Source organism: Streptomyces sp. NPDC093261 (assembly GCF_044753645.1).
Lineage (GTDB): Bacteria > Actinomycetota > Actinomycetes > Streptomycetales > Streptomycetaceae > Streptomyces.
The window spans coordinates 56562-164251 of record NZ_JBIVNO010000018.1; the positions used below are offsets into that span (position 1 = coordinate 56562).

Here is a 107690-nt window from a genome sequence, read left to right on the forward strand (position 1 = left end):
CGACTTCAGGACCGAACCGGCACCGACGATTCCAGTACCTCTAGGAGCCAACCGTCATGAACGCTTCCGCCCAGATCGGCGTCACGGGTCTCGCGGTCATGGGCCGCAACCTCGCCCGCAACTTCGCCCGCAACGGCTATACGGTCGCCCTGCACAACCGGACCGCCTCGCGCACCCATGATCTTGTGAAGGAATTCGGACACGAGGGCGACTTCGCACCGACCGAGACCCCGGAGGACTTCGTCGCGGCGCTGGAGCGTCCGCGGCGCCTGATGATCATGGTGAAGGCGGGTGCGCCGACCGACGCGGTGATCGAGGAGTTCGCCCCGCTCCTGGAGCCGGGGGACATGATCATCGACGGCGGCAACGCACACTTCGCGGACACCCGCCGCCGGGAGAAGGAGCTGCGCGAGCGGGGCATCCACTTCGTCGGCACCGGTATCTCCGGCGGCGAGGAGGGCGCGCTGCACGGACCGAGCATCATGCCGGGCGGCTCGACCGAGTCGTATGCCTCCCTCGGCCCGATGCTGGAGAAGATCGCCGCGAAGGCGAAGGACGGCACACCGTGTGTGGCCCATATCGGTCCGGACGGCGCCGGGCACTTCGTGAAGATGGTCCACAACGGCATCGAGTACGCCGACATGCAGCTCATCGGTGAGGCGTACCAGCTGCTCCGCGACGTGGCGGGCTACTCCCCCGCCGAGATCGCGGAGATCTTCCGCACCTGGAACACCGGCCGCCTGGACTCCTACCTGATCGAGATCACGGCCGAGGTGCTCTCCCACGTGGACGCGGCGACGGGCAAGCCGTTCGTGGACGTGGTCCAGGACCAGGCGGAGCAGAAGGGCACCGGACGCTGGACGGTCCAGATCGCGCTGGACCTCGGCGTGCCGGTCTCGGGCATCGCGGAGGCGGTGTTCGCCCGCTCGCTGTCCGGCCACTCCGCCCTGCGGGAGGCGTCGCGCCATCTGGCCGGCCCCAAGGCCGCACCGCTGAGCAAGGCGGAGGCCGGGGCCTTCGCGGACCGCGTGGAGCAGGCGCTGTACGCCTCGAAGATCGTGTCGTACACGCAGGGCTTCCACGAGATCGCGACGGGCAGCGAGGAGTACGGCTGGGACATCGACCTCGGCAAGGTGGCCTCCATCTGGCGCGCGGGCTGCATCATCCGCGCGGCCTTCCTCGACCGCATCCGGGCCGCCTACGACGCCCGTCCCGACCTGCCCAGTCTGCTGTCCGACGACACCTTCGCCCAGGAGATCGCCGCGGCGCAGGACGACTGGCGCGAGGTCCTGGTCGCGGCGACCCGCCAGGGCGTCCCGGCACCCGGCTTCTCGGCCGCCCTCGCCTACTACGACGCCCTGCGCGCCGAACGGCTGCCTGCCGCCCTCACCCAGGGGCAGCGGGACTTCTTCGGGGCGCACACCTACCGCAGGACGGACCGCCCTGGCTCGTTCCACACGCTGTGGGGCGGGGACCGCTCGGAGGTCGAGGCGTAGGCCCCCCTGCTCCGGCCGCGGTTCGGGAGGGGTTCCTGTCGCTTGAGGGGCGGGGCGCTCGCAGGCCTGTCACCTCAAGCGCGGGGGCGCTCGCAGGCCTGTCACCTGCGGGGCGGGGCGCTCGCAGGTCGAGGCGTAATCCTCCCGCGCTCGGGCCGCCGTTCCGGAGGGGTCCCTGTTACTTGAGGGGCGGCCCCGGTTCGGGCCGGGGAACGGGGTCCGGACCCGGCGGTTCGGGGATCGGGGAAGGCGGCGGCTCCGGGGTGGGCCGGGGCTCCGGTCCGGGCACGGGCTCGGGTCCGGGCTGCGGACGGTCGGGGCCGGGCCCGGGGGGCGTAGGCCCGGGACCCGGGGGCGTCGGACCGGGCGCCGGCGGTGTGGGTGACGGCGGCGTGGGTGACGGCGGCGTGGGTGCCGGGGGCGTGGGGGACGGTCCCGGTGGCACGGGCTCGGGACCCGGACCCGGTTCGGGGGTCGGCTCGGGTCCCGGGGTCGGTCCCGGTCCGGGGGGCGGTCCCGGCTGTGCGGGATCGGGGAGCGGATGCGTCATCGTGTCCTCCAGCCAGGTGATACGTCGGCCCTGACTTGCCCTTCGGGTACCCGGGCGCCTCGCGCGCACTCACGTCGTAGGCCGGTGCGGTGCCTGCCGCCTCGCGCACCCTCCCCCTCGGTCCGCGTTGCCGGCCGGGCCGCGCGGCTCAGCGTGTCACTGCCGCGGCCGCCGCCGCGAGGCCCGGGCCCGGGCTCGCGAGGACGGGCACGACGGTCCTCGCGAGCCGCCGCGCGGGAGCCATCGACGCCTGGGCCAGAACGATGGCGTCGGCATCCGTGACCGTGTCGGCGGCGAGCGCGACCGCGCGGACGTAGCCGCTCGCATCCCCCGCCTCGAAGAGGTCCCAGGCGCCCTCGACGACCATGGTGCGCGCCCGCACGGGCCGGCCTCCGGCCTCGTCGCGGATCAGGGCGACCGTCGGCCCCAGGGTGCTCGCCAGCGCGGCGAGCACCACGATGCGGGGCCCCGCCGCCACCGCGGCGGCCGCCATCGGCCGGTCCACGCGCAGCACCGGCACGCCGACGCCCGCGCGCTCGGCGACCCCGCCGATGGTCGAGCAGGTGCAGAGCACGGCGCAGGCGCCCGCCGCGACGGCCCGGCCGAGGAGTTCCCGGACGTCACCGGCCACCGCCTGCGGCCCGTCCGCGCGGGCACGGTCCAGCAGCTCCCCGGCCACGAGATGCGTCAACTCCAGGCCCGGGTGGGACGCGTTCCGCAGGGCCTCGAAGACGGGGATGTGGACCGGCGAGGTGTGCAGCAGGGCGAGCGGGCCGGCGTACGGGGACATCGGAGCCGGATCCGGGGTCAGGCCGTGACGACGGCCTGCGGGCTGCGCTCCTGGTCCGAACCCGGCACCGGCGCGGACGGGTCGGCGCCCAGCTCCACGATCCGGTTGTCGCCGTCCACATGCACGACCCGCGGCCGCAGGGCCCGCGCCTCGGCGTCGGTGACCTGGGCGTAGCTGATGATGATCACCAGGTCGCCGGGGTGCACCAGATGGGCCGCGGCCCCGTTGATCCCGATGACACCGGAGCCACGCTCGCCCTCGATGACGTACGTCTCCAGGCGGGCACCGTTGGTGATGTCGACGATGTGGACCAGTTCACCCGGCAGCAGGTCGGCGGCGTCCAGCAGGTCGGCGTCGATGGTCACGGATCCGACGTAGTGCAGGTCGGCCTGGGTGACCGTGGCACGGTGGATCTTGGACTTGAATACTGTACGAAACACGAAGAAACTCCCGATTCGCCTGCTCCCTGCCTGCTTTTGCAGGTCAAGGGCTGTTTCCACAGGCTACAGCCAGTCGCATGTCCGGGCAGCATTCCCCAGGTTCCGCAGGACTCGTGCTGACCGAATGCCGACTTTCCTGACGGCGCGTCTGACGCCATCGGCACCGGCGGCCGGCCCGCCCTGATGTTCCCGGAGCACGCCCTGATGTTCCCGGAGGCCGCTCTGATGTTCCCGGAGCACGCCCTGCGGCGGCGAGTGCGGGGATGCGGTCCGCGGTGTGCACGGCCGAGGCCGCCCGGGCTGTGGTTGCCTGGGCGGCCTCGTGTGGGCGAGAGAGGCTCAGCCGTCGGCCCCGGCAGGGGTCGTGGTGGTGGTGAGGCCCTCCTTCTTGTTGGCGTTGATGGCGAACTCGTTGGTGAAGGTCTTGCTGAGGTCCACCGTCGAGGTCACGGTCCCGACCATCTTCTCGGTGGCCAGGCTGGTCTTCGGGCCGCCGGCCGGCATGATTCCGTCGGGCAGGAACTGGCCCTTGTCCTCGTTCAGGGCCGTGATGTAGTCGGCCTTGGTGACCAGCTGGTTCTGCACGAATGACGCCGGCATCTTGTTCGCGATGTCGGCGGCGCTGTGGTCGTGGATCCAGTGCATGGTGGCCACGAGCGCGTCGACGACCTTCTGCACCGCGTCCTTGTGCGAGTTCACCCAGTCGGTGCGGGCGAGGACGCTCGCGGCCGGGAACGCACCACCCAGCGCCGCCTTGGCGCCGTCGGTGGTGGCCAGATCGATCGCGGAGGTGCCGACGCCCTTCTTCTGGATGGCGGCGACCGTCGGTTGGGTCGTCATGACGCAGTCGGCCTTGCCGTTCTGCAGCGCGGCGACGGCGGTGGAGCCGGCACCGACCGCGAGCCGGTGGAACTGGTTGATCTTGACGCCCTTCTTCGCCGCCATGAACTGGGTGAGAGTGTCGGTGCCCGAGCCCAGGTCGGTCACCCCGAGGGTCTTGCCCTTGAAGTCCGCGGCCGACTTCACGCCGCTCTGCTTGGTGCACATCTCCCGCTCGCCCGGCGCGCCGGACAGCTGGACGACGTCCTCGACCGCCTTGCCCTTGGCCTGGAATTCGATCGTGTGGTTGTACCAGGCGCCGGCCATGTCGACCTGTCCCGATGCCATGGCCTCCTCGGCGCCGACACCGCCGTTCTGCTCGGTGCTCAGCTCGACCTTGACGCCGTACTTCTTGTAGAAGCCGAGGTCCTGGGCGAGCTGATAGGGCAGATAGATCTGCTTGTCGATGCCGCCGACCATGAGGCGGACGGTCGGGGTGCCGCCGGAGCCGGACGATCCGGAGCTGCCGGAGTTGCTGGAACACGCGGTGGCAGCGCCGAGGGCGAGGACCATGACGATGGACGCGGTGAGAGTTCTCTTGAGCATGGCGAGGCATACACCTTTCGGGACTGCGGGATCCGCTGTACGGGGGTGCGGGGGAAGGAGAGACGGGGATACGGGCCGGAGGGACGGCGGCGTCAGAGGACGTTCGCCTCGGAGGGGGACGGCGGGCGCCAGGCGAGCAGCCGGCGTTCGAGCTTGCCGATCAGCCACTCCGCGCCGAGCACGATCACCGCGATGACCAGCATCGTGGCGAACACGCCGTTGGGGTCGAAGTTGTTCTGCGCGGTCTTGATGACCAGGCCCAGGCCGCTCTGGGCGCCGAGCACCTCGCCGACGAGCGCGCCGACGATGGCGAAGCCGAAGGCACTGTGCAGGCTGGCGATGATCCAGGTCAGCGCGGAGGGCACGATGACGTGCCGGGTGATCTGCGTCCGGGATGCGCCCAGCACCCTGACGTTGGCGAGGACGTTGCGGTCGACCTCACGCACGCCCTGGAAGGCGTTGAAGAAGACGATGAAGAACACCAGCACCGCCGCGAGCAGGATCTTCGGGGTCACGCCGATGCCGAAGGCGACGATGAAGATCGAGCCGAGGACGATGCGCGGGATGGCGTTGACCATCTTGATGTAGGGGCCGAGCACGTCGGACAGGTAGCGGCTCTGCCCGAGCACGACGCCGAAGACGACCCCGGTGAGGGAGCCCGCGGCGAAGCCGACGAGCGCTTCCTCGATGGTGGTCCAGATGTTCTGGTAGAAGGAGCCGAACTGGGTGCCGTGTTGGAAGAGGTCGATCAGCCGCTTCCAGATGCCCGACGGTTGTCCGAAGAAGAACGGGTCGACGATGCCCCAGGTGGTGAACGCTTCCCAACCGCCGATCACAAGGACCGCAAGTCCGATACGGCCGGCCCACACCAGGGCCCCACGCCGCCGGGCGGCACGCTGGGCGATGGTCGCGGCCGGGCCTTTCCCGCCGTCGGTGACAGAGGCGGCAGTTACGGTGGACGTCGTACTCATTGCTTGCCTCCGGCGGTGAGTGCGTAGGCGCGCTCCACCTCTTCGCGCAGCGTGTCCCAGATCTGGTGCTGGAGTTCTATGAAGCGGGGCTGGAAGCGGATCTCCTGGACGGAGCCGCGCGGGCGGGGCAGGTCGATGTCGAAGACCGCCTTGACCGAGCCGGGGCTGGAGGTCATCACGACGACCCTGTCGGCGAGTGCGACGGCCTCGTCCAGGTCGTGGGTGATGAAGATGACGGACGGCCGGATCTGCTCCCACAGGCTCAGCAACTCGGTCGACATGATCGCCTTGGTCTGCACGTCCAGGGCACCGAACGGCTCGTCCATGATCAGGATCTTTGGCTCGTTGATCAGCGCCGCGGCCATCGCCACGCGCTTGCGCATACCGCCGGACAGCTGGTGGGGGTAGCGGTCCTCGAACCCGGCGAGGCCGACCCGGCGCAGCCAGTCGCGTGCCGAAGCCTGCGCCTGCTGCTTGGGCACCCCGCGGAAGACGGGGCCCATCAGCACGTTGCCGAGGACGGTCTTCCAGGGCAGCAGCGCGTCGGTCTGGAACATGAAGCTGACGCCGTCGGTGATGCCGTCCACCTCGCGTCCGCCCACCCTGACCGAGCCCTCGCTGGGCCGGTCGAGACCGGACACCATGCTGAGTGTCGTGGACTTGCCGCAGCCGGTCGGACCCACCACGGCGCAGAACTGGCCCGGCTCCACGGTGAACGAAACGCCTTGCAGCGCCGTGAACACCTCACCGGCAGGGGTCAGGAATCGCTTGGTGAGCCCGGATATCTCGATGCGTGCGTTCGCATGGTCCGCCGCATCGGTGCCTGGGCTCGTCGCGACATCGTTTCGCGAAGCCATGTGGGGGCCGCTTCCTTCCTTCGTTCGGAGTTCCTCGGGGGTTCCCTGGGGGTTCCCTGGAGAGACTCATCGAGGTCCCTCGCAGGCCGAGGAAGGCAGACGCTAGAGGCCGCCGCGTATGACGTCGCTGTTTCCGAGCTATCTCGCGATAGTTGCGTAAACCGGGCTTCTGCTCGTTCTGCTCATCGGACGAGGGGTGGGCAGCACCCTGGCCATCAGGCACAATCGCGCCACCCGGGCACGTGAATCGGCCGGCCCGGGACGACGCACGACAGGAACGAAGAGGCACCCGTGATACCCATCCGTATCCGAACAGGCCGCGGCGGGAAGCGGAGACTGTCCACGCGGATCCTCGCCAACCAGCTCGTCATCCTCGGGCTGACCGGCGTGATCGGGTTCGTCCTGTTCGCCTTCGCGCAACGGGCCGAACTCGACCGCTCCTACGAGAAGCGGGCCCTGGCGATCGCACAGACCACGGCTGCGGACCCTCAGATCCGGCAGGCCATGGAACGCGGGGGCGGCGGCGACGTGGTACAGACGGTCGCCGAACGGATCCGCCGGGCCTCCGGGGCGTCGTACGTCGTCGTGATCGACCTGCACGGCATACGGCACTCGCACCCCATCCCCGTTCTGATCGGCGAGCCGGTGGACGAGCCGATCGTGGTACGGGACGGCCGCCCACACGTCGGCGCCGACCAGGGTGCGACCGGGCGGTCCGCCAACGGCAAGGCGCCACTGCACGGGCCCTCCGGCGCACTGGTCGGTGAGGTGTCGGTGGGCATACCGGAACACGACGTGCTCGGCGAGCTGTGGCGCGAGCTGCCGACCTTCGGGCTGTACGCCGCGATCGCCACCGCGATCGGCGCGGCCGCGGCCTATCTGCTGGCCCGGCGTCTGAAGCGCACCACGTTCGGTCTGGAGTTGGAGGAGATCGCCGGTCTGCTGCAGGACCGCGAGGCGATGCTCCACGGCATTCGGGAGGGCGTGGTCGCCTTCGACCCCGACGGGAGGATCACCGTCGTGAACGACGAGGCCCGGCGGCTGCTCGGCCTCGGCACCGCGCTCGGCAGCCGCCTGGAGGAGGTGCTGCCCGACGGCCGGCTGCGCCGCGTGCTGGATGGCACGCTGCACGGCACCGACGTCAGCGTCCTGACCGACGACCACTGTCTCGCCGTCAACCGCATGCCGGTCACCCTGCACGGCCACGAACTGGGGGCCGTCGTCACCGTGCGCGACCGCACAGAGCTGGTCGGCCTGCTGCGCGAACTGGACTCCGTGCGCGGGCTGACCGACGCCCTGCGGGCCCAGCAGCACGAGTTCACCAACCGGATGCACACACTGGCCGGGCTGCTGGACATCGGCGAACAACAATCCGCGTACGAGTACGCCATCGAGACGGCTCGCTCCGGGCAGGCACTGACCGAGGCCGTGCGCCGGCACATCGGCAACCCGCTGATGGTCGGGCTCATCGTGGCGAAGACAACGGTGGCCGCCGAACGCGGGGTGCGGATCGTCCTGACCGACGACTCCGCACTCGGAGCGGATCCGCCACACCTGCGGCGTCTGCTGACCATCGTCGGCAACCTGCTCGACAACGCCATCGACGCGACGGCCGACGCACCACCCGCCGACGGCGGACGCCGCATCGGGCTGACGCTGGCCGAGGGCGACGAGCTGATCGTCGTACGTGTGGCGGACAACGGTCCGGGCATCGCCGCGGAGACCTCCCAGACGATCTTCGAGGACGGCTGGTCCACCCGCCCTGAGCGAGGCACTGCGCGCCGCGGCCTGGGGCTTGCCCTGGTGCACCGGCTGGTGCAGCGACACGGCGGCACCATCACGGTCAGCGAGGGCCCGGGCGCCGTTTTCACGGTCGAACTGCCGCTGCCGGACACGGCACCGGTGCCGCAGGGGGCCCTCTTCACGACGGCGCTCCCGATGGGAGGTGAGGGCTGGTGATCCGGATCCTGGTGGTGGACGACGACTTCCGGGTCGGCCAGATCCACAGCGAGTACGTGCACCGGGTCGAGGGCTTCCAGGTGGTCGGGGAGGCGGCGACCGTAGCCGAGGCACTGGCGGCGGTCCGCTCCCTGCAGCCGGACCTGATGCTGCTCGACGTCTTCCTGCCCGACGGCAGCGGACTCGACATCCTGCGGCAGCTCAGCCAGGACCAGGGCGACGCCCGCCCCGACGCCCTCATGATCACCGCGGACCACGACATTACGTCCGTCCGTGCCGCGATGAAACTCGGTGCCATCGGCTATCTGGTGAAGCCGTTCGGCTCAGCCGACCTCGCCGAACGGCTCATCGCCTACCGCCAGCTCCGCGACCGCGTGGCCGCGTTCAGCCGGACGACCACCGCCGATCAGGCAGACGTGGACGCCCTGTTCAGTGCCGCCCGCCCACCCGCCGTCCCCCGGGTCCCGGCCAAGGGCCACTCCGCGCCCACGCTCACCGCCATCCACCAGGCCCTGCGCGCCGCCCGCACCGCCCTGTCGGCCGCCGAGGCCGCCGAGGCGACCGGCGTCTCCCGAGCCACGGCCCAGAGGTATCTGTCCTACCTCGTCAAGGAGGGCACGGTCCGCCTGGAACTCCGCTACGGCACCAACGGCCGCCCCGAGCACCGGTACCGCATCGCGCGCTGAACCACTGCGGAGCACTCCACGGCGATCCTGCCCGCGGCCGGTCTTCCCCGGTCCGTCCATTCGGCTGCCGCGGTCATTCGCCGGGCTGCCGACGGTGTGGGCGACGCTCTCGCCCCCGAGCCGCGGTACGCCCAGTTGCCGTGACTCCTGGTGCTACGCGCTGGCCGTACCGCCTCGGTTATGCCCGTCGGCGCCGGCAACAAGGCCAAAGGACGCGAGCGGGTCGGCTCCATGGGTCCCTTTGATCTCTCCTGCTGCGTCCAGATGACGTTCCGGCACTTGATGCCGCATCACCTGCGTTACACATACCGCGAGATCCACGCGAACCGGAACCGGTTGCCGAACATCGGTCCTCGGGGCGGGACGCGCGGGTGATCGACGCCGCACCCGCCGGCGGCCCACCGTGGCCGACCACTCGAAGCCGGAGGGGGCGCACCACGGGCCGCCGCTCCAGGCCGGCGAGGCAACTGGTGTCCGCTCCGGCCGCCCCCTTCCCAGCCGATCGGCGAGATGAAGCTCAGGGTCCGTCCGCCCCCAGGAAGAGGTCGAAAGATCGAGAGCTAAGGTTGACATCGTGGAGATGTTGCACTTGCGCTATTTCGTTGCAGTTGCCGAGGAATTGAACTTCTCGGCGGCGGCCCGACGCCTGCATATGGCCACCTCGCCACTGAGCCAGCGGATCAAAGACCTCGAGCGGGAGCTCGACCAACGACTCTTCGAGCGGGACACGCACCATGTCGCGCTCACCCCGGCCGGCGAGGCACTGCTGCCGATCGCGCAGGACGTGCTCGAGCAGGTCAGTTCCATCCCCTGGCGCGTGCGGGAAGCAACGCGACCCGGGCGCAGCACCGTGTTCTTGGGTATGCCCACGGGAGTGCATCCCAGGCTACGGGCGAAGATCAACACGCTTGCCGGGCGCGTCAACGCGAGGTTCGAACTGCAGCGCTGGCCCTGCCACGCCCAGGCCGTAGTCGCTGATGTGCGGGGGGGCAAGCTCGCCCTTGGGCTTGCCCGGCTGCCGGTCGGCGATCCGGCACTCGACCAGCAACTTGTCATGTCCGAGAAGTTGGGCGCGATGGTGCCGTCCGATCGGTTCGCCGGATGGGACTCCATCTCACTGGCCGATTTGAGCGAGCTTTCCTATGTCGTCACACCTCGCGAGTTCAGGCCTCCGTACTTCGACCAGATCGACAGCGACCTAGCGGCGAACGGGATCAAGAAACGCATCAATCTGACCGACGCCGGATACAGCGGAGTCGCCGAAATGATATCCACGGGAATCGCCTTCTATTTCGCCATGATCGACCCCGACAGCCCCGTGCATGGTTACGCAGTGGAGAACGTGACAGTGCTGCCGGTCACAGATTTTTCTCCACACCTGGAAACCGCTCTGATCTGGCGTAGGGACCGCGCGTCCAGAAGCGACCTCGGCGAACTCGTCGAATCCGCTCGTGAGGTGTTCTCCGAGCCGCTCAGAACCTGACGAATCAAGCGGAGGGCATGTCTGGCGGAGAACCGGGATCGCGAAGGGCCTCCCCGGAGCCCTGCGCCGCGCGCCGCTGTGGCCCCGCTGGTGACCACGGGGCAGAAGGCCCCGGCACTGCCGGTTCGGGCCGATCTCGCCCGCCCGGCAGAGGGGAAGGGCCCGGAGGGCCCGGCGATCCGGGATGCGCCACGCCCACGTGTGCCGGGGGACGGATCTGCGTACCGACGCGACAAAAAGACACCGTCATGGTGCATCGGACGGCATTTCCCTGAAGCCGTCACCCTGGCACACCTTGAATTTTAGGCCAGCAGGGGGCGTGTGGAAATTGGAATTCACCACCGCAAGGCGATACGCACCTCATTCTTCGGTGTGCCTTTGTCCCGTCGCATCAGAAATCGGTGTGACCGCTCCGGTCACACCGATGTTAGCAATACGATAATTCCCTTGGCGGTGATTCGCCAATAGCGTCCTCAGAGTCAGCACGCACCGCTCGAAAGGACACAGCCATGGCGCACACCGACACCTCCGGCCCCCTGGCCGGGCTACGAGTGATCGACCTCTCGACGGTGGTGATGGGTCCGTACGCGGCCCAGCTCCTCGGCGACCTGGGCGCCGACGTCATCAAGATCGAGTCCCCTGGTGACACGGTGCGGCTGGGCGAGTACCGCACCACCCCGGGTATGACGCCCCTCCACCTCAACGTCAATCGCAACAAGCGCAGCGTGGCCCTCAACCTGAAGGACGACGCCGAGCGGGCCAAGGCTCTGGAACTGATCGACACCGCCGATGTGCTGATCACCAACATGCGTCCCGGTGCTCTCGGCCGACTGGGCCTCGACTACGAGGACGTCGCAGAACGCAATCCAGGCCTCATCTACGCGCACGCCGCCGGCTTCCGCGGCGACTCCGACCGGGCCGGCATGGCCGCCTACGACGAGAGCGTGCAGGCCGCATCCGGCCTCGTCGACATCGCCAACCGTGCCCTGGGCGCGCCGGTGTACCTGCCGACGATCATCGGTGACAAGGTCTGCGCGCTGACCATCGCCTACAGCGTGCTCGCGGCCCTGGTGCACCGGGACCGGACCGGGCAGGGGCAGCGGATCGAGATCCCGATGACCGACACCATGATCGCGTTCAACATGGTCGAGCATCTGGCCGGGCACGCCTTCGAGCCGTCCACGGGCCCCACCGGGTTCGTCCTGTCCATGTCGCACGGCCACAAGGCTCGTCGCACCAAGGACGGCTTCGCCGCCGTACTGCCGTACAGCGCCCGGAACTACCGCGATTTCTTCGCCGCCGCCGGGCGTCCCGACCTGGCCGAGGACCCGCGTGTCAGCGGCCCTGTCCTCAACCCCGATGATGTCGGCCCCCTCTCCGACCTGGTCGACGAATGCGCCCCGGAGCTGACGACCGCTCAGTGGGCGGAGGTCTGCGCCAAGCACAGCATCCCGATGGGACCGGTGCTGGAGCTCGACCACGCCCATGAGGACCCCTACGTCCGCGACGGCCACCTGCTCGACACGGTCGAGCACCCGACCGAGGGCCCTGTCCGCACGGTCGGGATCCCCGTGAAGTTCTCGGCCACTCCGGGCTCGATCAGGCGCCTGGCTCCGGTCCCCGGCCAGGACACCGCCGAGGTGCTCGCCGAACTGGCCCGTCGCTGAACCGCACAACCCGTACAACCGCTGAACCGCCGAAAGCAGACAGTCATGAGGACGACCGACGTACGCACCCAACGGGTCGGCTCCAGTCTGTTGATCACGATCGACCGCCCGAAGGCGCGCAGACAGACATGTCCGCGGAGGCGTCCACTAGGCCGTGGGGCTGCCGAATCCGGCCCCATCACCAGCCATTTCATGCGGGAGAGGCACGGCAACGACGCACCACCGTGCTGAAACCAGGCCCTCTCCCTGGAGGTCACGATGCGCAAGCAGGACGTCGCCCGGCTCTTCACCACTCCGCTGGACTCCCCGGCCTACGCGCCCACCCGGTACCGCTTCGACAATCGCGAGTACCTCAACATCTACTACCGCACCGATCCCGAAGCGCTGCGCCGCATCGTCCCCGAGCCGCTGACGACCACCGACCCGGTGGTCCGCTTCGAACTCATGCGGATGCCCGACACCACCGGGCTGGGTGACTACACCGAAGCCGGCCAGCTTATCGCTGTGGAACACGAGGGCGGGAAGGGCGAGTTCAACCTCGCGATGTACGTGGACAGTGTCCCGGCCATCTCCAGCGGCCGCGAATACAGCGCGTACCCGAAGAAGGCCGGTTCTCCCGCCCTCTACGTGGACTCCGACACTCTTGTCGGCACGCTCGACTACGGCACGTTGCGCGTGGCCACCGCGACCATGGGCTACAAGCACCACCCCATGGACCTGGACGAAGCTCGCGCGGAGGTCTGCTCCCCCACCTTCATGGTCAAGACCGTCCCGAACTACGACGGCACCCCCCGCATCTGTGAGCTGGTTCGCACGCGGATCACCGACGTCACCGTCAAGAGCGCCTACACCGCCCCGGCCCGCCTGCAGTTGTTCGCCCATGTGATGGCACCGCTTGCAGACCTGCCGGTCCTGGAGGTTCTGGGCGCCAGCCACATCGTCACCGACCTGAGCCTCGACCCGGTCGAGCCGGTCTACGACTACCTCGCCGTCTGAGTCGGCGAAGCACCTCGGGCCTTCCCCACTCGCCCCGGTGGAAGGCACCTGCGCACCCTCACCGAGAAGGATCCACAATCATGACTCCCCTTTCCGAGCCTGTGTCAGCTCGGTACAAGCGTGCCGCGATCATCGGCGGCGGCGTCATCGGCGTCTCCTGGGCCGGTCTCTTCCTCGCCCGCGGCATCGATGTCGTCATCAACGACCCGCGCGACGACATCGAGGACCTCGTCCGGGCGGGTCTAAAGGAGATCACCCCGACCCTGGCCGAACTCGGGCTGGACACCGAGGACCTCGCCGCCGGGCTCTCCTTCGAGGCCGACCTGGCCACCGCCGTCGGGCGCGTGGACGTCGTGCAGGAGAACGGCCCCGAGCGCCTGGATCTCAAGCAGCGGATCTGGCAGACCGTCGAGCAGAACGCGCCCGCCCACGCGCTGCTGGCCACCTCGACCTCCGGCATCCCCGCGACCGCCATCGCGCAGGCGATGCGGCAGCCCGAGCGTCTCATCGTGGGCCACCCGTTCAACCCCCCGCACCTGGTACCGCTGGTGGAGATCGTGCCCGGCGAGAAGACCTCCGAGGAGACGGTCCGCCAGGCCAAGGCGTTCTACACCGCGCTCGGCAAGAAGCCGCAGGTCCTGCGCAAGGAGGTGCCCGGCTTCGTCGCCAACCGTCTGCAGTCCGCGATCTTCCGCGAGTGCGTGTACCTGGTGGCCCAGGGCGTGGTGGCCGAGCAGGAGCTCGACGACATCGTCACTGCCTCCATCGGTATGCGCTGGGCGGTCGGCGGCCCGTTCCGCACCTTCCACCTCGGCGGCGGCCCGGGCGGGCTGCCGCACTTCATCGAGCACCTCGGCCGCGCCATGGAGGCCACCATGTGGCCGGCCCTGGGCAACCCCACCTTCGACGAGGCCACCGTGGCCACGCTCATCGAGCAGGCCAACGAAGCCTTCGGGGGCACCACCGTCGAGGAACTGGCCGCCGAGCGCGACCGCGCGCAGATCGCCCTCATGCGCGCTCTGGGCCAGACCCCGGACGCCGGCACCGCCGACCGCGCCTGACCGCCCTCCCCCGCCACCACCGAGACCAGCGTGAGAAACAAAGCAATCATGTCCCTGCCTGACAAGTCCTTCACCGAAAAGATCAACAAGGCGATCGCCGACCCGGCCACCGACGACACGTTCGACATCCACGCCGAGACCGACGAGGTCCTCGCGGGCATCGGCCTGACGCCGGGCGGCACCGGCGGCCACATCACCTACGAGGGCGCCGACCCGGTCGTCCCGAGCGCCCTGCGCCTCGGCGCGGCCTCCGGTGTCTCCCTGGTCGCCAAGTCCGCCGCCATCGCCGCCCTGTGGAAGGACCGCACCGTGTGAAGTTCACAATCACGAGTGCTGCGCCGTCGCCGCAGGCTCAGCGCCGCAGGAGCCTCCCGGGGGCGAAGCCGGCCTTTCCGTGGCGTCCGTAGAGGTGGTTCAGCGCCCGGGCCGCGGCATTGGCACCGCACATGCCGTGTGCGCCGGGGCCCGGCGGAGTTGCCGCCGAGCAGATGAAGTGGCCGGGTAGGCCGGTGTCGTAGGGGCCGAGCGTGGAGCGAGGGCCGAGCAGCAGCTGCCGGACGTCCTTGGCGCCGGTGAGGATGTTGCCGCCCACGAAGTTGGGATTACCCGCGGCGAAGGCGGAGGGCGGCTCGGTCGCGGTGCCGACGACCCGCTCCCGGAACCCGGGGGCGAACCGTTCGATCTGGGCGACGACGGATTCTGTGATGTCGCCGTCGTAGCCGTGGGGTACGTGGGCGTAGGTCCAGAGGGGGTGGACGTTGCCGACCGACCGTGTGGGGTCCGCCAGATACTGTTGGCCCACCAGGACGAACGGCCGCTGCGGCAGGCGTCCGACGTGTACCGCGCGTTCGGCGGCGGCCACCTCGGCGGGCGATCCGCCGAGGTGCACCGTGCCGGCCCTGCGTGCGGCCTCGGCCAGCCAGGGCACGCCGCCCTCGACCGCGAAGTCGACCTTGTGGGCTGCGGGGCCGTAGCGGAAACGGCGGTAGGCGCGCAGAACGCGCGGCGGCAGTCGATCGCCCAGGATGCCTGCCAGTACGGTCGGGGCGACGTCCCACAGGACCACGTCCGACGGCGGCACCTGCGACGCCGACCGCACCCAGACCCCGGTTTCGATCTTGCCTCCGAGATCACGGATCAGCGCCGCCATCGCACCGGTGATCGCCTGCGACCCCCCCTCGGCCACCGCCCATCCATGCCGGTGGCCGGCGGTGAGGATGCCGAGGCCGATCGCCGAGGACAGCGGCAGGTCGAGGGGGCGGAAGGCGTGCGCCGCGACTCCCAGCCACAGGGCACGGGCCTGCCGGGTACGGAACATCCGGGCCACGGCGAGCGCGGGCAGCAAGGTCGGAGCGCCGAAGCGGGCGAGCCTGAGCGGATGACGGGGCAGCCGCAGCAGGGGACCGAGAATGTCCTCACTGAGAGCCTCGTAGCGTTCCGCCGGCGCCTCGAACAGGGCACGCCAACGCCACCCGTCGGGGCCGAGGTGGGCAGCTGTCTCGGCGGCTGAGCGGTACAGGACGCCTGCCGTGCCGTCGTCGAGGGGGTGGACGCAGTCGATCTCCGGCAGGCGCCAGCGCAGCCCGTACCGGTCGAGCCGGAGGTCCCGCAGGAGGGGCGAGCCCACGGCCATGGGATGGACCGCCGAACAGTGGTCGTGCAGGAGGCCCGGCAGGATCGCCTCGACGGTGCGGGTGCCGCCTCCGATCTCACTGGCGCCTTCCAGCACCGTGACGTCGACGCCCGCGCGGGCGAGCACGGCGGCGGCGGCCAGTCCGTTGGGACCGCTGCCGACGACGGTCGCGGTGCTCATGACCTCTCCCCTCTGCCGAGGCAGCCGCTCACGCCGGAGCCCCCAAGGCCGCGCCGTCGTGACCGTCGTGGCCCGCGACGGGGCTCGGCTCCTGCTGTCCCCGTCGGAAGGTGACGGTCAGCGGGATCGGCCCGTTCGGCAGCCACGGCTGCTCGTTCACCGCGTCGGCCACCTTCCAGTGGCCCCGTTCGATGACACCGAGCGCGGCATCGATGACCTTGTAGTGCTGCACCTTGGAGTGGATGGCCTGGGACTCGACCCACACGATGATCCACTCACCCGGCGCGAAGCCCACGCGCCTTTGCACGGCTCGGATCAGGTCCTCGTCGTGCAGGTGACCGTCTCCGAAGTTGAACCCGATCAGCGAGTTGCATCCGAACTCGGCCTCGCGGACGGTACGGGAGTCCAGGTCGGGGAGGTTCTTGGCCAGCACGCTGAACAGGCCGCGGCCCTGGCTGTGCATCGACCGCCACGCGAGCGTCTGCTGCATGGTGATCTCGGCGACCTCCGGCTCGTATCCCAACATCAGCAGCTGGTCGATCTGGTTCGTGGTGGGCCGGGGCGCCAGGGTGTTGAGTTTGGCCTCCGCGCCGGGGGCGAAGGTCCACAGCGCCGAGGCCCAGTTGCCGGCGTACTGCCGCATGGACGGCAGGAAGGAGACAAGGTCCGGCCGCAGGTTGCCCAGGACGGGGAAGGTCAGCAGCGCGCCGGTGATCGGGAGCGCGAGCCAGGCCGGGGACATGTCGGTGACACCGTAGCCGCCCTCGTTCGGGAAGCCGAGGAACAGGAACACCGAGAGGTAGCCGAACAGGATGTTCCACTCCAGCGGCACCGCCAGCGGGAACGTGGAGGTGATGAACAGGTGGAATGCCACCATCAGCAGCACGGCGGCGAGGGTGAGCCAGTGGTTGGTGGAGAACAGCAGGACCAGCGGGGTGATGATCTCCACGGTGGTGCCACCGACGTGTGCCATGAACGTCGCGAACCTCGACGGGCGCAGGTCGCGGGGGAAGTCGCGGTAGTGCGCCCGCCTGATCCACTTGCCCGGGACACAGGGGCTGTTGGAGACCATGGGCGGGACGACGTTGGTGAAGTGCCTGCCGAGCTTCGACACCCCGGCACCGACCCAGACGCACACGATGAGCAGCTTCGCCGCGACGATCATGTCCACGAACGGCAAGGAGGCGAAGAAGACCAGCGCGGGCAGGTACTGCTCCCCCCGGGCCGCGAGGAAGAACGTCTTGTCCCGCAGGCCGCCCAGCACATACAGGACGATCGGTGCGTACAGCAGCACGGGATCGACCAGACCGGAGGTGTTGCCCGGCAGTGCTGCCGACAGTGCGTCACTGTGCACGCCCGGCAGCACGATGGCCACCGACAGGGTCGCCAGGAAAGCGAGATAGAGCGTCACGTCGACGACGGTGCGGGTGTCGCCATCGGTGAACGGCACTCGCTTCCACGGGCGCAGCCGGATCGTTCCGGGTCGCGCCCAGAACTGGATCCCGCCGGTCATCGGCTTGAACTTGCCCGCGATCGGCCCCCAGGAGCCGGCCAGACCGATGGCCTCCAGCAAGACGGTCCACAATACGAGTTTCTGGTAGACGACCGGTTCGTTCCACCAGGCGGCGACATCCCAGAAGGGGCCGGTCCCGGACGTCGCGGTGGCCAGTGCCGTCCCGCCGACGACGTACAGGACCAGCAGCTTGACCACGTACACGGTGTGGATCATCTTGGGGCTGCCGAAGCCGTACTGCACCCAGTGCAGTGCGAGCGCCCTGATCCGTTCGAACAGCGGCTGGTCGAGGAAGGTCTCGGGATCGACCGGGGGAAAGTCCCCTGTTTTGAAGCCCACGATGGCTGTCCCTTCGGGTGTGTTTTTGGGGCAGGGGGGAGCCTCACGCGGCGGTGTCGCCCGCGGCGCGGGAGGTGTGCCGGGTGCGTCCGGCTGGGAGAACGTCAGCCGATGGGCGTCAGTGAGCGTCGCAGTTCCGGCTTGTCGATCTTTCCGACCGGGTTCTTGGGCAGGGCGTCGCCCATGGTGATCCGGACGGGGATCTTGATCTTCGCGAGCCGTTCACGGCAGTGGGCGAGCAGTTCTTCGACGGTGGCGTGCGCGCCGGGGTACAGGGCGACGAAGGCGACCGGTACCTCACCGAGGACCGCGTCGGGCGCGCCCACGACGGCCGCTTCTAGAACTGCCGGGTGGGCGTGCAGCACGTTCTCGATCTCCTTCGGGTAGAGGTTCTCCCCACCCCGGATGATCATGTCCTTGATGCGGTCGACGAGGACCAGGTAGCCGTCTTCGTCGAACCGGCCCACGTCACCGGTGTGCAGCCAACCGTCGACGATCGTCGCTGCCGTCTCCTCCGGCCGGTTGAGGTAGCCGCGCATCACGTTGGGGCCCTGGACGACGACCTCGCCGGGGCCGGCGGTGAGGACGCGCCCCTGCGGATCCATGAGCGCCACGCGCTGGCCGGGCAGCGGAAGCCCGACCGTGCCGGGCTTGCGCCGGTCGGCGACCGGGTTGATCGTCGTCGCACACGTGCCTTCCGACAGACCGTAGCCTTCTACTACGGGCACCCCGTAGCGCTCCTCGAACCGCGCGATGAGCTGTGCGGGCATCGGCGCCGCCCCGCACACGGCGAGACGCAACGACGACACGTCCGGTCGTACTTCCGCCGGGAGTCCGGCAAGCATCGCGTAGATGGCGGGGACCGCAGAGAAGTAGGTGGGGCGCACCCGCTCCACCGTCCCGAAGAAGCTGTTCGCCCGGAACCGGCCCCCGATGCTCACCCGTCCACCCGCGCGCAACGCGGACAGGACACTCACGACGATCCCGTTCACATGGAACAGGGGCAGGACCAGCAGGCTGTGGTCACGGGGGCCGAGGTCGAGACCGGCGACGACCATCTCCGTCATCGCCCGGACATTGGCGTGGTCGAGCATCACGCCCTTGGGACGGCCGGTGGTGCCGCTGGTGTAGACGAGCAGGGCGAGCGCCGTGTCGTCCACGGCCACGGCGGGCGCGTCCCCCGGTTCGTCGGCGAGGCCTGTGACAGCGAGTGTGACCAGGGGCGCTCCGGCCTCGCCGACGACCACGTCGGCTCCGGCGTCCTCGATCTGGTAGCGGGCCTCGTTCTCGGTCAGGGCGGGATTGACGGGAGTGACGGCCGCGCCGAGTCGCCAGGCCGCGAAGAGCGTGACGACGAGTTCGGCGCGGTTGGGCAGCACGACCGCGACGACGTCGCCGGGCGATACGCCATGGGCGCGCAGGACGGCCGCCGCGGCGCGCACCCGTGCGGCGAACGCGAGGTTGTCCAGTGCAGCCGTCTCGTCGGCCAGGCAAGGCCCGTGCGGATCATGGCAGGCCCGTTCCTCGGGGAGGAGAGCGAGGGTCATGGGCATCGTCCTTTCGTGTTCGGCGGGGCCCGCGACACCGCCGTGAGAAAGGACCGTAGGAAGCGACTGTGACCTGGGCCATAGGACACGGAACCCAAGCTTCGTGCAGTCATTGTGCTGGCGTCACAAAGGCGTTACGGACAGGTGACCTCCTGCCCCTGACCAGGCCGGGCCCCGCCTTGCTACGGTGCCCGCCATGCTCCCTGCCGTCGATGCCGTCGTAGCCGAGGTGGCGCGTGCCATCGACGCGGATCTGCCCGCCCTCACCGACGAGATGACCACGTGGTTCGCCGAGGTGATCCCCGAGTTCCGGCACGACGAGGCAGTCCGCAGGCTCATGGTGGCGAGCACGTCGTCCAACCTCGTCGCCCTCGTCGGCGTGCTCATGCACTCCATCCCGGTCGAGCGGATCTCGGTGCCGACGGCCGCCGCGGAGTACGCCCGCCGGTTCGCGCAGCACTCCCTGTCCCTGGAGGCCCTGCTGCGGGCGTACCGGCTCGGGGAGCACCGGTTCATGCAGTGGGCCCTCGCTCGGATGGACAAGATCGGCGGGATGCCGACGCACGTGGCGCTCGCCGCCGTCGCGGAGCTGTCCCTGCGCACCAGCCGCTATATCGACCAGGTCATCGAGGGCCTGGTCGACATCTACGAAACGGAACGGCGGCTCTGGAACAGTCGCATCGGAGCCGCCCGTGCCGCGCAGATCCGGCTCGTGCTGGAGTCGGACAACCTGTGCGAGGAGGAGGCCCGCCATCTGCTCGGCATGCCGGTGACCGGCTGGCACACGGCCGCCGTGGCCTGGCTGCCCGCCGAGGGCCCGAGTGCGCCCGGCGCCCTGGACGCCACGGCCAGGCTGCTCCAGGAGGTCGCCGGCCCCGGAACCCCGCTGACCCTGCTCGCGGACGAGCGCACTATGTGGATCTGGGTGCAGCATCCGTGCCCGCACCGCCTCGATCTCGGGCGGCTGCGCGAGGGCATCACCTCGGGCGTCCGACTCGCGCTGGGCGCACAGGCGCCGGGTCTCGACGGGTTCCGCGGCTCACTGCGCGAGGCGATCCGGGCCCGGGCGGTCGTCGAGACCGCCCGTGACCGCAGCGTGCGGGTCCTGGCCTTCGACGATGTCGCCGTCGCCGCGCTCCTCACCGCGGAGAGCGAGGACCTCGAACGCTGGATCGCACGCGTCCTCGGCGACCTCGCCGCCGACGACTCGGGCACCGGCCAACTGCGCGACACCGTACGTGTGTTCCTGGAGACGAACGGCAGCTACACGCAGACGGCGGCCCGCCTGCACCTGCACAAGAACACGGTCCACTACCGGATCCGCAAGGTCGAGGAAGTCCGTGGCCGCCCCCTGGCCGAGGACCGGCTCGACGTGGAGGTGGCGCTGCTGGCCATGGCACTGCTATGGCGGCGACTGCCCAAGTCCGCGACCACGCCGACCGCCCCGTCCGGTTAGCTTCGGGCTGCCGCATCGGTACCAAGTCGATGCGCCGTCAGGTGCCGGGAGTCGTGACCTCGGGTGCGGCGGCGGTCCGGACGAGCACCGGGTCCGCCGCCGCAAACCTGGTTTTTTTGGCGCTGCTTCGAGGCCACGGAGAGCTCGCGATCACCGCCCGGCCATCTTCCGCGCGCGCCGGCTGTGTGCTGTGGGCCCGGACGGCAGTGAGTCGGGCGGCGCGGTCCAGGTGCCGTCGATGGGCGGCCCGCCGCCGATCGCGAACCGGATCGGCCGGCACCAACGGCACGATCCGGTTCACAAGGACACGCGCTAGAACGGCGTCAGGGTCAGCCGGATCCCGGTAGGTGCGGTGTCCTGGATGTAGGAGGCGAAGTCGGCGACGTCGTCGAAGGCGAAGCCGTAGGCCTTGCCGTCCTGGGTGGCCGCGTGTACGGCCTTCGCGTAGTGGTTGGTGGGGTCGGTCCGGTAGAAGGCCGATGCGTCGGTGACCGGCTGGGCGGAGTTGCCGAGCAGCGTGGAGCGGTTGAAGCCGGCGCCCAGGACGGCGGCGACGGGACCGGTGGTGCCGTCGTTCGGAGCGGCGAGGTTGCCGTCGCAGAAGAGGACGTCGCGGGTCGACGGCTTGCTGAAGGCGACCGGGGCCGGACCGTCGAACGTGAACTTGTCGGCGCGCACCCGGCCGGTGAAGGTGCCCGCGTTGGTGGTGACCGTGAGGTCCTTGCCGGTGTAGGTGCTCCACACCTGGTCGATGTACGGGGCGAAGTAGTCATGGGCGAACAGGCCCGCGTCCAGGCCGTGTCCGGGAGCGATGACGCGGAGGTCGTCGACGACCAGGGGGGCGAACTCGGCGACCTGCTTGACCGCGCTGAACACCGCGGCCCTGCCGCCGTCGCGCAGGGTGCCCGTGGTCTGGTCCTTGGCTCCGGTCAGCCGGATGCTCATCGGCACACTGAACATGTCGACCATGGTCGTGTTGCAGAACATGCCCGAGGCGTTGTGGGTGAACTCGGCGCAGTCGTGCAGCACTCGGTAGTTGGGGTCGGAGGTCACCCAGCCGGCGGGGTACTGGAGCGCCGCGTTGCCGTTTCCGTCCGCGACGGCCTTGAACTTCAGCTTCTCGCCGAGCGACACGTAGATGCGGCCCGACATGTAGGGCAGCGTGAGGGTGGCCTGCCCGCTCGCGGGCAGGGACAGGGCGTAGTCGGTGAAGCCGTCCGCGCCGTTGTCGGACAGGGCTATCGGGGCCAGGGTGCCGTCAGGGGCGACCCGGACCTGCTTCCCGTCCTGGTTTCCGACGATGTAGACGTGCACCGAGGCGTTGTCGAACGAGCCGCTGTTGTTGACGATCGTCAGCGGGAGCGCTCCCGCCGTGGCGGCCTTCGTGCCGTTGTTCGTCGTACCGGCGAGGGCGTAGGGGCCCAGGGCCGCGACGGCGGGGGCGGCCACGGCCGCTCCGCCCAGGGCGACGAACAGTTTGCGGCGGGTGAGACTGCGCTGGTGACGAGGTGCCATGTGGGGGTGCCTTTCCTTGGTACGTGTGCCTCGCGGACGCGAGTGGGGGTGGGGCGTCATGGGCCGCTCCGCCGTGCGGGGTCAGCCCACGGCTGTCCACTTCTGGTTGGCGGTGCCGACGCAGGCCGAGATCTGCAGCCGAGTGCCGTCGGCTGCCGAACCGCCCTTGGCTTCGAGGCACTTGTCCGCCCCGGTGTTGGTCAGGTCGTGGGCGGAGGTGTAGGTCCACTGCTGGGCTTTGCTGCCGTTGCAGCCGTAGAGCTGAACGGGGGTGCCGTCCTCAACCGAACCGCCGCGTACGTCCAGGCACTTGCCCAGCGCGCGAACGGTGCCGTCACTGCCCAGCGTCCACTTCTGGGCGTCGACGCCGGTGCAGTCGTGCAGTTGGACCGGCGTGCCGTCCGCGGCGGAAGCGCCGGCGACGTCGACACACATCCCGCCGATGCCCTTGATGGCACCGCTCTTGCCGGCCAAACCGGTGGAGCCGGTCGAGCCGCCCGTGTCGGAGGTCGAGACGTGGACGTAGTCGACGATCATCGTCTGCGGGAAGGAGGTCGTCGAGTCGGGGCTGCCGGGCCAGTCGCCGCCGACGGCGAGGTTCAGGATGAGGAAGAACGGGTGGTCGTAGACCCACTTCTTGCCGCCGAGGTCGGCCGGCGTGCGGGTCTCGTAGGCGTGCCCGTCCACCGACCAGGTGATCGCCGTCGGGCTCCAGTCGACGGCGAAGACGTGGAAGTCGTCGGCGAAGGCCTTGCCGTCGGGCAGGGTGTAGGCGGCGCCGATGCCACCGGAGCCGGAATAGCCGGGGCCGTGGATGGTGCCGTGGACCACGCCGGGCTCGTGACCGACGTTCTCCATGATGTCGATCTCCCCGCTGTTGGGCCAGCCCGCGCTTCCGAGGTCGTTGCCGAGCATCCAGAAGGCCGGCCAGATCCCCTGGCCGCGCGGGATCTTGATGCGGGCCTCGAAGTGGCCGTACGCCTGGCTGAAGCTGCGGGACGTGTTGAGCCGGGCTGACGTGTACTGGCACGTCCCGTTCCAGCACCGCAACCCGGAGTCGGTGTTCTTGCGCGCCGTGATCACCAGGTGACCGTTGCCGTCGAGGGCGGCGTTCTGGTTGCCCGGCGTGTAGTACTGCAGTTCATGGTTGCCGTTGCCCGAGCCACCGGTCTCGAGCGTCCACTTGCCGGGGTCGGGTGCGCTTCCGGCGCTGCCGTCGAAGTCGTCGGACCAGGTCACCGGGGCGGTTCCGGCGCTGGCCAGGTTCGCCCAGGAATCGGTCGTGGTGATGAGGACGGCGGTGACGAGTGCGGCGGCGACCAGTGAGACCAGTCCGCCGAGCGTCCAACGCCGAGCGCGATGAGCTGCCATGGCTGGGATGACACCTTGTCTGTGGGGGATGCGGGTGGTCCTACCCGTACGGCTGACCGCACACGAGGAGGCAGAGCGTTCCGTTTGAGAGCGCTCTCTCGACTGCGGTGAACCCCGGGTGGACCCCGATCGTACGCACGGCCGTTACCTCGGCCAACTTGTCCGTGACGCCCTCAACACCGCCTGGGCTGCGGTTACTTGGAAAGCAAGCTGAGACTCAAGGTCGCTTAATGAGCGTTTAAGTCTCACTTAAGCGAGGCGGCTCCGCGGGCGGGCGCCCACCGGAATGTTCAATTCCGTTGATGTGCCGCATTCGAGCACAAGGGCCGCACCTGGCCCGCGCAAGACATCGATATCCGAATTCGGACAGAGGATCCTCCGCTCCGCGCGCGGACGCGACCGGATCGATCGGCTCCGCGCGGACGCGAACGCATCGGTCCGCCCACGGGCCGGCACGCGTGAGCAGGCCCGCTGACCCTTCCCAGGCCCTGACTCAATGCCCGGCAACGGGTCAGGGCCGGAGTCGGTGGCACCCAGGGGCTTGCCACGCACCGGACGCGCACTTCGGCCGAGCGCCACGGAGAACTCATGACCCAAGATGATCAGTAGTGTCATGAAGGCCCTACTGTCACCAGGATGCTGAACAGACAACTCGGCCGGCGCTCCCGCCGGTGGCGAGATCACTGACTTGGTGATCGAGCGCGCCACCACAACCTGCTGAGCGCGTCTCCCCGGGCCGTCAGGGGGTGGAAGGACGCGCAACGATGACCAAAGTCGACAACCGCCGGCCGCTCAGCAGTAGTTCAGGGCGTTGTTCGATCAAGCGGCCGCAGGGTACGGCCGCCCTCGATGTCCTCCGGTACGACGGTGGGCACCAACTGGCTCATTTCCGACGCGTTCACCGACTCCCAGCAGGTCGTCAACAAACCGCTCGGGCGAAACCCCCGGCTACGCCTGGCCCGCAACGCGCTCAGGGTATGCGCACGTTGCGGGCCACTGCGCGGGGCGCGCGAGCGGGTGGCGCTCAGAGTGCTGGTGAAGCGGCCGGATCCCGGGACTGATCGACTCAGCCGCCGCTCTTGCGCCTGAACGACCGCTGGCTCGCAGCCGGGCCGTGCGCCGCACGCACCTTCGACGCATCCGGGCTGGCGGCGACATCGGCCGCGTCCGCCTGGGCACCGCGCTTGCGCGCGAGGGCTTCACGGAACTTGCGCTTGAGGTCGTAGTTGCCGTCGATGTCCGGCGCCAGAGGGGACGTCTCGGGGGCAGCCGGCTCCGAACCTTCCGTAGCTGCGGGCTCTGCGGTCATGGTGACCTCCTGGGTTCGGGGGTGGGCAAGCACAGCTTGTCATGCCGGGCGGAGTGCGGGGCTACGGCGACATCATCCTGCTCCGTTTCGGCGGGTACCTCTCGCGGGCAAGGGCGTTCGCTTCGTGGGTGAGGCGCACAGGACGGCTTCGGGCCGGACCGAGGGTGTCGATACCGTGGCCAGGACATTCGCTGCCAGGCCAACGGCTCTCAGCCGTTGCGACGCACCAGGGCGGCCTTGCGGGCCTCGGCGAGCTTGCGGGCCTCTGCGGCCTTTCGGGACTTGCCGCCGGCACCGCGGGAGGTGTCCTTGCCGGTGCCGAGGCCGCGGAAGGGAGCGTTGGTGTTCTTGGGCCGCTCGACGGCGGGCCCGCCGTCGAGCGGGGTGCCAGAGGGAGCCTTGGCGCCGGTGATCCGACTCAGTTCCGCCTCGCCCGAGCGCACCTTGGTGACGGTCGGCTCGATGCCGGCCCCGGCCATCATGCGGCTCGTCTCGCGGCGCTGGCCCGACAGGACGAGGGTGACCACGCTGCCGGACTCACCGGCGCGGGCGGTGCGGCCCGCCCGGTGCACATAGTCCTTGGGGTCGGTGGGCGGGTCGACGTTGACCACGAGATCGAGGTCGTCGACGTGCAGGCCACGGGCCGCGACATTGGTCGCCACCAGAACGGTGATCTGGCCGTTCTTGAACTGCGCCAACGTCCGTGTGCGCTGTGGCTGGGACTTGCCGCTGTGCAGGGCCCCGGCGTGCACCCCGCTGGCCCGCAGATGCCGGGTGAGCTGGTCGACGGCGTGCTTGGTGTCGAGGAACAGCAGTACGCGGCCGTCGCGGGCGGCGATCTCCGTGGTGACGGCGTAGCGGTCAGGGCCGTGGACGACCAGAACGTGGTGCTCCATCGTCGAGACCGTGCCCGCGACCGGGTCGACCGAGTGGACGACGGGGTCGTGGAGGTAGCGACGGACCAACTGATCGACGTCGCGATCCAGAGTGGCCGAGAAGAGCATCCGCTGACCGTCGGGGCGCACCTGGTCGAGCACGTCGACAACCTGCGGCAGGAATCCCAAGTCGCACATCTGGTCGGCCTCGTCCAGCACGGTGATCCTCACCCGTGCCAGGCGGCAGGCGTTGCGCTCGATCAGGTCGTGCAGGCGCCCGGGAGTGGCGACGACCACCTCGGCTCCCTGGCGCAGCACGGCGACCTGCCGGCCGATCGACATGCCGCCGACGACCGTGGCCATCCGCAGCCGCAGTGCCTCGGCGTACGGCGCCAGCGCCTGGGTGACCTGTTGGGCCAGCTCCCGGGTGGGCACAAGGATCAGAGCGAGGGGCTGCTTCGGTTCGGCGCGCCGCCCGGCCGTACGTGTCAGCAGCGGCAGGCCGAAGGCGAGCGTCTTGCCCGATCCGGTGCGCCCGCGTCCCAGGACGTCGCGCCCCTCCAGGGCATCGGGCAGTGTGGCGGCCTGGATCGGAAAGGGTTCGCGCACCCCGAGCCCGCTCAGTGTCCGCAGCACCTCCACCGGCAGTTGCAGACCGGCGAAGGAGGCGGCCGGGGGCAACGCCGGGGTCGTGGCCTCGGGCTGGGCGGGACCGCCGTGAGCGATGCCGGAGTCGTCGGGATGTTTCATGAACAGCCTTCCGCAGGGGAACGTACCGAGGAAGGCCCGGCAGGATGGAACAGCCCACACACAAGCGGAACCGAACAGGCAGAATCGCCCACCGCGACGACCACGCAAACGCATGACACTAACACAAGGCACAACATCGCGCCGGGATGCCGCTCGCCCCTCCCGCACCGATGACCCCGGCCCGATGCTGACCTTTCGCCGACCCGGACCCGGCGATCAAGGGAGGCACCCACACAGCTCGACGTCCATGTCGCCTGGATCCGTGTGTCTGCGATCGCCCCGCGATGATTGCTCGCGCCTCCGTGGCAAGCACCGGACCAGCGCCTCGGTTTGCCCGCCCGGCAGCCCGGCGACACGTGGGGCGGCGCCGAGCGCCTTCCTGGGCCACCGCCGGAAGCGCCCTCCTCACTCCTGATCAGCGCTTGACGCCGAGCATGCCCGGCTTCGTCTCATCCGCGTCCATGGCGTCGCTCAGGCCGAGACGCAGATGCTCGATGTGGTAGACGGCCTGGTCGAGGAGTTCGGCGACGTGGTTGTCGTAGAGCGCGTAGATGACCGAGCGGCCCTGGCGCCGGCCGACGACCAGGCCCAGGTTGCGCAGCAGGCGCAGTTGGTGGGAGCAGGCGGACTGTTCCATGCCGACCTCGGCGGCGAGTTCGGTGGCGGCGCAGGGGCCCTCGCGCAGGCGGGAGAGGATCAGGAGCCGGGAGGGGGTGGCCAGGGCCTGGAGGGTGGTGGCCACGCGTGCGGCGCTGTCCGCGTCCAGACGCGTGCGCGGGACGGCGTTCTTCGCGGGAGCTGCTCCATGGCCCATACGTGCCATCATACAAGCGATACTTGAAGACCTCTTCATATGTACCTGTATGGTGGGCGGGTCGGTACGTCCTGCCCTGATGAAGGGTTCTTCGTCATGCCTTCCACCCTGACCGAGCGGTCCGCGCCCCCCGCGGCCGCGGACCCCGAGAAGGCCGCCCCGAGGCGGCGGACGCGGGTCTTCGCGCTGCCCGAGGCTCGCTGGGCCGCGGCCGCCACGGTGCTGTTCCTGCTCGCACTGCCGCTGCAACTGACCGGCGCGCCCGCCTGGACGTGGGCGGCGCCGTACGCGCTCGCCTACGCTGCCGGCGGCTGGGAGCCCGCGCTGGCCGGGCTGCGGGCCCTGCGGGAAAAGACGCTCGACGTCGACCTGCTGATGATCGTGGCGGCACTGGGCGCGGCGGCCGTGGGCCAGGTGATGGACGGCGCCCTGCTGATCGTCATCTTCGCCACCTCCGGCGCCCTGGAGGCGCTGGCCACCGCGCGCACCGCCGACTCGGTGCGCGGCCTGCTCGACCTCGCGCCCGCCACCGCGACCCGGCTGCTCGACGGCGGCGGCGAGGAGACCGTGGCGACCGCCGACCTCGTCGTCGGGGACACGGTCCTGGCGCGGCCGGGCGAGCGCATCGGTGCCGACGGCCGGGTGCTGGACGGCAGGAGCGAGGTGGACCAGGCCACCATTACCGGCGAGCCGCTGCCCGTGGCGAAGGAGCCGGGTGACGAGGTGTTCGCCGGCACCCTCAACGGCACCGGCGCCCTCCGGATCAAGGTGGAGCGCGACGCCTCCGACTCGGTGATCGCCCGCATCGTGCAGATGGTGGAGGAAGCCTCCGAGACCAAGGCGCCCACCCAGTTGTTCATCGAGAAGGTCGAACAGCGCTATTCCGTCGGCATGGTGGCGGCCACCCTCGCGGTGTTCGGGGTACCGCTCGCCTTCGGCGCCGCGCTGACCGGCTCGCTGCTGCGGGCCATGACCTTCATGATCGTCGCCTCGCCGTGCGCGGTCGTCCTGGCGACCATGCCGCCGCTGCTGTCCGCCATCGCCAACGCCGGCCGGCACGGCGTGCTGGTGAAGTCCGCCGTGGTGATGGAACGCCTCGGCCAGGTCGACGCGGTCGCCCTGGACAAGACCGGCACCCTCACCGAGGGCACCCCGCGCGTCACCGACATCCGGCCGCTGCCCGGCTCCGGCGTCACCGAGGAGGAGCTGCTGGCCCTCGCCGCGGCGGCCGAACACCCCAGCGAGCACCCGCTGGCCCGCGCCGTCGTCGACGCCGCCCGGGCCCGCGGCCTCGCCCTGCCGGTCGCGGGGGGCTTCGCCTCCACCCCTGGCGTCGGGGTGAGGGCCACCGTGGACGGCCGTGCGATCGCGGTGGGCGCCCCCGCCCGGCTGGTGTCCGGTACCGAGGGCGCGCACACCGCCGTCGCCGCCGAACTGGAGGACGGCGGGCGCACCGCGGTCCTGGTGGTGGCCGACGACACGCCGGCCGGAGTCCTGGGCATCGCCGACCGCCTGCGCCCGGACGCGGCCGCCACCGTCACCTCGCTGACCGCGCTCACCGGAACCAGGCCGACACTGCTCACCGGCGACAATCACCGCGCCGCCGCCCGCCTGGCCGCCGAGATCGGCATCGACGACGTACGCGCCGGACTCCTGCCCCAGGACAAGGTCGCCGCGGTACGGGAACAGGAGCAGGCCGGCCGCAGGGTGCTGCTCGTCGGCGACGGCGTCAACGACGCGCCCGCGCTCGCCGCCTCCCACACCGGCGTGGCCATGGGGCGGGCCGGCTCCGACCTGGCACTGGAGACCGCCGACGCGGTGATCGTCCGCGACGAACTGGCCACCGTACCCACCGTGGTGTCGCTCTCCCGCCGCGCCCGCCGCCTGGTCGTGCAGAACCTCGCCATCGCCGCCCTGTTCATCTCCGGCCTGGTCGTCTGGGACCTCGCCGCCACCCTCCCCCTGCCGCTCGGCGTCCTCGGCCACGAAGGCTCGACCGTCATCGTCGGCCTCAACGGCCTGCGACTGCTGCGCGAGGCGGCCTGGACGCGGGCCCGCGCGGAGGGCCACCGGTAACCCGTCACTCACGCCAACGGTCCGCAGCGCCTGCTCCTGCGCTGCGGACCGTCGCACGTTCTCCCCCTCGGCGGGCGCGCCGTTGCGGCAAGCGAATACATGACCCACGGTTCATATGGACATGGATTTCATTTTCATCTACGGTGGAGTCGTACCCCGGTCGTTCGTCCTTCCCGGAGGTGCACTCCAGGTCGCGCTCTCCCCTGATGCCGGCCACTTGGTGGCGACCGGGCCCACGGGATACGCGCTGTGGCGCCGTTCCGACGGCCGTACGACGGTGCGGGAGTCCGGTGCCTGGTCGGCCGCCGCTGCCTGGGCGGACGGCATGGGGGTCCCGGCCGGGCGAGGCCGGGGCAGGGTGGCCGTCGCCTCCGGTCGTCGCGCGCTCGTACTCGACACGGAGGGCAGCGAGTTGTGGCGCACGGAGCCCGCCGCGTCCACCGTCACCGACCTCGCGTGGATGCGGCAGGGGCGGCGCCTGGCTGTGGCCGCGTACGGGGCGGTGCGCTGTCACGAACGGCACACCGAGAAGCCCGTGGTGACGTACCCGTACGTCGGCTCGCACCTCGCGCTCGCCGTCGCACCCACCGGGAGGTGGATCTGCAGCGGCAACCAGGACGCCTCCATCCACATCTGGCGTGCCCGCGACGGCGGTGAACTCACGATGTCCGGCTACCCGGAGAAGGTCTCCCGCCTCGCCTTCGACGACACCGGCTTCTGGCTGGCCGCCGACGGCGCACCCGACGTCACGGTGTGGGACTTCTCCGGCAAGGGACCCGAAGGCACCGCGCCGCGCTCGCTGCGCTGCCACGAGACGGTCACGGCGCTCGCCTGGCGGCCGGGCGCCGCCGGGCACCTCGCCAGCGGCGGCGCGGATGGAACCGTAGCCCTGTGGCACGCCACGGCCGGACGGCCGCAGACGCGCCTGCGGCCGGTGCGCGAACTGGACGGCACCGGTGCCGCGGTCGCGGCGCTGGCCTGGGCAGGCCCCCACTTGCTTGTCGTCGCGTGGCGGGAGGGCCGGGTCCGGACGTACGGCGTGCCGTCCCGGACCGCGCTGTGAACCGGTCCGTGATCCGGGCGGCCGCGCCCCGGCCCTGCACTCTGGTCGTGTGCCGGGGCTGTTGCTGCGGCAACCCGCGCAAGCACCCCGGCACCGACCATGCCCGGCAGCTCGACCGGTTGCGCGCCGGCGCGGCGGAAGGAGGCTTCCAGGTCCGTACGACCGACTGCCTCGGCCCCTGCGACCAGGCCAACGTCATCGTCGTCCAGCCTTCCACCGCCGGCCGCCGGGCCGGAGCCCGCGCCGTCTGGGTCGGCTTCGCCATGGACGACGACTGCACCGATGATCTGCTGCGCTGGGCGCAGGCGGGCGGACCCGGCATCGCCGAACCGCCCGCCGCCCTGGCGCTCCAGCTCATCCGCCCACCGCGCGAAGCGCGCACCCTTGCGCGCCGATGACATCGACGCAGGCGGCGGCGTCCTCGCGGCCGCCTGCCTCGACGAGGCCACCGCCGCCTCCGTCGCCACCACCCTCCAGGCCCTCGCCACACCGTCCCGTCTGCTGATCCTCACCACTTTGCGGCAGCGCCCGTACCCGGTCGGCGAACTCGCCGCCGCCATCGGCATGGAACAGTCCGCGGTCTCCCACCAACTGCGCCTGCTGCGGGCGCTCGGCCTGGTCACCGGCCGCCGCGACGGCCGCCGCATCGTCTACAGCCTCTACGACGACCACGTCGCCCGACTCCTCGACCAAGCCGTCCACCACCTCGAGCACCTGCGCCTCGGCGTGCGCGACCTCGGCTGACTTGTGTCAACCGCACCACACCCGCTTCACCTCCCCGCGCGCGCAGATCCTCAACCAGTCGCCGGAGCTCCGCGACTGCTGAACCACGGCCGGATCCGGCGCTCAGCCGGCAGGCCGGTCACTTCGCACCCTCGGCGGCCGTCGCCCACCGGGACACCCGGTCCTCGTGAGCGACGGCCGCCGATGCTTGTCCCGGCGCCGTCCGCCCGGACCCCGCGCAGCCCCGAGCAGTCGTACGCCCGGGTCAAGGGATGGCAACGGTTTTCATTTGACATTGATCTGAAAATCATTCTCATCTAGCGTCGGAGGTGTCACCACATGGTCGGCGCGTGTCCGCTCCGCGTCCGGCATCGTCCGAAGGAGATCCTGCATGTCCACCGCCCCCGCCTCCCGTTCCATCCGGCCGTCCGCGAGAATCGCACTGGTCACCGCGACGGCCGCGCTGACGGCCGTGACGGCGACCGCCTGCTCGACCTCCTCCTCGCACACCGGCGACACCGCCGCGACCGGCAGCGGCTCGGGCAAGACGATCCAGGTGGTGGCGGCGGAGAACTTCTGGGGCAGCATCGCCTCCCAGCTCGGCGGCAGCCATGTGAAGGTGACCAGCATCATCACCAATCCGGCCACCGACCCGCACGACTACGAGCCGACCGCCGCCGACGCCCGCACCGTGGCCGGCGCCCGGTACGCGATCGTCAACGGCATCGGCTACGACGCCTGGGCCGACAAGCTGCTCGCCTCCAACCCCGGCAGCGGGCGCAGCGAACTGAAGGTCGGCGACCTGGTCGGGGTCAAGCCGGGCGGCAACCCGCACCGTTGGTACTCCCCCGACGTCCACCAGGTCATCGAGAAGATCACCACCGACTACAAGAAGATCGACCCGGCCGACGCCTCCTACTTCGACCGGCAGAAGACCACCTTCGAGACCAAGACGCTGGCCGGCTACAACAAGCTCATAGCCGACATCAGGGCGAAGTACGCCGGGACCCCGATCGGCGCCTCGGAGTCCATCGTCACTCCGCTCGCCGAGGGCCTGAGGCTGAGGATGCTCACCCCGGAGACGTTCCTGGACGCGATGAGCGAGGGCTCCGACCCCACGGCCAAGGACAAGGCCACCATCGACCAGCAGATCAAGAACAAGCAGATCAAGGTGTACGTCTACAACTCCCAGAACTCCACGCCTGACGTGCAGGCACAGGTCAGGGCGGCCAAGGCGCAGGGCATCCCGGTCGCCACGGTGACCGAGACCCTGACCCCCGCCGGGGCCGGCTTCCAGCAGTGGCAGACCACCGAACTGCACGCCATCGAGCAGGCCTTGGCCAAGGCCACCGGGAAGTGAACTGAGTCATGAACCCGATAGCGAAGGCCCGAGAAGCCGTCACACACAGCGGCCACACCGTCCCCAACCGCCGAGGCGGGGGCCACGACACCGCCGCGGACACCAGGAACGAGGAGGTGGTCGCCCTGCACGGCGCGTCCGTGCGGGTCGGCGGCCGGACGCTGTGGTCGAGGGTGGACCTTCGCATCGGCGCCGGCGAGTTCACCGCCGTGCTCGGCCCCAACGGCGTAGGCAAGTCCACCATGATCAAGGTCCTGCTCGGCGCGCTCCCCGCGGCATCCGGTGAGGTACGGGTGCTCGGGGCCCGCCCCGGGCAGGCCAACGACCGCATCGGCTATCTGCCGCAGCGCCGCAGCTTCGACGCCGACCTGCGGATCCGCGGTGTCGACGTGGTGCGCCTCGGCCTGGACGGAGACCGGTGGGGGGTGCCGCTGCCGTTCCCGAGCGCGCGCCGACGGGCAGCCCGCGCACGCGTGGACGAGGTGATCGAGCTGGTCGGAGCGTCGGCGTACGCGCACCGGCCGATCGGGCAGTGTTCCGGCGGCGAACAGCAGCGACTGCTGATCGCCCAGGCACTGGTCCGCCGCCCCCGACTGCTCCTGCTCGACGAGCCCTTGGACAGCCTCGACCTGCCCAACCAGAGCGCGGTCGCCGCACTGATCGGGCGTATCTGCCACCAGGAGGGCGTCTCGGTGATCATGGTCGCCCACGACGTGAACCCGATACTCCACCACCTGGACCGGGTGGTGTACCTGGCTGAGGGCGGAGCCGCCACCGGCACCCCTGCCGGGGTCATCACCTCAGAGACACTGACCCGGCTCTACGGCACACCGGTCGAGGTCCTGCGGGCCTCGGACGGCCGGCTGGTCGTGGTGGGCCAGCCGGAGGCACCGGCCGTGCACACCGACCGGCACGACACCCCGGGGAGCGGCCATGACGCTCGCTGAGGCAGGGGCAGCGGCCTGGTCGTGGAACCTCCTCGCCGACCTCCAGGAGATGTGGTCGTACCCCTTCATGGTCAACGCCTTCCGCGCGGGCGCGGTCGTGGCCGTGGTCTCCGCACTCGTGGGGTGGTTCGTGGTGCTGCGGCGGCAGACGTTCGCCGCGCACACCGTCTCCGTGGTCGCCTTCCCGGGCGCCGCCGGAGCGGTCCTGCTCGGCGTCAGCGCGGTCTACGGGTACTTCACGCTGTGCGTGGCCGCCGCGCTGGTCATCGCCGCCCTGCGCGGCGGCGGAGACCACCAGGAGTCCGCGCTCACAGGGACGGTGCAGGCGTTCCTGCTGGCTTGCGGCTTTCTGTTCATCGCCCTGTACAAGGGCCTGCTGGAGGGGCCGCAGACCATCCTCTTCGGCACCTTCCTGGGGATCACCTCCTCCCAGGTGACCGTGCTGACGGTGGTCGGCGCGGTGGTGCTCGCGGTGCTGGCGCTGATCGGGCGTCCGTTGCTCTTCGCGTCCGTCGACCCGCAGGTCGCCGGCGGGCGCGGCGTGCCGGTCCGTGGCCTGTCCGTGGTCTTCCTCTTCCTGCTCGGCGCGGCCACCGCCGAGGCGAGCCAGATCACCGGAACCCTCCTGGTCTTCGCCCTCATGGTGATTCCGGCCGCCACCGCACAGACCCTCACCGCCCGCCCGGCCCCGAGCCTGGCCCTGTCGGTCCTCCTGGCCTTCGCCGCCACCTGGCTCGGGCTGACCGCCGCCTACTACTCGCCCTACCCCCTGGGCTTCTTCGTGACGTCCATCGCCTTCGCCGGATACCTCCTCGCCCTGGGCTGGCGCTCGCTGCGCGAGGCGCTCGGCCGGACCCGAGCCGGAACCGCGCCCGCCGCCGGGGAGGTGGCCGTATGACCGTCCTGCCGGCCGCCTCCGCCCTGTCGCAGCCCTTCTTCCAGCACGCCTTCCTCGCCGGAACGGCCATCGCCCTCGCCTCCGGCCTGGTCGGCTACTTCCTCGTCCTGCGGGCCCAGGTCTTCACCGGCGACGCGCTCAGCCACGTCGCCTTCACCGGCGCGATGGCCGCCCTGGTCCTCGGCGCCGACCTTCGCCTCGGGCTGTTCGCCGCGACCATCGCCATGGCGCTGCTCTTCGGCGCCCTCGGCCGCCGGGCACGGCCCGACGACGTGGTCATCGGCAGCGTCTTCTCCTGGATCCTGGGGCTGGGCGCCTTCCTCATCACCCTCTACACGACCTCCCACAGCACCACCAACGGAACCGCCGGTGTCAGCGTGCTGTTCGGCTCCATCTTCGGCATCTCCGCGGGCAGCGCGGTCGTCGCCGCCCTGGCCGCCACCGGGGTCGCCCTGCTGGTGGTCCTCATCGCCCGGCCCCTGCTGTTCGCCACACTCGACGAGGCCGTGGCCGCAGCCCGCGGGGTGCCGGTCCGACTGCTCGGGTACGGCTTCCTCGCCCTTGCCGGCATCAGCGCGGCCGAGGCCACCCAGGCGGTCGGTTCCCTGCTCCTTCTCGGCCTGCTCGCCGCCCCCGCGGGCGCCGCCATCCGTCTCACCGACCGCCCGTACCGGGCACTCGCCCTCTCCGCGGGGCTGGCGGTACTGGAGATATGGGCGGGGTTGTTCGTCGCGTACGCGGTGCCGAAGATGCCACCGAGCTTCGCCATCATGGCCGTAGCCACAGCCGTCTACGCCGCCACGTTCCTGATACGACGGCCCGCCTCCGGTCCTCGTACGGGAACCGCCGTCCCCACCGGCACATGAGCGAAGGGACCCGATGGAACGCAACCGACAGCCGGCCACCACACCCTTGGCCGACGTCACGCTGATCGGCCGGCACACCCAGCAACGCACCACGGTCGTCGAGGCGCTGATCCGGACGGAGGGCTTCGTCGGCGCCCAGGCGCTCCACAACCGGCTCGCCGCGGACGGCTCACCGGTCGGCAAGTCCACGGTCTACCGCACCCTCACCGCCCTGGCCGCCGCCGGCCGAGCCGACATGGTCCGCGACACAGGCGGGGAGCGCCTCTTCCGCTACCGACCCGGCCGCGAGCACCGCCACTACCTCATCTGCACGGAATGCGGCCTCAGTCGTCCCGTCGACTCCGGCCCGGTGGAGGTCTGGGCGGACACGATCGCACGGATGTCCGGGTTCGCGAACGTCCGTCACACGGTGGAGCTTTCCGGAGTGTGCCCGGACTGCGGTCCACCACATGGGGCGACCCGGTGAGGACGAACGCGAGCACCGCCTGACGGGCCGTCGGCATGGCCGCGCTGTTCCAGGCAGTCGACGAAACGGGGGGCTGTGAGCGTGGGCCGCGGGCCGGGTCTCGGTGCGGGCGGATCACGCAGGCCCCCGGGAGCAGACCCTTCCTCGCGTCGACGGGCGGCACACCTCCCATTAGTAATGGGATTCATTTTCATGTAGCTTGGACATCCCATCGATCCAGGAGGACCCCATGGCCGTACCCAAACGGAAGATGTCCCGCAGCAACACCCGCCACCGCCGCGCCCAGTGGAAGGCGACCACGCCCACGCTCGTGCCGATCACTGTCGACGGAGTCTCGTACCCGGTGCCGCAGCGGCTGGTGAAGGCATACGAGCGCGGACTGCTGCGTCCTGGGGACTGATTGTTCATGCCTCACGACCGACTGCCCGTCACCGTCCTGTCCGGATTTCTCGGCGCGGGCAAGACCACGCTCCTCGACCACGTCCTCGGCAACCGCGAGGGACTGCGCGTCGCGGTCATCGTCAACGACATGAGCGAGGTCAACATCGACGCCGCTCTGGTGCGCGGCGGCGAGGCCGCCCTGTCACGCATCGGAGAGCCCCGGCGGTCAGGAACTGGCCTTCATCGGGACTCACCTGCACGCGGACGCCTTGCGAACGGCCCTGACCGACTGCCGTGTGACGGACGGCGAGGGCCGGTTCGCGGCCGACCCGTTCCCCGCCTGGGACACTTACGGCATCGGTGACACCTGCGAACACGAGCAGCCCGCGCTCGTGGCAGGGACCTGAGGACCCCGGGCCGGGCGGTGGTCGCAGCCACGGCACCGCCCGGCCCGGTACGGACCTCGATCCGGGAGGCCGGCATCACCCGGCACGGCGTACACCTGGGCACGGAGGCCCTCACCCGTCCACGATCCCCCAACCGGGACGCGGCTCACCCGTCCGCACCTCGGGGGACAGAACACCCGCCCTGACGGGTGCGGTTCGGCATACCGGTCTCTTCGGCCGTCGGGTGACCGACGAGGCGTTTGGGCCGACGTGGGGGCCGCCCAGGCCGACGGCCCGTACTTCCTCGTCCTCCTGCCCTCACACCCCACGCGAGCCCGGATAGACACCGCGAGGACCATGGAACCTGGAGCAAGCCCCGGCAACTGACCGACCACGGCGCCGCGAACGGCGGGGGTGTTGCCGGTCATCACGCTCAACAGACCCTTACTCGCACCGCTCACCCTCAGTCCAGGCGGGTGTCATGCCGCGAGGCGGGCGCCGACCGCAGCCTGTCGGGCAGTGTGCCGTCGTCCGGCATTCCGGCCCGCAGCCACGCTCCGACCGCCGCGGCGTCGGCCACGGTGACGAGCGGGCCCAGACGCACGGCGGTTCCGGTGGGGCTGCGATCCGCCGTGCACGGCTGTGCGACAGCGTGCAGACCGCGTCGGCCCGCGCAGTCGAGGACCTTCCGCAGGCATCCTGTGGAGATCATGACCCCGTGGGAGCTGTCTCGCACCACCCGGCGCAGCTCATCCGTCACCTGATCGGTGGCGGCCTCACACGAGGCGCAGACGACAAGTGTGAAGGGACGACCCGGACGGTTGCGTGCGGCGTCACTCATGCGTGCACTCCTGCCGGATTTCGCGGTGGACGGCTTCCACTTCGGCCTCATCTCTCGCATACGCACAGACGGCGATGACGAACACGCGGGGCTCTTCGGGCGTGGTCATGCCGCCGTGGGCGGGGGCACGGCTCGAGGTGAGACGTGCCCCCGGCGCCCCTCCGTCAGCGCGGAGGAACCGCCGTCACCAGGACGACTTCGTGACGCCGGGCAGGAAACCCGCGTGCGCCTGCTCCCTGACCCGGACACGGGAGAGTCCGAACGTGCGCAGATGGCCCCGAGGGCGGCCGTCGACGCTGTCACGGTTGCGGACGCGGGTGGCGCTGGCGTCGCGCGGCTGCCGGCGCAGTTCGGCGATCGCGGCACCGCGCTCGGCGTCCGTCGAGGACGGACGCCGGATGATCTCCTTGAGTTCTGCGCGGCGGGCGGCGTACCGCTCGACGACGGCCTTGCGCTTCTCGTTCTTGGCGATCTTGCTCCGCTTGGCCATCAGACCTTCCCTCCCCTGGCGCGGATGCGGGAGACAGCCGCTTCTACGCCGATGGTGTCGACGGTCTTGATTCCGCGGGCGCTCAGCGTCAGCCGGACGTACCGGGACTCGCTGGGCAGCCAGTACCGCTTGTGCTGGATGTTCGGGTTGAAGCGGCGGGAGGTGCGCCGGTGCGAGTGGGAGATGCGGTTGCCGAATCCCGGCTGGGCGCCGGTCAGTTGGCAGTGGGCGGACACAGGATGACCTGCCTCTCACATGGGGAGGGTTATCGGTAATGGAAATCGTTCCCATATAGTAGCGCCTATGGCTCGCAACGAACTCCGCCCGGTCATCAAGCTCCGCTCCACCGCGGGGACCGGCTACACCTACGTGACCCGCAAGAACCGCCGCAACAACCCCGACCGCCTGGTCCTGCGCAAGTACGACCCGCTCGCCGGCCGGCACGTCGACTTCCGCGAAGAACGCTGACCCGACCCCCCCCACCGCTCAAGGGAGCACGCCATGAAGCCCGGCATCCACCCCGCCTACGGTCCCGTCGTCTTCCGCGACAAGGCCGCCGACTTCGCCTTCCTGACCCGTTCGACGCTCACCAGCGACAAGCGCATCGACTGGGAGGACGGCAACACCTATCCCGTCGTGGACGTCGAGATCTCCTCGGCGAGTCACCCCTTCTACACCGGTACCGCCCGTGTCCTCGACACCGCGGGCCGCGTGGAGCGCTTCGAGCGCCGCTACGGTCGATCCGGAGGCCGCTGATGCGTCAGGAAGGCCGACTGCCGGTCGTCATCGTCGGCGGCCTGCACGCGGACGCCCGCACCCGGGTCGTCGACCGACTGCTGAAGGCGGTGCCGGGGAGCATCGCCCTCCACCACGATCTGGCGACCGCGGAGGAGGGAACCGTACGGCGGCTCCTCCGCGACACGTCCGGCGTCCTGGCGTCGGGCGAGGCACCGCAGCACAAGGCGTGGGTACCTTCCCCACTCCGCAGGGAGACGCAGTGGATCCGGCTCTCGGTGCCTTCACCGCGCGCGATCCACGACAGCGGCCTGAGGACCCCTATGAGAAACGCCGAATCTGGAGGCTCGACGTCGTCATGACAGCGCAGGAGGCGGCAACAGCACCGAGGCTCACCCGGATCACCCGTCCCGGCGAGGTCAGTTCCGGCCTCAGGCGGGACCTGGTCGACTGCTGGGTGGCGGTGAGCAACGCCGGCGGGGCGGTGATCCCGTACGGATTTCCGCTGCCGCCGGTGACCGCGCGGCAGGTCGGGCCCGTGCTGGACCAGATCGTCGACGGACTCGACCCGCAGCGATGCAGGATGCTCGTGGCCACCGTCGAAGGTGAACTGGCCGGCTGGCTGATCCTTCGCCGGGATCCGCACCCGCTCGTCGCGCACTGCGGCGTGGTGAACCACGTCCAGACACACCCCCGGTTCCGCGGGCGGGGCATCGGCGCCGCGCTCATGCACCGCGTCCGCGACGTCGCCCGCGACGAGATGGGCCTGGAACGGCTGGGGCTCGGCGTCAGGGCCGGCCTGGGGCTGGAGGAGTTCTACCGCAAGCTGGGCTGGGTCGAGGTCGGCCGTTGGCCGGGAGCGCTCCGGGTGGCCCCCGGCGACGACCGGGACGAGATCCTGATGAGCCTCGCCCTCTGAACAGTCGCCCGGCTGGGCCGGGCGGACCGTCCCGGCCGACGGGCCGGACCGTCCATCGCGACAGCGGGCTGAGACACGCAGGTGATTCAGCCCTTGACCGCCACGAGGACCTGGCTGTCGCCGAACTGCCAGACCGAGGTGACATGGTGAAAGCCCGCCCGACGCAGCAGTTCAGCGTGGCGGGCCGCGGTCAGGTGCTCGCCCGCGCTTCCACCCCGCACGGTCAGGCGCTGCTCGCGCCGGCTGAACAGGTCGACGAGCTCGGGGTCCTGCGCCGCCCTGCTCCACCAGGACTGCCAGTCCTCATGGACGTGGCTCCCGGCTCGCTCGGCCCGGCGGCGGCCCACGTGGACGGTGAGTTCCGAACACCGTGGGGCGCTCTGGGGGAAGTGGTCCCCGTTGACCAGGGCACCGCCCGGTCGGAGAAGTGCCGCCAAGTGCCGGTAGGTGTCCAGGAGCGTCGGCTCCGGGAGGTAGTGGAGGGCCGTTGTGGAGACGGCCGCGTCCAGCGGGCGGTCCAGTCGCAGGGCGTCGATCCAGCCGTCGTCACCGATCACGGCGTCCACGTAGCGGGCGGCGTCCGCGTGGTGGGTGCGGCCCAGTTCCAGGAGGAGAGGGTCCATGTCGACGGCGACGATCTCCGCGTCCGGCAGACGCCCGGCGAGCCTGGCCGCCAGGGAACCGGGCCCGCACCCCAGGTCCAGGAGCAGCGGCCTGGTGCGGCCGGCTGTGACGTGTTCGACCACATCGGCGATCACGGTGAACCGCTCCTCACGGTCGACGGCGTAACGCTGCTGTTGGAGTTCCCAGCGCTCCACCCACTCCTTGGCCGTCTCCATGCTCACGCCCATAGGGTCGCGCCACCTCTTCCATCTGACACCTGTCGCCGACACTGCCGAATGTACAGGCGCTGGAAACGGTTTTCATCGCGGATTCACCCGAGCGAGGTGAGTGCGGCCAGCAGGCGGTCGATTTCGTCGACGGTGTTGTACACGTGCAGGCTGACCCGTACGGAACCGTCCTTCTTCTCGTCCGCCCCGGCCTGGCAGAGGCTGTCCGCCCGGACCATGAAACCGTGGCTGAACAGGACGAAGCCGAGGTCGTCGGAGGGAATGTCGCCGTGCCGGAAGGTGACGATGCCGTGGCGCCGTTGTGCGGCGGGAACCAAGGAGCCGGCGGCCAGGCTGGATTGGCAGCCCAGGATCTCGTACGAGGTCAGGTGTCGTAGCCCGTCGGTCAGCCGGGAGGTGAGGGCGGCCGTCCAGTGTGCGATCCGGTCCGTGCCGACCGCGTCCAGCCAGTCGAGCGCGGCCTCCAGCGAGGCGATGCCCACGGTGTTGGGGGTGCCCTGCCAGCCACCGGGCCGGAAGGCCGGGCCGCGTGCGTTACGCGCCCAGACCGCCCCGGAGCCTGGCAGCGCCAGGGCCTTGTGCCCGGAGAAGACCACGAAGTCCACGTCGAGCGCGGACTCGTCGACACGGACCGGCAGGTGGCCGATGCTCTGGGCGGCGTCCAGGCAGATCGGCACGTCCGGGCCCACGGCCTCGCGGATGCGGTGCACGTTCATGTCGCCGCCGTACACGTGATGGACGTGCGTGGCAGCGACGAAACGGGTGCGCGGGCCGACGACCCGGTCGAAGGTCCGGTGGTCGTAGTCGCCCGACTCGGCCTGGTACGGCAGTGCCCGCACCTGGACGCGGACTCCCCGGTCGGCCAGCAGCCGCTGGGCCTCCAGCCAGGGATCCAGGTTCGCCCGGTGGTCGGCGAACGGGACGAGGATCTCGTCGCCGTCGGTGAGATGGGTGGTGAGCCAGTCTCGGGCGATGGCACGCAGTCCCTCGGTGGTGCCGCCGGTGAAGTGGACGTCCGATCGCCGGGGATCGGGGTCGCCCAGGAACTCCTTGACCCGCCGTCGGGTCCGTTCCACCAGCTCCGTCGTCCGGTTGGCCCACGGGTAAGTACCCCGTCCCGCATTGGCGTTGGCCGTCGTGAGATAGGCGTGTACGGCGTCCAGCACGGCCCGGGGCTTCTGGGAGGTGGCCGCGCTGTCGAGGTAGGCCAGCTCGGGGTGGGCGGTGATGATGGGGAACTCCTCCCGCATCTCCCGCTGCCAGGCGGCCGCCTCGGTCCAGTCCTCCCCGTGGACGGGGTGCACCACGCTCACTCCCGGACCAGCGGCGCGCCCGCGTCCCGCCAGGCGACGATGCCGCCGGCCAGACTGCGCACGTCGGGGTGACCCATGCGGGTCAGCAGCGCCGCGTACCGGGCGGACTTCTCACCGACCGGGCAGGCGAGCAGCACCGGCTGCCGCTTGCTGAAGGGCAGTCCGGTGCGGACGAGTTCGTCGAAGAGCTCGTCGACGATGTTGACCGATCCCTCGATGTGCAGCGCGGCGTAGGCGTGCGGGCCCCGCAGGTCCACGACGAGCGGGCGCGGCTCACCGTCCGCGATCCACCGCCGGGCGTCGTCGGTGCCGACGGTCTTGGCCTCGGCTTGTATCTCGGCTTCGGTGAGAGTCGCGGCGAAGCGCCCGCGGCGCGGACCGCCCAGGAGTTCGGGCCGACGCTGCCGTACGTAGCTGAGATAGCTCTCGGCACGGTCACAGACGATGAAGACCGCCGTCCGGCGCTGGTCCGACTCGGACAACTCCGCGTCGACGGCGCGCAGATGACGCACCGCGCCCTCGTACGCGGCGCCTCCGGTCGGTCCCGACAGCAGACCGCACCGGCGGATGAGGGTCAGCATGCCGTCGATGGCCTCCTCGGAGGTCACCGACTCGATCGTGTCGTACGTCGCCGGGTCGAACAGTCCGACCTGACGCACCTCGTCGATGGTGCGGATGCCGGGTATGAAGTCCGACTTGTGGGCGACCAGGCCGAGGACGCGCACCTCGGGGTCGTGCTCGCGCAGCACCCTGGCCACACCGGTCGACGAACCGGCCGTACCCACGCAGGCGATGAACCAGTCCGGCGCCCGCCCGTCGAGGTCCTTGACGATCTCCGGCCCGGTTCCCGCCGCGTGCGCCTCGGTGTTGCGCGGGTTGAAATACTGGTCGGTGTGCACGTACGCACTGCCCGGTTCCGAGAGCGCCTGGTGGAAACGGGTCAGTGGATCGTCCGTGTCGGTGGGGTCGAGACACTCGCTCTGCCCGGGCAGTTCCTCGATCTCGGCGCCGAGCAGCAGAAGCAGTTCCTTGACCTCCGGCACCCGCATGCGGTTGGTGACGCTCTTGAACCGCAGCCCGTGCATACCGGCCAGCAGAGCGAGGGCCTTGGCCGTGTTGCCGCTGGAGAGTTCCACGACCGTCTCACCACCCTCGGACGCGGCCTCGAGCAGCGGGCGCGCCATGTTCCAGGCGGGCCGGTCCTTGACCGAGCCGAAGGGGTTGAGCATCTCCAGCTTCGCGTACAGGTCGATGTGGCGCAGGCCGTGGACGGCCGGATCGATGCGTACCAGCGGCGTGTTGCCGATGGCCTCGGTGATGCTGTCGTACCTCATGCCCCTTGCCCCCCGGGATGTGTGATCGGCCAGTACTCCTCATCCAGGCACCAGCGCCAGGAGCCTCCTTCTCTTACGACGGCCACCGTGCGGGCCACCGGCTGCCGTTGGGCATGGTGGGCGTGGAAGTCCATGGCGTAGCCCGCCGTGTTGGCGAACGCCAGCAGGTCGCCGGCACGGGGCAGGCGGGGCAGGAAGACCGTGCGGCGCGTGATCAGGTCGGCCTCCAGGCAGAGATTGCCGACGAGGTGGACCCCCACCGGCCCCTCCTCGCCCTCCCCTCCCGCTCCGGTACGCGGGAGCAGTACGGGGTCGACGAGTACGCCGTGTTCCTCCAGGCTCACATCCCCGGCGTTCATCCCGAGCCGCACCAGATACTCCCCGGCCCCCTCACCGATGCGCCGTACGTCCAAGACCCGCGCCAGCGAGAGCCCGCACTGGTCGACGAGGGCCCGGCCCGGTTCGACGTACAGGTCGTAGAGGTGCTCCAGGAGCAGAGTGGCGGGCGGTCGGCCCAGGATGGGCGTGGGCAGCGAGAGCAACTCGTCGAGGTAGCCGGGCCCGGCGGTGGGGCGGTACGCCGGGTAGAGGGCGGCGGCCCCCCGCACCGTACCGCCCTCGTTGCGCAGCCCGTAGCCGTGCCCGCGCCAGGTCAGGGGCGGGCGGGTGCCGAGCACCGCCTCGGTCAGTGCGGTGGTGTACCGCTCCCACTGACCGGCGTCGTCGACGTAGCCGACACCGAAGCCCCCGCCGATGTCGATGACGCGCGGTGCCAGGCCCCGGGCGCGGCACTCGTCCATGACCGTCACACAGCGTTCCAGGGCAGGGACCTTCTCCGCCAAGGCGGTCGTGTCCAGGTGGTAGGCGACACCGGTCAGCTCGACGGCGTCACGGTGCCGTTCGACTGCCGACAGCAGCTCGTCGAGCTCTCCCACCGGGGAACCGAAGCGGCTGCGCCGCGACAGCATCCGCACACCCGCGGGTTGCGAGTCATCGACCGAATCGAACGCCGAGAGCCGCAGCAGAACGTCGACGCGGGGGAGGTCGTGCTTCCGCACCACGTCGGCCAGTTGGTCCAGCTCGCCGCGCGAGTCGAGGTTCACCGTCGCCCCGACGCGGGCGGCCAGCCACAGGAACTCCGGGTCCTTCGGCCCGGTGGCCATGATGCGGTCGGGTGTGACGCCGGACCCCAGAACATGCCGCAGCTCCCCCAGCGAGGCGACATCGACGCCCACTCCGGCCGGGTCCGCGGCGGCCAGCCGCCGTACGAGGGCGCTGGACCGGTTCGCCTTGTGGGCGTAGTACACCCGGCCGGCCAGGTGGTGGTCGCGGTAGACGGCACGGAAGCGGCCGGCGTTCTCGGCGATCCGCTCCGGCAGCAGCACATTGAGCGGAGAGCCGAGTGCGTCGACGAGGGAGTGCAGGAACGGTGCGTCGGCCAGCAGTGAACTGAGCGGTGGCTCCAGTCGTGGTCGCAGATACAAGGGCACACCCACGGCAGGCACCTTCCCTTCCCCCTCCGCACCGGCCGACCGGGCCCCGTCAGCCGTCCGGACGTATTCATTTCCACCTACAACGGCCATTAAGCCCCGAACGGCCGCGCAGCCGAGGCCGTTGAGTGTGCGCCTCCTGCGGTCCAGCGCGGCTCGATCGTGCGGGTCGGGCGCGAGCGGCGCATGGAGAACGTCGGCTTGAGCGGCGCGCATGCCCCGTGCGTCCTGGAAGCCGGTGCCCAGCGTTCGGCGGGCTCTCCGACTTCCCGCCGAAGACCTATGAGGGGGTAAAGAATCCCTTCGCACACTGTCGGCCGCAATGAGGCGGAGTTACCTTCCTCTCACGTTCTGTCATGCACATTCACGCAATCAGCATGTCATGTCCATGACTGCACGACGCCGCTGTGCACGTCACGGGCCTGCCCACCCAGAGCGAGAAACCCCACTTCCCGATGGAGGCAGCACCCCATGCGTGAGTCACGCCCGAGCAACCAAAGACGCAGTCTGCGAAGACTCGTCGCCGTCGCCTTCCCGGCCCTCTCCCTCGCCGTCGCCGGGTTCTACGCGGCACCTTCGGCCGGGGCCCAGCCCGCCACAGCGCAGCCGCACCTCTCCAAGACCACCCAGAACGCCAAGGCGCTGACCGACCCGAGCCGGCAGACCTACCACTCCACCGGCAGGGCGGGACAGAAGGTGCCCACCCAGCACCTGTGCGCCACCGCCCAGCCGGGCCACGCGTCCTGCTTCGCCCAGCGCCGCACCGACATCAAGCAGCGCCTGGCCTCGGCGGTCGCCGCCGCCGCGCCCTCCGGCCTCTCCCCGGCCAACCTGCACAGCGCCTACAACCTGCCCACCACGGCCGGTTCGGGCATGACGGTCGGCATCGTGGACGCCTACAACGACCCCAACGCCGAGTCGGACCTGGCCACCTACCGGTCGCAGTTCGGCCTGTCCGCCTGCACCAAGGCCAACGGCTGCTTCAAGCAGGTCAGCCAGACCGGCTCCACCACCCAGCTGCCGACCAACGACAGCGGCTGGGCCGGCGAAGAGATGCTCGACATCGACATGGTCAGCGCGGTCTGCCCCAACTGCAACATCATCCTGGTCGAGGCCAACTCCGCGACCGACTCCGACCTCGGCACCGCCGAGAACGAGGCCGTCACACTCGGCGCCAAGTTCGTCTCCAACAGCTGGGGCGGCTCCGAGTCCTCCTCCCAGACCAGCGAGGACACCTCGTACTTCAAGCACCCGGGCGTCGCGATCACCGTCTCCTCGGGCGACTCCGCCTACGGCGCCGAGTACCCGGCGACCTCCCAGTACGTGACCGCCGTCGGCGGCACCGCGCTCACCACCGCCTCCAACTCCCGCGGCTGGAGCGAGTCCGTCTGGCACACCAACTCCACCGAGGGCACCGGCTCCGGCTGCTCCGCCTACGACCCGAAGCCGAGCTGGCAGACCGACACCGGCTGCTCCAAGCGCATGGAGGCCGACGTCTCCGCCGTCGCAGACCCCGCCACCGGCGTGGCGGTCTACGACACCTACGGGGGCTCCGGCTGGGCGGTCTACGGCGGCACCAGCGCCTCCTCGCCGATCATCGCCTCGGTCTACGCCCTCGCGGGCACCCCGGGCGCGAGCGACTACCCGGCGAAGTACCCGTACTCCCACACCGGCAACCTGTACGACGTGACCAGCGGCAACAACGGCTCCTGCTCCCCGTCGTACTTCTGCACCGCCGGCACCGGCTACGACGGCCCGACCGGCTGGGGCACCCCCAACGGCACCGCCGCCTTCACCTCCGGCGGCGGCGGTGGCGGCAACACGGTGACCGTCACCAGCCCCGGCAGCCAGTCCACCACCACCGGGAGCTCGGTCAGCCTGCAGATCCACGCCACCGACAGCGCCGGCGCGGCCCTCACCTACAGCGCGAGCGGCCTGCCCACCGGCCTGTCCATCAACAGCTCCACCGGCCTGATCTCCGGCACGGCCTCCACCGCGGGCACCTACCAGGTCACGGTCACCGCGACCGACTCCACCGGCGCCTCCGGCTCGACCTCCTTCACCTGGACCGTCGGCTCCGGCGGTGGCGGCGGCTGCACCTCCTCCCAGCTGCTGGCCAACCCGGGCTTCGAGTCCGGCAGCACCGGCTGGAGCGCGACCAGCGGCGTCATCACCAACGACTCCGGTGAGGCGGCCCACAGCGGCTCCTACAAGGCATGGCTCGACGGCTACGGCTCCTCGCACACCGACACCCTGTCCCAGTCGGTGACGATCCCGGCCGGCTGCAAGGCCACGCTCACCTTCTACCTGCACATCGACACCGCCGAGACCACCACCAGCACCGCGTACGACAAGCTGACGGTGACCGCCGGTTCGACCACCCTGGCGACCTACTCGAACCTCAACAAGGCCTCCGGGTACGCGCAGAAGACCTTCGACCTGTCCTCGTTCGCGGGCTCGACGGTCACCCTGAAGTTCAACGGCGTGGAGGACTCCTCGCTGCAGACCAGCTTCGTCGTGGACGACACCGCCCTGACGACCAGCTGATCCTCACGATCCGAGCACCCGGTCCCGCACGCGGAAGCCGTCCGCGTGCGGGACACACCCGTTGGGGGCGCATCCGCGTGACCAGCGGCGCAACCGGTCGTAGTCGCAGCCCTTGTCGCCCGCAGCGGTGCGGGCCGTCGCCGACGAGTCCGCGGCAGCCGTTCCCACGCCTGCGCCCTAGGGAGTGCAGTGGCGCAGCAGCGCGGAAACCGGACCGTCGACGAGTCGGTAGCGCACGATCCGGCCGTCCTTCTCGCCCTCGACGATGCCGGCGGTCCGCAGCAGACGCAGCGCCTGGGAGACGGCGGTGTCCCGCATCCCGGTGGCCACGGCGAGGTCGGAGACGGCGATGGGGCCCGCCTCGTGGAGGGCGAGCAGCAAGGACAGGCGTCCGGGATCGGAGAGCAAGGAGAAGCGGTCGGCCCAGGCTCGTACGCGTTCGGGCTCACCGACGGCGGCGATGGCGTCGCAGACCCTGTGGCCGTCGATGGTCCGCTGCCCGGCGCGTTCCGCGGGGACGAGATGCATGGACTCATCATCGCAGCCGTCCTCGCCCGCCTCCACACCTGATCAGATATGCAGCCTTGCAGCCATGTCCCACGGCCTCCTAGGGTGGGCGGGCCGTGGTGTTCGGGAAGACCGGTGACAGCCCTCAGGGGCTCAGTCCGGAGCGGCCCTCGCCACTGTGATCGGGGAGTTCCCGCCCCATGCGTTGCCACTGGCCTCACGGCCGGGAAGGCAGGGGCGGGCGCGTCGACCCGTCAGCCAGGAGACCGGCCACGGCATCACGAAGCTGATCCACGAGGTGCTGGAGCGTGACCGTATGACCGTGTCCCAAGGCGTGCCCGAAACCACCGCCGCCAAGTCCTTCCGCTGGCGGCGCGAGGACACTCTCCGAACCGCCGGTCTCCTTGCCGTGATCGTCGCCCTGCACGTGCTCGCGTTCGGGATCCTCCTGCTGGTGATTCCGCGTCACTACGAGGTCGGCACCAAGGCGTTCGGCATCGGCCTGGGCATCACCGCCTACACGCTCGGCATGCGGCATGCCTTCGACGCCGACCACATCGCGGCCATCGACAACACCACCCGGAAGCTGATGGCCGACGGCCGGCGGCCGGTGTCGGTGGGCTTCTGGTTCGCGCTCGGGCACTCCAGTGTGGTGGTCGTCATGGCCGCGCTGGTCGCCGGCGGCGCCAAGCTCGCCGGCACGCTGATGAAGGACGACTCCCGGACCCACCAGGTCCTCGGCACGGTGGGCACCACGGTCTCCGGCGGCTTCCTGTACCTCATCGCCGCTCTCAACCTGGTCGCGCTGTTCGGCATCCTGCGGGTGTTCAAGGCCATGCGCGCCGGGCACTACGACGAGGCGGAGCTGGAGGCCCATCTCGACTCGCGCGGCTTCATGAACCGCGTCCTGGGCCGGCTCACCAAGTCCATCCGCCGCCCCGGCCAGATGTTCCCGCTCGGCTTCCTGTTCGGGATCGGCTTCGACACCACGACCGAGGTCCTGCTCCTCGCCCTGGCCGGCAACGGCGCCGCCGCCGGGCTGCCCTGGTACGCGATTCTGTGCCTGCCCCTCCTCTTCGCGGCGGGCATGAGCCTGTTCGACACCCTCGACGGCACCTTCATGAACTTCGCCTACCAGTGGGCGTTCTCGAACCCCGTGCGCAAGGTGTTCTACAACCTCACGATCACCGGCCTGTCCATCGCGGTGGCCTTCTTCGTCGGTACGATCGAGCTGGTCGGCGTGCTGCACGACAGGCTCGGCCTGAGCGATGACGTCACCGGCTGGGTCGCGGGCCTGGACCTGGACAATGTCGGCTACGTCATCGTCGGGCTGTTCGTGGTCGTCTGGGCCGTGGCTCTCCTCTACTGGCGCCTGGCCAAGGTCGAGGAGCGCTGGAGCGCCCGCGCCGCCGACGCCGGCTGACGGCACAGCGGCGACCGCCTCGGCAGGAGGGGCCGGAGGCCGTGCTTCCCGAGATTCCCCGGGTCAGCAGCCCGCCGACCCACCATCGACATACAGGTGCCCTGCCGACGGTCTCCCGCCGGCAGGGCGGCTGCCCTACGCTGCCCCGGCTCCGGTGGAGCGGCCGCGCAGAACGGCGAACACGGCCGCCGCCAGCCCCAGGGCGCCGACGACCAGCCCGGCCACACCGAGGCCACGGGCGGTCGAGTCGCTGCTCGACGCGGTCGGCTTGGCGCTCTCGGAGCTCTTCGAGTTCGCCCCCCACGCGGTCGAGGTACTGCCGTCTTCCGCCGCGCCCTTGGCCGTGAGCTTGAGGACGGGCGCCGGGTTCTCCGGCTCGTCGCCACCCGGCTGCGTCTGCTCGATCCAGCGGACGGTCTTGCCGTCGGAGTAGGTCTGCAACGCCTTGAAGGTCAGCTGGTCGGTGTCGTCGGGCAGCCGGCCGAAGGCGACGTTGAAGTCCTCGTAGTGCCCGGGGCCGATCTTGCCTCCGGTGAAGGTGATCTCCGAGACGGCGTCGGTGATGGTGCCGTCGTCGGTCTTGATGGGCGTCTTGAGCTTGGTGTTGGTGACCTGGGCGGTCCAGCCGTCCTGCGGGGAGACCAGCACGCCGAGGATGGGGTGGTCGGTGGGCAGGAAGACCTGGACCTTGTTGGTGTCGGCGTTGTCCTCCTCGTTGGGGACGCGGAAGGTCAGGACGCCGTCGGTGGCGCCCTTGGCGTAGCTGTCGGGGTGGACGGTGACGTGCGCGGAGGCGACGCCCGCGGCGGCGAGGACACCGGCGGCGGTCAGGGCGGTGACGGCGCCGGCACGGCGCAGGGTGGTGCGAGTCCTGGACATGAGGTAAGGGATCTCCGTACTTGAGGAAAGGGGGTGTCGGGAGTCGGATCGCGTAGTTGCTGTGGCCGGCAGCCCGGATCGCTCGGTGATCCGGGCCACCACCATGCGTTGGCTCACGCCGCCGCGGCCACCAGCGCAGAGTGCTCGGCCTCGTGCAGCCACGCGATCAGGGAAGTACGGGCGCGGGCGACCCGCGAGCGCACGGTGCCGATCGGGCAGTCGCTGACGTGGGCCGCCTCCGCGTAGGGAAGTCCCAGCAACTGGGTGAGGACGAACGCCTCGCGGCGGTCGTCGGGGAGGGTGTCCAGCAGCTCGGAGAGGGCGACGCCGTCGTCGAAGCCGGGCAGGTCGCGCGGCTGGGTGCGTTCTGCTGCCGACTCCCAGTCGTCCGTGTCCGACAGGCGAGGCCGGCACGAGTTGTACCGGATGCTGTCGACCACCGCGCGGTGGGCGATGGACAGCAGCCAGGTGCGGGCCGAGGAGCGGCCTTCGAACCGGTGCAGGCTGCCCAGGGCCCGCAGAAAGGTGTCCTGGGTCAGGTCGTCGGCACTCTGGGGGTCGGCACCGAGATACGTCACATAGTGGCGGACGTCTCGGTGCAGGGCGCGGACGAAGAGGTCGACGGCATCGGGGTCACCGCTGCGGGCAGCGAGCGCCCAGGCCGTGATCGACTCATCCTTCGAGTTGTTTCTCGGTTGTTCGCGCGATGGAGGCAGGGCAGGAGTGATCACCTGGGATCTGTCCTTCTCGGGAATCAGGTATCCGGTGTGCGGCCGGCGCGCGCTTCAGGGCGGCGGGCAGCACGGCAGAACCGGTGAGGGGGTGGAGGGCCGGGCGCGGAAGCGCACGGCCGGTGCCCGAGGCGGGAGACCAACAGCTCGACGGCCTCGGGGAACCGGCTGTCGTCAGGCGACAGCGGTCCCGGCGGGCGGCCCCCGAGAGGTGATCGCGTGCGTGAGGAGGAGGCGGCGCGGTGCCCGGTCCGAGGTCGCTCGGCGGGTTCGGACGCGCGGCCGGTGCGGCGGTGCGGGCAGCCGGAGGAGAAGACTCAGCGGGGTGAAGAGCCAACCGGCCAGGGCCCGCAGGATGCGGAAGGCCGCGCGCTCGCCGTACGCGAGCCACAGGCCGCACAGCACAGCGGCCAGAAGGTGGGCGAGGAGCATGCCGGTTGGGGACATGCCGCCCATGTCATGACCGAGGGATCCGGCGGACCCCATGTGGCCCATCGAGCCCATCGAGCCCATCGAGCCCATCGAGCCCATCGAACTCATCGAGCCCATAGCGGCCATGGAACCCATGGAGTGCATCGCGCCCATCCCGTGGTCCATGGAGTGCATGGACATCGACATGGCGTCGTGCCGCGCGGCCGACGGTCCCGAATGCGGGCCGCACAGGACGTAGGCGAGCCACTGCCAGGCCGGCGATCTCCCGCCGGCCGGTGCCCCTTGTACGACGGCCTGGGCCAGAGAGAACGACGAGTGGAGCAGTGCCTGCGTGGCCACCGCGAGGGAGACGACCACAAGCGGTCCGCGTTCCCGGCCGGCGACCCCCCAGGCCATGCCGCCCGTCGCCACGGTGCCCGCGGCCATGGCCCACCAGGGCACCGCGGTTCCGGACATCAGGATGTGACCCAGGGCAGCGAGCAGCACGGACACGGCAGCGAACATCGCGGCCCGTATCGTGCGAGAACACCACCCAGCAGTCATGGCGACTCATCCTCGCATCCGTGGCTCCATGGTCACCGGGGGGTATACGGAAATCCGCCTGAGACTCCCTCAGCTCCGGGTCGGTGATCCACACCACAGTAGCGGTCCGGAACTCGTCGGAGGTGGAACCCGACCTCTCTCGAACCCCCGGAGAGTTACGGGTTCACGCCGCTCGTCGCCGCTCGGCACCTGGCCGGGCGACCGGGGGCCCCTTGCGGACACCCCATGGCACCACATGGCACCACATGAACCGCTTGGCACCGCCTGGCACCGCCTGGCGTCGCGTGGCGCCATCCGGTGCCACTCGATGCCATGCGATGCCATCCGATGCCCTCAAGAGCGCTTTGGGTACACGTGGTGCCATAGTGACGCGTGTCGACCGCATGCCGTTTCCGCAGTTCAGAGCCACTCCCCCCAGGCCCTTCCCACCCAAGTCGCCCCCAGGCTTGCACATGGCGCCAAAATGGTGCCACCATTGCGCCATGGACCTCACCCCGTATGTCGACACCCTCCGCCGCGAACTCGCGGTGGCCGCCGAAGCCGGCGGGGAGGATGCCCGCGAGCTGGCCGAGCGGCTCACCGCTCCTCTGGAGTCGGCGACCCGTCTGACCCTGCTCAATGTGCTCTCCGCCGCGATGGACGAGATCACCCGCGAACTCGCCCCCGGCTCGGTCGACGTACGGCTGCGCGGGCTCGACCCCGACTTCGTGGTGACGCCCCCGCCCGCCTACGGCCCTGCGGAAGCGGCCACCGCGCCCGTCGCACCGCTCAACGTGCAGGTACCCGCCGAAGGTGACGAGGGCGGCACCGCCCGCGTCAATCTGCGTCTGCCGGCCCACCTCAAGGCGCGCGCCGAGGAGGCAGCGAGCCGCGAGGGCCTGTCGGTCAACGCGTGGCTGGTGCGGGCCGTGTCGGCCGCGGTCGACGGCGGCACGCGGCCGCGTACGACGGAGAAGACCCGCTCCACCGGACAGAACTTCACGGGCTGGGTGCGCTAGCCGCGCCCACCCCGCTCCACGCCCACCCCACTCCACCCACACCACGTCCCACCAGCGGGGACGCCCCAAGGACTCAAGAGGACGGTACAGCCATGCCTTCTTTCGACACCCCCGAACCGATTTCGGTCACCGCCCACGTGGGCGCCGGCTCCATCCGGTTCACCGCGAGCGACCGCTCCGACACGGTCGTCGAGGTTCGGCCCCTCCACCCGAAGAGGGACAAGGACGTCCGGGCCGCCGAGCAGACCGAGGTCGCATACGCGAGCGGCGTCCTGACCGTCAGGACGAAGGAGCGCCGCCTCATCGGGCCCAGCGGCGCCGTCGACGTGACGGTGGACCTGCCCACGGGCTCGCGCGTCGACATGACGGGCTCCTGGACCCAGGTGCTCGGCGACGGCCGGCTCGGCGAGGTCCGGGTGAAGGCCTCGGGCGGTGACGTCCGCCTCGACTCGACCGGGCCGCTCCAACTGACGGTCTCCCACGGCTCGATCACCGTCGACCGGGTCGAGGGCATGGCCGAGGTCGTCACCAGCTTCGGCAGCCTGCGCGTCGGCACCGTCGACGGTCCCGCCGTCCTGAAGAACTCGCACGGCACCACGACCGTCGGGGCCGCCATCGGCGACCTGCGGGTGAGCGGTGCCCACGGCAACATCGACATCACGCGCGCCGAGGGCTCGGTCACCGCCACCACCGCCCACGGCACCCTGCGCGTCGACGAAGTCGCCCGAGGCACCGTCCAGTTGGAGACCTCCTACGGCGCCATCGAGGTCGGCATCCGCGAAGGCACCGCCGCCTGGCTCGACGTCACCTCCGAGCGGGGGCAGGTGCGCAACACGCTCGCCGCCTCCGAGGCCCCGGAGGAGACCGAGGACACCGTCGAGGTCCGCGCCCGGACCCGCTGGGGCAACATCGACGTGCGCCGCGCCCGGGCCTGAGCACCGGCCCCGCGAACTTGCCCACATCCCCCAGTCACTTCCCCCTTCGAACGGGAGGGCTCCATGCCTTCATCTGTCATGCCCACATCCAGGCGGGGCGACGGTCCGCAGTCACCCGCCGCCGTCTCCACCATCGGTCTGCGCAAGTCGTACGGCGACAAGATCGTGCTCGACGGCATCGATCTGCGCATCCCCGCCGGGTCCGTGTTCGCACTGCTCGGGCCGAACGGCGCCGGCAAGACCACCACCGTGCAGATCTTGTCCACGCTCATCGCCGCCGATGGCGGGCAGGCCCAGGTCGCGGGCCACGACGTCGCCACGTCACCGGACGGGGTGCGCGCCGCGATCGGCGTCACCGGGCAGTTCGCCGCGCTCGACGACCTGCTCACCGCCGAGGAGAACCTGCTCCTCATGGCCGATCTGCTGCGCCTCGGCAAGCGTGAAGGACGATCCCGTTGCAGGGAGTTGCTTCAGCGGTTCGACATCGCGGACGTCGCGCACAAGCGGGCCGCGACCTTCTCCGGCGGAATGCGGCGCCGGCTCGACATCGCCATGACGCTGGTCGGCGACCCCCAGGTGATCTTCCTGGACGAGCCGACGACCGGGCTCGACCCGCGCAGCCGACGCACCATGTGGGACACGGTGCGCTCGCTGGTGGCGGGCGGCACCACCGTCTTCCTCACCACCCAGTACCTGGAGGAAGCCGACCATTTGGCCGACCGGATCGCCGTGCTCGACGGGGGCCGGATCGTCGCCGAGGGCACCGCCGACGAGCTCAAGGCGCGGATTCCCGGCAGCCACGTACGGCTGCGGTTCACCGACACCGCTGAGTACGAGCGCGCGGCCGCCGCCTTCCCCGGCGCGGCCCGCGACGACGACAACCTCGCCCTGCGCGTGGCGGGCGACGGCGGCCTCGACGCGCTGCGCTCCCTGCTCGACCGGCTCGACGCCGCCGGCATCCGGGCCGCCGACTTCTCCGTGCACACCCCCGACCTCGACGACGTGTTCCTCGCCCTGACGGGCCACGGCACCACCGATCCCGGCGCCGGCACCCCGCTTCACGTCAAGGAGACCCTTCGATGAGCACCCTCACCTACGCCGTGCACGACTCGATGACGATGCTGCGGCGCAACCTCAAGCACGCGATCCGCTACCCGAGCGTGTCGCTCGGCTCCGCCATGACCCCGATCCTGATGCTGCTGCTGTTCGTGTATGCCTTCGGGGACTCGATCGGCGCCGGAATGGGCGGTGGCCGGGACACCTACCTGGAGTATCTGACGCCCGGCGTCGTCATCATGGGGGTGGCCGCCGGCTCGATGTCGACCTCGATCGCGGTCTGCTCGGACATGACCGAAGGCATCATCAACCGCTTCCGCACCATGAACATCACGCGTTCGTCGTTCATGACGGGGCATGTCATCGGCAGTGTCATCCAGACGATGGTGAGTCTCGTGCTGGTCGTCGCGGTCGCACTCGCCCTCGGTTTCCGGTCGGACGCGAGCCCGCTCGAGTGGCTTGCCGCCGCCGGCCTCCTCGCGGCCATCGCGTTCGCGGTGACCTGGCTGTCGGCGGCGCTCGGCCTGATCTCCAAGACCGTCGAGTCCGCGAGCAACAAGCCACTGCTGGTCCAGTTCCTGCCGTTCCTCGGCTCCGCGTTCGTGCCGGCCCACTCGATGTCGCCGGGCCTGCGCTGGTTCGCCGAGTACCAGCCGTTCACGCCGATGACCGAGACCCTGCGCGGCCTGCTGTCCGGCTCGGAGATCGGCAACAACGGCTGGATCTCGCTCGCCTGGTGCGCAGGCATCGCCGTGGTCGGCTACGTCTGGTCACGCTCGCTGTTCAACAGCACCACCAAGCGCTGAGAGCCCATCTTCCCACCCCGGTTGAGCTCGTACACGCGGCACGGCGGAGGGTCCGACGCACACAGGGCCCTCCGCTCACCGCCGTCGTCGACCGCCCCGACGAGGACTCCACCGCACACGCAGACGAAGCGCCCCGTCAGCCTGGGTCCAGCGCCTGCTTCAGGTTGTACTCGGCGATGCCCGCCATGACCGCCCGGTGGGGGAAGTCCCCGTCGAGCAGCCGCAGCGGACCCGCCGTCAGCGAGAGTCGCTGCGCAAGCATGTAGAGCGCGAGCCGGTCCCGGTCCAGTCCGTCCGCCTCCAGCGGCCGGTAGGCGTCGTGCAGGCGGATCCGCAGAAACACGTGCTCCCACTCGACGTCGAAGTACATCAAGCCCTCGACGTCGATCATCACGGGGTTCCCGCCCGCGTCCACCCGCACATGGTCCGGCCCCAGTTCGCCGTGCACGACCGCGAACTCCGCGCGTGGCCGCACCGCCGCCGCCAGGCTCAGCAGCCGCTCCTCCAGCCGGTCGCGGGCTCCCGCGATCCGCACATCACGCGCCGCCGCCTCGGCGAGGTCCCGCTGCGCACGGTCCAGGACGACCCCCTCGCACGACGTTCCGCGCGACGTGCCTCCCCCGTCGACCACGGCCACCTTGCCGTAGGCGGGCGCCCGATGACGCCGCATCGCCTCCAGCGCCTCCCGGAGTCGGGCCATGACCGGGGCCGCCGCGCGCGGGTCGCGCGCGAGCAGCTCCTCCAGGTTCTCGCCCGGGACGTCCTCGACGATCGCGAGGCCGGCCGGGCAGTGGGCACCCTCACGGTCGACGAGACGGATCGCCGGGACGCGGACACCCAGCGCGTCCAGCCGCGCGTGCGCGGCCTCGAACAGGTCGAGCCCAAGACCAGGTGAGAACGGGTCGGTGAGGTCGTCGTCACCCTCGGCCGCCGGCCAGTAGTTCTCGGTGTCGTCCCAGACATAGGCGATCGCCGTCGTCGCGTCGTCCATCACCAGGCGGTACACGCCCTTCCTGCTGCCGCCCGCGACGCGCTCCATCGCCTCCAGCCGCCGGCCGCCGCCGAGCGCGGCCCGCACCGCACCCGCCAACCGCTCCCGCGTCACTGCCCTGGGTGCCACGTTCGCAACCGCCTCTCCGTCACGACAACCCGCGCACCCTACGGGAGCACCGGCCGGGAGGCGATGGATTTGTTCCGCATCCGAGGGCACGCCGGCCCGAGTCCGTCACGCGGGTGCCTGGTCCTGTCGCTCCCGGGAACCTCAGGGAACTCCCTGTGCGGCCTCGCCCGGCCGAGGATGGTGAGCGGGCCGGTCCGGCGTGCGGCGCCGGGGCCGGCCGTAGTCAGCACACGAACGCAGAAGAGGTACACCATGGCCACCACCCTTGCCGGCGGCACGCTCACCCCCGCGGAGGGTCTGACCCTCAGCCGCGTGGGCTACGGCGCGATGCAACTGGCGGGTCCGAACGTGTTCGGGCCGCCCCGGAACCGGGAGCAGGCCGTCGCGGTGCTGCGCGCCTCCGTGGACGCGGGGATCACTCATATCGACACCGCCGACTTCTACGGTCCCGCCGTGGTCAACGAGCTGATCCGGGAGGCCCTCGCGCCCTACCCGGAGGACCTGCACATCGTCACCAAGGTGGGCGCGCGGCGTGGTCCGGACGGTAGCTGGGTGCCGTCCCTGGACCCGGCCGACCTCGAGGAGCAGGTGCGGGAGAACCTGACGCATCTGGGGCTGGAGACGCTGGACGTGGTGAATCTGCGGGTCGGCGGGCACGACGCCCCGGACGAGGAACCGCTGTCGGAGCGGTTCGGCGCGCTGGCCGAACTGCAGCGGCAGGGACTGATCCGTCATCTGGGCCTGAGCGGAGTCTCGGCGGCCCAGCTGACGGAGGCGCAGGCCATCGCGCCGGTCGTCACGGTGCAGAACCTCTACAACCTGGCCAACCGGCAGGATGACGCACTGGTGGAGCGGTGCGCGGCGGAGAACATCGCCTTCGCCCCGTTCTTCCCGCTGGGCGGCTTCAGCCCGCTCCGGTCCGACACGCTCAGCAGGGTCGCCGCCCGTCTGGAGGCTTCCCCGCAACAGGTGGCCCTGGCCTGGCTGCTGCAGCGCTCGCCGGGCATCGTGGTGATCCCGGGAACCTCGTCGCCCGCTCATCTGCGGGAGAACATCGCCTCCGCGGAGCGGTGCTGCCCGCCGACGCCGTGGCGGAACTCGACACCATCGGGGAGTAGGGCGGGGGCCGGGGGCCGCCCATGGGTCCCGGCCGCTCTGCGGAATCCGCCCGCGCCTCCCCCTGGCTGCGGCGGGCCCCGTCCGTCACAGCCGGACGATGACCAGCGCTATGTCGTCGCGGGCCCCGCCGGCCACCCCGAGTTCGGCGAGCAGTACATCCGCCAGGCGTTCGGGACTGAGGGTGCTGTAGCGGCGGAGGGCCTCGCACAGCCGGCCCAGGCCTGTCTCGATGTGCTCGCCGCGCCGCTCGATCAGCCCGTCCGTGTAGAGCACGAGAAGGTCCCCGGGTGCGTACGGCTGTCCGGCCTGGGGGCGGGGTACGTGCTGGGGCCGGGCACCCAGCGGCGGGTCGGTCGCCTGGTCGAGAAACTCACAGGCCCCGTCCGGGTGGACCAGCACCGGCGGCGGGTGCCCCGCGTTGCTGTAGATGATCAGGCGGCTGCGGGTGTCGACCATGGCCTTGACGGCCGTGGTGTTCAGGGCGCCCTCGACCGACCGGGCGTACAGGCCCACCACCTCCATGGCCTGGGCCGGCCGCTCCAGCGCACGGATCGCCGCGCCCAGCGCGCTGCGAAGCATTCCCATGACGGCGGCGGCCTCCAGGCCGTGGCCGACGACGTCGCCGACCGCCACCGCGAACCGGCCGTCGGGCAGATCCACGACGTCGTACCAGTCACCGCACACATTGAGCGAACCGGTTGCGGGCAGATAGCGCACGGCCACGTTCTCGTGCCGGGCCAGATCGGGTACCTGAAGCATGGCTTCCTGCAGGGTGACGGCCACCTGGCGCTCACGGTGGTGGGCCTGCCTCAGCTCCTCGTTCAGCACCTGCAACTCTCGTGCCCGCGCGTACAACTCGGCTTCCAGGGCCTCGCGCTCGGTGAGCTGCCTGGACCTGGGGTGGGCGCTCAGCCTGTGGGAGAGGACGTACTCCGTGACGTCCTCCACCCGGTGAATGATCCAGGCCACGCCCCCGTCCGGGCCGGGGATCGGCGTGTTGATGGGGGACCACCAGCGCTCCTCGAACACGCCGGGCCGGCCCGTGATGGGGATGTCGTACTTCTGCAGCGCCATCGTGTCGGGCTCCCGGGACGCCAGGACCCGGTGCAGCGAGGCGTTCAGGTTCCGTACGCCGTCGGCGTCGGGATCGGCGGGGTTGTCGGGGAAGGCCTCGAAGATGTGCTGCCCGATCAGGTCGTCCCGGGTCCTGCGGGTGGCGCTCAGATACGCCTGATTGACCTCCACGATCACCAGGTCGGGGGCCAGCACCAGATAGGGGCTCGGTGTGGCGGCGAACAGTGCCGCGTAGTCCATCTCCGTCCCCGGCATCGTCACCGTCTCCTTCCCGCCCCTCCCGGCCGCCCATCCCTTCACGCTACGGTCCGCGTAGCTCAGCCGCCCACGCGAGCGGGCCCGGCGGCAGGCTCAGAGCAGCCGGCCGGGGCCGTTCACGAGCGTCTCCGGGGCGTGCACCCCGGCGAGGCGGGCGAAGCCCAGCGCGTAGTCGTGCAGGTTGCCCTGGACCGCGACCAGGGCGGCGCGGCAGGCCGCGTTGTCGGGCCAGGAGGCTTCGGGGGCGTCCGGGTGGGCCTGTTCATGGGCGCGCAGACGGGGGTGCCAGGTCGACAGGAAGGGGCGCAGCTCACGGTTGAGCATGGTGATGGCCAGGTATTCGACGGTGTGCCCGCCGACGACGGCCCGGGAGGGGCGGCCGGCCTTGAGGGTCTCGCGGGTCGTGGCGAAGAGCCCGTACAGGGAGCTGAGCGCCTCGCGCAGCAGGCCCTCGTCCTGGCTCAGGGGCTGGGTGGAGACGCGGGTCGAGGTCTCGACGAACAGATGCCAGGCCATCTGCCGGGAGTCGTTGTTCACCACGAAGGTCAGTTCGCTCACCTGTGGCACCCGGACGGTGACCTCGCTCAGGCGCGCGGCACGGCCGTAGACCTGGAGGATCACCACGGCGAGGACGCCGGCCAGGCCGCCGGTGATGACGAACAGGTTGCGGCCGCTGACCCGCGTGACGCTGAAGACGGCCAGTCCGGTGGCGGCGCCGACCACCACGGCGGCGAGCAGCCGCAGGCCGTGCAGGCGCACTGCGTTCCGGAGAGTGGTCCACCATGTCATTCCTTGTCGTCCCCCCTGGTGCCCGGACCGCATCGCGCGTCCCGCACTCGTCCGCCACTCGTTCGATCACCCGGCCCACAGGACATCCTGCCGCGCCGCGCGGCGCCCGCGCCCGGCCTTTCAGCCGGCGTGTGCCGTCGCCACGGCCAGAACCAGGGCGGCGCTGGAGGCGCAGCCGATCCGGCCGTCGCTCGCGGCCCTCACCGCCTCGGCCAGCGGCACATGACGCACCGCGAGGTCCGTCTCCCCGGGCTCCGGGGCGGGCTCGCCCGGCGCCAGACCGTCGGCGCTCCACAGATGGACACGGGCGGGCGTGAGGCCGGGCAGCGGATGCAGGGCGCCCCGCGGTGTCCAGCGGCCGTCGCGGTAGCCGGTCTCCTCGGCGAGTTCGCGACGGGCGGCCGCGTGGCTGTCGCCGTCCTTTGGGTCGACATCGCCGCCCGGCAGCTGCCACATCGTGCCCGTGAGGTAGTGGTGCTGCTCGACGATCAGCAGGCATCCCTCGACCAGCGCCGCGACCCGGACCTGGTCCGGCACCCGCACCCAGTCGTACCGTCCCGCCCGCCCGTCGGGCTGCGTGACCTGGTCCTGGTACGCCACGAGGCGGGCGGTGGTGCACAGGGGCTGCCGGTGGTGCCGCCTCCAGGGTCCTCGGGTCTCCATGCCGGGAGTTCTGCCCAGGGGCCACGACACCATGCGGGTCCCGTGGCCCGGCCCACCGCTCCCTCGCGGCACTGCCCCGGGGAGCGGTTCGGGGTGCCGGAACCGTACGAGGCACGCTGCCGCCGACAGCCGTCACCCGCCCCTAAGCCACGGCGTCCGTCTCCGCCCCTGTCACCGTCGCCGTCCCGGCCCCTGTCTCCGCCCGTCCCTCGGCCTGCTCCCGCTCCCCCGCCCCCTTTCCCCGCTCCGTCTCGTCCGTCCGCGAAGACACCCGCGCCTTCTCGAACTGCGTCCGGTACAGCTCCGCGTACCGTCCGTCCACGGCCAGCAGTTCCTCGTGCGTGCCCCGCTCCACGATCCGGCCGGACTCGACGACCAGGATGGCGTCGGCGGCCCGTACGGTGGACAGCCGGTGGGCGATGACGACGGCGGTACGGTCCTGAAGGGCCTCGGTCAGGGCCTCCTGGACGGCCGCCTCCGAGGTGCTGTCGAGATGGGCGGTGGCCTCGTCGAGGATGACGACGCGCTGCCGGGCCAGCAGCAGGCGCGCGATCGTCATCCGCTGGCGCTCGCCCCCGGACAGGCGGTAGCCGCGCTCGCCGACGACCGTGTCGAGGCCGTCGGGCAGGGACCGTACGAGGTCGTCGAGGCGGGCCCGGCGCAGCACCTCCCACAGCTCGTCCTCGGCCGCGTCCGCCCGGGCCAGCAGCAGATTGGCCCGTACCGTGTCGTGGAACAGATGGCCGTCCTGGGTGACCATGCCGAGCGTCTCGCGCAGGGACGCCGCGCTCAGCTCGCGGACGTCGATCCCGCCGACGCGCACGGCGCCGGCGTCGACGTCGTAGAGCCGTGGGAGCAGAGCGGCGACGGTGGACTTGCCGGCGCCCGAGGAGCCCACGAGAGCGACCGTCCGGCCCGGTTCGGCGCGGAAGGAGATGCCGTGCAGGATCTCGGCCCCGCCGCGTGTGTCGAGGCTCGCCACCTCCTCCAGTGAGGCCAGGGAGACCCGGTCGGCGGCCGGGTAGCCGAAGCGGACGTCGTCGAACTCCACCGACACGGGGCCCTCGGGGACACTGCGCGCCCCCGGCTTCTCCTGGATCAGCGGCTTGAGGTCGAGCACTTCGAAGACGCGCTCGAAGCTCACCAGGGCGCTCATCACCTCCACCCGGGCCCCCGCGAGGGAGGTGAGCGGCGCGTACAGCCGGGTGAGCAGCAGGGCCAGCGAGACCACGGCGCCCGGCTCCAGGGTGCCGCGCAGGGCGAACCAGCCGCCGAGGCCGTAGACCAGGGCGAGCGCCAGGGCGGAGACAAGGGTCAGGGCGGTGAGGAACGCCGACTGGGCCATCGCCGTGCGCACCCCGATGTCCCGCACCCGCCGGGCCCGGGCCGCGAACTCGGCGGCCTCCTCCTCCGGGCGCCCGAAGAGTTTGACGAGGGTGGCGCCCGGCGCGGAGAAGCGCTCGGTCATGCGGGTGCCCATCGCGGCGTTGAGGTCGGCGGCCTCACGTTGCAGCCGTGCCATACGGCTGCCCATCCGGCGCGCCGGCACGACGAAGACCGGCAGCAGGGCCAGCGCGATCAGGGTGATCTGCCAGGACAGGGTGAGCATCACGGCGAGGGTGAGCAGCAGGGTGACGAGGTTGCCGACGACGCCCGAGAGAGTGTTGCTGAAGGCGCGCTGGGCGCCGATGACGTCGTTGTTGAGACGACTGACGAGCGCTCCCGTTCGCGTACGTGTGAAGAACGCGACCGGCATGCGCTGCACATGATCGAACACAGCCGTCCGCAGATCGAGGATGAGCCCCTCACCGAGCGTGGCCGACAATCTGCGGCCGACAAGGCCGAGCGCGGCCTCGGCGAGGGCGATGAGGGCGATCAGCGACGACAGCCCCAGGACCCTGCCCTGGTCCCCGTGCGACACGATCGCGTTGACGACGCGGCCGGCGAGTACGGGAGTCGCGACGGCGAGCAGGGCGGTCACCACGCTGACCACGACGAACAGCGCGATTCGCCGGCGGTGCGGGCGGGCGAAGGCCCCGATGCGGCGCAGCGTCGCGCGGGCGAAGGGCCGGCGCTCCTGCTGCGCGGTCATGACGCTGTGCAACTGGTGCCAGGCGGTGCTCTCCATGCTCATGAAATCGACGGTAGAACCTCAGGCGCCGTCCAGCTCAGCGCACGCGGTAATGGTGACGGCGCCCAGGGCGCTTCCGTGCCTTGCCCCGCGCGTCAGCCTCCGTCTCCGCGCACGCAACCTGGCGTTGGTGCGGCGCGGAAAGCCTCTGCCGATGTGACTGCCGTACGTCTCCCTCACGGACTCCCCAGACGTCTTCCGGTCCGCCAGGTCCTGTGTCTGCTCCCGCTCGTCCTCGTGCTCGTGGTCGCGGCAGAGCACTGGCCCGTGCTCGCGGAGGGCTTCGGCCATCTACGGTCGGCCGAGTGGCCGTGGCTGGTGGCCGCCGCCGGTGCGACCTGTCTGACCTGGGTCGCGGCCGCCGTCACCCGGCAGGGCGCGGTGATGCAGCGGTTGCCCCTGCGGCGGCTGCTGGCCACCCAGTTCGCGGCGGGCGCGGCCAACCATCTGCTGCCCACCGGGCTGGGGGCGAGCGCGGTCAATCTGCGTTTCATGACGGTGTGCGGGGTGCCGCTCGCCCGCTCATCGGCGGCGCTGGCGCTGTACATGCTCGCCGAGGCGATCACCCGGGTCGGTCTGCTGCTGGGCCTGCTGCTCACCTTCCCGGACGCGCTGCACCTCGGCTCCTTCGTCCCCGCGTGGGCGGAGGGTCCGCTGCTGGCCGCGGCGGCCGGGGCGGTGTGCGTGGCGGTGGCGGTCCTGCTGCTGGTGCGGCGGCTGCGCACCGCCGTGTTCTCGTTCGTGCGCACGGCGCTCGGCGAGGCCCGCTCGGTGCACACCCGGCCCGCCCGCGCCCTCGCCCTGTGGGGAGGCTCGCTGGCGTTCCCCGCGTTGCAGGCGGCCGGTCTGGCGGCGGTGGGCCGGGCGCTGTCGCTTCCGGTACCGCCCGTGCACATGGTGGTCGCGTATCTGGCGGCGACCCTCGCGGTGGCCGCGGTGCCCACTCCGGGCGGCATCGGCTCGGTGGAGGCGGCGCTGATCATCGCCCTGGTCGCGGCGGGCGGCCCGGTGGCCGTGGCGACGGCGGTGGTCCTCGCGTACCGGATCATCACGGTGTGGCTGCCCCTGCTGCCCGGTGCGCTGACGCTGGGGGCGCTGGTACGGCTGAAGGTGATCTGACCCGGCGGCGCCCGTCGGTGGTGCGCTGCCGGTCCGCGGCCGGACAGCGGTCGTACCGGAGAGTAACCTCTGCGGGGCCAGCCCTCCCCCGCCCGTGAAAGAGGCAGCCCGATGCCGGTCAGGATCGAACGTCAGGGGTACGTCACCACCGTCGTCCTCTCCCGCCCCGAGGCCCGTAACGCGGTGGACGGGCCGACCGCCGCCGCGCTCGCCGACGCCTTCCGGGCGTTCGAGGAGGACGGGTCGGCGCGGGTGGCGGTGCTGTGGGGCGAGGGCGGGACGTTCTGCGCGGGTGCCGATCTGAAGGCGGTCGGGACCGAGCGCGGCAACCGGGTGGCCGAGGACGGCGACGGCCCGATGGGGCCGACCCGGCTGCGGCTGTCCAAGCCGGTGATCGCGGCGGTCGCCGGGCACGCGGTGGCCGGCGGTCTCGAGCTGGCGCTCTGGTGCGATCTGCGGATCGCCGAGGAGGACGCGGTGTTCGGGGTCTTCTGCCGCCGCTGGGGCGTACCGCTCGTCGACGGCGGCACGGTACGGCTGCCGCGGCTGATCGGCACCAGCCGTGCGCTGGACATGATCCTCACCGGCCGTGCGGTGCCGGCCCGGGAGGCGTACGGGATGGGGCTGGCCAACCGCCTCGTGCCGACCGGCCGCGCCCGCGCCGAGGCGGAGGAACTGGCCGCCGGGATCGCCCGGTTCCCGCAGGCGTGCCTGCGCGGCGACCGCGCCTCGGTCCTCGACCAGGAGGGACTGGACGAGGAGGCGGCGCTGCTGAGCGAACTTCGGTACGGCAGGGCCGTGCTGGCGGAGGGTCTGGAGGGTGCGGCCCGCTTCGCGGCCGGGGCCGGGCGGCACGGGTCGTTCACGGATCTGTGACGGCGGCCGGGCCGACGGCGCGCCGCCGGATCGCCAAGCGCCGGTCGACGTCGGCCCTTTCACGGTCCTGCACCTGCACACGGCAGGTGTCGGCCCTTTCACGGTCCTGCACCTGCGTACGGCAGGATGAATCCTCGCTCCGGGCGGCGACAGTCCGTCGGAGGTGATCGTGCATCCCGTGAAACGAACAGGTGGCAAGGTGACGCGTCCTCAATTCCGGCCCCGGGGCCCTCTCTTCGGCGCGGGAGGTGACCGGTGAACCGCGGGGTCACCCTCGACGACCTGGTCCTCGCCGGAATCGCCCTGGCCGCGGGCCTCTTGGCGGCCTTCCTGCTGCGCATGCTGCTGCGCTGGCTGGGCCGGCACGCGAGCCGCACCAAGTGGAGCGGCGACGACGTCATCGTGGACGCCCTGCGCACGGTGGTGCCCTGGGCGGCCGTCGCGGCCGGCGCGGCCTCGGCGGCGGCGGTGCTGCCGCTCACCCGGACCGTGCAGCACCATGTCAACCAGACCCTGAGCGTGCTGCTCATCTTCGTGGTGACGCTGACGGCCGCACGTGTCATCGCGGGCCTGGTGCGGGCGGTCACCCAGTCCCGGTCCGGGGTGGCCGGATCGGCCACGATCTTCGTCAACATCACCCGGGTCGTGGTGCTGGCCATGGGCTTCCTGGTGATGCTCCAGACGCTGGGCATCTCCATAGCGCCCCTGCTCACCGCCCTGGGTGTGGGCGGACTCGCCGTGGCCCTCGCCCTGCAGGACACCCTCGCGAACCTGTTCGCGGGCATCCACATCCTCGCCTCCAAGACCGTTCAGCCCGGTGACTACATCCGGCTGAGCAGCGGCGAGGAGGGCTATGTCGTCGACATCAACTGGCGGCAGACCACCGTGCGCCAGCTCTCCAACAATCTGGTCGTCATCCCCAACGGGCAGCTCGCCAAGACGAACATGATCAACTACACCCGTCCCGAGCAGCGGTTGACCGTGCTGGTGCAGGTGGGGGTCGGCTACGACAGTGATCTGGAGCATGTCGAGAAGGTCACCGCGGAGGTCGTCGCCGAGGTGATGACGGAGATCACAGGCGCCGTCCCGGACCATGAACCGGCGGTTCGGTTCCACACCTTCGGCGACTCCCGGATCGGCTTCACGGTGATCCTGGGCGTCGGCGAGTTCAGCGACCAGTACCGGATCAAGCACGAGTTCATCAAGCGTCTGCACAAGCGGTACCGGGCCGAGGGCATCCGCATCCCGGCGCCGACGCGGACAGTGGCGCTGCGCCAGGGCTCGGCGGCCATACCGCACCCGCGCAGCGGCACCGGCATGGTGATCGAGCACGGCGGCCCGGACGCCCCCTGAGCCGCACACCGGCGCCGGCCCGGCGACGGACGTCCCGGGCCGGCGTGCCGGGCCGGAGGCAGCCCGGCATATGCTCGGAAGGAGCATGCATCCTTCCTCCGCCGAACCCCCGATGCCCGACCGGACGGCTCATGCGCTCGATGAACGGCTCGACCGGATCGCGCGCCATCCCTTCCGCGCCAGGTTCCACCTGCGCGGGCGCGACCGGGCCACCGCCGAACTGAGCGGCCCCGGCACGATCCGGTGGCACGCCTACGACCTCATCTCCAAGCGGCTGGCACCGGCCGAGCCGTACAAGGACGGCAAGCAGACCCCCTACCGGGGCCACCCGGTGTTCGTCGCCCAGCATGCGACCGCGACCTGCTGCCGTGGCTGCCTGGAACGCTGGCACGGGATCCCGAAGGGGCGGGAGCTGAGCCGTGCCGAGCGCGCCTACGTGGTGGAGGTGATCTGCCGCTGGATCGAGCGGGAGGTGGCGGGGGCGCCGGGGCCCGGGACCGGCGCGCCGGGCGCGGACCGGCCCTGATCCCTCATGGGGCCTCGCGCCGCGCCGGCCCGGGCCGGGCCGCAGGTAGGGGTGGCCGTCCCGGCCGTCCATGGCGCGGGCCACTGTCGAGTGGGGTGCGCACACGAGATATCTTGATGTCGAGCAATGTTGCAGACGTGGAGCGGAGCACCCGGTGACTGACTCGACCATCATTTACACGCACACTGACGAGGCCCCGGCCCTGGCGACGTATTCCTTCCTGCCGGTGGTCCGGGCGTACGCCTCGCAGGCGGGTGTCGCTGTGGAGACGCGTGACATCTCGCTGGCCGGGCGCATCCTCGCGGTCTTCCCCGAGTACCTGAACGAGGACCAGCGGATCAACGACGACCTCGCTGAGCTGGGCGAGCTGGCCAAGACCCCCGCGGCCAACATCATCAAGCTGCCCAACATCTCGGCGTCCGTCCCGCAGTTGAAGGCGGCCGTGGCCGAGCTTCAGGCCAAGGGCTACGCGCTGCCGGACTACCCGGACGAGCCGAAGACCGACGAGGAGCGGGAGATCCGCGCCCGTTACGACAAGATCAAGGGCTCCGCCGTGAATCCGGTGCTGCGCGAGGGCAACTCCGACCGCCGCGCTCCCGCCTCGGTGAAGAACTACGCCAAGACCCACCCGCACCGCATGGGCGCATGGTCCCCCGAGTCCAAGACGAACGTGGCGACCATGGGCGTGGACGACTTCCGCTCCACCGAGAAGTCCGCGGTGATCTCCGAGGCCGGTTCGCTGCGCATCGAGCTGAAGGGCGACGACGGCTCCACCACCGTGCTGCGCGAGTCCGTCCCGGTCCTCGAGGGCGAGGTCGTGGACGCCTCCGTGATGCGTGTCGCCGCGCTGCGCGAGTTCCTGACCGCGCAGGTCGCCCGCGCCAAGGAGGAGGGTGTCCTGTTCTCGGTGCACCTGAAGGCGACGATGATGAAGGTCTCGGACCCGATCGTCTTCGGCCATGTGGTGCGTGCCTTCTTCCCGAAGACGTTCGCGAAGTACGGCGAGACGTTCGCCGCGGCCGGCCTGACCCCGAACGACGGTCTGGGCGGCATCTTCAAGGGCCTCGAGGGCCTGCCGAACGGCGAGGAGATCAAGGCCTCCTTCGACGCCGAGCTGGCCGAGGGCCCGGCGCTCGCGATGGTCGACTCCGACAAGGGCATCACCAACCTGCATGTGCCGTCCGACGTCATCGTGGACGCCTCCATGCCCGCCATGATCCGCACCTCCGGCCACATGTGGGGCCCGGATGGCCAGGAGCACGACACCCTCGCGGTGCTGCCGGACTCCAGCTACTCCGGCGTGTACCAGGCCGTGATCGACGACTGCCGCGCGAACGGCGCCTACGACCCCTCCACCATGGGCTCGGTGCCGAACGTGGGCCTCATGGCGCAGAAGGCCGAGGAGTACGGCAGCCACGACAAGACCTTCGAGATCCCCACCACGGGTACCGTCCGTCTCGTGGACCAGGCCGGCAATGTCGTACTGGAGCAGACCGTCTCCGCCGGTGACATCTTCCGCGCCTGCCAGACCAAGGACGCCCCGATCAAGGACTGGGTGAAGCTCGCCGTCACCCGCGCCCGCGCCACCGGCGACCCGGCCGTGTTCTGGCTGGACGAGACCCGCGCCCACGACGCCAACCTGATCGCCAAGGTCAAGGAGTACCTGCCGGAGCACGACACCGAGGGCCTGGACATCCGCATCCTGGCCCCGGTCGAGGCCACCAAGCTGTCCGTGGAGCGCATCCGCCGCGGCGAGAACACCATCTCCGTCACCGGCAACGTGCTGCGTGACTACCTGACCGACCTGTTCCCGATCCTGGAGCTGGGCACCAGCGCCAAGATGCTGTCGGTCGTCCCGCTGATGGCGGGCGGCGGCCTGTTCGAGACGGGCGCCGGCGGCTCCGCCCCGAAGCACGTCCAGCAGCTCGTCAAGGAGAACTACCTGCGCTGGGACTCGCTCGGCGAGTTCTTCGCGCTCGTGCCGTCCTTCGAGCAGTATGCGAAGGCCACCGGGAACCAGCGCGCCCAGGTCCTCGCCGACACCCTCGACCGCGCCACGGCGACCTTCCTCAACGAGGACAAGTCCCCGACCCGTCGCGTCGGCGGCATCGACAACCGCGGCAGCCACTTCTACCTGTCCCTGTACTGGGCGCAGGAGCTGGCCCGGCAGACCGACGACGCGGAGCTGGCGAAGGCGTTCGCCCCGCTCGCCGAGACCCTCACCGCCAACGAGCAGAAGATCGTCGACGAGCTGATCGCCGTCCAGGGCAAGCCGGCCGACATCGGCGGCTACTACCAGCCCGACCCGGCGAAGGCCTCCGAGGTCATGCGTCCCTCGCAGACCTGGAACCAGCTGCTGACCTCGCTCGCGTAAGCGGGGTCCGCGCGGCACCCGCACCGGTGTGACCACCGCCCCGGCCGGATCGGATCCGGCCGGGGCGGTCGTGTCCTCGGAGCCCGGTCGCGGCCCGCGGGCCGGGACCCGGTTGCGATGCGGGCGCTACGACGCCGCCTGCTCGGCCGGTGCCCCGGCGTCGGGGTGGGCCAGCCCCAGGTGGTCGCGCAGGGTCGTGCCCTCGTACTCCGTGCGGTACACACCGCGCTCCTGAAGCAGCGGGACCACGGTGTCGGCGAAGGCGTCGAGTCCGCCCGGGGTGATGTGCGGGACGAGGATGAAGCCGTCGGACGCGTCGGCCTGGACGAAGGCGTCGATGTCCCGCGCCACGGTGGCCGGGGAGCCCACGAAGGTCTGGCGGTTGCCGGTGTGGATGACCAGGTCCCGGATCGACCAGTGGTGCGCGGCGGCCAGCTCCCGCCACTCCCGCGCGGTGGCCGGCGGATCGCGGTACATCCGCACCTGGGCACGGCCGCGGGCGATGGTGTTCTCGCCGGGCAGGGGGTCGATGTCCGGGAGCGGGCCGTCAGGGTCGTAGGCGGACAGATCGCGGTTCCAGACGAACTCCAGGTGCTTGATCGCGGTGGCCCCGCTGACCTGCGCCCGGCGCACCTCGCGGGCCAGTTCCCCGGCCTCGGCGTCGGTGTCGCCGAGGACGAAGGTCGCGGCGGGCAGGATGAGCAGCTGGTCGGGGCGACGGCCGTACGTGGCCAGGCGGCCCTTGACGTCCGTGTAGAAGGCCTGGCCCGCCTCCAGGGTGGCGTGCCGGCTGAAGATGGCATCGGCGCTCGATGCGGCGAACTCGCGGCCCTCCTCGGAGTCACCCGCCTGGAAGATCACCGGGCGGCCCTGGGGGCTGCGCGGGACGTTGAACCGGCCGTGGATGTCGAAGTGCCGGCCGTGGTGGACGAAGGCTCCGGCCTTCGCGTCACGCAGGAAGACCCCGGTCGCCGGGTCGGCGACGATCTCGCCGCCGTCCCAGGAGTCGAAGAGTTCGTTCGCCGTGGCGAGGAACTCCTTGGCGCGCGAGTAACGCTCCTCCTGCGGCAGAAAGCCGCCGCGGCGGAAGTTCTCCCCGGTGAAGGCGTCCCAGGAGGTGACCACGTTCCAGGCGGCGCGTCCGCCGGAGAGGTGGTCGAGGCTCGCGAACTGGCGGGCGACCTCGTAGGGCTCGTTGAAGGTGGAGTTGATGGTGCCGGTCAGGCCGAGGTGCTCGGTGACCGCGGCCAGTGCGGCGAGCACGGTGAAGGTGTCGGGGCGGCCGACGACGTCCAGGTCGTAGATTTTTCCTTCCTGTTCGCGCAGGCGCAGCCCCTCGGCGAGGAACAGGAAGTCGAACCGGGCCCGCTCGGCGGTCCGCGCGAAGTGCGCGAACGAGCTGAACTCGATATGGCTGCCGGCCTTCGGGTCGCTCCACACGGTGGTGTTGTTGACGCCTGGGAAGTGGGCTGCGAGGTGGATCTGCTTGAGCGGCTTGCTCATGGTGGGTGTCCTTCCGGCTCAGGCGGCGTAGCGGTTGGCGGGGCGGGCGAGCCCCAGCAGCCCGCGCAGGGTGGTGGCGTCGTACGCGGTGCGGAACGCGTCGCGGCGCTGGAGTTCGGGGACGAGACCGCGGGTGATCCGCGGCAGGTCGTGCCCGGCGACGGCGGGACGCAGCCGAAAGCCGGTCAGCCCCGCCGACCGCAACTCCTGGAGGAGGTCGGCGAGTTGGGCGGGTGTGCCGGTGAAGATCCGGGCGTCGCCGGTGTACGGCTCTCCGGCGGCGGCGTCGAGGCGCTCCCGGCGGGCGGCGGCCTCGGCGGGGGTGTCGTCGAGGAAGACGACCAGGTCGCCGAAGAGGTGCAGCGGCGCCTCCGCCCGTCCGGCTGCGGCCTGCTCGGTCCGGACCTCGGCGACGATCGCGCGTGCCTGCGCGGCGTCGTGCGGGGTGACATAGCCGAGGTCGGTGGAGCGGGCGACGAGCCGGAACGGCACGGTCTGGTGGGCGAGCGCGGTCACGAGGGGCTGGCCCTGGGGCGGGCGGGGGGTGATCGAGGGGCCCTTGACGCTGAAGTGGCGGCCCGTGAAGTCGATGTAGTGGAGCTTGTCGCGGTCGATGAACCGGCCGGTGGCCACATCGCGGATCTCCGCGTCGTCCTCCCAGCTGTCCCAGAGCCGGCGCACGACCTCGACATGGTCGGCGGCCTCGTCGAAGAGGTCGGTCACCAGCTCCCGTGCGCCGGGGCTGTCGTAGGCGTCGATACGGGGCAGGGTGCGGCGGCCGAAGTGGGCTGCCTCGTTCGGGCGCGCGCTGATTCGGACCCTCACGCCCGCACGGCCGGTGCTGACGTAGTCGAGGGTGGCGATGGCCTTGGAGATGTGGAACGGCTCCGTGTGGGTGACCACGACGGTCGGCACCAGCCCGATGTGGCGCGTCAGTGGGGCGACACGGGCGGCGATCAGGACGGCGTCGAGGCGCCCGCGGACCTGGTCGGTGCGTTCGTCCGGGTCGAGGAGGTGCGACGACTGGGGGCCGAGCCCGTCCTCGAAGGTCACGAAGTCGAGCAGACCACGCTCGGCCTCGGCGACCAGGCCGGCCCAGTAGCCGGCGGTGAACAGGTCCCGGGGGCGGGCCTCCGGCTCGCGCCAGGAGGCGGGGTGCCAGCCGGTGCCGTCGAGCGCCACGGCGAGGTGCAGGGGCGAAGGAGAGGTTGAGGACACGAGTGGGTGCCTTCCTGGATGTCCGTATCGAGAGCGCCGGCCCCCGCGCGAGCGGGGCACGGCGGGGGCGGGAAGCCGGCTCCAGCGGAGTCGGACGCCCCGGGGCGGCGCGCGCCACCGCACGGCCCGGCGGCAGGGGCCGCCGGGGCTGAGGGGGCGAGGGAGGCGCACGGGACCGGGACGGGAACGTGGGCGCACCGCGGCGATGGTGCGCGTCGGGGAGGGGAAACGCCGTCAGCCGTGACAGCGGGCGGAGCCCGGGGCGGTACAGAGCGCGCTGTTGACGCGCAGAAGATCGACGCAACGGTTCGCGCACAGCAGGACGCAGCCCCGGGGCCGCGAAACGGCTGTCCTCGAAGCTGCGTACATCACTGCCACCGTCACTCTTCCGGCCCGTGGGGCCACGCGCTTACCGAAACGTCATCCGGTCGGGTCGTCACCTGGGGCACCCCACCGCGGAGCGAGGGTTGCCGGTCGGCAAGCCAGGGCTTGTCGCTGACGCTCATGACCTTTCTGACCGTAGGTCAAGACAGGCGCCCGAAGCGCTGTTCACGCACGTCCATCAGGTGATACACGCACGGGAGCGCCGGCCCGCCGGTCAACGGGAGCCCGTCGTCGCGCCGTTGGGGATGTGCGCCGCCCAGTCGAGGATCTGCACGGCCGCGCCCGCGGCCTCCAGTCCGCGGCACTGCGCGTGATGCCGGCGGGCGATCCCGTCGAGGTCGAGGTGCGGACCGAAGGCGGGGTGGGCGGCCAGCCGGCGGGCGTACGCCCACAGGTGCGGATGGCCGGCGACACGCTGCACGGCGGCGGCGTCGAGGTGCCAGCGGTGCACGGTGTCGAGTTGCACCAGTGCGACCCACAACTCCACGTCGGCCACGGTGGGTTGGTCGCCCAGAAGATACTCCTGGCGGGCCAGCCGGCCCTCCGGTGACCTCAGGGCGCACAGCAGTGAGGTGAGCGCGGCGTCCCGGTCCGCGTCATCGGCGTCGGCACGTCCGGCGCGCTGGGCGGCCGCGTCGATGCCCAGCGCACACAGGCGCCGGACCCCCTCGATCTCCGCGTCGGCGCCCTGCGGGTGGAGCACGGGGCGGCCCGCGCCGAAGCGGCGTGCCAGGTCCCGCATGATGTCGGGGGCGTGAGTGCTGACGATCCGGCCCGACCAGTCGTCGCTGAGCACCGGTGCCACGGTTGGTCCGGAGTAGCGATGGGCGCTCGCCTCGTAGAGCGGGCGCAGGGCGGAGTGCTCGCCGCCGGGTCCGTCCGGCACCGCGGGCAGCAGGGTGACGGGGACGATGCCGTCGAGGCCGAGCAGGCTGTGGGTGACGGCGATCCGCAGACAGCGCGGACAGGCCAGGGACAGGTGGAGTCGGTAGCGGCGCGGTACGGCGTAGTGGCCGCTGCGGGCGTCGCGGCCGATCCTGCCCCGGAAGGCGGGGGCGGGATGGGCGGGCGGGAGTGCGGTCAGGGCATGGGCGGACATGTCTCTCCCAGGGGTTCGGTCGCGCGAGGGCGCGGTGGGCGGCGGCCCGGGGCGAGCGGCGCTGCCCGACCAGGGGGCGGGGTGCGGCGCGGGCCCGCCACCGCCGTTTCAGCGCAGGGGGCCGGACGCGCTGCACACACGCAGCAGGTCGATGTGACGGCGGGAGGTCAGAAGGAGGGAACGCCGGCGGGTGCGGTGCACACGGCCGATGACCGGCTCCAGGCGTCCCATGCTTCCCTACCTGTCCACTAGGAAACTCCTACTGGAGTGTCGATCGGGCTCCGGCCCGCGTCAAGAGGGTGGTTCACGGAGTGAGAGCGCCGCCCAGCCGTCCTGGAGATGGTCGGCCACCAGGAAGCGCGACCCACTGCGCGGGCTGCTGCCCCAGACGCCGAAGACCGCCGGGGTGACGGCAGGACCGGTCCGGGAAACCTTGACACCCCCAAAGTGTGACTGATTGAGTACTCACATGCAAAAGGATCGCCCGCGCCAGTTGTCCACCGCCGAGGAACGCCGCGAGACCGTGCTGCGTACCGCGATCGGGGCGTTCGCCGCGCGCGGCTACTTCGGCACCACCACGGCCGAGGTCGCCAAGGCGGCCGGCATCTCCCAGGCGTACGTCTACCGGCTCTTTCCCAACAAGGAGCTGCTGTTCGTCGCCGTGGTCGAGCACTGCTTCGTCCAGGTGCGGGCGAGCCTGGAACAGGCGGCGGCCGAGGCCGGGGGAAGCTCCCCCGAGGTGGTGCTCTCGGCCATGGGGGACTCCTACGCCAAGCTCATCAGCAACAACGACCTCATGCTGATCCAGCTCCACGCACAGGCGGCGGCCGTCTCGGAGCCCGCGGTGCGCGAGGCCGTCCGGCAGGGGTACGCCCGGCTGGTGGAGTACGTCCGCGGCGCGTCCGGCGGCAGCGAACGGCAGATCCAGGACTTCTTCGCCATGGGCATGCTGTGCCACCTGATCGTGTCGATGGGGGCCGACGAGGTGGAGGCTCCCTGGACGCGGACATTGGCGGCGGGGATCACCCACTACTGACGCGGGCCGCGGAGGGGCCGACGGGCGGGGCGCCCCATTCCGTCCGTTCTGCGACACACGAGGAGTGTGTGACTGATCACACGCGAGTCACGACGGTGACGCCTCCCCGGCCCGCCGCCCTGATCGGCCGACGCCCCTCCAGGGCCGGCGTCACCCTGCGGTGAATCCCTCCTTCCTACCCGTCCTCGCACACCGCTGACCAGCCCTTTCCCTCATATGTTCAGGTTGCTTTCAGGCAGGGGCGCCCCTGTGGCAACTCATGCACCAGAAGCCCCAAAACAATGGCAAAGGAGGCTGGGAGAACGGCGCTTGGGCATGTCATGGTGCGAGCCATGACCACAGAGCACGTCCTTGATGACCGGCCGCCCTCCCGCACCGCGCCCCGCCGCATGGCGAACAAGGTGCCGGAGGTGACCGTCTACTTCTGGATCATCAAGGTTCTCACCACAGGCATGGGCGAGACCGCATCCGACTTTCTCGCGCACCTGCTCGGCCCCGTCCCGGCCGTCGGTCTGGGCGGTCTGGCCCTGCTGGTGTCGCTGGCCGCGCAGTTCGCCGTGCGCCGGTATGTGGCCTGGATCTACTGGACCGCGATCGTCATGGTCAGTGTGTTCGGCACGATGGCCGCGGACGTGTTGCACGTGGGCCTCGGCGTCCCCTACACGCTCTCGACGCCTCTCTTCATGGTGGCGCTGGCCGCCGTCTTCGCCCTCTGGTACACGAGCGAGCGGACCCTGTCCATCCACAGCATCGACTCCCGTCGCCGCGAGGCGTTCTACTGGGCGGCGGTCCTGGCCACGTTCGCCCTCGGCACGGCGGCCGGCGACCTGACCGCCACCATCGGCCTCGGCTACCTCGGTTCCGTCGTCCTGTACGCCATCGCGATCTGCGTCCCGGCCGTCGCCCACCGCGGGGGCCTGCTGGGCGCGGTGCCCGCGTTCTGGGCCGCGTATGTCATCACCCGCCCGCTCGGCGCCTCGATCGCCGACTGGATGGCCCTCGGTCACAGCCGTGGCGGTCTGGGCTGGGGCCTGGGCCCGGTCACCCTGTCCTGGACGGCGGCCATCCTCGGTTTCGTGACTTATCTGGCGGTGTCGCGGCGCGACACGGCCGCCGCGTAAGGCGGCACCGCCGGGTCACCGGCAATTCCGGCCCTCGGGGGCTGTCCCGGGTCGTGGTCGCGCGATTCCGGCCCTCGGGGGCTGTCCCGGTCCGTGCTCGCGCGATTCCGGCCCTCGGGGGCTGTTCCCGGCCGCGCCGGGGGCGCGGCGGCGATGCGGGCACCGTGGCGGCCGTGGTACAGCCCGGTGTTCGGTGCCGGGGGCGCCGATCGGCCCGGCCAGCCGGCGCCCCGGGCGCGCGAGGGCCCTGCGGACGGGGGCAGCTCAGGCAGATCCCCCGCGGACCAGGCGCCGACGACTCCGGGGACGGCACGGGCCGCCGTGCAGTCGACCTCGCGCAGCACGCCGTGCGCGACGTCGCTTCTCACAAACGCGGCGTCCAGGCATCCGGGCACTCGGATATCGGCGACGTACCTGCCTTTTCCGGTAAGAAGTCGTTCGTCCTCACGGCTGGTCCATTTCTCCACAGCAACACCTCGATCGTGTCTTTGCGGGAATCGGCGAGCGCGAGTCGAACACACACCGACCGGAGCGTGGAATTCTCACGCATCACTCTTGCCGTTCCCATCACCGTGCGACCGTTTCCCCGGAATGGCGGCTGCGGCGGCTCAGCTGCTTCCACGAAAATCACGGTCGACGCGCGGGACGAGTGGTGAGGGGAGGCTGTGCACTGCGGGCACAAGGGCGTGCGCTGTGTGGACAGGCCGCCCGGCCGGGGCCGGGCGGCGCGGCGGTCAGCCGAGTTCCCGCTCCAGCCAGTCGAGGACCTCGGGCGTCACCGGGTCGGTGATGTCGGAGAACTCCTCGTGCTTCTTCAGGAACTTCGCCACATAGGGGCAGACCGGCACGATGCGCATCCCCAGGGCGCGCACATCGGTGAGCGCCTCCTGGACCAGCCGCCCGGCCAGGCCCTGGCCGGCGAAGGCCTCGTCGACCTCGGTGTGGTAGAAGACGCGCTGCGCGCCCCGATCGCGGTACGCGGTCAGACCGGCGCGCTCGCCGTCGACCAGGATCTCGTAGCGGTTCCTGGCGTCGACCCGCTCGACGAGGGGAGCGGTGGAAGGCTGGCTCATGGGATGCCTTTCGACTGTGTGTCGGTTCGTTCGGCTGTGCGTCAGCGCTTTTGGCTGCGTGTCCGCGCTTTGGTGACCGCGCGTCCGCGCTTTCCACTGCGTGTCCGTGCTTTCGTGACCGCGCGTCCGCGCTTTCGACTGGCGTCAGTCGCGCGGTGGATTCCTGCGCGGCGTAATGATGGCATTCGGGAGGGCAGGTGCGGGAAGCCGGTTGCCCGGATATCCCTCGACGGCGCCGAAGCGGTCGGAGTTGTTCTCCCAGTCCGTGCGCGCCTCGACGATGTCGTCGTGGCCGCGGCCGATGAAATTCCACCACATGACGATCTCCTCCTCGAAGGGAGTTCCGCCGAGCAGCACCGTCCGCGCGGGCTCCGCCGACTCGTTCGTCAGGGTCAGCGCGTCGGTTCCGGGGTGGACGTAGGCCAACTCCGCGGGGCTCAGGCGCATGTCGGCCACCCGGACGTCCCCCTGGTCGACGAGGAGGCCGTGCTCGAAGCCGGAGTCGACGGCGAGCGTGACCGTCGCGTGGGGCTGGAGGACGATCTCGGCGCCGAGCAGCGGGGTGAAGGTTCGCACGGGGGACGACGCTCCGGCCAGGCTGCCGAGGAAGACCCGGATCTCGGCGCCGCCGATCCGCAGGGGCTCGGGCACATAGTGCTGGAAGCCCCGTTCGGTGTCCCGGTGTTCCCCGGGCAGCGCCACCCACAGCTGGACGCCGTGCAGGACCGTGGTGCGCGGGGTGGAGACCTCGGAGTGGCAGATGCCGTGCCCGCCCGTCATGAGGTTGAGCTCGCCGGGCCTGACGAAGGCGTGGCTGCCGAGGCTGTCGCGATGCTCGATCTCCCCGCTGAACAGCCAGCTCACCGTCTGGAGTCCGGTGTGCGGATGAGGGGCGACATCCATGCCGCCGGTCGCGGCGACGTCGTCGGGACCGTAATGATCGGCGAAGCACCAGGCCCCGATCAGAGTGCGGGCGCGCTGGGGCAGTGTGCGCCGCACGGTCATCGCCCGGGGGCCGCCGAGCGGTACGTCGCGCGGGGTGATCACATCGACCCGCGGCCCCTGTGCCGACGGCGCACCGTCCGCCGCCGCCCCGCAGCGGGCCTCGACCGGTTCTGTTTCGACGTTGCTCACCGTGACCGTCTCCCGATCTTCCATAATGGTTTCATATTAAACAACTATCGCCCTGATCATAGGACGATGGTGGTGTCACGTACACGACGGATCGACGGGCCGGAAGCGGCCGCTGAAGGAGTCCCGAGTTGACCAGCCCCTCGACGCACCCCGCCCACCAGCGCATCTTCCTCGACAAGCAGAGCCCTGCGGCCTATCGCGCGCTGGTCGGGACATCGGAGGCGGTGCACACCGTCGCCGCCGAGGCGGGACTCGAACGTACCCTCGTCGAGCTGATCAACCTCCGGGTCTCCCAGATCAACGGCTGTGCGTACTGCCTCAACGTACACACGAGGGCCGCCCTGCGCGCCGGCGATACCCCGCAGCGGCTCGGGGTCCTCGCGGCCTGGCGCGATACCGAGCTGTTCACGCCGGAGGAGCGCGCGGCCCTTGCCCTGGCCGAGGCCACCACCGATCCGAGGGACGCCGCCGCACAGGAAGGCTCGTACGAGGAGGCCCGGCAGGTGCTCACGGACGACCAGATCTCCGCGGTGATCTGGGTGGCGATCACCATCAACGCGTTCAACCGGCTCTCGATCATGAGCAAGCACCCGGTGCGGCGGCTCGACGGGGCCGGCCGCACGATCATCTCCGGACGAGATGACTGACATCCGAACCCATCGCCCGGAATGAGGAAGGAACGGGAGCCGCCGAGCGCTTGGTCCCTGTGAGAGCACCGAGGAAGCTGCTCACCGCAGGACATCGCCCCGAGCCGGCCCCGGCCGGCTCCCGCCCCGAGGAAGGTCCCGTGTCCCAGCCGTCCGCTCTGCGCACGTCCCGTCGCACCGCGGCCGCCGCCCAGGCCGCCCATGGCGTCCCGGTCCTCGCGCTGCTCTACTGGCTCACCGAGCACCGCGCCGCCCGCCGGTGCCAGGGCCGGGAGGCCGCGTAGCGGAGGGCGAACGTACGGGTGCATCCGGGGACCCGGGTGAAGTCGGAAACCCGGGTGAAGCCGGGGACCACCTCCCGCGTCCGCCGGACGGCGTGGAGGAGGTCCCGGCGATGCTCTCGCGGCTGCTGGAGGCCCACGAGGTCCTGGTGGACGCCCATGACGCCGCTGCCCGGACTGCCGAGCTGGGCGACGACGGCAGCAGCGACCCGCTGGTCTCCCAGGTGATCCGCACCGGCGAGCTCCAGGCCTGGTTCCTGGCCGAGCACCTGGTCGACACTCCCCTGGTCCGCGCCTGAGCGGAGCAGGACCCCCACCCGCCGGGACCGTGCGGCCGCCGCCCGTCCGCGTACCATGCGACGAAGATCGTCGCTGGATCGGACGGGCGCTGCGTCACCGGGAGCAATGACGGACCTGCGGCAGATGGAAGTCGTCGTCGCGGACGCGGGCGGGTTCACGGCGGCGGCGAGGCCACTGCACTGGTCCAGTCCGCTGTCTCCGGCACGGTGCGGGCCCTCGAACGCGAGCTGGGCACCCCCTTGTTCACCCGCACCACGCACCGGGTGGCCCTCACCCCCGCCGGGGAGGCCTTCCTGCCCGCCGCCCGGGCGACGCCGCGGGCCGCCGAACTCGCCCGCGAGGCGGTCGACGCGGTCAAGGGAGAGCTGCGCGGACAGGTCACCGTGGGCATCATGCAGGGGGTCTGGGCGGGACTGCACCAGGCTCTGGCCGAACTGCGCGCGGAGCGTCCGGGCGTCGTGCTCCGGCTGCGGCAGGCACCGGTGGCGACATCCGGCAGGCCCTGCGCGACGGCACGGTGGACCTGGCCGTGGTGGCGCTCGACCGCCGGCAGCAGCGGGGGCTGGTGACCCGGCTGCTGTCCCGCGAGGCCATGGTCCTGGTGGCCTCACCCCGGCGGCGGCTGCATGCCGGTGGCGAGGAGGCCACGGTCACCTGGCCGGACGTCGCCCGGCTGCCCCTGGTGGACTTCACCCCCGGCTGGGCCATCCGCTACGCGGTCGACCGGGCCGCGCGCGCAGCCGGCGTGGAGCGCGGTACGACCTTCGAGGTCGATGACATCGTCGCGGCGGCCGAGCTGGTCCGGCATGACCTGGGCGTGTGCATCATGCCCCCGTCCATCGCCTCGCGCTTCCCGGACCTTGACCGTTACCCGTTCGAACGGCACGCGCCGACCTGGCAGGTGATGGTGGTGCGTCCCCCAGGCGAGCCGCCCGCGGCGGTCGCGGCGCTGCTGCGGCACATCACCTGACCGAACCGGTGTCCCGGGCCGCGCCGGTACACGTCCGTGTGACTTGCGTCTGACCTGGAGTGACACGCGCACTCCGCGAGCTGTTGACCGTACGATCAGGCAATGCCTGACACGACCGAAACCACGCCCGGCTGGCTGACTCCCGACGAACTCGAGCTGGCCCGTGCCCGCATGCCGATCCTGTACGTGGAAGCCGTGCCCGTGCGCGTCGATGACAGCGGTGAAGTCACCAGCATCGGACTGCTGTTGCGGATCGGGCCCGACGGGACCGTCAGCCGCACGCTCGTCTCCGGGCGGGTGCTGCACCACGAACGGGTGCGGGACGCGCTCCTGCGCCATCTGGAGAAGGACCTCGGACCCGTGGCGCTCCCCCGCGTCCCGGCCTCCCTTCAGCCCTTCACCGTCGCCGAGTACTTCCCGACCCAGGGGATCACGCCGTTCCACGACCCCCGCCAGCACGCGGTGGCCCTCGCCTACATCGTGCCGGTGGCCGGGGACTGCCGGCCCCGGCAGGACGCGCTCGACCTGGAGTGGTTCAGCCCCCACGAGGCGTCCTCGGCCGTGGTCCAGAACGACATGCCGGGCGGCCAGGGCGTCCTCCTCAAGCAGGCCCTGGCCCATGTCGGCTGCCTGCCCTGAACGACATGCCCGGCGGTTCCGCCTGCCGGGTCCCTCCCGTCCGGGCCCTGGGGCACGGGCCCGGGCGGGAGGGGCGGGCGTGGAACGCGCCCCGGCTCAGGGGCGGCAGTCCAGGCTCGTGAGGTCGACCGCGTCGGCCATCGCCTGCATGCCCTTGTCATCGGGGTGCAGATGGTCGCCGCCGTCGAAGAACGGCAGGATCCGTTCGGGGTCGTAGGGGCTGCGCAGGATCGTGTCGAAGTCGGTGACCGCGTCGAACTCGCCGCTGTCCCTGATGAACGCGTTGACCTCCTGACGTACGGCCTCGGCGGCCGGGTCCCACTCCGACCAGCCCTTGAACGGGGCGACGGTGGCCCCGACCACGCACTTCCCGGCGGCGTGGGCGCGGTTGACGATCTGGCGGTAGCCCGCGACCAGGTCCTGGGCCGTGACGCCGGTGTGGGCCTTGATGTCGTTGACGCCCTCGAACAGGAAGACCGTGCGGACTCCCGGATGGGAGAGGACGTCCCGCTGCAACCGGTTCAGGGCGCTCTGGCCCGCGCCGTCCGAGAGGACCTTGTTCCCGGAGATCCCCTCGTCGGCCACTCCCTGGACCGCAGTGCCGGCCGCCCGCAGCCGGCGGGCCAGATAGTCGGGCCAGCGGCGGTTGGTGTCGGACGTGGACGCCCAGCCGTCGGTGATGGAGTCGCCGAGCGCGCCCACGGCGCCCGTCGAGGCCCCGGTCCGTACGGTGACGGCATCGAGGTAGAACCAGGAACCCGTCGTCTGGGTCCAACCGGCCGCGTTCTCCTCGGCGGTGTGGTCGCCCCCGGCCGTGTACGAGGTCTGCATCGCCATCCCGTGCCCGGTGGCCGGGCCCGCCGCGTCCGCGGAGTGCAGGCTGACGACCAGGTCGGTCGCGGCGGGCAGCCGGCCGGGCAGCGGGTCGCTGTACGCCGTGGCGCCCGCGGGCACGGTGACGGAGCGCGCGCCGCCGAAGGTGAGCCGCCGGTTGCTGCCGGGGACCAGTGCGGCGCCCTGCTGCCGCCGGCCGGCGTGGACGCTGTCGAAGGTCACGGGCCGGTCGCCGAAGGCGTTGGAGAGCCGGATCCGCAGATCGTCCCCGGCCACGCTGGTGTGCACGACCAGCCGGTAGCTGCGGTCGGCGACGGCGCTCCCGACCCGGTCGGCGCTCGCTCCCCAGGTGATCACCTCGTGCCGGCCCCCGCCCGCGCCCGCCGCCGCGGGAACGGCCGACGCGGGCGCGGCCACCGCCGACGCGGGCGTGGCCACCGCCGACGCGGCCAGCAGCAGCACCCCGAGCAGGCGCCGTACCGGTGTGTGACGGGGCCTCATCGGACGAGGTCCTTCAGGGTGACGGACTCGCCCGGCCGCAGCGTGACGGTGCGGGAGGTGCCCGCGTACGCCACCGTCGTGGTCCGGCCGCCGACACTGCGGAGCCGGGCCGTGGTGGGCTTGCCGTCCCGCCAGGCGAGGTCCACGACGAAGCCGCCGCGCGCGCCGGCCCCGGTGATCGAGCCGGACGCGGCCCAGGCGCCGGGGAGCGCGGGGAGCAGCTCCAGGTGGCCCGGGCGCGAGTACAGCAGCATCTCGATCATCGCGGACGGAGTGCCGAAGTTGGCGTCGATCTGGAAGATGCCGCGGCCCTGCTCCACCTCGTAGATGTCGAGGAGGTTGAAGGCCGTGCCGTTGGCCCCGTCGGTGGACGGGCGCAGGTTGGTGAGGACGAGTTGGTACGCCTTCTCGGCGTTCTTCAGACGAGCCCAGCACAGGCCGCGCCAGGCGTTGGCCCAGCCGAAGCTGTTCATGCCGCGGGCGGTGAGCAGCGCGGTGGCGCCGTCGACGATGTCCGCAGGGGTGGAGCCGTCGGGGCGGATCCGGTCCCCCGGGAAAAGCCCGACGAGCGGGGAGAGATGGCGGTGCGTGGTCTCGCCGAGGTTGTCCGGTGACATCCATTCCTCCAGCCGGCCCGTCTTCGGGCTCACTCGGGGAAGGTACAGCCGCTGCTGGAGGCCGGCGACCGTCTCGGCGTACCCGGCGTCCTTGTCCAGGTCGGCCGCCGCGGTACGGTAGTTGGCGAACAGCGCCCACACCAGCTCCTGGGCGTAGGTGATGCCCTTGGCGTCAAGCGGCCCCTGTTCGGGTGACCAGTCGCTGTCGGCGATCAGCACCTCGCGGCCGCTGTCGGGCAGCGTGTACGGGAGCAGTCGTGCCTCCCAGAACGCGCAGGCGCCCTTGAGCAACGGATAGATCCGCTCCAGGTGGGAGCGGGAGCGCGTGTACTCGTAGTGCTCCCACAGGGTGTTGCAGAGCCAGGCGTTGCCCGCCGGATGCCACCACCAGCCCCCACCGCCATGGGGATTGGTCGAGATGGCGACCGTCCAGCCGGCCACCTTGCCGGTGGAGTTGCGGTAGCGATTGCGCGGGTCGTCGAAAAGGGTGCGGGTCAGCTCGGTCCAGGACGGGAGCTGGGCGAGGCAGTAGTCGGTGAGGGCGTCGAAGCACTGGGGCAGTCCGGCCCGGTCGGCCATCCAGTAGTTCATCTGGATGTTGATGTCGGTGTGGTAGTCGCCCATCCAGTCCGGGTCGTTCCCATCCAGCCAGAGACCTTGCAGGCCCATCGGGAGGCTGCCGCGCGATCCGGAGATCATGAGGTAGCGGCCGAACTGGAGGTAGGCGGCTTCGAGTTCGGGGTCCGGTGCGCCGTCCCGGGTGCGTGCCTTGAGCCTTTCCCAGGTGTCCAGGGACCGCTGGGCGGCGGACGACGTGCCGAGCCGGACGTCCAGTTGCCCGAACAGCGCACTGTGGTCGGCGGCATGGGTGCGCAGCAGGGTCTCCGCCGGATGGGCCGCCGCCTCGCGGACCTTGGTGCGGGCCAGGCGCTCGGGGTCGAGGGAGGGGTCACGGTAGTGGGCGGTGACGTCGGGCGCGTAGTTGCTGCCGCCGCTGACCACCACGGTGAGGTCCGCGCAGCCGGAGAACGTGATGCGCTCCCCGTTCACGCTCACCCGGCCGCCGCTGCCGTACGCCGTGACCGCGGCCCCGTAGCGCAGGCCGTTCGGGAAGGCGGCGCCGAACGAGGTCGCGCCGGTGCTCTCGCCGTGGGTTCCCTCCAGGGTGACGGTGCCGGTGTAACGTCCGCCTCCGCGCTGGGTGAAGTGCAGGACGATGACGTCGTCGGGGCGGCTGGCGAAGATTTGCCGCTCGTAGGTCACCCCCGAGCGGACGTACGACGTGGTCACCACGCCCTGCGCGAGGTCGAGGGCACGGCGGTAGCCGGAGACCGTGGACAGGTCGTGGTCGGGGACGTCGACGGTGAGTCGGGCGAGCAGGGTGAGGGAGCCGAAGTGCTCGCGGTCGTAGGGGAACTGGCCGTCGGCGTCGAGGGTGGCGTTGAGGCCGCCCGTCCACAGGGTGGCGTCGGTGATCAGGAGAAGTTCGCGGCCGGGGTCATTGCCGGTCAGGGCGCCGAGCCTGCCGTTGCCGACGGGCAGGCCCTGCTGGATCATCGAGTGGTCGTCGGCGGGGGCCTGCCACCACAGCTCGTGGCGCGGGTCCGCCTTCGTCTCCGGGACGGCGGCGGGTCGTCGAGGTGCCGCGGTGGCGGTGAAAGCGGGCAGGGAGGCGAGCGCCCAGGTCGCGGCGGCGAGGGCGAACAGGCCCCGTCTGGACAGTCGGTCGAACGGATCAGTGGCCATGGCGGGCTCCGTGAGGGGGACGGTCAGAGGGACGTCGGTACGTCGATCCGGTCGATGTCGGGGGCGTAGCCGGAACCGCCGCTGTCGAAGGTGATCGTGTTGGCGCCCGCCTTGAGGGTGATCGGCACGGTGACCGTCTCGACGGTTCCCCAGTCCCCCGTCGAGGGGAACGCATGGGTGGTGGCGCCGTTGCCGTTGGCGGAGACGGCGGCCTTGCGGGCGTCCCCGCTGACGTAGGCGATCCTCACCTGGTAGGTGCCGGCCTTGTCGGCGACGATGTCGTTGAAGCGGAGCGTGCCGCCGAGGTAGAGGTTGCCGACCTTGTGGGCGCCGGAGCAGGCGGAGCAGTCGGCGACGGAGGCGTTGCCGCCGAGGGTGTTCGCCGGGGACTCGGCCTCGTAGGCGGTCGTGGCGAGGGCGCTGCCGTGGGGCGTGACCGTGAACAGCCGGGAGCCGTGGGCGGGGAGGGCCTCGGTCACCTTGTTCTTGTACGTGCCGAGGTTCTCGTGGTTCCACAGGTCCCGGACGGCGGCCTTGCCGGTGAAGCCGAGGGCGGCCCAGTCGGCGGTGACGGCCGCCGGCGCGGCGGCGAGGTTGAACAGCGCCACGGTGTGGCTGCCGTCGGGGTTCCTGCTTGCCCACACCTGCTGGTCGTCGGCGGGGGTGACGGGGCGGGCGGGCGGTGCGGCGCTCTGGTCCACCGCGATGACCTCGCGGTTGGTCAGCAGGGAGAGGCCGTAGGAGTCGAGGCGGGTGAGGTCGTCGCCCGTGTAGAGGGGGGACTTGGCGATCGCCCACAGCGTCGCGTAGGTCTGCCGCTCGGCCTTGGTGAGGCCGTCCATGGCGCCGTTGCCGACATCGAGGGAGTCGAGGTCGTTCCAGCCACCGGGGCCGGCGTGGCGGCTCCAGGCGGGGGTGTCGTCGAAGCGGTCGTCGACCGAGTTCTCCCAGCTGACCAGGGTGTTGCAGTAGCACTCGACGTCGGTGTCGATGCGCCAGCCGTTGGAGTACTTCTTCCAGTCCGCCGCATGGCCCCGGTCCAGGGACCAGGAGATCTCCAGGTGCATCGGGCGTCCGGTGGCGGCGATGGCCTTCTGCCAGGCGGCGACGTCGGCAACGTTGTCGTACTGGTCGCCGCTCTTGCCGGAGCCGGGGCCGACGCCGTCGAGCTTCAGGAAGTCATAGCCCCAGCCGGCGAGCAGCCGGGCCTGCGAGTCGATGTACCGCTGCGCGCAGGGACGGGAGAAGTCGAGCTGGTACGCGCTGTCCCAGCCGTTGGTGGTGCGCAGGTCGGCGTGGACGATGTCGGCGGTGGTGCAGCCGGGGGCGTCGGCGATGGGCGTCTTCCCGTCGCCGTAGGCCTCCTTCTCCAGGCCGACGGGCAGATAGATGCCGGCCTTGAGCCCCTTCGCGTGGATGTGGTCGGCGACCGCCTTCATACCGTGGGGGAAGCGGTCCGGGTCGGCCTGCTGGCGGGCGTACGCGTCGTACTCGGGCTTCCACGCCTTGTCCCGCCACCAGCCGGCGTCGACGTTGACGTAGGAGTAGCCGTACGGCCTGAGCTTGGTGGCGAGGGCATCGGTCTGCTTCAGGACGTTCGCCTCGGTGAGATAGCTGTAGTCGCCGTCCGGGTTGACGCCCGGGTACTTCGAGGACTGCATGCTCCAGCTCGACCAGCCCATGTACGGACTGGCCGCCACGGCCCGTGGGGTCTGGGGGCCCTCGGCGTGGGCGGCGGGGACGGCGTGGGCGGTGCCGGAGCCGGTGTGTGCCGGGCCCGCGTGGGCGGCGGGGACGGCTGTCGCGAGTCCGGCGGCGGTGGCCAGGACGATCGCGGTTCTCAGGATGCGGGCGGGCAGGACGGAGTACGAGGATGACCGCACGGGCCGTACCTCCTGTGGGTTGGGGTGGGGCGGCTCGGTCGTGCCGGCGGTCGCGGGCGTCAGGGGCACCGCACGCGACCGGGGTCTCGGGGTGCCCGTTGCGGGGGGCGCCCGGGGGGGGGATCAGTGGCGTGTTGTCGGCCGGATGAAGGACTGGATGGCGGTGGCCGCGGCTCCGCGCGCCCACTCGTCGAAGGGAAGCGGGTGGGTCCGCAGGTCGCACTGTGCGGCCGTGCCGAACGCGGACGCGGCGAACGTGTCGCGGATCTGCTCGGCGAACAGGTCGTAGGCGGCAAGGCCCTCCCCGGAGATGATCACGCGTTCGGGTCCGAACAGGTTGGCGACGGTTCCGATGGCCCGTCCGATCGCCTCTCCCGCGCGGGTGTAGACGTCGCGGGCGCCCTGGTCGCCCCGGTGGGCCAGGTCAAGGGCCGCGGCGGCGTCGGCGACGGCCACGCCGGTCGCCTCGCGCACCGCGGCGACGATCGCGGAGTCGGCGGCGATGGCCTCGACACAGCCGCGGTTGCCGCAGTGGCAGAGCGGCCCGGCCGGGTCGATGACCACATGCCCGATCTCGCCCGCCACCCCGTGGGCGCCGGAGACGACCTGCCCGTGCACGACGAGACCGCAGCCGATGCCGGCGCCCACCGTCACCAGGGCGAAGTCGGACAGTCCCACGCCCGCGCCGAACCACTGCTCGGCCACGGTCAGCGCGCGGACGTCGTTGTCGACGGTGACCGGCAGTCCGGTGGTCATCCCCATCAGCTCGGCGAGCCGGATGTCGCGCCATTCCAGGAAGGGCGAGTAGCGCACGACGCCGGCCGCGCGGTCCACGTCGCCCGAGACCGCCAGTCCGAGACCCAGCACCGGCACGCCGAACCCGCTGGCCTCCGCGAGCAGTTCGCGCACCAGCTCGGCCGCCGCCGTCAGGACCCGCCGGGGTTCCCGGGCGGTCAGCGGCAGATGCCGGGCGGAGCGGATACGGCAGCACAGATCGGTGAGCACGGCGATGATCTCGTCGCCGGTGATCTTCACGCCGATGAACAGCGCCCGTCCGCCGTCCACCCGCACGGGGTTGGCCGGGCGGCCCAGGGACGGGCGGGCCTCCTGGCCCGGGTCCTCGGCGTTCTCGACCAGATAACCGGCCTCCATGAGGGGCCGGACGGCCTTGGTGACCGCGGCCGCCGACAGCCCCGCCCGCCCGCCGATGTCCGAGCGGGTGAGCGGACCGTGGGAGAGCACGGTGGTGAAGACCTGCGAGGCGGCCGGCGTGTGCGCCGGGAACGCCTCCGTCCGGGGAGTCGGCGGCATGGCCCCGGAACCTAGGACCCTTCTTTTCCGCTGTCAATAAAAGAAGCAAGAACCCTCTGAGGAGGTGCTGTCAGCCGCCCATGGCCCTCTTATGCGGTCCCGTGGGCGAAAGTTGGCGGGCGGCACAGGGACAGGGGTTGCCGGGGGCTTGCGCCGGTCAGGGAGCCATGTGACATAGTACTGACGTGACCGAGCGACTGACCTGCGATGTCGTGGTCGTCGGCGCCGGCATGGTGGGCGCGGCCTGCGCCTGGTATGCCGCCCGTGCCGGGCTCGACGTCGTGCTCGTGGACCGCGGGCCCGTGGCCGGCGGCACCACCGGGGCGGGCGAGGGAAATCTGCTCGTCTCCGACAAGGCACCCGGACCGGAGCTGGAACTCGCCCTGCTCTCACTGAGATTGTGGGCCGACCTCGCCAAGGAGCTGGGACCGGCCGTCGAGTACGAGGCCAAGGGCGGTGTCGTCGTCGCCTCGTCCCCCGAAGCGCTCACCGCCCTCACCGACTTCGCCGCCGGGCAGCGGGCGGCCGGAGTGACCGCGGTGGAGGTCGGCGCCGAGGGGCTCCATGAGCTGGAGCCGCATCTGGCGCCGGGACTCGCGGGCGGTGTGCTCTACCCGCAGGACTGCCAGGTGATGCCGGCCCTCGCCGCCGCCCATCTGCTACGGGCGTCGGGCGCCCGGCTGCTGACCGGCCGGACGGTGACCGAGGTGCCGCGCACACCGAGTGGGGCCGTGCGCGGAGTGCGGACGGACCGGGGGATGATCCTCGCGGGGGCGGTCGTGAACGCCGCGGGGACCTGGGGCGGGGAACTGGCCGCACGGGCGGGTGTGCGCCTGCCGGTGCTGCCCCGCCGCGGATTCGTCCTCGTCACCGAGCCGTTGCCGCGCAGGATCCGGCACAAGGTGTACGCGGCCGACTATGTCGCGGACGTGGCGAGCGACTCCGCGGCCCTCCAGACCTCGCCGGTGGTCGAGGGCACGGCCGCCGGACCCGTCCTGATCGGCGCGAGCCGCGAACGGGTGGGGTTCGACCGGTCGTTCTCGCTGCCGGCGGTGCGGGCGCTGGCGGCGGGCGCGACCCGGCTCTTCCCCTTCCTGGAGCGAGTGCGGGCGATGCGCGCCTACTCGGGCTTCCGGCCGTATCTGCCCGACCATCTGCCCGCGATCGGCCCGGATCCGCGGGTCCCGGGCCTGTTCCACGCCTGCGGCCACGAGGGCGCCGGGATCGGACTGGCCACCGGCACCGGACAGTTGATCGCGCGGCTGCTCGGCGGCGGGGTGCCCGAACTCGACCTCGCGTCCTTGCGTCCGGAGCGTTTCGAACAGGAGGACCGATGAACCCCCTGAGCTCCGCGCGGCCGTGGCCGCACCCCGCCTTCACGGTCACCTTCGACGGCCGCGAGATCCAGGCCCGGCCCGGCTGGACGGTCGCCGCCGCGCTGTGGGCGGCGGGCATCACCTCCTGGCGGACGACCCGGTTCGAGGGCCGGCCGCGCGGGGTCCTCTGCGGGATCGGCGTCTGCTTCGACTGCCTGGTGACCGTCAACGACCGGCCGAACCAGCGAGCTTGCCTTGTGCCGGCGCGCCCCGGCGACGCGATCCGCGCACAGGAGGGGACCGGGTATGCGGACTGACCTCGCGGTGATCGGCGCGGGCCCGGCGGGGCTGGCCGCGTCACTCGCGGCGGCGGCGCGGGGCGTACGCGTCACCCTGGTCGACGCCGCGCCCGAGGCGGGCGGCCAGTACTACCGGCAGCCCGCCGCCTCGCTCGGGGCACGGCACCCGCACCGGCAGGGGCGTGCCTGGAGCCGGCTGCGCGAGGGGCTCGGCCGGCACATCGCCGCCCGGCGCATCGATCATCTCAGGGATCATCATGTGTGGTGCGTGGAAGCGGAGTCCTCGGGCTTCGCCGTGCACGCGCTGCTCGGGCCGGAGCAGGAGGAGCCGGTCGTCGTGCGCGCCGCGGCCGTGCTGCTGGCCACCGGAGGCTATGAGAAGGTGCTGCCCTTCCCCGGCTGGACCCTGCCCGGGGTCGTCACCGCCGGGGGCGCCCAGGCCATGCTCAAGGGCGGACTCGTGGTGCCCGGGCGCCGGGCGGTCGTGGCCGGGACCGGGCCGCTGCTGCTGCCGGTGGCGACCGGGCTCGCGGCGGCGGGGACGACGGTCGCCGCGCTGGTGGAGTCCGCCGACCCCGGACGGTTCGCCCGGCAGGCCCGGGCCCTGGCCGCGGGGCCCGGGAAGGTGGTCGAGGCGGCGGGGTACGGGGCCCGGCTGCTGCGCCACCGGGTACGGGTCCTTGTCCGCCACACCGTGGTCGAGGCCCATGGCACCGGCCGGCTGGCGGCGGTGACGGTGGCCGCGCTCGACGCCGACGGTCGCGTACGGCCCGGCACCGGGCGCCGTATCCCCTGCGACTCCCTCGCCGTCGGGCACGGCCTGCTGCCGCACACCGACCTCGCCGAGACCTTGGGCTGCCGTGTCGACGGCGGCCGCGTGCACGTCGACGACGAGCAGCGCACCGACGTCCCCTGGGTGTGGGCGGCGGGCGAGGCCACCGGTGTCGGCGGCGCGGCGCTCGCGCTCGCCGAGGGGCACCTCGCCGGGCGGTCGATCGCCGCGCGGCTCGCGGGCGCCGCACCCGATCCACGCGGTGGGGAGCGCGCCGCCGGGAGCCGGGCCGCGCTCAGGAGGTTCGCCGCCGCGCTCGACCGTGCCTACGCGCCCCGCGTGGGCTGGGCCGAGCAGGTCACCGACGACACGGTGGTGTGCCGTTGCGAGGAGGTGCGGGCCGGGGCCGTACGGGAGGCCGTCCGTGATCTCGGCGCCGGCGATCTACGGACCGTCAAGCTGCTCACCCGGGCCGGGATGGGCTGGTGCCAGGGCCGGATGTGCGGGCCCGCGGTCGCCGGGGTGGCCGGATGCGCGGAGGCGGTGACGCGCAGACCCTTCGCCCGGCCGGTGCCGTTGGGCGTGCTCGCCCGGGATCCGGAGGAAGGGCAGGGGCGAGAGGAGCGGTCACAGCGGGAGGGAGGGCAGCGACGACAGGAGCGGTCACAGCGGGAGGGAGGGCAGCAGCAAGCGGAAGGGCTCAGTTGAGGTGCAGGGCACCGACACTGAGAGTCGAGGTACCGACCACCGCAAAGCGAGGGGCAGGACCATGGCCACAGGTAATATGTCACACACCATCCAGGGGGATCGCCCATGACCGTCCCGCAGCACCGGCCCTGGCACGGCGTCCTCGTGGCCACCGCGCTGCCGTTCACCGACCGGCTCACCGTCGACCACGGCAGATTCGCCGAGCACTGTGCCTGGCTCGTGGAGCACGGCTGTGACGGCGTCGTGCCGAACGGTTCGCTCGGCGAGTACCAGGTCCTCACCCCCGAGGAGCGCGCCAAGGTCGTGGAGACGGCGGTGTCCGCGGTCGGCGGGGCGCGGGTGATGCCCGGGGTCTCGGCGTACGGATCGGCGGAGGCCCGTCGCTGGGCCGAGCAGGCGCGCGACGCCGGCTGTGCGTCGGTGATGCTGCTGCCGCCGAACTCCTACCGCGCCGACGAGCGGTCCGTGCTCGCCCACTACGCGGAGGTCGCGAGGGCGGGGGTGCCGGTCGTGGCGTACAACAACCCGGTCGACACCAAGGTCGACCTGGTCCCCGAGCTGCTCGCGAAGCTGCACGCCGAGGGGTTCGTCCAGGCGGTCAAGGAGTTCTCGGGTGATCCCCGGCGCGCCTGGCGTCTCGCCGAACTGTCCCCGGGACTCGACCTGTTGATCGGTGCCGACGACGTCCTGCTGGAACTCGCGGTCGCGGGTGCCAAGGGATGGGTGGCCGGCTATCCGAACGCACTGCCCCGGGCGGCGGTGCTGTTGTACCGTGCGGCGGTCGCCGGCGACCTGGACACCGCGCTCCCGCTGTACCGGCAGTTGCACCCGTTGCTGCGCTGGGACTCACGGGTGGAGTTCGTCCAGGCGATCAAACTGTCGATGGACGTCGTCGGTCGGTACGGCGGTCCCGTGCGCCCTCCGCGGGTCCCTCTGCTTCCCGAGCAGGAGAGAGCCGTCCGGGCCGTCACGGAACAGGCCGTGGCCGCGGGACTCGGCTGAACCGGCGCACCGAGCGGAAGGAGACCGGTCATGCGCAGCAAGCTTGTCCTGCACGCCGTCGACTCCCACACCGAGGGGATGCCGACCCGGGTGGTCACCGGGGGCATCGGCACGATTCCCGGCGCCACCATGAACGAACGGCGGCTGTGGTTCCGTGAACACCGCGACGACCTCAAGCGGTTGCTGATGAACGAGCCGCGCGGACACGCGGCGATGAGCGGCGCGATCCTCCAGCCGCCCACGCGCCCCGACTGCGACTGGGGCGTGGTCTACATCGAGGTCTCGGGCTATCTGCCGATGTGCGGACACGGCACGATCGGCGTGGCGACGGTGCTCGTGGAGACCGGGATGGTCGAGGTCATCGAACCGGTGACCACCATCCGCCTGGACACCCCGGCGGGTCCCGTCGTCGCCGAGGTAGCCGTCGAGGGCGGTGCCGCGAGGTCCGTCACCCTCCGGAACGTGCCGTCCTTCTCCGTCGGTCTCGGCCGCAAGGCCACCCTGCCGGACGGGCGGACGGTGACGTACGACCTCGCCTACGGCGGCAACTTCTACGCGGTCCTGCCGCTGGAGGAGTTCGGGCTGCCCTTCGACCGCTCCCACAAGGACGACATCCTCGCGGCGGGGCTGGCGCTCATGGACGCCGTCAACGCGGAGCAGGAGCCCGTCCATCCGGAGGACCCGACGATCCGCGGCTGCCATCACGTCCATCTGTACGCGCCGGGAGCCACCGCGCGGCGGTCCCGGCACGCCATGGTCATCCATCCGGGCTGGTTCGACCGGTCCCCCTGCGGCACGGGCACCAGCGCACGCATGGCCCAGCTGCACGCTCGCGGTGAACTCCCCCTGCACACCGAGTTCGTGAACGAGTCCTTCATCGGGACGCGGTTCACGGGGCGGCTGCTCGGCACGACGGAGGTGGCCGGCCTGCCCGCGGTGCTGCCCAGTTTCACGGGACGGGCGTGGGTGACCGGCACGGCGCAGTACCTCCTGGACCCTCAGGACCCGTTCCCGGCGGGGTTCGTCCTGTAGCCGGACGGGGCCGCACACCGTCGCTCCCCCGCCTGGGATACTCGTGGTGCGTGACATTGCACCATCTGCCGAACCGGCCTGTGCGATGCCCGTTCCCGCACCCCACAGGTGCCCGTACAAGGAGACACCCCATGGCCGCCCCGCGCACTGGTTCGCCGTCCGCCGCTCCCGCCCTGCCCACGCTGGGCGGCAAGAAGAGCAGCTATCGCGAGCGGGTCGCCGACGCCCTGCGCGCCGCTCTCGTCGCGGGAGAGCTGCGCCCCGGCGAGGTCTACTCCGCGCCGACTCTCGCCGCCCGCTTCGGCGTCTCGGCGACCCCGGTGCGCGAGGCCATGCTCGATCTGGTCAAGGAGGGTCTGGTCGACACCGTGCCCAACAAGGGTTTCCGGGTCACCGCCGTCTCCGAGAAGCAGCTCGACGAGTACACCCACATCCGCTCGCTCATCGAGATCCCGACCACGGTCGAACTGGCCGGGAGCGCGGACCGTGTCTCGCTGGAGGCCCTGCGGCCGGCCGCGCGGGAGATCGTCTCCGCCGCGGCCGCCGGGGACCTCATCGCCTATGTCGAGGCCGACACCCGCTTCCACCTCGGTCTGCTCTCGCTCGCCGGCAACGCCCACCTCGTGGAGGTCGTCGGCGATCTGCGCAAGCGGTCCCGCCTCTACGGGCTGACCGCTCTGGTGGAGGCCGGCCGGCTGCTCGCCTCGGCGCAGGAGCACCTCGAACTCCTGGACGCCCTCCTGGACGGGGACGAGGAGGCCGTACGGAAAGTGATGACGCGGCATCTGGGCCATGTGCGGGGCCTGTGGGCGGCCCACGGCGAGGACGCCCGGCACGCGAGCGGGGGGTGAAGCGGACGGGCCGCGGGGCGACCGGCGCCGGCCCGGGTGCGGGAACGGTCACCCGAGTGGCACTGTGGGCCTTGCCCGTGTGATCGGAGGCCGAACACCGTGACCGTCATCGCCTGGATCGTCGAAGGCACCTGGCCCGCCTGTGTGGACGCCGCCAGGGCCCATGCCCCCGAGCACGCCGACATCACGCTGCTGCATGTCGCCGACCCCTGCGCGCCGGGCGCCGCCCACGGCGCCTACGCCGGTCTGCTCGGCCGCGCCCACCCCGCCCGCGACCCCGGGACCGCGTTGGAGCACCTGGCCTCGGCCGCCGGCGAACGGCTCCTGACCGCGGCCGCGGAGCGCCTGGGACGGCCGTGCGCCCGGCAGGAGCGTACCGGCCGCGTCGAACGGGAGGTCGTGGCCGCCGCCGAAGGCGCCGATCTGCTCGTCCTCGCCCGGGACGGCGACCGTTCCCGCCTGGGACCCCACAGCCTCGGCCCCGCGAGCCGCTTCGTCGTCGACCACGCCCCCTGCCCGGTCCTGCTCGTCTGGCCCGAACCGGCCCCCAGCACCGCCACCATCCCCCCGGCCCCGCCTCACCCGCCCCACCACCGATAGATGCACGGCGCGGACTCGAAGGGGACCCGCAGTTACCCGGTCTCCACCCCGGTTCTGCGCCGCGCCTACATCCACCCCGCGTCGTACGACCGGGCTCCGGAGAGTTGCTCCTCGGTGAGGGCCGACGGATCCGGCCTGCTGACCACCGCCCAGTGCTTCCCGACGGGGCAGCGCGCACAGCGCGTGGACGGGGTGAGACGTAGGGACTTGATACCGAAGAACGGTATCCATGTAGCCGTGTAGAGATGTCCCGCCGCGCACCGCACGATCGACTTCCTGACCATGTCTCCCTGCCCTCTTGGCGCCTCAGAGGGACGTGACCTTGAAACTGCTGCCGTTGCGCGGACCGAGTCGGGCCGTCACCCGCGGCCGGCTGCGTGTGTCGTCCCGCACGGTGAACTCCCCGGTTCCCACGCCGAGTCGGGCCGAGCGCCGGCCCTTGTAGCGGAAGAACACGGCGATCTCGTGGTCTCCTGGTTCGACCGGCACCTCCGTCGTCCCCCACCTCGCGGGCCGCTCGACGCCGTCGATCTCCACCACCGGCCTGGTGAAGGCACGGTGGAACGCCAGCGCCACCAGCGACGGACGGATGTCGACGACAACGTTCACCATGACCATCACCATTCCTTGCCTGGTTGCCTGTCTGCTTGATGACGTCGATTTGCCGCCCTGCCCTGACATGGCTCACGCCGACGAGGACAGCACCGACTCCGGTCGGAAACCCCTCGCGATGCCGATCAGGCTGCTCGCCATGATCAGTACGGTCACCCCGCCCGCGTACCACAGCAGCCTTGTCGGCCCCAGGGGGTCCAGGGCGATGGCCATCGCCAGCAGGGCGCCGAAGCCCGGCAGCATCGCGGCCAGGCTGACGAGGCCGCCGCCGTTGCCCGCAAGGGCGCCGGCGCCGGGCTGGGACAGGCGCGGGAACAGCAGGTTGAGCAGCAGGGCGAGGGCCGCGCCCGCCCAGGTGGCCAGAAGTGGGAGCACAAGGGCGAGGGTCAGATAGCCGGCGTCCGGCCTGAGGCTGTCGTGATGCAGGGCGCTGGACAGCGCGAGAGCGAGCGCGCCGAGCGTACTCATCACCGCCCACTGCCCCGTCGTGACGACGAGTGCATAGCCGAGGAGTCCGCCTGCGATGCTCGCCGGGTTGTACGGGGCGCCGAGCATTGCCTCAAGCGCGCCGACACCGGCCTCTGCGCCGACCACGTTGCGCACCGCGAGGCCCGCGCCGACCGTGCCGTGCAGGGCGACGACGCCGGGCATCAGGACGAGTAGCAGCCCGGCCGCGACCGTGTCCCCGTGCGCCCCGTAGTGCAGGCCGAGCCGGGCGCTGCCGGCCGCGCCGTTCATGTCCGAGTCGTCGGACAGAAGGGGCAGGGCCACCACGGAGGCGACGGTCAGCACGAAAGGCAGGAAGACCGTGGCGAAGTTTCGCAGCCGCTCCCGCCTCATCCGCCACAGCAGCGCGGACATCAGGATCCTGGCCTGGATCACGCCCCAGGGCAGGCTACGTCGCGTCACGGGATGCGCCTTCCGTCTGCAGTTGCTCGTACACGTCCTCCAGCGGGTTCCGGGCGGGTACCACTTCCCGCACGCCGATGCCTTCGCTCACCAGGTCGGCGACCAGAGTCTCCGCCGCCCCCTCGTCGGGCACCTCCACGACTACGGCGCCCGGCTGCCGCTCGTAGCGGTGGCCGAGTCGGTCGAGGACCGCCGGGAGGTCGCCGGAGCCCCGGATGCGCAGCCGGTAGGCGCTCCCGAGCAGGGCGCTGCGCAGCGCGGCCGGCTCGCCTCGCCCTGCGACACGTCCGGCCTGCAGCACTGTCACGTCGTCGGCGAAGCGGTAGGCGTCGGCCAGGGCGTGCGTGGAGACGACGATCGTGCGTCCTTGGTCCGCCCACGTCCGCAGCCAGGTGATGAGCCGGTCCGTCGTCGCCGGATCGAGGCCCGACATCGGCTCGTCCAGGAGCAGAATCGGCGGTTGTCCCAGGAGCGCCTTGGCCAGGCCCGCTCGCTGGTTCTGGCCGCGGCTGAGGCTGCCGATGCGGCGGTCCGCGAGCCTGGTGAGGCCGAGCAGGTCCAGGACGTCCGCGATCCGCTCCTCGGAAGGAGCCGGTGGCAGGCCGAGGACGCGTGCCCAGTACCGCAGGTTGTCCACGACACTCAGCCGCGGCGCGAGCGCGGAGCGGTGGGTGGCCAGGGCGATCAGGGACTTGACCTCCGCCCGGGCGTTCGGGTCGGCGCCGTCCACGAGGACGGTTCCCTCGAAGGGGGCGAGAATCCCGGCGAACACACGGAACGCCGTTGTCTTTCCTGCGCCGTTCGGGCCGAGCAGTACGTGAATTCCCGTACCGTATTTCAGGTTGACGTCCCGGAGCACCGGTCGCCCCCGGTAGCCCGCACAGACATTGAGGACTTCCAGCTCGGCCACCGGTTCAACGTAGCACTGCCGAAGAGCGTTCGACTGAGCTGTCATCCGTCCCCTCCTCAGCGAAGAGTTGCTCGCTCTGAGCTCCCTCGCCGGGCGTCGCGGCCCGCGACGTACGCAGCAGCGGCATCGACGCGACGACCGAGCAGCCGATCATCACGAGTGCGAAGCTCCACAGGCCCATCAGCAGGATGATCGAGCCGTGCAGCAGGATGTCGAGCACCAGGCCCACCTCGCGCCGGCGGTCCGAGCCCAGGATGCAGATGGCGATGAGGAGCTCGACGACGAGCGCGCCCCAGGTCATGTCCTCGTAGGGGCCTGCTACCCGGCCGCCCGGGCGCGACTGTCCGTCATGCGTCTACGTCGGCACCGTCGCGGCATGTACCACCGCCTGTATCCACTGTGGAGCCTGCTGCACGAGGCGTACCCCCAGGACGCCCTGCCCCGGAACCGCATCAGTCCGTGGGCTACGCTGCGCCGGTCGCACGGAGTGGACCGCCGCTACTACCGCCGGGCCATCGAGTGCCGCGACGGGTCGGTACGCATCAGTCCTTACCTCAGCCGGCGGACGGAGATGACAGCCACGAACCTCTCCGCGTCATCGGCCGATCTCCTGGCTGACCGATTGTGTGCGGCCCTCGCGGCCCAGGCGGAAGACCGGGAAGCGCCGCACGGCGCAGTCGCCGTGGCAGTACCGCAGGCCAAGGGCCTGGACGCGGACGTACGACAACTCGTCATGCTGTCGGACGCGCTGCGCCGTAGCGCCTCACACCGCACCGAGCGGGAAAAACGAACGGAAGACCAAGGGAGTCGGCGTGGCTGACATTCTGATTACCGCAGGACACATGCTCCTCGGACCCGGTGACGAGCACGTGGAGGACGCCGCGGTCCTCATCGCCGGGAACACCATTGCCGCCGCCGGCCGACGCACCGACGTCCAAGCGCAGGTCGGGCCAGGCCACCGGACGCTGTCCTTCCCGGACGCCACCGTGCTTCCCGGTCTCATCGACTGCCACGTCCACTTGGCCTTCGACGGCAGTTCCGATCCCGTTGGCTCCCTGCGCGAGAGCGACGACGCGGCACTCCTTGGGGACATGGCGACCCGCGCCCGGCAGCTTCTGGACTCCGGCATCACCACCATCCGCGATCTCGGTGACCGCGGCGGCCTCGCCTTCCGCCTCCGGGACGAGACAGCGGCATGCCGACAGGCCGGACCCCGGATCCTCGCGGCCGGCACACCGTTGACCTCGCAACAGGGCCACTGCTGGTTCCTCGGCGGCGAGGTCCAGGGGGCCGGGGAGATCAGGGAAGCCGTACGACGCAACGCACGGCAGGGCTCGGATGTGATCAAAGTAATGGCAACCGGCGGCGGCCTGACCCACGGCGGCCCCGCCATCTGGGAGCCTCAGTTCACGACGGAGGAACTCGCTGCAGCCGTCGAGGAGGCCCGCCGGGCCGGCCTGCCGGTCGCCGCCCACGCGCACGGCACCGAGGGAATCGCCGCGGCCATCACCGCGGGCGTCGACACCATCGAGCACTGCACCTGGGTCACGGAGGGCAGCGGGGTCGATCTGCGCGAGGACCTCGTCGCACAGATCGTCGCCAAGGGCATCCGCGTGTGCCCGGCCGCCCACCCCAACTGGCGGTCCTTCGCCGAGCGGATCGGCCCCGAACGGGCCCGGGAACTCTTCTCTCCCGCACGCCGGATGGCTGAACAGGGCGTACGCCTCATCGCCGGCACCGACGCGGGCGTACCACGCTCCGGCTTCGGCGGCCTCGCCGCCGGCCTGGAGTTCTTCGAGTACATCGGGCTGTCCAGGATGGAGGTCATCGCCTCCGCCACGATCGAGGCGGCGCGCGCCCTTGGCATCGCCCACGACACGGGGCGCCTGTGTCCCGGATACCGGGCCGATCTTGTGGTGGTGGGAGGCAACCCCCTCGATGCCCTCAAGGCCCTTCAAGACATACGGCTCGTCATGGCCGGCGGCCGAGTTCACCTGCCAGAGCAACCCCTCCACGCCGAGATCGGCCTCAGGCCGTGAGCACGACTCTCCACGCGTCAAGCTGGTTTACGAGGGTCTTTCTGTACTCGTAGTGGTTGATGAGAAGCAGGGCGGAGCAGACGACGGAGCAGGCCAGCCCCGCGTACAGCAGGGGCGGGGCCCAGAACCACACCTCTTCGGTGCCGTGGCCGCTGGTCCAGTGGCAGGTGATGGACGGAGGGAAGCGGTCCACGCGCACCGAGGTCAGGGTGTAGTCCCGTCCGGCATCCATGTACACGCCGTCGCCGGTCTTGTCCCCGCATACGTCAAGCGGGTTCGTGAAGGCGAGCCCGTAGAGGGTTCCGGCTCCATAGGCGGCGGTCGCTGCCGCGGTCCCGATCACAGCCCGGCGGGCCGGCTGCGAGGGGTTCCTCCTGGTCACCCAGAACGCGTACGGGAATGCCCCAACGGCGAACAGGAGGAGTGTGATCGCGGGTGGGCCGAAGAAGGTGCACACAGACGCCATGCACCCTGACGTTACTTCGGCCCGTGCTCGGGGGATGAGGGAGCCGTCGGCGTTTTCGAGGAGGTCGGTGCATCCAAATGTGGACGTGATCCGCTGATGGTCCGGCGCGAGGACCGACGCCGCCATCCCCTCGGCCCGCTGAGGCACCGGCGCAACTGCCCGCCGGTCTTGAACCACCAGATCACGCCCTCGAACTGCTGTCGCAGCCGCTCGGGGTACGGCCCGTACTCTCCGATCGGCAGGTATGGCTTGATGAACTCCCCTTCATCGTCAGTCAGTTGGATCAGCCCAGACCACGGTGGGCGGCCCACAACACCCCGGCACGGCTGGCGGCGTCGGAGACCATGGCCGCCAGTTCGGGATCATCGGGGACAGGGAACGAGACGTATGCGCCCCGACCACCACCGACTGGTCTGCCATAGGCCTTCACGGCGAGGTGACCATCCGGGAGCAGTCGGACGTTGAGTGTGGTCAGCGTGAACGCTTCACCGCGTCGAGTGTCCGTCCAGCGGAGCGCCTGCGGGATCGCGACATTGATCGCCAGAGCACTTACTTCCAGATCGCTGCTCATGGACGGATGATCTCACGCGAGTCGCCGCAGCGGACAAAAGTAACTGACCGGATGGCTGTCTTGACCTCCCAGGTCCGTCCCGGTCACGTAATTCGTCCCCTCAGGTCCATCCCATCGAAGAGCGCACCGACCAGGCTGACACTGGATGGAGGTGTCGAGCTTCATCGAGCGTCGGGTTCAGTGGCCGAGGCATCCGCTGCGATGTGGTCGAGGGCCCGGGTGGGCACCGCTCCGATGTGTGCTGCAAGCATTACACGCGGGAGGGATCCGCATTCCGGTCCTGCCCTGAGCCTGGTGCCATGACGCTGACGCCCACCCCTCGGAGGTCTTCACGGAGGGCGCGATGGCTGTCCGGCTGATTCAAGAGAGTCTCCAGGCAGAGGCAGCGTCTCCCTGGCCGTGCTTTCAACGGGCCGCCCGGTCCGCTCCCTTTCCAAGAGGTGATCACTGTGCCAGTCATGGGTGTGACCAAGTTCGAGCGGTTCTTCCGGACAGCGGCCGGGCTGACCGTCGACAAGGACGACCTCAAGCGTTACAGCGACTTCATCGACCAGAAGATCTATGACCTGTTCCTGATCGCCCAGGCGAAGGCGAAGGCCAACGGCCGCGACATCATCGAGCCGCAGGACTTGCCCATCACCAAAGGACTGCAAGAGAGCATCGACCTGTTCGAAGACCTCGACGAAGAGATCGAGCTCACGCCCCTGCTTGAGCAGATGGCCGCTCATCCTGCTCTGGAGACGTCCATCAGCGAGGAGACCAAGGGCAAGCTGCCGGCCGTCGCAGGCGGCCTGAGCGTCGCGATGGCCCGTTCCTTCAGGATCATCGACCCGGAACGCCGGCATCCCCTGACCCCTGATTGGGAGCAGGTCATGAGCCTGTTCGCCCTCTTGCTCTGACCGTGCGGCATCCCGGGACGGCGAGCCATGGTCAGGACACCCGTCGGCATCCCCGTGCTCGAACTAATCAGGAAGCGGCGCGATCCCGCGATCTCCCGGTCGCTGCGTCCCACGGTGGCCGCCGTGCTCGCGTATGTGGCCGCGCTGCATGTCTCGGCCGACCGGCCTCCGCTGCTGGCCCCACTGACCGCGGTACTCGTCGTCCAGGTCTCCCTCTACGCCACCCTGGTCACCGGGATCAAACGCATCGTCATCGTGATCGTCGGGCTGCTGATCGCTGTCTTCTTCACCAACCTTGCCGGCTTGACCTGGTGGAGCCTGGGGGTTTTGGTCTTTGTCTCACTGGCCGTCGGCCACCTCCTTCACCTGGGGTACCTGGTGCCGGAGGTAGCGGTCAGCGCCCTGCTGGTGCTCGGTGTCGTCCACCCGGCCACCAGCGCCCTCAACCACCTGACGGAGGCGCTGATCGGCGCTGGGGCCGGCGTCCTGCTGAACCTGGCGATTCCTCCACCTGCATACGTCCAACCGGCAGGCGAGGCCGTCCAGGATCTGGCCACCAGGATGGCCGGCCTGCTGCGTGAGGTGGCCCGGGAGGTGACCGCCGGGGCCGGCCGGGACCGGACAGAAGCCTGGCTGCGCTCGGCGCACCGTCTCGACCGGGAGATCATCCGGGTGGAGCGGGAGCTCGTGAGAGCGGAGGAGAGCATGCGGTTCAACCCGCGGGCCCGGCCCGTACGCCACGCCGCGCGGGTTCTGCGCAGCGGCCTGGACAGCCTGGAGCGCTGCTCGGTCAGCCTGCGCACCCTGTTGCGCTCGCTCAGCGACCTCGGCCGTGAACGGCAACCGCACGAGCCTCTGTACAGCCCAGATGTGGCAGCACTGCTGTATCGGCTGCTGACCCACCTCGCCGACGCCGTGGAACGCTTCGGTCTGGTCACCGCGGCGGTGGCGGTCGCCGAGGCCGAGCGCGCCGAGGCCGACCTCGTCCAGTCCTTGCTGGAGGCGCGTGAGGCCCGCGAACGCATCTCCGCGCAGCTGCGCACGCAGGACCCCCGCAACTGGGAACTCAACGGCACGGTGCTGGCCAACGCAGCCCACATCATCGAAGAGTTGGACAGCTCGCTTCAGTCGGCGTTGCGTCTGGACGAATTCAGCACCACGACGCGAACCCCGTAGCCACCCCCGACGGCACGGCCCGGGCCTCCGGCGGACGAAGACCTCCCGGCAACCTGGCCTACAACGGGTTCGCCCACGCTCCGGCGTCGGGAATCGCGCGCCCCGAGGGTGAGAAATCTCCGTCCCTTCCTCCGGAATCGCGGCCACGGGCCCCGCCCGGCGACGGCCGCCGCTGTCCCCGGGCCCCGCCCGGCGACGGTCACGGCTGTCCCCGGGCCCCCGCCCGGCGCCTTGGAATCCGTTCCGATGATCCTGTCCCAGCCGCCCGGACACAGAAGCTGAGCAGGACACTGGGATGGAGGGGGCCGGCTACGGCACGCGGCATGAGGAGCGATCATGCAGGACCGTCTGTTCCGCGACTGCAGGGACGCCGGTCGGATCCCTTCCGGGCTCCCTGACCAGCACCGGGGCGCCCCGGGACGCATCGTCCTGGGACTTCCGCACGGCGGAGTGCCGGTGGCCCACGAGGTCGCCATGGGGATCGATGCACCGCTCGGGTCTTCCTCGTCCGCCAGCCGGGAGTGCCCGGTCACGAGGAGATGGCGATGCCTGGCATGGGAAGGGTTCAGCGCCACCTCTCACCGTGAGCACACCCCATTGGATGAGGAGGACACATGTATCCGCTGAACAGCCGACGGCCGGAGCGTGTACCGGCCCACACCAACGAGGACGGCGACGGCGTCGTCGTCGGCGACGGGCCGGTCGCACTCGACGAGTACATCGACTTCCAGTGCCCGTACTGCCGGATGTTCGCCGAGTCGTCCGGGCCGGTGGTGGACCGTCTGGTCGCCGACGGCCGGATCACCGTCACGTACCACCCGGTGGCCATCCTCGACGACATGTCCACCACACGGTACTCCACCCGCGCCGCGGCGGCCTCGGGTTGCGCGGCCGACGAGGGCAGGTTCGTCGCGTACGCATACGCGCTCTTCGCCGGCCAGCCACCCGAGGGCGGCGCGGGGCTGAGCGACGACGAACTGGTCGCCCTCGGCGCGTCGGCCGGGCTGGGCGGTGCGTTCGCGTCCTGTGTGCGCGGCGGCCTCTACCGCGACTGGCCGCCGTACGTGACCGCACGGGCGGTCGAACGCGGCCTGCGGGGCACACCGACGGTACTGGTCGAGGGCACCGCCGTGCCGCCGTACCCCGGACCGGTGGTGACAGCGGTGGAGACCGCACTCCGCCACCCGGTCTGACGAGAGAGGAGACCCCCATGGCGGTGACGCTGAACCAGCGGGGATACGACCACGCGAAGAAGCTGGTGAAGGACGGGCAGGCGGTCCGGGACGACCGGGACGCCTGGAGCGAGCACCGGCCGTCGGCGGCGCAGGAGAACGCCTACATCGAGAAGCACGGGATCGACGGGTACGCCAGGTGGCACCTCGGGGTCGACGACGGGCACGGGGAGGGGACGAAGTCACGTTACAAGTTCCCCTACGGGGACCTGGAGCGGGTGCACCGCTGCGGAGTGCTCTCCGCGGAAGCGCGCGCCGCCCAGAACGACTACGCCGACATCGAGGTGGCCGCCGCTCATCTGCACGGGCTGTTGGACGGCTCAGCGCAGGACTGAGCCCGCTGAGCCCGCCCGTGCAGGGCGGGCGGAGGCACGCCGGGCGGCTGATCTGGTCGGGCCGCTCTGCCGCAGCCGCTCCGGCGTCGTCCGCCGGCCCGCGCCCGCGCTCGCGAACCGGCCTCGCATGTGCCGGCCGCCGTCACCGCCGGTGTGCTCGCAGGGCGACTGAGCTGCCCCCTTCTTGCACCGGCATGGTGAGGCGCAGCCATCCGTGCGCGCGGCGCCTCGGGTGCGGACCGAGTTCGCGAAGCCGCAATGCGTACCAGGTCGGGCTGCCACCCGGCCCGGACCGCACCTTCGGTGGGTACGGTCATCCCTGCCCGCCCAGCATGATCTTCCACACCCGGGTTGCCACCTGGAGGTTGAGCCGAGTGTCCACGTCGGCGAGATCACGGCCACCGATCTCGCGGATGCGCTGGAGCCGGTAGCGCAGGGTGCTGCGGTGGACGGCCAACGCGGCGGCGGTCTCATCGTAGTTACCGCCGCAGTCGAAGTACCGCGCGAGCGTTGCCACCATGTCCGTGCCGTGCCGCGCGTCGTAGTCGATGAGCCGGCCGAGCCACTCCCGCACGAACCCCTCGAGTTCCCGGTAATCGCTGCCGGGCCCCAGGATCCGGTACAGGCCCAGATCGTCGAAGAATGTCGTGCCCTCCCGGTCGCGCGAGTGCTGGCGCACCTCCAGCGCCCGCAGTGCCTCCTGGTAGCGGCGAGGAATGCTGCCCGGGGAGTCGCAGCGCGGACTCACTCCGATCGCCCCACAAGGTGTGCCAAGCTCTCGAGTCAGTGCCGCGTGCAGAGCATCGCCGTTCGGATTGACCTCCGTCAGCAGCACCACCCGGTCGTCACGGCGGGTCACCAGCGGTCGCAGACCCGCCGTGATCGCCGCTCGTTCGACACCCCGCGTGAAGGAGTCGTCGGCGGCCCCGCTTCGCCAGCTCACCACCACGACGTAGTGCGCCCGGTGCAGGTCGTGGCCGACGGCCGCGGACCTGGCGTAGGCGCTCGCCTCATCGGTGCACTCCAGCAGTTCGTCGAGGAGCTGTCCCCGCAGCCGCAGCTCGACCTCGGCCAGGTCGCGCTGATGCGTCAGCTCCGAGGTGAGCGACCGCAGCGCGTGGTCCAGCACGAATTCGGTGCGCTCGTCCGCCGTCTCGTCGGGGTCCACAATGCACAGCACGCCGAGGACCTCCCCCCGCGGCCGAGCCAGGACCACCAGCCGGTCCCCGACCCGGACCGGCCCCGTCCCACGAGCGACCTGCTGCAGCATCTCCTCCCGGCGCTCCGGGGTCGGCCTCGGATAGGGGCAGGGCCGTCCGGGGCCGGTCCAGGACCGCAGGTTCCCGAACCGGTCCTCGACCAGCGCCGGCAGACCGGTGAGCTCGTACAGGGCACGGGTGAGAGCGTCCTCGCCCCCGCCCAGCGCCGCGACATGGGCGAGCGCCTCGTACACGAACCGATGGTGGTGCAGCTCGGATCGCAGGGAACGCACCTCCCGCAGTCCGGCGGCCCGCTCGTCCCGCAGCCGACACAGCTCCCGGGCGTCCTCGGACTGCCGGCGTCGCGCGGCCGCCAGGGACAGGGCCGCCGAGGTGAGCCGTACCAGCGTGGTGATCAACTGGCGGTCCCGCCGGCCGGGCCGCAGCCGGGACGACAGCACCAGATAGCCCAGCAGGCGATCGGCCTCCCGCAGACCGAACGCCCAGCCCCAGCGCCGCTCGGGGAAGGCCACGGGACCGTCGTTCTCGGCCAGCTCACCTACCGCCCGGTCGACTGGCTCGCCGGCCTGCTCCTCGTTCAACGGGACCCGGACGAGTCGGTCGCCGGACATGAGGTAGCCGGCCTCGGCCCGGAACGGGCCGAGGGCACTGACGTGGGCCATGGCCAGCCACAGGATCTGGTTGCCGTTCGTGCTGCCGAACAGCTGGTGGGACAGCGCCAGCAGCCCGTGTGGGTCGAGGTCCCGGGGCAGCCGGTGGCATCCGTTGTGCTCGTCTTCCCGACGGGGAGCGCCGCCGACGGAACGGCTCTCCTCCTGGCTCGAGAGGCGATCGAACAATCCATGCGCGGAACAGTCGGCCATGAGATCACTTCGTTCGCACCGGCGTCGGAGAACCAGCTGGGCCACCTCTTGAGTACCCCGCTGTGTGCAGCCCATCCCGTCGGCTCGCAGCCGCGGCCTCGGCCTCACGTATCGACCGGGCACATCACTTTTCACTCCACCGGGCGCAGGCGCGGCGCCCCGGCCGGTTGCCACTCTGGGTGTGTGGAACCGCTCGGCGGACCGGGACAGGAAGGACTGGGCGATGAACCAGCAGGCCCGCAGGATCATCGTCTCCCACCCGAGCCGTCAGAAAGTCGAATGCGCGGTAGGCCCCCCGTCCGAACAGGGCTTTTCCGTGGACAGGGTGGCCGTCATCGGCCAGGATCTCCGTCCGGTCGAACAAGTGATTGCCCGCAGGGGGTACGGCAGGGCGGCGCAGCACGGCGCGGCCGGCGGTGTACTGCCCGGCGTGCTCATCGGCCGGATCTTCGGATTGCCGGACTGCGTGAACCCGGTGGTCTCGGGCCTGCTCCCCGCCCTGAGCGGTCGTCGGCGCCTGGTTCGGGCTGCTGCCTCATGCAGCGCAGGGGGTCGCCGAAACTCCGCCTCGGTGCGGTCCGAGCGGGCCGGCAGGTATGACGTCGTCGCCGACGAGGAGGCCGCGGACGAGCCGCCCCGGCCGCTCGCCGGACCGCTCGGGAGCGTCGGGGCGCGCACGCAGAGCGGGGCCTGGCGCAGCGGGCGGTCATACAGCGGTCCCGTCCCCATCTGAACGAGCGCGGAACAGCCCTCGGAGGACGAACGGTCACCGACGAACGTCGGCCCGCGCTGTGAAAGGAGTCTCCTCATGGCCAAGGCAGTCGGAATCGACCTGGGCACCACGAACTCGGTGATCGCCGTGTGGGAGGGGGGCGAACCGACCGTCGTGCCGAACAGCGAGGGCAGCCGCACGACACCATCCGTGGTGGCCTTCACCGACACCGGCGAGCGCCTGGTGGGCCAGCTGGCCCGCCGCCAGGCCATCCTCAACCCCAAGGGCACCATCTACTCGGCCAAGCGGTTCATCGGGCGGCGCTACGACGAAATCTCCGAGGAGGCCAAGGCCGTCGCCTACGACGTCGTCGAGGGGGACGGCGGGGCCGCTCGCTTCAAGGTGCGCGACAAGCTCTACTCGCCTGAGGAGATCAGCGCCCTGGTGCTGCGCAAGCTGGCCGACGACGCTTCCAAGCAGCTGGGCGAGCGCGTCACGGAGGCCGTCATCACCGTACCCGCCTACTTCAACGACGCTCAGCGCACCGCGACCCGTGACGCCGGCCGGATCGCCGGCCTGGAGGTGCTGCGGATCATCAACGAGCCGACCGCGGCCGCTCTCGCGTACGGCATGGACAAGAAGAACCACGAGACGGTGCTGGTCTTCGATCTCGGCGGCGGCACCTTCGACGTGAGCATCCTCGACGTCGGCGACGGCGTGGTCGAGGTGCGTTCCACGGCGGGGGACAGCCATCTGGGCGGCGACGACTTCGACCGCCGACTGGTCGACCACCTCGCCGATGGCTTCCAGAAGGAGAACGGCATCGACCTGCGTAAGGACCCGCAGGCGTTGCAGCGCCTGTTCGAGGCGGCGGAGAAGGCGAAGACCGAGCTCAGCTCTGTGACGCAGACGCAGGTGAGCCTGCCGTTCATCACGGCCGATGCCTCCGGGCCCAAGCACCTGACGACGACGGTCATGCGGTCCACCTTCGAGCAGATCACCGGCGACCTGGTGGAGCGGTGCCTCGGCCCGGTCAAGCAGGCCATGGAGGACGCCAAGGTCGGCGAGAGCGACATCGACGAGGTCATCCTCGTCGGCGGCTCCACCCGCATCCCCGCCGTCCAGGCGCTGGTGCGCCGGCTGACCGGCGGCAAGGACCCGAACATGACCGTCAACCCGGACGAGGTCGTGGCGTTGGGCGCCGCGATCCAGGCCGGGGTCCTCAAGGGCGAGGTCAAGGACGTCCTGCTGCTCGACGTCACGCCGCTGTCCCTCGGCGTGGAAACCGCCGGTGGCGTGATGACGAAGATCATCGAGCGGAACACCACCATCCCGGTCCGCCGTACCGAGACCTTCACCACGGCCGCCGACAACCAGCCCGCCGTCGACATCGTCGTCCTCCAGGGCGAGCGTGAGCTCGCGGCCGACAACCGGGTACTCGGCCGGTTCCAGCTCACCGACATCCGCCCGGCGCCCCGCGGCGAGCCTCAGATCGAGGTCACCTTCGACATCGACGCCAACGGCATCCTCCACGTCACCGCACGCGACAAGGACACCGGCAAGGAGCAGGGCATCACCATCAGCGAGAGCTCCAACCTCGATCGCAGCGAGGTCGAGCGCATGGTGCAGGAGGCCGAACGCCACCGGAGCGAGGACCAGTCGCTCCGCGAGGCGATCGATGCGCGCAACGAGTTGGACGCGATTGCCTACCAGGTCGAAAAGCGACTGGGCGAGCTGGGCGATGCCGCGCCCGCGCACGAGAAGGCCCGTGCCGAGATGCTGGTGGCG

105 protein-coding genes, 5 pseudogenes and 2 riboswitches are annotated in these 107690 nt (G+C 71.0%); of the genes and pseudogenes, 61 read left to right on the forward strand and 49 right to left on the reverse strand.

Annotated elements, in window-relative coordinates; translation table 11 throughout:
• The first annotated feature begins 56 nt into the window (after positions 1-56).
• Positions 57-1496 carry an NADP-dependent phosphogluconate dehydrogenase gene (gndA, locus tag ACIP94_RS29805; RefSeq protein ID WP_402432351.1) on the forward strand — a complete coding sequence of 480 codons (1440 nt, stop codon included), beginning with the start codon at positions 57-59 and terminating at the stop codon, positions 1494-1496.
• A gap of 698 nt (positions 1497-2194) precedes the next feature.
• Here the strand turns inward: gndA and ACIP94_RS29810 are convergent.
• The 5 genes from ACIP94_RS29810 to ACIP94_RS29830 form a co-directional block, all read right to left on the reverse strand.
• The gene (locus ACIP94_RS29810) at positions 2195-2836 is read right to left on the reverse strand and encodes an aspartate/glutamate racemase family protein (RefSeq protein WP_402432354.1); all 642 of its coding nucleotides are present in this window, start codon (positions 2834-2836) and stop codon (positions 2195-2197) included.
• Between the two features lie 17 nt (positions 2837-2853).
• Positions 2854-3276, reverse strand: coding sequence for an aspartate 1-decarboxylase (gene panD / locus ACIP94_RS29815; protein ID WP_402432357.1), 423 nt, complete (start codon positions 3274-3276; stop codon positions 2854-2856).
• Between the two features lie 339 nt (positions 3277-3615).
• On the reverse strand, positions 3616-4701 hold the full coding sequence (locus ACIP94_RS29820; RefSeq protein WP_402432360.1) for an ABC transporter substrate-binding protein: 1086 nt from the start codon (positions 4699-4701) through the stop codon (positions 3616-3618).
• Between the two features lie 92 nt (positions 4702-4793).
• Positions 4794-5672, reverse strand: a complete 879-nt coding sequence (locus ACIP94_RS29825) for an ABC transporter permease (RefSeq protein ID WP_402432363.1) — start codon at positions 5670-5672, stop codon at positions 4794-4796.
• Complete coding sequence (locus tag ACIP94_RS29830) at positions 5669-6529, reverse strand: ABC transporter ATP-binding protein (RefSeq protein ID WP_402432366.1); 861 nt, start codon at positions 6527-6529, stop codon at positions 5669-5671. Before ACIP94_RS29830 ends, ACIP94_RS29825 begins: the two co-directional genes overlap by 4 nt.
• A gap of 291 nt (positions 6530-6820) precedes the next feature.
• Here ACIP94_RS29830 and ACIP94_RS29835 point away from each other — a divergent pair, with 291 nt between their 5' ends.
• The 7 genes from ACIP94_RS29835 to ACIP94_RS29865 all read left to right on the forward strand — a co-directional run bounded on the left by ACIP94_RS29835 (position 6821) and on the right by ACIP94_RS29865 (position 14696).
• Positions 6821-8488: an ATP-binding protein gene (locus tag ACIP94_RS29835; RefSeq protein WP_402432369.1), complete on the forward strand. Its 1668-nt coding sequence runs from the start codon at positions 6821-6823 to the stop codon at positions 8486-8488.
• Positions 8485-9174, forward strand: coding sequence for a response regulator (locus tag ACIP94_RS29840; protein ID WP_402432372.1), 690 nt, complete (start codon positions 8485-8487; stop codon positions 9172-9174). Before ACIP94_RS29835 ends, ACIP94_RS29840 begins: the two co-directional genes overlap by 4 nt.
• A 580-nt stretch (positions 9175-9754) precedes the next feature.
• Entirely contained in the window at positions 9755-10657 is a 903-nt protein-coding gene (locus ACIP94_RS29845) for a LysR family transcriptional regulator (RefSeq protein WP_402432637.1), read from the forward strand.
• A 509-nt stretch (positions 10658-11166) separates the two neighbouring features.
• Positions 11167-12324, forward strand: a complete 1158-nt coding sequence (locus tag ACIP94_RS29850) for a CaiB/BaiF CoA transferase family protein (RefSeq protein ID WP_402432374.1) — start codon at positions 11167-11169, stop codon at positions 12322-12324.
• Between the two features lie 258 nt (positions 12325-12582).
• A complete protein-coding gene (locus tag ACIP94_RS29855; protein ID WP_402432377.1) occupies positions 12583-13320 on the forward strand; it encodes an acetoacetate decarboxylase in 738 nt (245 codons plus the stop codon).
• Between the two features lie 80 nt (positions 13321-13400).
• Positions 13401-14381 (forward strand): 3-hydroxyacyl-CoA dehydrogenase family protein, encoded by a 981-nt coding sequence (locus tag ACIP94_RS29860; RefSeq protein ID WP_402432380.1) that lies wholly within the window; start codon positions 13401-13403, stop codon positions 14379-14381.
• Positions 14382-14429: 48 nt separating this feature from the next.
• Positions 14430-14696 carry a hypothetical protein gene (locus ACIP94_RS29865; protein WP_402432383.1) on the forward strand — a complete coding sequence of 89 codons (267 nt, stop codon included), beginning with the start codon at positions 14430-14432 and terminating at the stop codon, positions 14694-14696.
• A 37-nt stretch (positions 14697-14733) separates the two neighbouring features.
• On the opposite strand, the gene ACIP94_RS29870 is transcribed toward ACIP94_RS29865, so the two are convergent.
• From ACIP94_RS29870 to ACIP94_RS29880, 3 genes are all read right to left on the reverse strand, one after another.
• The gene (locus tag ACIP94_RS29870; protein ID WP_402432386.1) at positions 14734-16194 is read right to left on the reverse strand and encodes a phytoene desaturase family protein; all 1461 of its coding nucleotides are present in this window, start codon (positions 16192-16194) and stop codon (positions 14734-14736) included.
• Between the two features lie 28 nt (positions 16195-16222).
• The gene (locus tag ACIP94_RS29875) at positions 16223-18046 is read right to left on the reverse strand and encodes a DUF3556 domain-containing protein (protein ID WP_402432390.1); all 1824 of its coding nucleotides are present in this window, start codon (positions 18044-18046) and stop codon (positions 16223-16225) included.
• A gap of 104 nt (positions 18047-18150) precedes the next feature.
• Positions 18151-19593, reverse strand: coding sequence for a class I adenylate-forming enzyme family protein (locus tag ACIP94_RS29880; RefSeq protein WP_402432393.1), 1443 nt, complete (start codon positions 19591-19593; stop codon positions 18151-18153).
• A gap of 196 nt (positions 19594-19789) precedes the next feature.
• Between ACIP94_RS29880 and ACIP94_RS29885 the strand changes: the two genes are divergently transcribed.
• On the forward strand, positions 19790-21049 hold the full coding sequence (locus ACIP94_RS29885; RefSeq protein ID WP_402432396.1) for a PucR family transcriptional regulator: 1260 nt from the start codon (positions 19790-19792) through the stop codon (positions 21047-21049).
• Positions 21050-21361: 312 nt separating this feature from the next.
• On the opposite strand, the gene ACIP94_RS29890 is transcribed toward ACIP94_RS29885, so the two are convergent.
• From ACIP94_RS29890 to ACIP94_RS29910, 5 genes are all read right to left on the reverse strand, one after another.
• Positions 21362-22564, reverse strand: coding sequence for a glycoside hydrolase family 64 protein (locus tag ACIP94_RS29890; RefSeq protein WP_402432399.1), 1203 nt, complete (start codon positions 22562-22564; stop codon positions 21362-21364).
• 81 nt (positions 22565-22645) lie between these two features.
• Positions 22646-23935, reverse strand: a complete 1290-nt coding sequence (locus tag ACIP94_RS29895) for a family 16 glycosylhydrolase (protein WP_402432402.1) — start codon at positions 23933-23935, stop codon at positions 22646-22648.
• Positions 23936-25001: 1066 nt separating this feature from the next.
• Positions 25002-25244, reverse strand: a complete 243-nt coding sequence (locus ACIP94_RS29900; RefSeq protein WP_402432405.1) for a DUF5302 domain-containing protein — start codon at positions 25242-25244, stop codon at positions 25002-25004.
• A 209-nt stretch (positions 25245-25453) separates the two neighbouring features.
• Complete coding sequence (locus ACIP94_RS29905) at positions 25454-26869, reverse strand: DEAD/DEAH box helicase (RefSeq protein ID WP_402432408.1); 1416 nt, start codon at positions 26867-26869, stop codon at positions 25454-25456.
• A gap of 415 nt (positions 26870-27284) precedes the next feature.
• Positions 27285-27683 (reverse strand): ArsR/SmtB family transcription factor, encoded by a 399-nt coding sequence (locus ACIP94_RS29910; protein ID WP_402432411.1) that lies wholly within the window; start codon positions 27681-27683, stop codon positions 27285-27287.
• A gap of 96 nt (positions 27684-27779) precedes the next feature.
• Here ACIP94_RS29910 and ACIP94_RS29915 point away from each other — a divergent pair, with 96 nt between their 5' ends.
• From ACIP94_RS29915 to ACIP94_RS29970, 12 genes and pseudogenes are all read left to right on the forward strand, one after another.
• Complete coding sequence (locus ACIP94_RS29915) at positions 27780-29759, forward strand: heavy metal translocating P-type ATPase (protein WP_402432414.1); 1980 nt, start codon at positions 27780-27782, stop codon at positions 29757-29759.
• A 121-nt stretch (positions 29760-29880) separates the two neighbouring features.
• Positions 29881-30822 carry a WD40 repeat domain-containing protein gene (locus ACIP94_RS29920; RefSeq protein WP_402432417.1) on the forward strand — a complete coding sequence of 314 codons (942 nt, stop codon included), beginning with the start codon at positions 29881-29883 and terminating at the stop codon, positions 30820-30822.
• The gene (locus tag ACIP94_RS29925; RefSeq protein WP_402432420.1) at positions 30819-31220 is read left to right on the forward strand and encodes a (2Fe-2S) ferredoxin domain-containing protein; all 402 of its coding nucleotides are present in this window, start codon (positions 30819-30821) and stop codon (positions 31218-31220) included. Before ACIP94_RS29920 ends, ACIP94_RS29925 begins: the two co-directional genes overlap by 4 nt.
• Complete coding sequence (locus ACIP94_RS29930; protein WP_402432423.1) at positions 31207-31566, forward strand: ArsR/SmtB family transcription factor; 360 nt, start codon at positions 31207-31209, stop codon at positions 31564-31566. Before ACIP94_RS29925 ends, ACIP94_RS29930 begins: the two co-directional genes overlap by 14 nt.
• 1 nt (position 31567) lies before the next feature.
• On the forward strand, positions 31568-31648 hold the full coding sequence (locus ACIP94_RS29935; protein ID WP_402432640.1) for a hypothetical protein: 81 nt from the start codon (positions 31568-31570) through the stop codon (positions 31646-31648).
• A 288-nt stretch (positions 31649-31936) separates the two neighbouring features.
• A complete protein-coding gene (locus tag ACIP94_RS29940) occupies positions 31937-32905 on the forward strand; it encodes a metal ABC transporter solute-binding protein, Zn/Mn family (RefSeq protein ID WP_402432426.1) in 969 nt (322 codons plus the stop codon).
• 8 nt (positions 32906-32913) lie between these two features.
• The gene (locus ACIP94_RS29945) at positions 32914-33852 is read left to right on the forward strand and encodes a metal ABC transporter ATP-binding protein (RefSeq protein ID WP_402432429.1); all 939 of its coding nucleotides are present in this window, start codon (positions 32914-32916) and stop codon (positions 33850-33852) included.
• On the forward strand, positions 33839-34750 hold the full coding sequence (locus ACIP94_RS29950) for a metal ABC transporter permease (RefSeq protein ID WP_402432432.1): 912 nt from the start codon (positions 33839-33841) through the stop codon (positions 34748-34750). Before ACIP94_RS29945 ends, ACIP94_RS29950 begins: the two co-directional genes overlap by 14 nt.
• On the forward strand, positions 34747-35616 hold the full coding sequence (locus tag ACIP94_RS29955; protein ID WP_402432435.1) for a metal ABC transporter permease: 870 nt from the start codon (positions 34747-34749) through the stop codon (positions 35614-35616). The genes ACIP94_RS29950 and ACIP94_RS29955 overlap by 4 nt, the downstream gene beginning before the upstream one ends.
• Before the next feature lie 13 nt (positions 35617-35629).
• Positions 35630-36082, forward strand: a complete 453-nt coding sequence (locus ACIP94_RS29960; protein ID WP_402432437.1) for a Fur family transcriptional regulator — start codon at positions 35630-35632, stop codon at positions 36080-36082.
• A gap of 229 nt (positions 36083-36311) precedes the next feature.
• The gene (rpmF, locus tag ACIP94_RS29965; protein WP_402432440.1) at positions 36312-36482 is read left to right on the forward strand and encodes a 50S ribosomal protein L32; all 171 of its coding nucleotides are present in this window, start codon (positions 36312-36314) and stop codon (positions 36480-36482) included.
• Positions 36483-36488: 6 nt separating this feature from the next.
• A pseudogene (locus ACIP94_RS29970) lies at positions 36489-36770 on the forward strand (GTP-binding protein); the annotation flags it as partial.
• A gap of 542 nt (positions 36771-37312) precedes the next feature.
• On the opposite strand, the gene ACIP94_RS29975 reads toward ACIP94_RS29970, so the two are convergent.
• The 3 genes from ACIP94_RS29975 to rpmB form a co-directional block, all read right to left on the reverse strand.
• Positions 37313-37690 (reverse strand): hypothetical protein, encoded by a 378-nt coding sequence (locus ACIP94_RS29975; RefSeq protein ID WP_402432443.1) that lies wholly within the window; start codon positions 37688-37690, stop codon positions 37313-37315.
• Between the two features lie 184 nt (positions 37691-37874).
• Positions 37875-38180, reverse strand: a complete 306-nt coding sequence (gene rpsN, locus ACIP94_RS29980) for a 30S ribosomal protein S14 (protein ID WP_402432447.1) — start codon at positions 38178-38180, stop codon at positions 37875-37877.
• Positions 38180-38416, reverse strand: coding sequence for a 50S ribosomal protein L28 (gene rpmB, locus ACIP94_RS29985; RefSeq protein ID WP_402432450.1), 237 nt, complete (start codon positions 38414-38416; stop codon positions 38180-38182). The genes rpsN and rpmB overlap by 1 nt, the downstream gene beginning before the upstream one ends.
• A gap of 67 nt (positions 38417-38483) precedes the next feature.
• On the opposite strand from rpmB, the gene rpmG reads away from it, so the two are divergent.
• The 4 genes and pseudogenes from rpmG to ACIP94_RS30005 all read left to right on the forward strand — a co-directional run bounded on the left by rpmG (position 38484) and on the right by ACIP94_RS30005 (position 39834).
• Positions 38484-38648 (forward strand): 50S ribosomal protein L33, encoded by a 165-nt coding sequence (gene rpmG / locus ACIP94_RS29990; RefSeq protein ID WP_402432453.1) that lies wholly within the window; start codon positions 38484-38486, stop codon positions 38646-38648.
• Positions 38649-38681: 33 nt separating this feature from the next.
• Positions 38682-38936 carry a type B 50S ribosomal protein L31 gene (locus tag ACIP94_RS29995; protein ID WP_402432456.1) on the forward strand — a complete coding sequence of 85 codons (255 nt, stop codon included), beginning with the start codon at positions 38682-38684 and terminating at the stop codon, positions 38934-38936.
• A pseudogene (locus ACIP94_RS30000) lies at positions 38936-39133 on the forward strand (cobalamin biosynthesis protein CobW); the annotation flags it as partial. The gene ACIP94_RS29995 and the pseudogene ACIP94_RS30000, both read left to right, overlap by 1 nt.
• Before the next feature lie 140 nt (positions 39134-39273).
• A complete protein-coding gene (locus tag ACIP94_RS30005) occupies positions 39274-39834 on the forward strand; it encodes a GNAT family N-acetyltransferase (protein WP_402432459.1) in 561 nt (186 codons plus the stop codon).
• Positions 39835-39920: 86 nt separating this feature from the next.
• Here the strand turns inward: ACIP94_RS30005 and ACIP94_RS30010 are convergent, their stop codons facing one another.
• The 4 genes from ACIP94_RS30010 to ACIP94_RS30025 all read right to left on the reverse strand — a co-directional run bounded on the left by ACIP94_RS30010 (position 39921) and on the right by ACIP94_RS30025 (position 44798).
• Positions 39921-40685 carry a class I SAM-dependent methyltransferase gene (locus ACIP94_RS30010; protein ID WP_402432462.1) on the reverse strand — a complete coding sequence of 255 codons (765 nt, stop codon included), beginning with the start codon at positions 40683-40685 and terminating at the stop codon, positions 39921-39923.
• Between the two features lie 83 nt (positions 40686-40768).
• Positions 40769-41935 carry an aminotransferase class V-fold PLP-dependent enzyme gene (locus tag ACIP94_RS30015; RefSeq protein WP_402432642.1) on the reverse strand — a complete coding sequence of 389 codons (1167 nt, stop codon included), beginning with the start codon at positions 41933-41935 and terminating at the stop codon, positions 40769-40771.
• Between the two features lie 59 nt (positions 41936-41994).
• The gene (locus ACIP94_RS30020) at positions 41995-43332 is read right to left on the reverse strand and encodes a pyridoxal-phosphate dependent enzyme (protein ID WP_402432465.1); all 1338 of its coding nucleotides are present in this window, start codon (positions 43330-43332) and stop codon (positions 41995-41997) included.
• Positions 43329-44798: a Y4yA family PLP-dependent enzyme gene (locus ACIP94_RS30025; RefSeq protein ID WP_402432645.1), complete on the reverse strand. Its 1470-nt coding sequence runs from the start codon at positions 44796-44798 to the stop codon at positions 43329-43331. The genes ACIP94_RS30020 and ACIP94_RS30025 overlap by 4 nt, the downstream gene beginning before the upstream one ends.
• 495 nt (positions 44799-45293) lie before the next feature.
• On the opposite strand from ACIP94_RS30025, the gene ACIP94_RS30030 reads away from it, so the two are divergent.
• Positions 45294-47369, forward strand: coding sequence for a putative Ig domain-containing protein (locus ACIP94_RS30030; protein WP_402432468.1), 2076 nt, complete (start codon positions 45294-45296; stop codon positions 47367-47369).
• A gap of 3 nt (positions 47370-47372) precedes the next feature.
• On the opposite strand, the gene ACIP94_RS30035 is transcribed toward ACIP94_RS30030, so the two are convergent.
• Positions 47373-47537 (reverse strand): hypothetical protein, encoded by a 165-nt coding sequence (locus ACIP94_RS30035; RefSeq protein ID WP_402432471.1) that lies wholly within the window; start codon positions 47535-47537, stop codon positions 47373-47375.
• A 9-nt stretch (positions 47538-47546) separates the two neighbouring features.
• A complete protein-coding gene (locus tag ACIP94_RS30040) occupies positions 47547-47897 on the reverse strand; it encodes an ArsR/SmtB family transcription factor (RefSeq protein ID WP_402432474.1) in 351 nt (116 codons plus the stop codon).
• 79 nt (positions 47898-47976) lie between these two features.
• A riboswitch (cobalamin riboswitch) is annotated at positions 47977-48166 on the forward strand.
• A 26-nt stretch (positions 48167-48192) separates the two neighbouring features.
• On the opposite strand from ACIP94_RS30040, the gene ACIP94_RS30045 reads away from it, so the two are divergent.
• Positions 48193-49299, forward strand: a complete 1107-nt coding sequence (locus ACIP94_RS30045; RefSeq protein ID WP_402432477.1) for a HoxN/HupN/NixA family nickel/cobalt transporter — start codon at positions 48193-48195, stop codon at positions 49297-49299.
• Positions 49300-49434: 135 nt separating this feature from the next.
• Here the strand turns inward: ACIP94_RS30045 and ACIP94_RS30050 are convergent, their stop codons facing one another.
• The 3 genes from ACIP94_RS30050 to ACIP94_RS30060 all read right to left on the reverse strand — a co-directional run bounded on the left by ACIP94_RS30050 (position 49435) and on the right by ACIP94_RS30060 (position 51845).
• Positions 49435-50178 carry a YcnI family protein gene (locus ACIP94_RS30050; RefSeq protein ID WP_402432480.1) on the reverse strand — a complete coding sequence of 248 codons (744 nt, stop codon included), beginning with the start codon at positions 50176-50178 and terminating at the stop codon, positions 49435-49437.
• A 113-nt stretch (positions 50179-50291) separates the two neighbouring features.
• Positions 50292-50909: a sigma-70 family RNA polymerase sigma factor gene (locus ACIP94_RS30055; RefSeq protein WP_402432483.1), complete on the reverse strand. Its 618-nt coding sequence runs from the start codon at positions 50907-50909 to the stop codon at positions 50292-50294.
• Between the two features lie 174 nt (positions 50910-51083).
• The gene (locus tag ACIP94_RS30060; RefSeq protein WP_402432486.1) at positions 51084-51845 is read right to left on the reverse strand and encodes a hypothetical protein; all 762 of its coding nucleotides are present in this window, start codon (positions 51843-51845) and stop codon (positions 51084-51086) included.
• A gap of 521 nt (positions 51846-52366) precedes the next feature.
• On the opposite strand from ACIP94_RS30060, the gene ACIP94_RS30065 reads away from it, so the two are divergent.
• From ACIP94_RS30065 to ACIP94_RS30080, 4 genes are all read left to right on the forward strand, one after another.
• Positions 52367-52882, forward strand: a complete 516-nt coding sequence (locus tag ACIP94_RS30065; protein WP_402432488.1) for a hypothetical protein — start codon at positions 52367-52369, stop codon at positions 52880-52882.
• Positions 52883-52974: 92 nt separating this feature from the next.
• The gene (locus ACIP94_RS30070; RefSeq protein WP_402432490.1) at positions 52975-53817 is read left to right on the forward strand and encodes a DUF4097 family beta strand repeat-containing protein; all 843 of its coding nucleotides are present in this window, start codon (positions 52975-52977) and stop codon (positions 53815-53817) included.
• A 78-nt stretch (positions 53818-53895) separates the two neighbouring features.
• A complete protein-coding gene (locus ACIP94_RS30075; protein WP_402432493.1) occupies positions 53896-54900 on the forward strand; it encodes an ATP-binding cassette domain-containing protein in 1005 nt (334 codons plus the stop codon).
• Positions 54897-55679: an ABC transporter permease gene (locus ACIP94_RS30080; protein WP_402432495.1), complete on the forward strand. Its 783-nt coding sequence runs from the start codon at positions 54897-54899 to the stop codon at positions 55677-55679. Before ACIP94_RS30075 ends, ACIP94_RS30080 begins: the two co-directional genes overlap by 4 nt.
• A 136-nt stretch (positions 55680-55815) precedes the next feature.
• On the opposite strand, the gene ACIP94_RS30085 is transcribed toward ACIP94_RS30080, so the two are convergent.
• Entirely contained in the window at positions 55816-56784 is a 969-nt protein-coding gene (locus ACIP94_RS30085) for a phosphotransferase family protein (RefSeq protein WP_402432648.1), read from the reverse strand.
• 267 nt (positions 56785-57051) lie between these two features.
• Here ACIP94_RS30085 and ACIP94_RS30090 point away from each other — a divergent pair.
• A pseudogene (locus ACIP94_RS30090) lies at positions 57052-57917 on the forward strand (oxidoreductase).
• Between the two features lie 85 nt (positions 57918-58002).
• Here ACIP94_RS30090 and ACIP94_RS30095 read toward each other — a convergent pair.
• From ACIP94_RS30095 to ACIP94_RS30110, 4 genes are all read right to left on the reverse strand, one after another.
• Complete coding sequence (locus ACIP94_RS30095; protein ID WP_402432498.1) at positions 58003-59247, reverse strand: PP2C family protein-serine/threonine phosphatase; 1245 nt, start codon at positions 59245-59247, stop codon at positions 58003-58005.
• 96 nt (positions 59248-59343) lie between these two features.
• Positions 59344-60009 (reverse strand): hypothetical protein, encoded by a 666-nt coding sequence (locus tag ACIP94_RS30100; RefSeq protein ID WP_402432501.1) that lies wholly within the window; start codon positions 60007-60009, stop codon positions 59344-59346.
• Positions 60010-60159: 150 nt separating this feature from the next.
• Entirely contained in the window at positions 60160-60702 is a 543-nt protein-coding gene (locus tag ACIP94_RS30105; protein WP_402432504.1) for an NUDIX domain-containing protein, read from the reverse strand.
• Positions 60703-60844: 142 nt separating this feature from the next.
• Positions 60845-62830 carry an ABC transporter ATP-binding protein gene (locus ACIP94_RS30110; RefSeq protein ID WP_402432650.1) on the reverse strand — a complete coding sequence of 662 codons (1986 nt, stop codon included), beginning with the start codon at positions 62828-62830 and terminating at the stop codon, positions 60845-60847.
• A gap of 159 nt (positions 62831-62989) precedes the next feature.
• Between ACIP94_RS30110 and ACIP94_RS30115 the strand changes: the two genes are divergently transcribed.
• The 5 genes from ACIP94_RS30115 (at position 62990) to ACIP94_RS30135 (ending at position 69081) form a co-directional block, all read left to right on the forward strand.
• A complete protein-coding gene (locus ACIP94_RS30115) occupies positions 62990-63952 on the forward strand; it encodes a YbhN family protein (RefSeq protein WP_402432507.1) in 963 nt (320 codons plus the stop codon).
• Positions 63953-64063: 111 nt separating this feature from the next.
• Positions 64064-64828, forward strand: a complete 765-nt coding sequence (locus tag ACIP94_RS30120) for a crotonase/enoyl-CoA hydratase family protein (RefSeq protein ID WP_402432509.1) — start codon at positions 64064-64066, stop codon at positions 64826-64828.
• A gap of 255 nt (positions 64829-65083) precedes the next feature.
• A complete protein-coding gene (locus ACIP94_RS30125) occupies positions 65084-66181 on the forward strand; it encodes a mechanosensitive ion channel family protein (RefSeq protein WP_402432512.1) in 1098 nt (365 codons plus the stop codon).
• 85 nt (positions 66182-66266) lie between these two features.
• A complete protein-coding gene (locus ACIP94_RS30130; RefSeq protein WP_402432515.1) occupies positions 66267-66707 on the forward strand; it encodes a DUF4186 domain-containing protein in 441 nt (146 codons plus the stop codon).
• Positions 66708-66861: 154 nt separating this feature from the next.
• The gene (locus ACIP94_RS30135) at positions 66862-69081 is read left to right on the forward strand and encodes an NADP-dependent isocitrate dehydrogenase (RefSeq protein ID WP_402432518.1); all 2220 of its coding nucleotides are present in this window, start codon (positions 66862-66864) and stop codon (positions 69079-69081) included.
• Positions 69082-69207: 126 nt separating this feature from the next.
• Here the strand turns inward: ACIP94_RS30135 and ACIP94_RS30140 are convergent, their stop codons facing one another.
• The 4 genes from ACIP94_RS30140 to ACIP94_RS30155 all read right to left on the reverse strand — a co-directional run bounded on the left by ACIP94_RS30140 (position 69208) and on the right by ACIP94_RS30155 (position 73516).
• A complete protein-coding gene (locus ACIP94_RS30140; RefSeq protein ID WP_402432521.1) occupies positions 69208-70584 on the reverse strand; it encodes an NtaA/DmoA family FMN-dependent monooxygenase in 1377 nt (458 codons plus the stop codon).
• 18 nt (positions 70585-70602) lie between these two features.
• Positions 70603-71802, reverse strand: a complete 1200-nt coding sequence (locus tag ACIP94_RS30145; RefSeq protein ID WP_402432524.1) for an LLM class flavin-dependent oxidoreductase — start codon at positions 71800-71802, stop codon at positions 70603-70605.
• Positions 71803-72202: 400 nt separating this feature from the next.
• A riboswitch (SAM riboswitch) is annotated at positions 72203-72312 on the reverse strand.
• An 88-nt stretch (positions 72313-72400) separates the two neighbouring features.
• On the reverse strand, positions 72401-73285 hold the full coding sequence (locus ACIP94_RS30150; protein ID WP_402432527.1) for a glutathione S-transferase C-terminal domain-containing protein: 885 nt from the start codon (positions 73283-73285) through the stop codon (positions 72401-72403).
• Between the two features lie 108 nt (positions 73286-73393).
• The gene (locus tag ACIP94_RS30155; RefSeq protein ID WP_402432530.1) at positions 73394-73516 is read right to left on the reverse strand and encodes a hypothetical protein; all 123 of its coding nucleotides are present in this window, start codon (positions 73514-73516) and stop codon (positions 73394-73396) included.
• Positions 73517-73754: 238 nt separating this feature from the next.
• Between ACIP94_RS30155 and ACIP94_RS30160 the strand changes: the two genes are divergently transcribed.
• Positions 73755-74321: a TetR/AcrR family transcriptional regulator gene (locus ACIP94_RS30160; protein WP_402432533.1), complete on the forward strand. Its 567-nt coding sequence runs from the start codon at positions 73755-73757 to the stop codon at positions 74319-74321.
• Between the two features lie 332 nt (positions 74322-74653).
• Positions 74654-75442, forward strand: coding sequence for a hypothetical protein (locus ACIP94_RS30165; RefSeq protein ID WP_402432536.1), 789 nt, complete (start codon positions 74654-74656; stop codon positions 75440-75442).
• Here ACIP94_RS30165 and ACIP94_RS30170 read toward each other — a convergent pair.
• The 3 genes from ACIP94_RS30170 to ACIP94_RS30180 all read right to left on the reverse strand — a co-directional run bounded on the left by ACIP94_RS30170 (position 75403) and on the right by ACIP94_RS30180 (position 77649).
• Positions 75403-75963 (reverse strand): hypothetical protein, encoded by a 561-nt coding sequence (locus ACIP94_RS30170; protein ID WP_402432539.1) that lies wholly within the window; start codon positions 75961-75963, stop codon positions 75403-75405. The genes ACIP94_RS30165 and ACIP94_RS30170 overlap by 40 nt on opposite strands.
• A gap of 213 nt (positions 75964-76176) precedes the next feature.
• The gene (locus ACIP94_RS30175) at positions 76177-76515 is read right to left on the reverse strand and encodes a GNAT family N-acetyltransferase (RefSeq protein ID WP_402432542.1); all 339 of its coding nucleotides are present in this window, start codon (positions 76513-76515) and stop codon (positions 76177-76179) included.
• 144 nt (positions 76516-76659) lie between these two features.
• Positions 76660-77649 (reverse strand): pirin family protein, encoded by a 990-nt coding sequence (locus ACIP94_RS30180; RefSeq protein WP_402432653.1) that lies wholly within the window; start codon positions 77647-77649, stop codon positions 76660-76662.
• 128 nt (positions 77650-77777) lie between these two features.
• On the opposite strand from ACIP94_RS30180, the gene ACIP94_RS30185 reads away from it, so the two are divergent.
• From ACIP94_RS30185 to ACIP94_RS30210, 6 genes and pseudogenes are all read left to right on the forward strand, one after another.
• Positions 77778-78296 (forward strand): carboxymuconolactone decarboxylase family protein, encoded by a 519-nt coding sequence (locus ACIP94_RS30185; protein WP_402432544.1) that lies wholly within the window; start codon positions 77778-77780, stop codon positions 78294-78296.
• A 140-nt stretch (positions 78297-78436) separates the two neighbouring features.
• Complete coding sequence (locus tag ACIP94_RS30190) at positions 78437-78580, forward strand: hypothetical protein (protein WP_402432547.1); 144 nt, start codon at positions 78437-78439, stop codon at positions 78578-78580.
• A 71-nt stretch (positions 78581-78651) separates the two neighbouring features.
• Positions 78652-78876, forward strand: a pseudogene (locus tag ACIP94_RS30195) (DNA starvation/stationary phase protection protein); the annotation flags it as partial.
• A gap of 207 nt (positions 78877-79083) precedes the next feature.
• Positions 79084-79446: a LysR family transcriptional regulator gene (locus tag ACIP94_RS30200; RefSeq protein WP_402432550.1), complete on the forward strand. Its 363-nt coding sequence runs from the start codon at positions 79084-79086 to the stop codon at positions 79444-79446.
• On the forward strand, positions 79407-79847 hold the full coding sequence (locus tag ACIP94_RS30205) for a LysR substrate-binding domain-containing protein (protein ID WP_402432553.1): 441 nt from the start codon (positions 79407-79409) through the stop codon (positions 79845-79847). Before ACIP94_RS30200 ends, ACIP94_RS30205 begins: the two co-directional genes overlap by 40 nt.
• A gap of 102 nt (positions 79848-79949) precedes the next feature.
• Entirely contained in the window at positions 79950-80486 is a 537-nt protein-coding gene (locus tag ACIP94_RS30210) for an NUDIX hydrolase family protein (protein WP_402432556.1), read from the forward strand.
• A gap of 96 nt (positions 80487-80582) precedes the next feature.
• Here ACIP94_RS30210 and ACIP94_RS30215 read toward each other — a convergent pair whose 3' ends face one another.
• From ACIP94_RS30215 to ACIP94_RS30230, 4 genes are all read right to left on the reverse strand, one after another.
• Positions 80583-81821 carry an SGNH/GDSL hydrolase family protein gene (locus ACIP94_RS30215; protein ID WP_402432559.1) on the reverse strand — a complete coding sequence of 413 codons (1239 nt, stop codon included), beginning with the start codon at positions 81819-81821 and terminating at the stop codon, positions 80583-80585.
• Positions 81818-84184, reverse strand: a complete 2367-nt coding sequence (locus tag ACIP94_RS30220) for a glycosyl hydrolase family 95 catalytic domain-containing protein (RefSeq protein ID WP_402432562.1) — start codon at positions 84182-84184, stop codon at positions 81818-81820. The genes ACIP94_RS30215 and ACIP94_RS30220 overlap by 4 nt, the downstream gene beginning before the upstream one ends.
• Positions 84185-84207: 23 nt before the next feature.
• Positions 84208-86067 (reverse strand): alpha-galactosidase D, encoded by a 1860-nt coding sequence (locus tag ACIP94_RS30225; RefSeq protein ID WP_402432564.1) that lies wholly within the window; start codon positions 86065-86067, stop codon positions 84208-84210.
• A gap of 123 nt (positions 86068-86190) precedes the next feature.
• Entirely contained in the window at positions 86191-87378 is a 1188-nt protein-coding gene (locus ACIP94_RS30230) for an ROK family protein (RefSeq protein ID WP_402432567.1), read from the reverse strand.
• Between the two features lie 185 nt (positions 87379-87563).
• Between ACIP94_RS30230 and ACIP94_RS30235 the strand changes: the two genes are divergently transcribed.
• The 8 genes from ACIP94_RS30235 (at position 87564) to ACIP94_RS30270 (ending at position 94201) form a co-directional block, all read left to right on the forward strand.
• Entirely contained in the window at positions 87564-88715 is a 1152-nt protein-coding gene (locus ACIP94_RS30235) for an NAD(P)/FAD-dependent oxidoreductase (protein WP_402432570.1), read from the forward strand.
• Entirely contained in the window at positions 88712-89011 is a 300-nt protein-coding gene (locus ACIP94_RS30240; protein ID WP_402432573.1) for a (2Fe-2S)-binding protein, read from the forward strand. Before ACIP94_RS30235 ends, ACIP94_RS30240 begins: the two co-directional genes overlap by 4 nt.
• Positions 89001-90473, forward strand: a complete 1473-nt coding sequence (locus tag ACIP94_RS30245; RefSeq protein WP_402432575.1) for an FAD-dependent oxidoreductase — start codon at positions 89001-89003, stop codon at positions 90471-90473. Before ACIP94_RS30240 ends, ACIP94_RS30245 begins: the two co-directional genes overlap by 11 nt.
• Positions 90474-90578: 105 nt before the next feature.
• Positions 90579-91475 (forward strand): dihydrodipicolinate synthase family protein, encoded by an 897-nt coding sequence (locus tag ACIP94_RS30250; protein ID WP_402432578.1) that lies wholly within the window; start codon positions 90579-90581, stop codon positions 91473-91475.
• Positions 91476-91505: 30 nt separating this feature from the next.
• A complete protein-coding gene (locus ACIP94_RS30255) occupies positions 91506-92507 on the forward strand; it encodes a proline racemase family protein (RefSeq protein ID WP_402432580.1) in 1002 nt (333 codons plus the stop codon).
• Positions 92508-92638: 131 nt separating this feature from the next.
• Positions 92639-93358: a GntR family transcriptional regulator gene (locus ACIP94_RS30260; protein ID WP_402432583.1), complete on the forward strand. Its 720-nt coding sequence runs from the start codon at positions 92639-92641 to the stop codon at positions 93356-93358.
• 99 nt (positions 93359-93457) lie between these two features.
• Positions 93458-93958: a universal stress protein gene (locus ACIP94_RS30265; RefSeq protein ID WP_402432586.1), complete on the forward strand. Its 501-nt coding sequence runs from the start codon at positions 93458-93460 to the stop codon at positions 93956-93958.
• Complete coding sequence (locus ACIP94_RS30270) at positions 93959-94201, forward strand: hypothetical protein (protein WP_402432589.1); 243 nt, start codon at positions 93959-93961, stop codon at positions 94199-94201. It abuts the gene before it with no gap.
• Positions 94202-94264: 63 nt separating this feature from the next.
• Here the strand turns inward: ACIP94_RS30270 and ACIP94_RS30275 are convergent, their stop codons facing one another.
• The 4 genes from ACIP94_RS30275 to ACIP94_RS30290 form a co-directional block, all read right to left on the reverse strand.
• Positions 94265-94570: a hypothetical protein gene (locus tag ACIP94_RS30275; RefSeq protein ID WP_402432592.1), complete on the reverse strand. Its 306-nt coding sequence runs from the start codon at positions 94568-94570 to the stop codon at positions 94265-94267.
• Between the two features lie 72 nt (positions 94571-94642).
• A complete protein-coding gene (locus ACIP94_RS30280; protein ID WP_402432595.1) occupies positions 94643-95479 on the reverse strand; it encodes a hypothetical protein in 837 nt (278 codons plus the stop codon).
• Positions 95466-96389 carry an ABC transporter ATP-binding protein gene (locus ACIP94_RS30285; RefSeq protein WP_402432597.1) on the reverse strand — a complete coding sequence of 308 codons (924 nt, stop codon included), beginning with the start codon at positions 96387-96389 and terminating at the stop codon, positions 95466-95468. The genes ACIP94_RS30280 and ACIP94_RS30285 overlap by 14 nt, the downstream gene beginning before the upstream one ends.
• Before the next feature lie 4 nt (positions 96390-96393).
• Entirely contained in the window at positions 96394-96690 is a 297-nt protein-coding gene (locus ACIP94_RS30290) for a hypothetical protein (RefSeq protein ID WP_402432656.1), read from the reverse strand.
• Here ACIP94_RS30290 and ACIP94_RS30295 point away from each other — a divergent pair.
• Positions 96589-97209 (forward strand): MAB_1171c family putative transporter, encoded by a 621-nt coding sequence (locus tag ACIP94_RS30295; RefSeq protein ID WP_402432600.1) that lies wholly within the window; start codon positions 96589-96591, stop codon positions 97207-97209. The two genes, ACIP94_RS30290 and ACIP94_RS30295, sit on opposite strands and share 102 nt — an antisense overlap.
• Positions 97202-98428 (forward strand): amidohydrolase family protein, encoded by a 1227-nt coding sequence (locus tag ACIP94_RS30300; protein ID WP_402432603.1) that lies wholly within the window; start codon positions 97202-97204, stop codon positions 98426-98428. The genes ACIP94_RS30295 and ACIP94_RS30300 overlap by 8 nt, the downstream gene beginning before the upstream one ends.
• Here ACIP94_RS30300 and ACIP94_RS30305 read toward each other — a convergent pair.
• The 3 genes and pseudogenes from ACIP94_RS30305 to ACIP94_RS30315 form a co-directional block, all read right to left on the reverse strand.
• Positions 98418-98894 carry a hypothetical protein gene (locus ACIP94_RS30305; RefSeq protein ID WP_402432606.1) on the reverse strand — a complete coding sequence of 159 codons (477 nt, stop codon included), beginning with the start codon at positions 98892-98894 and terminating at the stop codon, positions 98418-98420. The genes ACIP94_RS30300 and ACIP94_RS30305 overlap by 11 nt on opposite strands.
• A 149-nt stretch (positions 98895-99043) precedes the next feature.
• Positions 99044-99181, reverse strand: a pseudogene (locus ACIP94_RS30310) (transposase); the annotation flags it as partial.
• Entirely contained in the window at positions 99178-99465 is a 288-nt protein-coding gene (locus ACIP94_RS30315; RefSeq protein ID WP_402432609.1) for a hypothetical protein, read from the reverse strand. The gene ACIP94_RS30315 and the pseudogene ACIP94_RS30310, both read right to left, overlap by 4 nt.
• Before the next feature lie 458 nt (positions 99466-99923).
• Between ACIP94_RS30315 and ACIP94_RS30320 the strand changes: the two genes are divergently transcribed.
• From ACIP94_RS30320 to ACIP94_RS30335, 4 genes are all read left to right on the forward strand, one after another.
• A complete protein-coding gene (locus ACIP94_RS30320) occupies positions 99924-100364 on the forward strand; it encodes a DUF1931 family protein (RefSeq protein ID WP_402432611.1) in 441 nt (146 codons plus the stop codon).
• A 27-nt stretch (positions 100365-100391) separates the two neighbouring features.
• Positions 100392-101540 (forward strand): aromatic acid exporter family protein, encoded by a 1149-nt coding sequence (locus tag ACIP94_RS30325; protein WP_402432614.1) that lies wholly within the window; start codon positions 100392-100394, stop codon positions 101538-101540.
• Positions 101541-102154: 614 nt separating this feature from the next.
• A complete protein-coding gene (locus tag ACIP94_RS30330) occupies positions 102155-102733 on the forward strand; it encodes a DsbA family protein (RefSeq protein WP_402432617.1) in 579 nt (192 codons plus the stop codon).
• Between the two features lie 17 nt (positions 102734-102750).
• Positions 102751-103107, forward strand: coding sequence for a hypothetical protein (locus tag ACIP94_RS30335; protein ID WP_402432620.1), 357 nt, complete (start codon positions 102751-102753; stop codon positions 103105-103107).
• A gap of 313 nt (positions 103108-103420) precedes the next feature.
• On the opposite strand, the gene ACIP94_RS30340 is transcribed toward ACIP94_RS30335, so the two are convergent.
• Positions 103421-105190, reverse strand: a complete 1770-nt coding sequence (locus tag ACIP94_RS30340; RefSeq protein WP_402432623.1) for a PucR family transcriptional regulator — start codon at positions 105188-105190, stop codon at positions 103421-103423.
• A 223-nt stretch (positions 105191-105413) separates the two neighbouring features.
• On the opposite strand from ACIP94_RS30340, the gene ACIP94_RS30345 reads away from it, so the two are divergent.
• Together ACIP94_RS30345 and dnaK are read left to right on the forward strand one after the other, a co-directional pair.
• On the forward strand, positions 105414-105923 hold the full coding sequence (locus tag ACIP94_RS30345; protein WP_402432626.1) for a general stress protein: 510 nt from the start codon (positions 105414-105416) through the stop codon (positions 105921-105923).
• 75 nt (positions 105924-105998) lie between these two features.
• Positions 105999-107690: molecular chaperone DnaK (dnaK, locus tag ACIP94_RS30350; RefSeq protein WP_402432629.1), on the forward strand; the 1692-nt coding region annotated here is incomplete at its 3' end.

Excerpts from the sequence above, each read along its gene's own strand:
- ACIP94_RS30260 (WP_402432583.1), top strand. The coding sequence starts at position 92,639 with ATGGCCGCCCCGCGCACTGGTTCGCCGTCCGCCGCTCCCGCCCTGCCC.
- ACIP94_RS30240 (WP_402432573.1), top strand. The coding sequence starts at position 88,712 with ATGAACCCCCTGAGCTCCGCGCGGCCGTGGCCGCACCCCGCCTTCACG.
- ACIP94_RS30270 (WP_402432589.1), top strand. The coding sequence starts at position 93,959 with ATGCACGGCGCGGACTCGAAGGGGACCCGCAGTTACCCGGTCTCCACC.
- ACIP94_RS29825 (WP_402432363.1), bottom strand. The coding sequence starts at position 5,672 with ATGAGTACGACGTCCACCGTAACTGCCGCCTCTGTCACCGACGGCGGG.
- ACIP94_RS30315 (WP_402432609.1), bottom strand. The coding sequence starts at position 99,465 with ATGAGCAGCGATCTGGAAGTAAGTGCTCTGGCGATCAATGTCGCGATC.
- ACIP94_RS30275 (WP_402432592.1), bottom strand. The coding sequence starts at position 94,570 with ATGGTGAACGTTGTCGTCGACATCCGTCCGTCGCTGGTGGCGCTGGCG.
- ACIP94_RS30320 (WP_402432611.1), top strand. The coding sequence starts at position 99,924 with ATGGGTGTGACCAAGTTCGAGCGGTTCTTCCGGACAGCGGCCGGGCTG.
- ACIP94_RS30345 (WP_402432626.1), top strand. The coding sequence starts at position 105,414 with ATGAACCAGCAGGCCCGCAGGATCATCGTCTCCCACCCGAGCCGTCAG.
- ACIP94_RS29885 (WP_402432396.1), top strand. The coding sequence starts at position 19,790 with ATGCTCCCTGCCGTCGATGCCGTCGTAGCCGAGGTGGCGCGTGCCATC.
- rpmG (WP_402432453.1), top strand. The coding sequence starts at position 38,484 with ATGGCTCGCAACGAACTCCGCCCGGTCATCAAGCTCCGCTCCACCGCG.
- ACIP94_RS29955 (WP_402432435.1), top strand. The coding sequence starts at position 34,747 with ATGACCGTCCTGCCGGCCGCCTCCGCCCTGTCGCAGCCCTTCTTCCAG.
- ACIP94_RS29855 (WP_402432377.1), top strand. The coding sequence starts at position 12,583 with ATGCGCAAGCAGGACGTCGCCCGGCTCTTCACCACTCCGCTGGACTCC.
- ACIP94_RS30340 (WP_402432623.1), bottom strand. The coding sequence starts at position 105,190 with ATGGCCGACTGTTCCGCGCATGGATTGTTCGATCGCCTCTCGAGCCAG.
- ACIP94_RS30245 (WP_402432575.1), top strand. The coding sequence starts at position 89,001 with ATGCGGACTGACCTCGCGGTGATCGGCGCGGGCCCGGCGGGGCTGGCC.
- ACIP94_RS30255 (WP_402432580.1), top strand. The coding sequence starts at position 91,506 with ATGCGCAGCAAGCTTGTCCTGCACGCCGTCGACTCCCACACCGAGGGG.
- rpmF (WP_402432440.1), top strand. The coding sequence starts at position 36,312 with ATGGCCGTACCCAAACGGAAGATGTCCCGCAGCAACACCCGCCACCGC.
- ACIP94_RS29915 (WP_402432414.1), top strand. The coding sequence starts at position 27,780 with ATGCCTTCCACCCTGACCGAGCGGTCCGCGCCCCCCGCGGCCGCGGAC.
- ACIP94_RS29830 (WP_402432366.1), bottom strand. The coding sequence starts at position 6,529 with ATGGCTTCGCGAAACGATGTCGCGACGAGCCCAGGCACCGATGCGGCG.
- ACIP94_RS30020 (WP_402432465.1), bottom strand. The coding sequence starts at position 43,332 with ATGAGGTACGACAGCATCACCGAGGCCATCGGCAACACGCCGCTGGTA.
- ACIP94_RS29945 (WP_402432429.1), top strand. The coding sequence starts at position 32,914 with ATGAACCCGATAGCGAAGGCCCGAGAAGCCGTCACACACAGCGGCCAC.
- ACIP94_RS29880 (WP_402432393.1), bottom strand. The coding sequence starts at position 19,593 with ATGACCCTCGCTCTCCTCCCCGAGGAACGGGCCTGCCATGATCCGCAC.
- ACIP94_RS29850 (WP_402432374.1), top strand. The coding sequence starts at position 11,167 with ATGGCGCACACCGACACCTCCGGCCCCCTGGCCGGGCTACGAGTGATC.
- ACIP94_RS29940 (WP_402432426.1), top strand. The coding sequence starts at position 31,937 with ATGTCCACCGCCCCCGCCTCCCGTTCCATCCGGCCGTCCGCGAGAATC.
- ACIP94_RS30060 (WP_402432486.1), bottom strand. The coding sequence starts at position 51,845 with ATGTTCGCTGCCGTGTCCGTGCTGCTCGCTGCCCTGGGTCACATCCTG.
- ACIP94_RS29810 (WP_402432354.1), bottom strand. The coding sequence starts at position 2,836 with ATGTCCCCGTACGCCGGCCCGCTCGCCCTGCTGCACACCTCGCCGGTC.
- ACIP94_RS29870 (WP_402432386.1), bottom strand. The coding sequence starts at position 16,194 with ATGAGCACCGCGACCGTCGTCGGCAGCGGTCCCAACGGACTGGCCGCC.
- ACIP94_RS30165 (WP_402432536.1), top strand. The coding sequence starts at position 74,654 with ATGACCACAGAGCACGTCCTTGATGACCGGCCGCCCTCCCGCACCGCG.
- ACIP94_RS29845 (WP_402432637.1), top strand. The coding sequence starts at position 9,755 with ATGTTGCACTTGCGCTATTTCGTTGCAGTTGCCGAGGAATTGAACTTC.
- ACIP94_RS30220 (WP_402432562.1), bottom strand. The coding sequence starts at position 84,184 with ATGGCCACTGATCCGTTCGACCGACTGTCCAGACGGGGCCTGTTCGCC.
- ACIP94_RS30335 (WP_402432620.1), top strand. The coding sequence starts at position 102,751 with ATGGCGGTGACGCTGAACCAGCGGGGATACGACCACGCGAAGAAGCTG.
- ACIP94_RS30110 (WP_402432650.1), bottom strand. The coding sequence starts at position 62,830 with ATGGAGAGCACCGCCTGGCACCAGTTGCACAGCGTCATGACCGCGCAG.
- ACIP94_RS30290 (WP_402432656.1), bottom strand. The coding sequence starts at position 96,690 with ATGACCTGGGGCGCGCTCGTCGTCGAGCTCCTCATCGCCATCTGCATC.
- ACIP94_RS29960 (WP_402432437.1), top strand. The coding sequence starts at position 35,630 with ATGGAACGCAACCGACAGCCGGCCACCACACCCTTGGCCGACGTCACG.
- ACIP94_RS30155 (WP_402432530.1), bottom strand. The coding sequence starts at position 73,516 with ATGGGACGCCTGGAGCCGGTCATCGGCCGTGTGCACCGCACCCGCCGG.
- ACIP94_RS30325 (WP_402432614.1), top strand. The coding sequence starts at position 100,392 with ATGGTCAGGACACCCGTCGGCATCCCCGTGCTCGAACTAATCAGGAAG.
- ACIP94_RS30210 (WP_402432556.1), top strand. The coding sequence starts at position 79,950 with ATGCCTGACACGACCGAAACCACGCCCGGCTGGCTGACTCCCGACGAA.
- ACIP94_RS29895 (WP_402432402.1), bottom strand. The coding sequence starts at position 23,935 with ATGGCAGCTCATCGCGCTCGGCGTTGGACGCTCGGCGGACTGGTCTCA.
- ACIP94_RS29950 (WP_402432432.1), top strand. The coding sequence starts at position 33,839 with ATGACGCTCGCTGAGGCAGGGGCAGCGGCCTGGTCGTGGAACCTCCTC.
- ACIP94_RS29995 (WP_402432456.1), top strand. The coding sequence starts at position 38,682 with ATGAAGCCCGGCATCCACCCCGCCTACGGTCCCGTCGTCTTCCGCGAC.
- gndA (WP_402432351.1), top strand. The coding sequence starts at position 57 with ATGAACGCTTCCGCCCAGATCGGCGTCACGGGTCTCGCGGTCATGGGC.
- ACIP94_RS29905 (WP_402432408.1), bottom strand. The coding sequence starts at position 26,869 with ATGAAACATCCCGACGACTCCGGCATCGCTCACGGCGGTCCCGCCCAG.
- ACIP94_RS29920 (WP_402432417.1), top strand. The coding sequence starts at position 29,881 with ATGGATTTCATTTTCATCTACGGTGGAGTCGTACCCCGGTCGTTCGTC.
- ACIP94_RS30230 (WP_402432567.1), bottom strand. The coding sequence starts at position 87,378 with ATGCCGCCGACTCCCCGGACGGAGGCGTTCCCGGCGCACACGCCGGCC.
- ACIP94_RS30070 (WP_402432490.1), top strand. The coding sequence starts at position 52,975 with ATGCCTTCTTTCGACACCCCCGAACCGATTTCGGTCACCGCCCACGTG.
- ACIP94_RS30015 (WP_402432642.1), bottom strand. The coding sequence starts at position 41,935 with ATGCGGGAGGAGTTCCCCATCATCACCGCCCACCCCGAGCTGGCCTAC.
- ACIP94_RS29975 (WP_402432443.1), bottom strand. The coding sequence starts at position 37,690 with ATGAGTGACGCCGCACGCAACCGTCCGGGTCGTCCCTTCACACTTGTC.
- ACIP94_RS30120 (WP_402432509.1), top strand. The coding sequence starts at position 64,064 with ATGCCGGTCAGGATCGAACGTCAGGGGTACGTCACCACCGTCGTCCTC.
- ACIP94_RS29860 (WP_402432380.1), top strand. The coding sequence starts at position 13,401 with ATGACTCCCCTTTCCGAGCCTGTGTCAGCTCGGTACAAGCGTGCCGCG.
- ACIP94_RS29820 (WP_402432360.1), bottom strand. The coding sequence starts at position 4,701 with ATGCTCAAGAGAACTCTCACCGCGTCCATCGTCATGGTCCTCGCCCTC.
- ACIP94_RS30005 (WP_402432459.1), top strand. The coding sequence starts at position 39,274 with ATGACAGCGCAGGAGGCGGCAACAGCACCGAGGCTCACCCGGATCACC.
- ACIP94_RS30130 (WP_402432515.1), top strand. The coding sequence starts at position 66,267 with ATGCATCCTTCCTCCGCCGAACCCCCGATGCCCGACCGGACGGCTCAT.
- ACIP94_RS30150 (WP_402432527.1), bottom strand. The coding sequence starts at position 73,285 with ATGTCCGCCCATGCCCTGACCGCACTCCCGCCCGCCCATCCCGCCCCC.
- ACIP94_RS30330 (WP_402432617.1), top strand. The coding sequence starts at position 102,155 with ATGTATCCGCTGAACAGCCGACGGCCGGAGCGTGTACCGGCCCACACC.
- ACIP94_RS30080 (WP_402432495.1), top strand. The coding sequence starts at position 54,897 with ATGAGCACCCTCACCTACGCCGTGCACGACTCGATGACGATGCTGCGG.
- ACIP94_RS30250 (WP_402432578.1), top strand. The coding sequence starts at position 90,579 with ATGACCGTCCCGCAGCACCGGCCCTGGCACGGCGTCCTCGTGGCCACC.
- ACIP94_RS29900 (WP_402432405.1), bottom strand. The coding sequence starts at position 25,244 with ATGACCGCAGAGCCCGCAGCTACGGAAGGTTCGGAGCCGGCTGCCCCC.
- ACIP94_RS30030 (WP_402432468.1), top strand. The coding sequence starts at position 45,294 with ATGCGTGAGTCACGCCCGAGCAACCAAAGACGCAGTCTGCGAAGACTC.
- ACIP94_RS30305 (WP_402432606.1), bottom strand. The coding sequence starts at position 98,894 with ATGGCGTCTGTGTGCACCTTCTTCGGCCCACCCGCGATCACACTCCTC.
- ACIP94_RS30175 (WP_402432542.1), bottom strand. The coding sequence starts at position 76,515 with ATGAGCCAGCCTTCCACCGCTCCCCTCGTCGAGCGGGTCGACGCCAGG.
- ACIP94_RS30010 (WP_402432462.1), bottom strand. The coding sequence starts at position 40,685 with ATGGGCGTGAGCATGGAGACGGCCAAGGAGTGGGTGGAGCGCTGGGAA.
- ACIP94_RS30045 (WP_402432477.1), top strand. The coding sequence starts at position 48,193 with ATGACCGTGTCCCAAGGCGTGCCCGAAACCACCGCCGCCAAGTCCTTC.
- ACIP94_RS29865 (WP_402432383.1), top strand. The coding sequence starts at position 14,430 with ATGTCCCTGCCTGACAAGTCCTTCACCGAAAAGATCAACAAGGCGATC.
- ACIP94_RS30040 (WP_402432474.1), bottom strand. The coding sequence starts at position 47,897 with ATGCATCTCGTCCCCGCGGAACGCGCCGGGCAGCGGACCATCGACGGC.
- ACIP94_RS30065 (WP_402432488.1), top strand. The coding sequence starts at position 52,367 with ATGGACCTCACCCCGTATGTCGACACCCTCCGCCGCGAACTCGCGGTG.
- rpsN (WP_402432447.1), bottom strand. The coding sequence starts at position 38,180 with ATGGCCAAGCGGAGCAAGATCGCCAAGAACGAGAAGCGCAAGGCCGTC.
- ACIP94_RS30050 (WP_402432480.1), bottom strand. The coding sequence starts at position 50,178 with ATGTCCAGGACTCGCACCACCCTGCGCCGTGCCGGCGCCGTCACCGCC.
- ACIP94_RS30140 (WP_402432521.1), bottom strand. The coding sequence starts at position 70,584 with ATGAGCAAGCCGCTCAAGCAGATCCACCTCGCAGCCCACTTCCCAGGC.
- ACIP94_RS30160 (WP_402432533.1), top strand. The coding sequence starts at position 73,755 with ATGCAAAAGGATCGCCCGCGCCAGTTGTCCACCGCCGAGGAACGCCGC.
- ACIP94_RS29910 (WP_402432411.1), bottom strand. The coding sequence starts at position 27,683 with ATGGGCCATGGAGCAGCTCCCGCGAAGAACGCCGTCCCGCGCACGCGT.
- ACIP94_RS30075 (WP_402432493.1), top strand. The coding sequence starts at position 53,896 with ATGCCCACATCCAGGCGGGGCGACGGTCCGCAGTCACCCGCCGCCGTC.
- ACIP94_RS29890 (WP_402432399.1), bottom strand. The coding sequence starts at position 22,564 with ATGGCACCTCGTCACCAGCGCAGTCTCACCCGCCGCAAACTGTTCGTC.
- ACIP94_RS30105 (WP_402432504.1), bottom strand. The coding sequence starts at position 60,702 with ATGGAGACCCGAGGACCCTGGAGGCGGCACCACCGGCAGCCCCTGTGC.
- ACIP94_RS30215 (WP_402432559.1), bottom strand. The coding sequence starts at position 81,821 with ATGAGGCCCCGTCACACACCGGTACGGCGCCTGCTCGGGGTGCTGCTG.
- ACIP94_RS30095 (WP_402432498.1), bottom strand. The coding sequence starts at position 59,247 with ATGCCGGGGACGGAGATGGACTACGCGGCACTGTTCGCCGCCACACCG.